The sequence below is a fragment of the Agrobacterium pusense genome (assembly GCF_900102105.1).
Lineage (GTDB): Bacteria > Pseudomonadota > Alphaproteobacteria > Rhizobiales > Rhizobiaceae > Agrobacterium > Agrobacterium pusense.
In genome coordinates this window covers 56,720-164,936 of sequence record NZ_FNBB01000001.1, presented here as the reverse complement: position 1 = coordinate 164,936, position 108,217 = coordinate 56,720, and the positions used below count along the sequence as shown (strand labels likewise).

126 protein-coding genes and 1 riboswitch (2 of these 127 cut by a window edge) are annotated in these 108,217 nt (G+C 60.8%); of the genes, 83 read left to right on the top strand and 43 right to left on the bottom strand.

Annotation, left to right across the window (positions count from 1 at the left end; genetic code table 11):
* Both BLU28_RS00910 and BLU28_RS00905 read left to right on the top strand, forming a co-directional pair.
* A protein-coding gene (locus BLU28_RS00910; protein WP_035209470.1) for a L,D-transpeptidase crosses the window boundary here: on the top strand, positions 1-277 show its end. 638 nt of this gene lie to the left of the window's left edge; only the last 277 of its 915 coding nucleotides appear in the window; the start codon falls outside the window, past its left edge; its stop codon occupies positions 275-277.
* A 155-nt stretch (positions 278-432) separates the two neighbouring features.
* Positions 433-1,158, top strand: a complete 726-nt coding sequence (locus BLU28_RS00905) for a L,D-transpeptidase (protein WP_004440507.1) — start codon at positions 433-435, stop codon at positions 1,156-1,158.
* A gap of 54 nt (positions 1,159-1,212) precedes the next feature.
* Here BLU28_RS00905 and BLU28_RS00900 read toward each other — a convergent pair whose 3' ends face one another.
* Positions 1,213-1,671, bottom strand: a complete 459-nt coding sequence (locus BLU28_RS00900) for a MarR family winged helix-turn-helix transcriptional regulator (RefSeq protein ID WP_004440509.1) — start codon at positions 1,669-1,671, stop codon at positions 1,213-1,215.
* A 191-nt stretch (positions 1,672-1,862) separates the two neighbouring features.
* Here BLU28_RS00900 and BLU28_RS00895 point away from each other — a divergent pair, with 191 nt between their 5' ends.
* The 3 genes from BLU28_RS00895 to BLU28_RS00885 all read left to right on the top strand — a co-directional run bounded on the left by BLU28_RS00895 (position 1,863) and on the right by BLU28_RS00885 (position 3,692).
* The gene (locus BLU28_RS00895; protein ID WP_003509379.1) at positions 1,863-2,285 is read left to right on the top strand and encodes an organic hydroperoxide resistance protein; all 423 of its coding nucleotides are present in this window, start codon (positions 1,863-1,865) and stop codon (positions 2,283-2,285) included.
* 302 nt (positions 2,286-2,587) lie between these two features.
* Complete coding sequence (locus tag BLU28_RS00890) at positions 2,588-2,971, top strand: MbcA/ParS/Xre antitoxin family protein (RefSeq protein WP_077986733.1); 384 nt, start codon at positions 2,588-2,590, stop codon at positions 2,969-2,971.
* Complete coding sequence (locus tag BLU28_RS00885; protein WP_004440518.1) at positions 2,931-3,692, top strand: RES family NAD+ phosphorylase; 762 nt, start codon at positions 2,931-2,933, stop codon at positions 3,690-3,692. Before BLU28_RS00890 ends, BLU28_RS00885 begins: the two co-directional genes overlap by 41 nt.
* A 40-nt stretch (positions 3,693-3,732) precedes the next feature.
* On the opposite strand, the gene BLU28_RS00880 is transcribed toward BLU28_RS00885, so the two are convergent.
* From BLU28_RS00880 to BLU28_RS00870, 3 genes are all read right to left on the bottom strand, one after another.
* Positions 3,733-5,247, bottom strand: coding sequence for an ABC-F family ATP-binding cassette domain-containing protein (locus BLU28_RS00880; RefSeq protein ID WP_077986734.1), 1,515 nt, complete (start codon positions 5,245-5,247; stop codon positions 3,733-3,735).
* Between the two features lie 404 nt (positions 5,248-5,651).
* Positions 5,652-6,074, bottom strand: coding sequence for a YciI family protein (locus BLU28_RS00875; RefSeq protein WP_004440523.1), 423 nt, complete (start codon positions 6,072-6,074; stop codon positions 5,652-5,654).
* Between the two features lie 87 nt (positions 6,075-6,161).
* Positions 6,162-6,608: a MarR family winged helix-turn-helix transcriptional regulator gene (locus BLU28_RS00870; RefSeq protein WP_006700023.1), complete on the bottom strand. Its 447-nt coding sequence runs from the start codon at positions 6,606-6,608 to the stop codon at positions 6,162-6,164.
* Between the two features lie 149 nt (positions 6,609-6,757).
* Here BLU28_RS00870 and BLU28_RS00865 point away from each other — a divergent pair, with 149 nt between their 5' ends.
* The 3 genes from BLU28_RS00865 to BLU28_RS00855 all read left to right on the top strand — a co-directional run bounded on the left by BLU28_RS00865 (position 6,758) and on the right by BLU28_RS00855 (position 8,877).
* Positions 6,758-7,486: a DUF899 domain-containing protein gene (locus BLU28_RS00865; protein WP_077986735.1), complete on the top strand. Its 729-nt coding sequence runs from the start codon at positions 6,758-6,760 to the stop codon at positions 7,484-7,486.
* A 29-nt stretch (positions 7,487-7,515) separates the two neighbouring features.
* Positions 7,516-8,004, top strand: coding sequence for a DUF1579 domain-containing protein (locus BLU28_RS00860; protein ID WP_006700024.1), 489 nt, complete (start codon positions 7,516-7,518; stop codon positions 8,002-8,004).
* Positions 8,005-8,097: 93 nt separating this feature from the next.
* Positions 8,098-8,877, top strand: a complete 780-nt coding sequence (locus BLU28_RS00855) for a VOC family protein (protein ID WP_077986736.1) — start codon at positions 8,098-8,100, stop codon at positions 8,875-8,877.
* Positions 8,878-8,916: 39 nt separating this feature from the next.
* Here the strand turns inward: BLU28_RS00855 and BLU28_RS00850 are convergent, their stop codons facing one another.
* On the bottom strand, positions 8,917-9,813 hold the full coding sequence (locus tag BLU28_RS00850) for a LysR family transcriptional regulator (protein ID WP_022555795.1): 897 nt from the start codon (positions 9,811-9,813) through the stop codon (positions 8,917-8,919).
* 121 nt (positions 9,814-9,934) lie between these two features.
* On the opposite strand from BLU28_RS00850, the gene BLU28_RS00845 reads away from it, so the two are divergent.
* The 3 genes from BLU28_RS00845 to BLU28_RS00835 are packed head-to-tail and all read left to right on the top strand — an operon-like array spanning position 9,935 to position 11,491.
* Positions 9,935-10,657: an SDR family oxidoreductase gene (locus BLU28_RS00845; RefSeq protein ID WP_077986737.1), complete on the top strand. Its 723-nt coding sequence runs from the start codon at positions 9,935-9,937 to the stop codon at positions 10,655-10,657.
* A 10-nt stretch (positions 10,658-10,667) separates the two neighbouring features.
* Positions 10,668-11,144: a carboxymuconolactone decarboxylase family protein gene (locus tag BLU28_RS00840; protein WP_168247083.1), complete on the top strand. Its 477-nt coding sequence runs from the start codon at positions 10,668-10,670 to the stop codon at positions 11,142-11,144.
* Entirely contained in the window at positions 11,141-11,491 is a 351-nt protein-coding gene (locus BLU28_RS00835) for an Atu4866 domain-containing protein (RefSeq protein WP_035209481.1), read from the top strand. Before BLU28_RS00840 ends, BLU28_RS00835 begins: the two co-directional genes overlap by 4 nt.
* A 56-nt stretch (positions 11,492-11,547) precedes the next feature.
* Here the strand turns inward: BLU28_RS00835 and BLU28_RS00830 are convergent, their stop codons facing one another.
* Positions 11,548-13,119 (bottom strand): helicase HerA-like C-terminal domain-containing protein, encoded by a 1,572-nt coding sequence (locus tag BLU28_RS00830; protein WP_006700030.1) that lies wholly within the window; start codon positions 13,117-13,119, stop codon positions 11,548-11,550.
* A gap of 312 nt (positions 13,120-13,431) precedes the next feature.
* Here BLU28_RS00830 and BLU28_RS00820 point away from each other — a divergent pair, with 312 nt between their 5' ends.
* A complete protein-coding gene (locus BLU28_RS00820) occupies positions 13,432-13,824 on the top strand; it encodes a hypothetical protein (protein ID WP_045532513.1) in 393 nt (130 codons plus the stop codon).
* A 6-nt stretch (positions 13,825-13,830) separates the two neighbouring features.
* Here the strand turns inward: BLU28_RS00820 and BLU28_RS00815 are convergent, their stop codons facing one another.
* Entirely contained in the window at positions 13,831-14,262 is a 432-nt protein-coding gene (locus BLU28_RS00815) for a winged helix-turn-helix transcriptional regulator (RefSeq protein WP_006700031.1), read from the bottom strand.
* Positions 14,263-14,365: 103 nt separating this feature from the next.
* On the opposite strand from BLU28_RS00815, the gene BLU28_RS00810 reads away from it, so the two are divergent.
* From BLU28_RS00810 to BLU28_RS00800, 3 genes are all read left to right on the top strand, one after another.
* Positions 14,366-15,124 carry an SDR family oxidoreductase gene (locus tag BLU28_RS00810; RefSeq protein ID WP_077986740.1) on the top strand — a complete coding sequence of 253 codons (759 nt, stop codon included), beginning with the start codon at positions 14,366-14,368 and terminating at the stop codon, positions 15,122-15,124.
* Between the two features lie 70 nt (positions 15,125-15,194).
* Complete coding sequence (locus BLU28_RS00805) at positions 15,195-16,034, top strand: helix-turn-helix transcriptional regulator (protein WP_077986741.1); 840 nt, start codon at positions 15,195-15,197, stop codon at positions 16,032-16,034.
* A gap of 187 nt (positions 16,035-16,221) precedes the next feature.
* Complete coding sequence (locus BLU28_RS00800) at positions 16,222-16,833, top strand: LysE family translocator (protein ID WP_077986742.1); 612 nt, start codon at positions 16,222-16,224, stop codon at positions 16,831-16,833.
* A 25-nt stretch (positions 16,834-16,858) separates the two neighbouring features.
* Here the strand turns inward: BLU28_RS00800 and BLU28_RS00795 are convergent, their stop codons facing one another.
* A complete protein-coding gene (locus tag BLU28_RS00795) occupies positions 16,859-17,686 on the bottom strand; it encodes an aldo/keto reductase (RefSeq protein ID WP_077986743.1) in 828 nt (275 codons plus the stop codon).
* Positions 17,687-17,798: 112 nt separating this feature from the next.
* Entirely contained in the window at positions 17,799-18,722 is a 924-nt protein-coding gene (locus BLU28_RS00790) for a bestrophin family protein (RefSeq protein ID WP_077986744.1), read from the bottom strand.
* 187 nt (positions 18,723-18,909) lie between these two features.
* Here BLU28_RS00790 and BLU28_RS00785 point away from each other — a divergent pair, with 187 nt between their 5' ends.
* Positions 18,910-19,617, top strand: a complete 708-nt coding sequence (locus BLU28_RS00785; protein WP_077986745.1) for a helix-turn-helix transcriptional regulator — start codon at positions 18,910-18,912, stop codon at positions 19,615-19,617.
* Positions 19,618-19,665: 48 nt separating this feature from the next.
* A complete protein-coding gene (locus tag BLU28_RS00780; RefSeq protein WP_077986746.1) occupies positions 19,666-20,034 on the top strand; it encodes a VOC family protein in 369 nt (122 codons plus the stop codon).
* Positions 20,035-20,284: 250 nt separating this feature from the next.
* Here the strand turns inward: BLU28_RS00780 and tam are convergent, their stop codons facing one another.
* The gene (gene tam, locus BLU28_RS00775) at positions 20,285-21,055 is read right to left on the bottom strand and encodes a trans-aconitate 2-methyltransferase (protein ID WP_004440553.1); all 771 of its coding nucleotides are present in this window, start codon (positions 21,053-21,055) and stop codon (positions 20,285-20,287) included.
* A 338-nt stretch (positions 21,056-21,393) separates the two neighbouring features.
* On the opposite strand from tam, the gene BLU28_RS00770 reads away from it, so the two are divergent.
* Positions 21,394-22,275, top strand: coding sequence for a branched-chain amino acid aminotransferase (locus BLU28_RS00770; protein WP_004440555.1), 882 nt, complete (start codon positions 21,394-21,396; stop codon positions 22,273-22,275).
* A gap of 165 nt (positions 22,276-22,440) precedes the next feature.
* Positions 22,441-24,789, top strand: a complete 2,349-nt coding sequence (locus tag BLU28_RS00765; protein ID WP_034495901.1) for a methyl-accepting chemotaxis protein — start codon at positions 22,441-22,443, stop codon at positions 24,787-24,789.
* Between the two features lie 227 nt (positions 24,790-25,016).
* Here BLU28_RS00765 and BLU28_RS00760 read toward each other — a convergent pair whose 3' ends face one another.
* Positions 25,017-25,904: a LysR family transcriptional regulator gene (locus BLU28_RS00760; RefSeq protein WP_077986747.1), complete on the bottom strand. Its 888-nt coding sequence runs from the start codon at positions 25,902-25,904 to the stop codon at positions 25,017-25,019.
* 96 nt (positions 25,905-26,000) lie between these two features.
* On the opposite strand from BLU28_RS00760, the gene BLU28_RS00755 reads away from it, so the two are divergent.
* Positions 26,001-26,543, top strand: coding sequence for a GNAT family N-acetyltransferase (locus BLU28_RS00755; RefSeq protein WP_045532766.1), 543 nt, complete (start codon positions 26,001-26,003; stop codon positions 26,541-26,543).
* 6 nt (positions 26,544-26,549) lie between these two features.
* On the opposite strand, the gene BLU28_RS00750 is transcribed toward BLU28_RS00755, so the two are convergent.
* Positions 26,550-26,894 (bottom strand): hypothetical protein, encoded by a 345-nt coding sequence (locus tag BLU28_RS00750; protein ID WP_004440563.1) that lies wholly within the window; start codon positions 26,892-26,894, stop codon positions 26,550-26,552.
* Positions 26,895-27,115: 221 nt separating this feature from the next.
* On the opposite strand from BLU28_RS00750, the gene BLU28_RS00745 reads away from it, so the two are divergent.
* Positions 27,116-27,718 (top strand): superoxide dismutase, encoded by a 603-nt coding sequence (locus tag BLU28_RS00745; RefSeq protein WP_006700042.1) that lies wholly within the window; start codon positions 27,116-27,118, stop codon positions 27,716-27,718.
* Between the two features lie 255 nt (positions 27,719-27,973).
* Positions 27,974-28,819 (top strand): metallophosphoesterase, encoded by an 846-nt coding sequence (locus BLU28_RS00740; RefSeq protein WP_077986865.1) that lies wholly within the window; start codon positions 27,974-27,976, stop codon positions 28,817-28,819.
* On the opposite strand, the gene BLU28_RS00735 is transcribed toward BLU28_RS00740, so the two are convergent.
* On the bottom strand, positions 28,808-29,518 hold the full coding sequence (locus BLU28_RS00735) for a helix-turn-helix transcriptional regulator (protein WP_077986748.1): 711 nt from the start codon (positions 29,516-29,518) through the stop codon (positions 28,808-28,810). The genes BLU28_RS00740 and BLU28_RS00735 overlap by 12 nt on opposite strands.
* A gap of 133 nt (positions 29,519-29,651) precedes the next feature.
* Here BLU28_RS00735 and BLU28_RS00730 point away from each other — a divergent pair, with 133 nt between their 5' ends.
* From BLU28_RS00730 to BLU28_RS00705, 6 genes are all read left to right on the top strand, one after another.
* Positions 29,652-30,281, top strand: coding sequence for a LysE family translocator (locus BLU28_RS00730; protein ID WP_077986866.1), 630 nt, complete (start codon positions 29,652-29,654; stop codon positions 30,279-30,281).
* 117 nt (positions 30,282-30,398) lie between these two features.
* Complete coding sequence (locus tag BLU28_RS00725) at positions 30,399-30,833, top strand: c-type cytochrome (protein ID WP_004440570.1); 435 nt, start codon at positions 30,399-30,401, stop codon at positions 30,831-30,833.
* An 89-nt stretch (positions 30,834-30,922) separates the two neighbouring features.
* Positions 30,923-31,843 (top strand): c-type cytochrome, encoded by a 921-nt coding sequence (locus BLU28_RS00720; protein WP_004440571.1) that lies wholly within the window; start codon positions 30,923-30,925, stop codon positions 31,841-31,843.
* A gap of 46 nt (positions 31,844-31,889) precedes the next feature.
* Positions 31,890-32,127, top strand: a riboswitch (cobalamin riboswitch).
* Positions 32,128-32,286: 159 nt separating this feature from the next.
* Positions 32,287-32,469 (top strand): CbtB domain-containing protein, encoded by a 183-nt coding sequence (locus BLU28_RS00715; RefSeq protein ID WP_004440573.1) that lies wholly within the window; start codon positions 32,287-32,289, stop codon positions 32,467-32,469.
* A 10-nt stretch (positions 32,470-32,479) separates the two neighbouring features.
* Positions 32,480-33,193, top strand: coding sequence for a CbtA family protein (locus BLU28_RS00710; RefSeq protein ID WP_022555815.1), 714 nt, complete (start codon positions 32,480-32,482; stop codon positions 33,191-33,193).
* 3 nt (positions 33,194-33,196) lie between these two features.
* The gene (locus tag BLU28_RS00705; RefSeq protein ID WP_022555816.1) at positions 33,197-33,511 is read left to right on the top strand and encodes a hypothetical protein; all 315 of its coding nucleotides are present in this window, start codon (positions 33,197-33,199) and stop codon (positions 33,509-33,511) included.
* 170 nt (positions 33,512-33,681) lie between these two features.
* Here the strand turns inward: BLU28_RS00705 and BLU28_RS00700 are convergent, their stop codons facing one another.
* From BLU28_RS00700 to BLU28_RS26235, 5 genes are all read right to left on the bottom strand, one after another.
* Positions 33,682-34,248 carry a type 1 glutamine amidotransferase family protein gene (locus tag BLU28_RS00700; RefSeq protein ID WP_022555817.1) on the bottom strand — a complete coding sequence of 189 codons (567 nt, stop codon included), beginning with the start codon at positions 34,246-34,248 and terminating at the stop codon, positions 33,682-33,684.
* 21 nt (positions 34,249-34,269) lie between these two features.
* Positions 34,270-34,758 (bottom strand): GNAT family N-acetyltransferase, encoded by a 489-nt coding sequence (locus BLU28_RS00695; RefSeq protein ID WP_003509304.1) that lies wholly within the window; start codon positions 34,756-34,758, stop codon positions 34,270-34,272.
* Between the two features lie 194 nt (positions 34,759-34,952).
* Positions 34,953-35,900 (bottom strand): prolyl aminopeptidase, encoded by a 948-nt coding sequence (gene pip, locus BLU28_RS00690; protein ID WP_077986749.1) that lies wholly within the window; start codon positions 35,898-35,900, stop codon positions 34,953-34,955.
* A 76-nt stretch (positions 35,901-35,976) separates the two neighbouring features.
* Positions 35,977-36,390, bottom strand: coding sequence for a MerR family transcriptional regulator (locus BLU28_RS00685; RefSeq protein ID WP_004440587.1), 414 nt, complete (start codon positions 36,388-36,390; stop codon positions 35,977-35,979).
* Positions 36,391-36,450: 60 nt separating this feature from the next.
* Positions 36,451-36,798: a hypothetical protein gene (locus BLU28_RS26235; protein WP_004440589.1), complete on the bottom strand. Its 348-nt coding sequence runs from the start codon at positions 36,796-36,798 to the stop codon at positions 36,451-36,453.
* Positions 36,799-36,927: 129 nt separating this feature from the next.
* Here BLU28_RS26235 and dmeR point away from each other — a divergent pair, with 129 nt between their 5' ends.
* A complete protein-coding gene (gene dmeR, locus BLU28_RS00675; RefSeq protein ID WP_003509296.1) occupies positions 36,928-37,200 on the top strand; it encodes a Ni(II)/Co(II)-sensing transcriptional repressor DmeR in 273 nt (90 codons plus the stop codon).
* A 20-nt stretch (positions 37,201-37,220) separates the two neighbouring features.
* Complete coding sequence (gene dmeF / locus BLU28_RS00670; RefSeq protein ID WP_037091642.1) at positions 37,221-38,240, top strand: CDF family Co(II)/Ni(II) efflux transporter DmeF; 1,020 nt, start codon at positions 37,221-37,223, stop codon at positions 38,238-38,240.
* A gap of 10 nt (positions 38,241-38,250) precedes the next feature.
* Here dmeF and BLU28_RS00665 read toward each other — a convergent pair whose 3' ends face one another.
* The 5 genes from BLU28_RS00665 to BLU28_RS00640 form a co-directional block, all read right to left on the bottom strand.
* Complete coding sequence (locus BLU28_RS00665) at positions 38,251-38,538, bottom strand: hypothetical protein (RefSeq protein WP_004440595.1); 288 nt, start codon at positions 38,536-38,538, stop codon at positions 38,251-38,253.
* A gap of 340 nt (positions 38,539-38,878) precedes the next feature.
* A complete protein-coding gene (locus tag BLU28_RS00660) occupies positions 38,879-39,988 on the bottom strand; it encodes a quaternary amine ABC transporter ATP-binding protein (RefSeq protein WP_072494155.1) in 1,110 nt (369 codons plus the stop codon).
* Positions 39,981-40,889, bottom strand: coding sequence for an ABC transporter permease (locus BLU28_RS00655; RefSeq protein ID WP_004440601.1), 909 nt, complete (start codon positions 40,887-40,889; stop codon positions 39,981-39,983). Before BLU28_RS00655 ends, BLU28_RS00660 begins: the two co-directional genes overlap by 8 nt.
* Positions 40,890-41,118: 229 nt before the next feature.
* On the bottom strand, positions 41,119-42,129 hold the full coding sequence (locus tag BLU28_RS00645) for an ABC transporter substrate-binding protein (RefSeq protein WP_077986751.1): 1,011 nt from the start codon (positions 42,127-42,129) through the stop codon (positions 41,119-41,121).
* A 482-nt stretch (positions 42,130-42,611) separates the two neighbouring features.
* Entirely contained in the window at positions 42,612-44,711 is a 2,100-nt protein-coding gene (locus tag BLU28_RS00640; RefSeq protein ID WP_045532483.1) for a S9 family peptidase, read from the bottom strand.
* 223 nt (positions 44,712-44,934) lie between these two features.
* Between BLU28_RS00640 and BLU28_RS00635 the strand changes: the two genes are divergently transcribed.
* From BLU28_RS00635 to BLU28_RS00620, 4 genes are all read left to right on the top strand, one after another.
* Positions 44,935-45,336: a DUF930 domain-containing protein gene (locus tag BLU28_RS00635; RefSeq protein ID WP_004440606.1), complete on the top strand. Its 402-nt coding sequence runs from the start codon at positions 44,935-44,937 to the stop codon at positions 45,334-45,336.
* Positions 45,337-45,440: 104 nt separating this feature from the next.
* The gene (locus BLU28_RS00630; RefSeq protein WP_077986752.1) at positions 45,441-46,349 is read left to right on the top strand and encodes a dihydrodipicolinate synthase family protein; all 909 of its coding nucleotides are present in this window, start codon (positions 45,441-45,443) and stop codon (positions 46,347-46,349) included.
* A 61-nt stretch (positions 46,350-46,410) separates the two neighbouring features.
* A complete protein-coding gene (locus BLU28_RS00625) occupies positions 46,411-47,136 on the top strand; it encodes a polysaccharide deacetylase family protein (protein ID WP_077986753.1) in 726 nt (241 codons plus the stop codon).
* A 159-nt stretch (positions 47,137-47,295) separates the two neighbouring features.
* Positions 47,296-48,381: a bifunctional transcriptional activator/DNA repair enzyme AdaA gene (locus BLU28_RS00620; RefSeq protein ID WP_035210809.1), complete on the top strand. Its 1,086-nt coding sequence runs from the start codon at positions 47,296-47,298 to the stop codon at positions 48,379-48,381.
* Positions 48,382-48,457: 76 nt separating this feature from the next.
* Here the strand turns inward: BLU28_RS00620 and BLU28_RS00615 are convergent, their stop codons facing one another.
* Both BLU28_RS00615 and BLU28_RS00610 read right to left on the bottom strand, forming a co-directional pair.
* The gene (locus BLU28_RS00615; RefSeq protein ID WP_004440617.1) at positions 48,458-49,618 is read right to left on the bottom strand and encodes an AI-2E family transporter; all 1,161 of its coding nucleotides are present in this window, start codon (positions 49,616-49,618) and stop codon (positions 48,458-48,460) included.
* Positions 49,619-49,703: 85 nt separating this feature from the next.
* Entirely contained in the window at positions 49,704-50,564 is an 861-nt protein-coding gene (locus BLU28_RS00610; RefSeq protein WP_035210865.1) for a VOC family protein, read from the bottom strand.
* On the opposite strand from BLU28_RS00610, the gene BLU28_RS00605 reads away from it, so the two are divergent.
* The 5 genes from BLU28_RS00605 to BLU28_RS00585 all read left to right on the top strand — a co-directional run bounded on the left by BLU28_RS00605 (position 50,547) and on the right by BLU28_RS00585 (position 53,279).
* Entirely contained in the window at positions 50,547-50,882 is a 336-nt protein-coding gene (locus BLU28_RS00605; RefSeq protein WP_223215377.1) for a hypothetical protein, read from the top strand. The two genes, BLU28_RS00610 and BLU28_RS00605, sit on opposite strands and share 18 nt — an antisense overlap.
* Positions 50,839-51,249 (top strand): universal stress protein, encoded by a 411-nt coding sequence (locus BLU28_RS00600; protein ID WP_077986754.1) that lies wholly within the window; start codon positions 50,839-50,841, stop codon positions 51,247-51,249. Before BLU28_RS00605 ends, BLU28_RS00600 begins: the two co-directional genes overlap by 44 nt.
* Before the next feature lie 122 nt (positions 51,250-51,371).
* The gene (locus tag BLU28_RS00595; protein WP_006700060.1) at positions 51,372-51,692 is read left to right on the top strand and encodes a TraR/DksA family transcriptional regulator; all 321 of its coding nucleotides are present in this window, start codon (positions 51,372-51,374) and stop codon (positions 51,690-51,692) included.
* A 317-nt stretch (positions 51,693-52,009) separates the two neighbouring features.
* A complete protein-coding gene (gene trhA, locus BLU28_RS00590) occupies positions 52,010-52,678 on the top strand; it encodes a PAQR family membrane homeostasis protein TrhA (RefSeq protein ID WP_077986755.1) in 669 nt (222 codons plus the stop codon).
* A gap of 103 nt (positions 52,679-52,781) precedes the next feature.
* Entirely contained in the window at positions 52,782-53,279 is a 498-nt protein-coding gene (locus BLU28_RS00585) for a GNAT family N-acetyltransferase (protein WP_077986756.1), read from the top strand.
* Positions 53,280-53,444: 165 nt separating this feature from the next.
* Here BLU28_RS00585 and msrB read toward each other — a convergent pair whose 3' ends face one another.
* Positions 53,445-53,852, bottom strand: a complete 408-nt coding sequence (msrB, locus tag BLU28_RS00580; protein WP_004440632.1) for a peptide-methionine (R)-S-oxide reductase MsrB — start codon at positions 53,850-53,852, stop codon at positions 53,445-53,447.
* Between the two features lie 207 nt (positions 53,853-54,059).
* Between msrB and BLU28_RS00575 the strand changes: the two genes are divergently transcribed.
* The 10 genes from BLU28_RS00575 (at position 54,060) to BLU28_RS00530 (ending at position 62,575) form a co-directional block, all read left to right on the top strand.
* Positions 54,060-56,426 carry a putative monovalent cation/H+ antiporter subunit A gene (locus BLU28_RS00575; protein WP_077986757.1) on the top strand — a complete coding sequence of 789 codons (2,367 nt, stop codon included), beginning with the start codon at positions 54,060-54,062 and terminating at the stop codon, positions 56,424-56,426.
* A complete protein-coding gene (locus BLU28_RS00570) occupies positions 56,423-56,842 on the top strand; it encodes a Na+/H+ antiporter subunit B (protein WP_077986758.1) in 420 nt (139 codons plus the stop codon). The genes BLU28_RS00575 and BLU28_RS00570 overlap by 4 nt, the downstream gene beginning before the upstream one ends.
* Positions 56,842-57,219 (top strand): Na+/H+ antiporter subunit C, encoded by a 378-nt coding sequence (locus tag BLU28_RS00565; RefSeq protein ID WP_006700064.1) that lies wholly within the window; start codon positions 56,842-56,844, stop codon positions 57,217-57,219. The genes BLU28_RS00570 and BLU28_RS00565 overlap by 1 nt, the downstream gene beginning before the upstream one ends.
* Positions 57,220-57,238: 19 nt before the next feature.
* Complete coding sequence (locus BLU28_RS00560; protein ID WP_037091612.1) at positions 57,239-58,804, top strand: Na+/H+ antiporter subunit D; 1,566 nt, start codon at positions 57,239-57,241, stop codon at positions 58,802-58,804.
* Positions 58,801-59,280 carry a Na+/H+ antiporter subunit E gene (locus tag BLU28_RS00555; protein ID WP_035210819.1) on the top strand — a complete coding sequence of 160 codons (480 nt, stop codon included), beginning with the start codon at positions 58,801-58,803 and terminating at the stop codon, positions 59,278-59,280. Before BLU28_RS00560 ends, BLU28_RS00555 begins: the two co-directional genes overlap by 4 nt.
* Complete coding sequence (locus tag BLU28_RS00550; protein ID WP_045532466.1) at positions 59,277-59,663, top strand: cation:proton antiporter; 387 nt, start codon at positions 59,277-59,279, stop codon at positions 59,661-59,663. Before BLU28_RS00555 ends, BLU28_RS00550 begins: the two co-directional genes overlap by 4 nt.
* Positions 59,663-59,992, top strand: coding sequence for a monovalent cation/H(+) antiporter subunit G (gene mnhG / locus BLU28_RS00545; RefSeq protein WP_004440653.1), 330 nt, complete (start codon positions 59,663-59,665; stop codon positions 59,990-59,992). Before BLU28_RS00550 ends, mnhG begins: the two co-directional genes overlap by 1 nt.
* Positions 59,993-60,424: 432 nt before the next feature.
* Positions 60,425-60,853: a MucR family transcriptional regulator Ros gene (gene ros / locus BLU28_RS00540; protein WP_004440665.1), complete on the top strand. Its 429-nt coding sequence runs from the start codon at positions 60,425-60,427 to the stop codon at positions 60,851-60,853.
* A gap of 479 nt (positions 60,854-61,332) precedes the next feature.
* Entirely contained in the window at positions 61,333-61,755 is a 423-nt protein-coding gene (locus BLU28_RS00535; RefSeq protein ID WP_077986759.1) for a helix-turn-helix domain-containing protein, read from the top strand.
* Positions 61,748-62,575, top strand: a complete 828-nt coding sequence (locus tag BLU28_RS00530) for a DUF6456 domain-containing protein (protein WP_077986760.1) — start codon at positions 61,748-61,750, stop codon at positions 62,573-62,575. Before BLU28_RS00535 ends, BLU28_RS00530 begins: the two co-directional genes overlap by 8 nt.
* A gap of 3 nt (positions 62,576-62,578) precedes the next feature.
* Here the strand turns inward: BLU28_RS00530 and BLU28_RS00525 are convergent, their stop codons facing one another.
* Both BLU28_RS00525 and BLU28_RS00520 read right to left on the bottom strand, forming a co-directional pair.
* Positions 62,579-62,995, bottom strand: coding sequence for a SufE family protein (locus tag BLU28_RS00525; protein ID WP_037091598.1), 417 nt, complete (start codon positions 62,993-62,995; stop codon positions 62,579-62,581).
* Between the two features lie 179 nt (positions 62,996-63,174).
* The gene (locus BLU28_RS00520; RefSeq protein WP_077986761.1) at positions 63,175-63,600 is read right to left on the bottom strand and encodes a DUF5330 domain-containing protein; all 426 of its coding nucleotides are present in this window, start codon (positions 63,598-63,600) and stop codon (positions 63,175-63,177) included.
* Positions 63,601-64,087: 487 nt separating this feature from the next.
* On the opposite strand from BLU28_RS00520, the gene BLU28_RS00515 reads away from it, so the two are divergent.
* The 3 genes from BLU28_RS00515 (at position 64,088) to BLU28_RS00500 (ending at position 67,124) form a co-directional block, all read left to right on the top strand.
* Positions 64,088-65,620: a sensor histidine kinase gene (locus BLU28_RS00515; protein ID WP_077986762.1), complete on the top strand. Its 1,533-nt coding sequence runs from the start codon at positions 64,088-64,090 to the stop codon at positions 65,618-65,620.
* The gene (locus tag BLU28_RS00510; protein WP_022555835.1) at positions 65,592-66,494 is read left to right on the top strand and encodes a peptidoglycan-binding domain-containing protein; all 903 of its coding nucleotides are present in this window, start codon (positions 65,592-65,594) and stop codon (positions 66,492-66,494) included. The genes BLU28_RS00515 and BLU28_RS00510 overlap by 29 nt, the downstream gene beginning before the upstream one ends.
* A gap of 273 nt (positions 66,495-66,767) precedes the next feature.
* On the top strand, positions 66,768-67,124 hold the full coding sequence (locus tag BLU28_RS00500) for a DUF1491 family protein (protein ID WP_077986763.1): 357 nt from the start codon (positions 66,768-66,770) through the stop codon (positions 67,122-67,124).
* Between the two features lie 71 nt (positions 67,125-67,195).
* On the opposite strand, the gene BLU28_RS00495 is transcribed toward BLU28_RS00500, so the two are convergent.
* Complete coding sequence (locus BLU28_RS00495; protein WP_222856671.1) at positions 67,196-68,131, bottom strand: DUF2336 domain-containing protein; 936 nt, start codon at positions 68,129-68,131, stop codon at positions 67,196-67,198.
* A gap of 553 nt (positions 68,132-68,684) precedes the next feature.
* On the opposite strand from BLU28_RS00495, the gene BLU28_RS00490 reads away from it, so the two are divergent.
* The gene (locus BLU28_RS00490; RefSeq protein ID WP_004440680.1) at positions 68,685-68,873 is read left to right on the top strand and encodes a hypothetical protein; all 189 of its coding nucleotides are present in this window, start codon (positions 68,685-68,687) and stop codon (positions 68,871-68,873) included.
* A 20-nt stretch (positions 68,874-68,893) separates the two neighbouring features.
* Here BLU28_RS00490 and BLU28_RS00485 read toward each other — a convergent pair whose 3' ends face one another.
* From BLU28_RS00485 to BLU28_RS00475, 3 genes are all read right to left on the bottom strand, one after another.
* The gene (locus tag BLU28_RS00485; protein WP_072494166.1) at positions 68,894-69,442 is read right to left on the bottom strand and encodes a DUF1254 domain-containing protein; all 549 of its coding nucleotides are present in this window, start codon (positions 69,440-69,442) and stop codon (positions 68,894-68,896) included.
* The gene (locus BLU28_RS00480; RefSeq protein ID WP_004440683.1) at positions 69,435-70,022 is read right to left on the bottom strand and encodes a DUF1214 domain-containing protein; all 588 of its coding nucleotides are present in this window, start codon (positions 70,020-70,022) and stop codon (positions 69,435-69,437) included. The genes BLU28_RS00485 and BLU28_RS00480 overlap by 8 nt, the downstream gene beginning before the upstream one ends.
* A gap of 110 nt (positions 70,023-70,132) precedes the next feature.
* Positions 70,133-70,741 carry a LysE/ArgO family amino acid transporter gene (locus BLU28_RS00475; RefSeq protein WP_004440685.1) on the bottom strand — a complete coding sequence of 203 codons (609 nt, stop codon included), beginning with the start codon at positions 70,739-70,741 and terminating at the stop codon, positions 70,133-70,135.
* Between the two features lie 100 nt (positions 70,742-70,841).
* Here BLU28_RS00475 and BLU28_RS00470 point away from each other — a divergent pair, with 100 nt between their 5' ends.
* Entirely contained in the window at positions 70,842-71,741 is a 900-nt protein-coding gene (locus BLU28_RS00470) for a LysR family transcriptional regulator ArgP (RefSeq protein WP_077986765.1), read from the top strand.
* Positions 71,742-71,985: 244 nt separating this feature from the next.
* Here the strand turns inward: BLU28_RS00470 and BLU28_RS00465 are convergent, their stop codons facing one another.
* The 3 genes from BLU28_RS00465 to BLU28_RS00455 all read right to left on the bottom strand — a co-directional run bounded on the left by BLU28_RS00465 (position 71,986) and on the right by BLU28_RS00455 (position 77,272).
* Positions 71,986-73,281, bottom strand: coding sequence for a serine hydrolase domain-containing protein (locus tag BLU28_RS00465; RefSeq protein ID WP_168247097.1), 1,296 nt, complete (start codon positions 73,279-73,281; stop codon positions 71,986-71,988).
* A gap of 25 nt (positions 73,282-73,306) precedes the next feature.
* A complete protein-coding gene (locus tag BLU28_RS00460; protein WP_077986767.1) occupies positions 73,307-74,749 on the bottom strand; it encodes an alginate export family protein in 1,443 nt (480 codons plus the stop codon).
* A gap of 330 nt (positions 74,750-75,079) precedes the next feature.
* Positions 75,080-77,272 (bottom strand): transglycosylase domain-containing protein, encoded by a 2,193-nt coding sequence (locus BLU28_RS00455; RefSeq protein ID WP_168247084.1) that lies wholly within the window; start codon positions 77,270-77,272, stop codon positions 75,080-75,082.
* Between the two features lie 253 nt (positions 77,273-77,525).
* Here BLU28_RS00455 and BLU28_RS00450 point away from each other — a divergent pair, with 253 nt between their 5' ends.
* The 7 genes from BLU28_RS00450 to BLU28_RS00420 all read left to right on the top strand — a co-directional run bounded on the left by BLU28_RS00450 (position 77,526) and on the right by BLU28_RS00420 (position 83,392).
* Positions 77,526-78,005, top strand: coding sequence for a YcgN family cysteine cluster protein (locus BLU28_RS00450; RefSeq protein ID WP_003497144.1), 480 nt, complete (start codon positions 77,526-77,528; stop codon positions 78,003-78,005).
* Positions 78,006-78,175: 170 nt separating this feature from the next.
* Complete coding sequence (gene blaOXA / locus BLU28_RS00445; RefSeq protein ID WP_037091572.1) at positions 78,176-79,000, top strand: class D beta-lactamase; 825 nt, start codon at positions 78,176-78,178, stop codon at positions 78,998-79,000.
* Positions 79,001-79,034: 34 nt separating this feature from the next.
* Positions 79,035-79,643: a class I SAM-dependent DNA methyltransferase gene (locus tag BLU28_RS00440; RefSeq protein ID WP_077986768.1), complete on the top strand. Its 609-nt coding sequence runs from the start codon at positions 79,035-79,037 to the stop codon at positions 79,641-79,643.
* A gap of 67 nt (positions 79,644-79,710) precedes the next feature.
* Complete coding sequence (locus tag BLU28_RS00435) at positions 79,711-80,091, top strand: YkvA family protein (RefSeq protein WP_077986769.1); 381 nt, start codon at positions 79,711-79,713, stop codon at positions 80,089-80,091.
* A 49-nt stretch (positions 80,092-80,140) separates the two neighbouring features.
* Complete coding sequence (locus BLU28_RS00430) at positions 80,141-82,726, top strand: heavy metal translocating P-type ATPase (protein ID WP_168247085.1); 2,586 nt, start codon at positions 80,141-80,143, stop codon at positions 82,724-82,726.
* On the top strand, positions 82,723-83,145 hold the full coding sequence (gene cueR / locus BLU28_RS00425; RefSeq protein WP_077986770.1) for a Cu(I)-responsive transcriptional regulator: 423 nt from the start codon (positions 82,723-82,725) through the stop codon (positions 83,143-83,145). The genes BLU28_RS00430 and cueR overlap by 4 nt, the downstream gene beginning before the upstream one ends.
* 46 nt (positions 83,146-83,191) lie before the next feature.
* On the top strand, positions 83,192-83,392 hold the full coding sequence (locus tag BLU28_RS00420; RefSeq protein WP_006700082.1) for a heavy-metal-associated domain-containing protein: 201 nt from the start codon (positions 83,192-83,194) through the stop codon (positions 83,390-83,392).
* Between the two features lie 48 nt (positions 83,393-83,440).
* On the opposite strand, the gene BLU28_RS26230 is transcribed toward BLU28_RS00420, so the two are convergent.
* The gene (locus BLU28_RS26230; RefSeq protein WP_168247086.1) at positions 83,441-83,743 is read right to left on the bottom strand and encodes a hypothetical protein; all 303 of its coding nucleotides are present in this window, start codon (positions 83,741-83,743) and stop codon (positions 83,441-83,443) included.
* Positions 83,744-83,778: 35 nt separating this feature from the next.
* The gene (locus BLU28_RS00410; RefSeq protein ID WP_004440706.1) at positions 83,779-84,027 is read right to left on the bottom strand and encodes a hypothetical protein; all 249 of its coding nucleotides are present in this window, start codon (positions 84,025-84,027) and stop codon (positions 83,779-83,781) included.
* Between the two features lie 176 nt (positions 84,028-84,203).
* Here BLU28_RS00410 and BLU28_RS00405 point away from each other — a divergent pair, with 176 nt between their 5' ends.
* The gene (locus BLU28_RS00405) at positions 84,204-85,592 is read left to right on the top strand and encodes an MFS transporter (RefSeq protein WP_175477661.1); all 1,389 of its coding nucleotides are present in this window, start codon (positions 84,204-84,206) and stop codon (positions 85,590-85,592) included.
* 19 nt (positions 85,593-85,611) lie between these two features.
* Here the strand turns inward: BLU28_RS00405 and BLU28_RS00400 are convergent, their stop codons facing one another.
* The gene (locus tag BLU28_RS00400; protein ID WP_004440709.1) at positions 85,612-85,785 is read right to left on the bottom strand and encodes a hypothetical protein; all 174 of its coding nucleotides are present in this window, start codon (positions 85,783-85,785) and stop codon (positions 85,612-85,614) included.
* 72 nt (positions 85,786-85,857) lie between these two features.
* Positions 85,858-87,576 (bottom strand): glycoside hydrolase family 32 protein, encoded by a 1,719-nt coding sequence (locus BLU28_RS00395; protein ID WP_004440712.1) that lies wholly within the window; start codon positions 87,574-87,576, stop codon positions 85,858-85,860.
* A 171-nt stretch (positions 87,577-87,747) separates the two neighbouring features.
* On the opposite strand from BLU28_RS00395, the gene BLU28_RS00390 reads away from it, so the two are divergent.
* Complete coding sequence (locus tag BLU28_RS00390) at positions 87,748-89,208, top strand: protein adenylyltransferase SelO (RefSeq protein ID WP_077986772.1); 1,461 nt, start codon at positions 87,748-87,750, stop codon at positions 89,206-89,208.
* 143 nt (positions 89,209-89,351) lie between these two features.
* Here BLU28_RS00390 and BLU28_RS00385 read toward each other — a convergent pair whose 3' ends face one another.
* On the bottom strand, positions 89,352-90,452 hold the full coding sequence (locus tag BLU28_RS00385; protein ID WP_004440717.1) for a saccharopine dehydrogenase family protein: 1,101 nt from the start codon (positions 90,450-90,452) through the stop codon (positions 89,352-89,354).
* 123 nt (positions 90,453-90,575) lie between these two features.
* Here BLU28_RS00385 and BLU28_RS00380 point away from each other — a divergent pair, with 123 nt between their 5' ends.
* Positions 90,576-91,007, top strand: a complete 432-nt coding sequence (locus BLU28_RS00380; RefSeq protein ID WP_004440719.1) for an Lrp/AsnC family transcriptional regulator — start codon at positions 90,576-90,578, stop codon at positions 91,005-91,007.
* Positions 91,008-91,237: 230 nt separating this feature from the next.
* Here BLU28_RS00380 and BLU28_RS00375 read toward each other — a convergent pair whose 3' ends face one another.
* Positions 91,238-91,606: a winged helix-turn-helix transcriptional regulator gene (locus BLU28_RS00375; protein ID WP_004440721.1), complete on the bottom strand. Its 369-nt coding sequence runs from the start codon at positions 91,604-91,606 to the stop codon at positions 91,238-91,240.
* A gap of 143 nt (positions 91,607-91,749) precedes the next feature.
* On the opposite strand from BLU28_RS00375, the gene BLU28_RS00370 reads away from it, so the two are divergent.
* Positions 91,750-92,589: an SDR family oxidoreductase gene (locus tag BLU28_RS00370; protein ID WP_077986773.1), complete on the top strand. Its 840-nt coding sequence runs from the start codon at positions 91,750-91,752 to the stop codon at positions 92,587-92,589.
* Positions 92,590-92,612: 23 nt separating this feature from the next.
* On the opposite strand, the gene BLU28_RS00365 is transcribed toward BLU28_RS00370, so the two are convergent.
* On the bottom strand, positions 92,613-94,253 hold the full coding sequence (locus tag BLU28_RS00365; RefSeq protein WP_175477660.1) for an alpha/beta hydrolase: 1,641 nt from the start codon (positions 94,251-94,253) through the stop codon (positions 92,613-92,615).
* A gap of 341 nt (positions 94,254-94,594) precedes the next feature.
* Here BLU28_RS00365 and BLU28_RS00360 point away from each other — a divergent pair, with 341 nt between their 5' ends.
* The 11 genes from BLU28_RS00360 to BLU28_RS00310 all read left to right on the top strand — a co-directional run bounded on the left by BLU28_RS00360 (position 94,595) and on the right by BLU28_RS00310 (position 103,251).
* Positions 94,595-95,122, top strand: a complete 528-nt coding sequence (locus BLU28_RS00360; protein WP_077986873.1) for a hypothetical protein — start codon at positions 94,595-94,597, stop codon at positions 95,120-95,122.
* Positions 95,119-96,378 carry a DNA-packaging protein gene (locus BLU28_RS00355; RefSeq protein ID WP_168247087.1) on the top strand — a complete coding sequence of 420 codons (1,260 nt, stop codon included), beginning with the start codon at positions 95,119-95,121 and terminating at the stop codon, positions 96,376-96,378. Before BLU28_RS00360 ends, BLU28_RS00355 begins: the two co-directional genes overlap by 4 nt.
* A 557-nt stretch (positions 96,379-96,935) precedes the next feature.
* Positions 96,936-97,574, top strand: a complete 639-nt coding sequence (locus BLU28_RS00350; protein WP_077986775.1) for a lysozyme family protein — start codon at positions 96,936-96,938, stop codon at positions 97,572-97,574.
* 58 nt (positions 97,575-97,632) lie between these two features.
* Positions 97,633-97,941: a Dabb family protein gene (locus BLU28_RS00345; RefSeq protein WP_006700091.1), complete on the top strand. Its 309-nt coding sequence runs from the start codon at positions 97,633-97,635 to the stop codon at positions 97,939-97,941.
* A 239-nt stretch (positions 97,942-98,180) separates the two neighbouring features.
* Positions 98,181-99,347: a phage portal protein gene (locus tag BLU28_RS00340; RefSeq protein WP_004440739.1), complete on the top strand. Its 1,167-nt coding sequence runs from the start codon at positions 98,181-98,183 to the stop codon at positions 99,345-99,347.
* A 187-nt stretch (positions 99,348-99,534) separates the two neighbouring features.
* Positions 99,535-99,855, top strand: a complete 321-nt coding sequence (locus BLU28_RS00335) for a DUF6107 family protein (protein ID WP_077986776.1) — start codon at positions 99,535-99,537, stop codon at positions 99,853-99,855.
* A gap of 28 nt (positions 99,856-99,883) precedes the next feature.
* Positions 99,884-100,474 carry an HK97 family phage prohead protease gene (locus tag BLU28_RS00330; protein ID WP_004440741.1) on the top strand — a complete coding sequence of 197 codons (591 nt, stop codon included), beginning with the start codon at positions 99,884-99,886 and terminating at the stop codon, positions 100,472-100,474.
* Positions 100,475-100,505: 31 nt separating this feature from the next.
* The gene (locus BLU28_RS00325; RefSeq protein WP_077986777.1) at positions 100,506-101,774 is read left to right on the top strand and encodes a phage major capsid protein; all 1,269 of its coding nucleotides are present in this window, start codon (positions 100,506-100,508) and stop codon (positions 101,772-101,774) included.
* Positions 101,775-101,944: 170 nt separating this feature from the next.
* A complete protein-coding gene (locus BLU28_RS00320; RefSeq protein WP_035210200.1) occupies positions 101,945-102,514 on the top strand; it encodes a head-tail connector protein in 570 nt (189 codons plus the stop codon).
* A gap of 3 nt (positions 102,515-102,517) precedes the next feature.
* On the top strand, positions 102,518-102,859 hold the full coding sequence (locus BLU28_RS00315) for a phage head closure protein (RefSeq protein WP_077986778.1): 342 nt from the start codon (positions 102,518-102,520) through the stop codon (positions 102,857-102,859).
* Positions 102,856-103,251 carry a DUF3168 domain-containing protein gene (locus tag BLU28_RS00310; RefSeq protein WP_004440751.1) on the top strand — a complete coding sequence of 132 codons (396 nt, stop codon included), beginning with the start codon at positions 102,856-102,858 and terminating at the stop codon, positions 103,249-103,251. Before BLU28_RS00315 ends, BLU28_RS00310 begins: the two co-directional genes overlap by 4 nt.
* A gap of 6 nt (positions 103,252-103,257) precedes the next feature.
* Here BLU28_RS00310 and BLU28_RS00305 read toward each other — a convergent pair whose 3' ends face one another.
* The gene (locus BLU28_RS00305; RefSeq protein WP_168247098.1) at positions 103,258-104,457 is read right to left on the bottom strand and encodes an MFS transporter; all 1,200 of its coding nucleotides are present in this window, start codon (positions 104,455-104,457) and stop codon (positions 103,258-103,260) included.
* An 89-nt stretch (positions 104,458-104,546) separates the two neighbouring features.
* Between BLU28_RS00305 and BLU28_RS00300 the strand changes: the two genes are divergently transcribed.
* From BLU28_RS00300 to BLU28_RS00270, 7 genes are all read left to right on the top strand, one after another.
* Positions 104,547-104,954, top strand: a complete 408-nt coding sequence (locus tag BLU28_RS00300) for a phage major tail protein, TP901-1 family (protein WP_004440755.1) — start codon at positions 104,547-104,549, stop codon at positions 104,952-104,954.
* A complete protein-coding gene (locus tag BLU28_RS00295; RefSeq protein ID WP_077986779.1) occupies positions 104,954-105,313 on the top strand; it encodes a gene transfer agent family protein in 360 nt (119 codons plus the stop codon). Before BLU28_RS00300 ends, BLU28_RS00295 begins: the two co-directional genes overlap by 1 nt.
* Positions 105,310-105,555, top strand: coding sequence for a rcc01693 family protein (locus tag BLU28_RS00290; protein ID WP_077986780.1), 246 nt, complete (start codon positions 105,310-105,312; stop codon positions 105,553-105,555). Before BLU28_RS00295 ends, BLU28_RS00290 begins: the two co-directional genes overlap by 4 nt.
* Before the next feature lie 44 nt (positions 105,556-105,599).
* Entirely contained in the window at positions 105,600-106,181 is a 582-nt protein-coding gene (locus tag BLU28_RS00285) for a phage tail tape measure protein (protein ID WP_077986781.1), read from the top strand.
* Between the two features lie 113 nt (positions 106,182-106,294).
* Positions 106,295-106,933: a TIGR02217 family protein gene (locus BLU28_RS00280; protein ID WP_077986782.1), complete on the top strand. Its 639-nt coding sequence runs from the start codon at positions 106,295-106,297 to the stop codon at positions 106,931-106,933.
* Complete coding sequence (locus BLU28_RS00275) at positions 106,930-107,814, top strand: DUF2163 domain-containing protein (protein ID WP_077986783.1); 885 nt, start codon at positions 106,930-106,932, stop codon at positions 107,812-107,814. The genes BLU28_RS00280 and BLU28_RS00275 overlap by 4 nt, the downstream gene beginning before the upstream one ends.
* Positions 107,811-108,217, top strand: the 5' portion of a protein-coding gene (locus tag BLU28_RS00270) for an NlpC/P60 family protein (protein WP_077986784.1). Its footprint extends 28 nt past the window's final position; 407 of the gene's 435 nt are visible here — the first part of the coding sequence; it begins with the start codon at positions 107,811-107,813; its stop codon lies off the right edge, out of view. Before BLU28_RS00275 ends, BLU28_RS00270 begins: the two co-directional genes overlap by 4 nt.

Here is a 108,217-nt window from a genome sequence, read left to right as displayed (position 1 = left end):
CTGGACGCCGCCCGATGAAATGGTCAAGCGCCAGCCGGAACTCGCCTCCATCTCCGCCGCCAATGGCGGCATGACGCCGGGTCTGAACAATCCGCTCGGCGCACGCGCGCTTTATATCTTCAAGGATGGCAAGGACACGCTGTACCGCGTGCATGGCACGCCGGACTGGCAGTCTGTCGGTAAAGCGACGTCCTCCGGCTGCGTGCGCATGCTCAATCAGGATGTGATCGATCTCTATGAGCGCGTGCCGCAGGGTGCGCAGATTGTGGTTATCTGAACACGTTCTAAAAGAAAGAGATAGGGGACCCATTCCGCCAGCAGCTTGTGACTGGCTTTTAGCGGTCGGTTAACTATTTTCGCAATACGCATGATACGGAACAAATGACGTACAACGGCGATCTAGCCGTTCGAAATGTGGGACAAACCGGCCTTATGACAAGCACCGACACAGATCTTTCCAGACGCACCTTTCTTTCCCTTCTTGGCCTTTCTTCCGCTTCGCTTCTCGCAGGCTGCGCCTCATCGGGCACGGGAGACGCCATCCGCCAGCAGGCAAGTGCCATTGGCAGCGATTTCCGCCAGATGTTCTCGTCCGGCGTCAGCGACGCGGAACTGGCCGTCATGTACGGCTCGGTCGAGGATGGCGGTTACGTCATTCCTGCCGTGCCGTATCAGAAAATCGACCGGCGTTATTACCGCCAGCGGGTCGTTGATCCGACGGGCGAACGTCCAGGCACCGTGGTCGTCGATACGCGTTCGCGCTTCCTTTACGTGGTGGAGCCGGGCGGCAGCGCCATGCGTTACGGCGTCGGCATTGGCCGCGAAGGTTTCGCCTGGTCGGGCGAGGGCGTCATCCAGTGGCGTCAGAAATGGCCGAAGTGGACACCGCCGGACGAAATGGTCGCCCGCCAGCCGGAACTCACCAAATATTCCTCCAAGAACGGCGGCATGCCGCCGGGCCTGAAGAACCCGCTCGGCGCCCGCGCGCTCTATATCTTCCAGAATGGCAAGGACACACTTTATCGCCTGCACGGTTCGCCGGAATGGAACTCCATCGGCAAGGCCGTCTCCTCCGGCTGCGTGCGCCTGATGAACCAGGACGTCATCGATCTCTACGACCGCGTGCCGCAGAAGGCGCGTGTCGTGGTCTGGCAGTGAGCCGCGACTTCTCCATATGAAAAAAGGCGGCTCCGTGCCGCCTTTTTTGTTACGTCAGGGTCGGGTGAGGCTGTCCTTCAGCGCATTCACCCGGTCGCGGATCTGCACCAGCTCTTCCAGACCGCAACCAGTGGCATTGCCGATCGCCGCCATGATCTTCACGCCCTCTTTTTTAAGGTTCGCACCCTTTGGCGTCAGGGCCACCAGCACCTGTCGTTCGTCCACCGTCCCGCGCTTGCGGGTGATCAACCCCGCATGCTCCAGCCTTTTCAGCAGCGGGGAAAGGGTGCCGGAATCGAGCCCCAGCATTTCGCCGAGCGCCTTGACGGTGGAGGTCTCTTTCTCCCATAGCGCCATCATGACCAGATATTGCGGATAAGTCAGCCCGATTGGGTCGAGCAGCGGTTTGTAGGCCCTTGTGAAGGCATGCGCCGCGCCGTAAAGCGCAAAACATATCTGCTGGTCCAGCCTCAGCAGGCTTTCCATCTTCTTGTCGTCGCCCTCTGCACCCATTTTCCTGCTCCAAAATCAACCGGGGAGGGAACAATCGGCCCCCGCTTTCGGTTCCTGCCGCATGGATGCGCGGCGAAATTTCGTGAAAATTATCGCAAAAAACGAATTCGCATTCAATGTGCAAAATTATATTGCGCACAATTCAATTGTTCGCTATAAGAGCCTCAACGCCAACCCGAAGGAGTAATGTCATGCCAATTCTCTACACGACCAAAGCATCTGCCACCGGTGGCCGCGCCGGTAACGCCAAGTCGGAAGACGGCGTTCTCGACGTCACACTCACTGTTCCCAAGGAGCTGGGCGGTGATGGCGCCCGCGGCACCAATCCGGAACAGCTTTTTGCAGCCGGTTATTCCGCCTGCTTCCTCGGCGCCCTGAAATTCGTCGCAGGCAAGGAAAAGGTAAAGATTCCTGAAGACACCACTGTGACGGCAACCGTCGGTATCGGCCCGCGCGAAGACGGCGGCGGCTTCGGCATCGAAGTCTCGCTGAAGGCCAATATTCCTGGTGTCGAGCGCGAAGTTGCTGAAAAACTGGTTGCTGCTGCGCACATCGTCTGCCCCTACAGCCACGCCATGCGCACCTCCACGGAAGTGCCGGTCTCGGTAGCCTGATTTTTCAGGTCTGAAATGTGTGGCGGGTTCATCCCGGCCTGAAGTGGACCGCGACGTCTCCTCCGCATGCCGGACTAGATCCGGCATCCATGCCCCGGCGCGTCTGCGCCTTGAAAGGAGTCTATCGCGATCAAGGACTTGATCGCGCTGGACCCCGGATCTAGTCCGGGGTGACGGGGCGGGGCGCCCTGCACACGATAAATATCAGGCTTGGGCAGTGGATCGTCATTCCTGCGTTCATTCCGCCCTTCTTGTTTGCAGAAAGAAATGTGCTATATTCTTTCCAAGGAAAGGGTAGACCCATGAATATTCACACCAAGGCCGCCGCGGACCCCGCATCGCAAGGCAGGGTCGTCACCAAGGCTGTCATCGCCGCCGCGGAGCGGCTCGGCCTGAATGCCGCCCGCACGGCGGATATTCTTGGCGTTTCCGCGCCCACGGTGTCGCGTATGAAGCGGCTTGATTTCCTGCTGGAGCCGGGTGCCAAATCTTTTGAACTGGCTGTGTTGCTGATCCGGGTTTTCCGTTCGCTGGATGCGATTGCCGGCGGCGACGAGGCCGTGGCGAAAAGCTGGCTGCGCAATCATAACACGGCGCTCGGCGCCGTACCTGCCGACAAGCTGACTACCATTACCGGATTGATCGATGTCCTCTCCTATCTGGACGCCCGACGCGCTCCTGTCTGAAAAACGCGCTGCGGCGGGAAAATACTGGCGGTTGGTGGAGGCGCAGCACCAGGTATCCACCATGAAGCTGGTGGATACGGTGGAAGAGCAATCGCTGCTGGAAGATATTCTGGAGGCGAGCAAGCGGCCGTTTCCACCCGAATGCGCCGGTTTTGATTATCTTCTCGCGACGCCCTTCCGTTATGGCGCAGCCTATCCGCATGGCTCGCGGTTCCGCCGCGCGGGCTATACCGAAGGCGTTTATTACGCCGCCGCGAAGGTGGAAACGGCGCTTGCTGAAATGGCCTTTTACCGGCTGCTGTTCTACGCCGAATCGCCTGGCACGCCGCTGCCTGCCAATCCAGCCGATTATTCCGCCTTTGCCGCCCGCGTCGCCACCGATGCCGCGCTGGATCTGACCGAACCGGCACTCAACCGTGACGAGGCCCTGTGGACTGATCCCACGAATTACGAAGCTTGTCAGACACTGGCGGATCAGGCGCGTCTCGCCCGGATCGAGGCCATACTCTACCGCTCGGTGCGCGATCCGGCAGGCGGCCTCAACATTGCCATCCTGTCGCCGAAGGCCTTCGCCGAAAAATCGCCGGTGGAGCGGATGAGCTGGCGCATCCATCTTTCGAAAACCGGGGTGCAGGCGCTGTGCGAATTCCCGATGCGGCGAACCGGTTTTTCGGCCGCGGATTTTGCCGGTGATCCACGCCTCGCCAGCCTGCTGGGCTGACGGGCGTTCTCTGTTTCATCCTCTTGGCGGGCCGATGATGTCAGGCGGAAGCGAAAAACGCTTCCGGGTCGTCAACTTCCACCAGCCTGCGCTTGTCGATCAGCCAGAAGCGGTTTCCTACCGTTCGCACAAAACTCCTGTCATGCGAAACGAAGACGCAGCTGGCTTCACGGCTGATGATTTCCGCCTCCAGCGCTTCCTGTCCCTCGATATCCAGATGGTTCGTCGGCTCGTCCAGCAGGTAGAAATTCGGCTCCGCCAGCCTGAGCGCCAGCATGGCAAGTCGCGCCTTCTGCCCGCCTGAAAGCGTGGCGATCCGGCGTTTCTGCATTTCCATGTCGATGCCGGCGCCGGCGAGCAGGCCGTGGATGCGCTGGTCGCCAATGTCGAAGCGATGCGAGAGAAGCGTCGCCGGCGTGCTGTCGTCATCGATGTCGGCAAGCGACTGGTCGACATATCCGGCCACCAGCGAGGGCGTGGCCTTGATGCCCTCCTGAATATGGCCATCACCCGTCACCGCCGCCTGCAGCAGTGACATCAGCCGCGTCTTGCCGACACCGTTGCGACCGAGAATGACGATGCGGTCGCCCTGGCGGATGAATTGTCGGCCGGTGCGAAACAGCACTGTTCCGTCCGGCGTCGAGACGGGAACATCCTCCAGAGTGACCAGAACCTTGGCATGGGTGCCGCGATTGGCGAGCTGGATTTTGCCGGCGGATCGTTCGATATGGGCAGGGCGCGCTTTCTCCTCGATCCTTTCCGCACGCTCGCGCAATTGCTTGGTTTTAACGGTCAGGAGATCGCTGCCGGAATTGATGCCGATATTGTTGAGCTTGGCCGCCTGCCGGCGCAACTGCTGTGCGGTTTTCATGTCGCGCTGGAAACGCCGCTCATCGGCGGCGTCCTCCTCCTCCAGCGCCGCGCGCGCACGGCCATAGGGCAGGCGAAACAGCGCCGAGTTCTCAGGCCGCAGGAAAAGCGTCGTCCGCGTGACATTGTCGAGAAAGGCGCGGTCGTGGCTGACGATGATGACGGCCGTGTCGCGCGGCAGGGCGCCCAGCCAGCTTTCCAGCACGTTGATCTTTTCAAGGTCGAGATGGTTGGTCGGCTCGTCGAGCAGCAGCACGTCAGGCTCTGTGATCCAGGCCTTGGCCAGCATGGCAAGCCTCTGCCAGCCGCCGCTCAGTTCTTTCAGGCGACGCTCGCGAAACGGCTCCGGCACCAGCATGTCATCGAAGATGATGTCTGCGCGCCAGCTTTCGCTATCGATCGTATCCGCCGGCAGGGCGGAGAGCACAGCATCCCGCATGGTCAATTCCATCAGGGCGGCAGGCGGATTTTGGCGCACGATGGACTGGGTGAGCCCGCGCAGCCGGGTGATGTCGCCGCTACTGGGCTCCATGTCGCCCACCAGGCAATTGAGCAGGGTGGACTTGCCGCAACCATTGGCGGCGACGATGCCGATGCGGTCGCCCGCATTCACGGTGAGGCTGAGATTGGAAAAAAGCGGTTTGCCAAGGATGATACCGAGGTTGCGCAGCGTAATGATGGTCATGATGTCGTCTCTGGCGAAGACGGACCCGCACCGTTGCCTGCGCGTGCAGGACGGGGTTTCGGTTATCGGTGATCCGTCGTGAAACTATGCGCAATGGCAGACGAACTGCGTCCTGCGCGGCCTTTTAGGCAAACCAGAGGGTGGTGTTCCGGTCAGCCCTGCAAACGTGTCCGCAGGGCAAAAAGGTGGCAGAGCTGACGATTGCGCCAGAAGCAGGAAATATCCATGCGAAGCCTCCTTTCTTGAAACGGGTTGAACCGCCCGACCATTAACAGCGGCGGCGATCCGTTGCAACCCGCTTTGAGAAGGGGTGGGTAGGGGCGATGCGGCAAGGCCTGCCCGGCGGGAGAGGTAGTCGATGCCGCACCTGATCCTTTCAGCCGGGCTCGTTTGGCCCGCTGGCGTCATTGGTTGCCGACACGCGCCCGCAGTTCTTCGACATGAGCGGCGATTTCAGGTGTCACCGCGTCGCCGAAGTCTTCCATTTCAAACATGGGGCGGATTTCGATTTCGCTGCGCTCCAACATCGGGTTCGGGCAGCGTTTCACCCATTCCACCGCCTCGTCCATGTCCTTCACGTTCCAGATCCAGAAACCGGCGACCAGCTCGTTGGTGTGCGGGAAGGGACCGTCGATCACGGTGCGGCTGTCGCCGTCGAAGATCACGCGCTTACCCTTGGAGGAGGGGTGCAGGCCGTCGCCGGACTGCATGATGCCGGCATTGACCAGTTCTTCGTTGAATTTCCCCATTGCCTCCATCAGTTCCGTCGTCGGCATCACGCCGTCTTCGCTGCTTTTTGTGGCTTTTACAAAAACGATTGCACGCATGATCATTCCTCCTGGATTGCGTTTCGTTCAGTTTCGCTCTCCGGCGCGACAACCGGATGACAGTCTTGCCGGGGCGCTCCGCCCCTGTCAGCCAAGATCGATGAGGTCGCGGCGCAGTCTTTCAGGGTCACCGCTTCCAATCTTTGCTTCGATTTCCGCATGGGTCTGCTCCCATATCGGGAATGCGGCGGCGAGTACGGCCATCCCCTCAGCCGTCAGCCGCAGCCGTTTGCCGCGCTTGTCCTTCGGGTCCTGTTCGATGCTGACCAGCCCGCGCCGCTCCAGCGGCTTCAGCGCCGCCGTCAACGTCGTGCGGTCCATCGCCAGAAGATTGGCGACCGGCCCCATCGGCGGTGGCTCCGGGCGGTTCAGCGACATCAGCAGCGAAAATTGACCATTGTTGATGCCCACCGGCTTCAACGCATTGTCGAACAGCCGTGCCAGCGCCCGTGCCGCACGCTGTGCATGCAGGCACAGGCAGGAATCACGCACGAGAATGGTTGTCGCAAAAGGAATCACGCTGACGTTTGACATGCGCTAAATATGTTGATATCAACCTAATTAGTCAAGCGGAACTTGGTGCTCTGCAGACTGTTTGTTGCCTTTCAGCACAGAAATAGGCGGTGCCGGCCGTTGGGACGGAGCGGCGCCGAGGTGAAGGACGGATCCAAGGAGGAAAGATCATGTCTCATCCCGTCGTTTCAAAAGAGGAGTGGCTTGCGGCCCGCCGCGATCTGCTGGTGAAGGAAAAGGAATTGACCCGTGCCCGTGACAGGCTGAACGAAGCCCGTCGCGCATTGCCGTGGGAGGAGGTGACGAAGGATTATATCTTCGACGCGCCTTCCGGCCCCAAATCGCTGCAGGAGTTGTTCGGTGATTGCAGTCAGCTGATCGTCTACCACTTCATGCTGGCGCCGGACTGGGAGGAGGGCTGCATTGGCTGCTCCTTCTTCGCCGATCACGTCGATGGCGCGCTGATCCATCTCAAGTATGGCGATGCTGGCTTCGTCGCGGTGTCGCGGGCACCGCTTGAAAAGATCGAAAGCTACAAAAACCGCATGGGTTGGAAATTCCCCTGGGTTTCAGCCGCAGGCACGGATTTCAATTACGATTATCAGGCCTCGTTTCGCGACGAGGACATGGCAAGCGGCGAAATCACCTACAATTACCGTGACATGGCGCCCTATGGCGACCTGAAGGACCTGCACGGCATCAGCGTTTTCGCCAAGGGCGAGGAAGGCAAGATCTATCACACCTATTCCACTTATGCCCGCGGCGCGGAGCAGACGCTCGGCACATTGATGCTGCTCGATCTGGTGCCAAAAGGCCGTAATGAAGAGGGTGTAATGGATTGGGTGCGCCGCCACGACCAATATGAGGACGCGCCGAAAGCCGCATCCTGCTGCCACTGAAAACGGCAAGACGAGAGGAGGAGACGACAATGGAAATGGAAAGCGTCAAGCCGCAGAAGGAACACGAATTCCTGTCTAGGCTCGTCGGCGACTGGGTAATGGTTGCCGGCCATGAAGGATACGATCCTGATGATCCGGACCAGCGTTTTACGGAGACCGTCCGCTCCATCGGCGGGTTGTGGGTCATCGGCGAAGGCTCCGGCAGGATGCCTGACGGCGACCGGATGACGGCCGTCATAACGGTCGGCTTCGATCCGGCCAAGGGCAATTTTGTCGGCACCTGGGTAGGGTCGATGATGACGCATCTCTGGGTCTACAAGGGCTGGCTGGAAGAGGACGGCAAGACCCTGACGCTGGAAGCGGAAGGCCCCGCTTTCGACGGTTCCGGTGGCACCGCGACCTATCACGACGTGCTGGTGCTGCATGATGACAATCACCGCAGTTTCTCCGGCAGCGTCAGGCAGCCGGACGGCACATTCAAGACCTTCATGACATCGGAGTTCCGGCGCAAGTCGTAAAGCTCGCCCGGACTTGATCTGAACGAACGTGCCGCCGCGCCCTGCGGCGGGCGCTTGCCGAAACACCCGCCAAACCCTCCATAGGAGACGACAATGTCCGATACGCATGGAAAATTCATCTGGGTCGAGCTGATGACACCCGACATGGAAGCGGCCGCCCGCTTTTATGGTCATGTCGTTGGCTGGCAGACCAAGGATTTCGGCTCGCCGGAAATGCCCTATCTCGTGCTGGAAGCCGACGGCAAGGGCATGGGCGGCGTCATGGAACTGACCGACGAGCACAAGGGCCAGGGCATTCCGCCGAACTGGACGGCCTATGTCGATGTCGACGATGTGGACGCGACGGCAAAACGTTTTGCCGAAAAAGGTGGCGCGATCCGACGTCCGCCGCAGGACATCCCGGAAATCGGCCGCTTTGCCGTGGTGGCCGATCCCTATGGCGCCGTGCTCTGCATCATGACGCCGCAGCCGATGGAAACCGGCGGTTTCCCTGAGGATACACAAGCGAAACAGGGCCATGTCGGCTGGTACGAACTCTTCACCGACAATGTCGATGAAGCGATGGCCTTCTACGGCGATGTCTTCGGCTGGACCAAGGACCATGATTTCGACATGGGCGAAATGGGCCCGTACCGCATCTTCGCCCACAAGGGTAAAGCCGTTGGCGGCATCATGAAACGCATGCCGCAGGTTCCCGTCTGCCATTGGGGTTATTACTTCAATGTGGATGGCATCGATGACGCCATCACTCGCGTCAGCACCGGCGGCGGACAGGTCGTCAACGGCCCGATGGAGGTGCCCGGCGACAGCTGGATCGTTAACTGCGTCGATCCGCAGGGTGCCTATTTCTCGCTGGTCTCGCAGAAGAAATAAGTCTGTTGCTGATGATCTGCCGGGGCAACGTCCGGCAGATCATCTCTCTCTCGACAGGCGAACGTGATCGATAAAGGCCCGCAGCTTCGGCGCAAGGTTGCGACGGCTGGGATAATAAAGATAAAACCCTGCGAAGCTGGGCGAATAGTCTTCCAGCATGGAAACAAGCTCTCCGCGCTCCAGATAGGGCCGGAATGTCTCTTCCATGCCAAAGGTAATGCCTGCACCGGCACAGGCGAGCTTGATCATCAGCTGCATGTCGTTGGTGGTGAAAGCAGGCTCCACCGCCACCGCAAACTCCCGGCCGCTTTCGGCAAATTCCCATCTGTATGGCGCAATACCCGGACGAGGCCGCCAGCCAATACACCTGTGCTCGATCAACTCGCTCGGCTGCGTCGGTAGGGCGAAACTGTTACGGTATCCAGGAGAACAGACGGCAAGCTGCCGCTGGGGAACTGATACCGGAACGGCAATCATATCCTGTTCGATAAGCTCTCCCAGACGCACGCCGGCATCATAATGCTCGGCGACAATATCGAATTCTTCATCCGTCACGACGATGTCGAGCTGCACTTCGGGATGTGCCTCGGCAAAGCTTGCGAGCAGAGGTCCCGACAAGAAACGTTCTGCAATGGACGACACCGCCAGCCGAAGCTGACCGCGCACCGTGCCGCCAAGCGATGAGGCTGCCTGCGCCGCCTGCGAGATCGCGCCTATGGAAGACGAGACATCAGCGTAAAGCTGCTGCCCCGCTTCCGTCAGGCTCACGCTGCGGGTGGTTCGTTGGACCAGCGCAATTCCCATTGTCTCCTCAAGCTTGCGGATGGTCTGGCTGACGGCGGAGCGGGTGACGCCCAGCCTGTCCGCGACGGCGCGAAAATTCCGTTCCTCGGCAACAAGGCAGAACGTCGAAACAGCATTGAGATCAATGTTCATTGGTTAGAAATTCTATCCATTGAGGTAAATATTAAGGCGGTTATCGCGACAATGCCTGAGCGCTATCTTCCCTGCAACGGTCGATTTCGAAAAAGCCGACCGTAACAGCAAGGAGATAGCCATGACATTGAACAAAGTTGTTCTCATCACGGGTGCATCGAGCGGGATCGGTGAAGGCATTGCGCGAGAGCTGGCCGCCGCCGGCGCAAAACTGGTGCTCGGCGCGCGCCGGCTGGATCGCCTTGAGGCGCTGGCCGAAGAACTGCGCCAGGCAGGGGCCGACGTCGTCGTCCATCCGCTTGACGTCACCGATAGGCAGAGCGTCGAAGCCTTTGCCGAGGCAGGCCGCAAGGCGTTCGGCGAGATCGACGTCATCGTCAACAATGCCGGCATCATGCCGCTGTCGCTGATGTTGTCGCTCAAGGTCGATGAATGGGACCGCATGATCGACGTCAACATTAAGGGCGTGCTTTATGGCGTCGCGGCCGTTCTCCCCGAGATGACCGCGCGCGCCTCGGGCCATATCATCAACATCGCTTCCATTGGCGCGCTCGCGGTCTCGCCAACGGCGGCCGTTTATTGCGCCACGAAATTTGCCGTGCGGGCGATTTCGGACGGGCTGCGTCAGGAAAACCGCGATCTGCGTGTCACCTGCATTCACCCCGGCGTGGTGGAAAGCGAACTCGCCCATACCATCAGCGACCCCGCCGCTGCCGAACTGATGCAGAGCTACAGGGCCATCGCCCTGAAGCCGGACGCGATCGGCCGCGCGGTGCGCTACGCCATCGAACAGCCTGACGATGTGGACGTCAACGAAATCGTCGTCCGCCCAACCGCTGCCTGAGGAGATTGAGATGAAAGCCATTTTTTCAAGTGCACTTGCGATTGCATTGCTCGCGGGAAATGCCGTCGCGCTCGCAAATACGCAGTATCCGGATGACCGGTTGAAACGTGGCGATGATGTCGTCCGCAGCCTCAACAATGGCCAGCCGCAAGCCAATCTGGAACGCATGCGGCAGGAGTTTCCGTTCCTGGCGCAGGCAACGGAGGGATATGCCCTGGGTGAGGTCTGGTCGCGGCCGGGGCTGGACAACCGCACCCGCCAGCTGGCCGCCGTCGCTGTCATGGCGGCCCTTGGCGAGCGCGATCTGATGAAAGTCCATGCCGGCTATGCGCTGAATGTGGGCGCAACCGACGAGGAACTGAAGGAGATGATCTATCTCATCACCGTCCCGGCCGGTTTCCCAAAAGCCATCGCCGCATCACGCACGCTTGCGGAACTGTTCGAGGAACGCCGCGCCAATGCCGCAACGGGAGTGGAGAGACAATGAACATCGTATCGACATCGGTTGCGCTTCTGCTTGCGGCGGCTTCCGCCGAAGGGGAGAACCGCAAATCTGGCAACGCCACGGAAGTGAACATGACCGAAAACGCGGAGATCCAGAACCATCCGTATGTCGGCATGTGGGTCACCGGCGATGGCCACGTTCGTCAGGAACTTCTGCCCAATGGCCGCTATGACGAGGCGCGGGGTAACCGCAAGAGCGCCTATCAGGGACGGTATGAGGTGAAGGGCAACCACATCGACTATTGGGACGATACCGGCTTTACGGCCGATGGCGAGTTCGTCGACGACATTCTCTACCACGGCGGCATGATCTTCTACCGCGAGAAGTGATAACCACGCCAATCAAGCGCCGCCCGCTCCATCGCGAGCGGGCGGCGCGCTTGTTGCTATCGCTTCAAACTACCCAAAATCCCGCGTACGATGGCGCGGCCTACCGAAGTCGCGACCGAACGGGCAGCACTTTTCATCGCGGCCTCGATCACCGTTTCGCGCTGGTAGCCGGAACGGCGCGTGCCGCCGTTGCGTGAGCCGCTGGAATTTTGCGCAGGTTCGTCATCACCGAAGCCGGGCAGGCGCCAGCGGCCGGAGGCGTTGTCGGACTGGTTTTGGGCATTTTCTTCTTCAGCACGCTTCGCAGCCTCGGCCTCCGCCGCCTTCTGGGCACGGGCGGCAAGAATCTCGAAAGCCGATTCCCGGTCTATATCCTTGTCGTATTGGCCGGAGACGGGGCTGAGATCGATCAGCGATTTGCGTTCCGCATCCGTCAGCGGTCCGACGCGGCCGGATGGTGGCCTGACGAGCGTGCGCTCGACGATGGAGGGCGCACCCTTGTCGTGCAGGGTGGAAATCAGCGCTTCACCCGTGCCGAGCGTGGTGATGGTATCCGCCGTGTTGAAGGCCGGGTTCTGTCGAAAAGTATCGGCTGCCGTGCGCACGGCTTTCTGTTCGCGCGGCGTATAGGCGCGCAGCGCATGCTGCACGCGGTTGCCGAGCTGGGCAAGCACGGTCTCCGGCACGTCGAGCGGGTTCTGCGTCACGAAATAAACGCCAACGCCCTTGGAGCGGATGAGGCGCACGACCTGCTCCACACGCTCCACCAACACGCGCGGCGCATCGTTGAACAGCAGATGCGCTTCATCGAAGAAGAACACCAGACGCGGCTTTTCCGGATCGCCGACCTCGGGAAGCTCTTCGAAGAGTTCGGAGAGCATCCAGAGCAGGAAGGTGGCGTAAAGGCGCGGGTTCATCATCAGCTTGTCGGCGGCGAGAACCGAAACCGTGCCGCGCCCATCCGTGCCCACACGCATGATGTCGGCGATCTTCAACGCCGGCTCGCCGAAGAAATTGGCAGCGCCCTGCTGTTCGAGAACCAGCAGCCCGCGCTGCAGCGAACCGACCGAAGCCTTGGAAATCAGGCCGAACTGGTTGGAGAGTTCCGTTGCGTTTTCGCCCATATAGTTGAGGAGCGATTGCAGGTCTTTCAGATCGAGCAGCGGCAGCCCGCCCTGATCGGCGATCTTGAAGGCGATGTTGAGAACGCCTTCCTGCGCCTCGGAAGCATCCATCAGCCGGGCGAGCAGCAGCGGCCCCATTTCGGCGATGGTGGCACGCACGCGATGGCCTTTTTCGCCATAGAGATCCCAGAAGATGACAGGCGACTTGCCGTAGGAAAAATCGGTGAAGCCGATCTGTTCGGCGCGCTTCTGGACCCAGTCCTTCGCTTCGCCTTCCGCCGCGATTCCGGAAAGGTCACCCTTGATATCGGCGCAGAAGACCGGCACGCCGGCCTTCGAAAAACCTTCTGCCAGAACCTGCAACGTCACGGTCTTGCCCGTGCCTGTCGCGCCGGTGATGAGGCCGTGGCGGTTGCCGAATTTCAGTTCCAGATATTCGCCCTTGTTCAGGCTGTCATCCGGATTGCGGCTGGTGCCGATATAGAGCTGTCCGTCCTGCAACATCGACCAATTTCTCCTGCGGCTGAAACACGACCCCTAAAATCGCGGCGGATTTTGCAAAAGTCATGTCCGAATTAAAAGTGTTCCGGCATGATAGGGACACTCCGGCAGGGAGCAGCCCTTTCATAGTTTGGTTGCGATGATCTTATAAGGACAGTTTCAAGGCGCAACAACTGCTTGATGGCGATGAAGAAAAAGCGCTTGATGAAAGTTGCCGCACCGCTCATGGCCGCTTGAATGCCGCATGAGATTGTTTTACGTTGACGTTAACGTCAGTTCGCAGAAGTTGACGTCGTTTTTCAACAGGAGGCAAGAATGAACGAAGTCGTGGATCAGATCGCCGCAAAGGCGGGGATCGACCCTGAACTGGCTGAAAAGGCCATTGGCATGATTCTCGGTTTTCTCCAGCGCGAGGCTGCAGACGGCCCGATCGCGCGGATGATTGAAGCCATTCCCGGCGCGAGCGAGCTGGTGGCGCAGTATAATGGCGAAGGTGCCGGCGGCGGCGGTCTGCTTGGTGGCCTGATGAGCGCCATCGGCGGCGGCGGCATCATGGGGCTTGGCCAGCAGCTGATGAGCCAGGGCCTTGGCATGAGCGAGATTTCCACCCTCGCCAAGGAAACCATCGCCGCTGCCCGCCAGCATGCCGGCGATGAAACCGTCGATCAGGTGATCGCCTCGGTCCCGGGCCTCAGCCAGTTCGCCTGAGCCGGACTATTCCATCGCGGGGCGTGGCGGCTGTTCGTTGAACAGGCGCCGCGCCTCTTCTATTTCGGCATGGTGCGTTTCCGCCCATATCCACACCCCGCAAAAAGCGCTGCCCAGCGTGCGGCCAAGGTTCGTCAGGCCATAATCCACATGTGGGGGAATGACGGGATGCACCGTGCGGCGCACCAGCCCGTCGCTTTCCATCTGCCGCAGCGTCTTCGTCAGCATCTTCTGGCTGATATTGCCCACATGTTTGCCAATCTGCGTAAAGCGCAGCGTGCCGTGCTCTTCCAGCACTTCGAGAATGAGCATCGTCCATTTGTCGGCCACCTTGGCAATGATGTCCTGAACCAGCGCCTCTATTGCCGGATCTGTATCCGTCGGTGGCGGAACCTTGCGCCGGTTCTCGATGGCCGGGTCGGCTGCATGCCGCTTCATCTTACACTCTCCATTTGGTAAGTATAAATCTTTTGGGTGCCTACTTTCGATTGGAGAGTATCATAGCTAACTTCCTTTCAGCCAACAAGCAAAGGATGTTCCCATGAAAATCTCTGGCAATACCATTCTCATCACCGGCGGCGGTTCCGGCATCGGTCGTGCTCTGGCGGAGGCCTTTCACAAGGCCGGCAACAGGGTCATCATTTCCGGCCGGCGCAAGGCCGTGCTCGACGAGGTGACGGCCGCCAATCCCGGCATGGCCTCGATGGTGATGGATGCGACGGACGCGGCAGGCATCCGCGCTTTCGCAGAGGCTGTCGTAGAGGCCCATCCCACTCTCAACGCCGTTATCAACAATGCCGGCATCATGCGGCCGGAAGACATCGCCGCAGCCCCGGATTATCTGGACACGGCCGAAGAAACCATCGCCACCAATCTTCTTGCACCCATCCGCCTGACGGCGGCGCTTTTGCCGCATTTCCTCAAGCAACCCGCTGCGACGGTGCTGACGGTCTCCTCCGGCCTCGCCTTCGTGCCGATGGTGCTGACCCCCACCTACAGCGCCACCAAATCCGCCATTCATGCCTATTCGGTCGCTCTGCGCGAGCAGCTTGAAGAGACGCCGGTGGAAGTCATCGAAATCGTGCCGCCTTACGTGCAGACGACGCTGATGGGTGAGGGGCAGGCGAAGGATGAAAGAGCCATGCCGCTTGATGCCTTCATTGCCGAGGTCATGGATATCCTCGAAAATCGTCCGGACGAGAAGGAAGTGGTGGTGGAACGCTGCAAGCCGCTGCGGTTTGCCGCGCAGAACGGAAATTTCGATCAGGTCTTCGCCATGATCAACCATATGCATCCTTGAGCGGCAACGTCTGTCGCATGGGGACATCCTGTGATAGCGTCGCGCTCCTATCTGAGGAGTGCGCGCTTTCATGGCCCAAGGCCGGTTCCTGATGCCGAAAACCAGCATGCCCGGTGTCGTCGCCGTAGTGGCGGATAGCGATCGTTCTTTTCCACGCCATATGCATGATCAATTCGGTATCGGCGTCATCGAACGCGGCGCACAGAAATCGCTTTCCGGCCGTGGCATGGTGGAAGCGGCCTCCGGTCAGGTCATCACCGTCAATCCCGGCGAGATACATGACGGTATCCCGCTCGGGGAGGGCGGCCGCGCCTGGCGGATGCTCTATCTCGACATCGATATCGTGCGCGATGTCATTGCCGATGTCTGTGAGAAGGATCGCGGCTTTTTCGAATTCGCCTATCCTGTTGATGCAAGGCCTCTGGCGGAGCGGTTCAACGCTGTCTTTTCCGCCGTCACTGCGAAGGAACGACCGGGCGAAACCCTGCACAGCGACGAGACCTTGCTGATGCTTCTGGCGGCTGCGATGGAGACGGCGGCTAAACCGCCCGTGGTGACCTCGCCCGACACCATCAGGCGCGCGAAAAGCAGCATCGATGACGACCCTGCCCACCCGTTCCGCCTTGCCGATCTGGCCGCGGAAGCCGGCATGAGCCAATTCCGTTTCCTGCGCGCCTTCGCAAAAGCAACCGGCCTGACGCCGCACAGCTATCTTCTCCAGCGGCGCGTCCATCTGGCCCGGCACGCGCTGGCCGGAGGTAAGCCGCCGGCCGAGGTTGCCTTCCTTGCCGGTTTTGCCGACCAGAGCCATCTGAACCGGGTTTTCGTGCGCCAGTTCGGGGTGACGCCGGCGGTTTACCGGGCGGCGACGGGCGGCGGATCGTCGCTCTCTTCCGTCATGCCGGACTAGATCCGGCATCCAGCCATGGCGCGTCTGCGCCGTGAAAGAAGTCTTTCGTGGTCAAGGACTTGACCACGCTGGACCCCGGCTCGGGGGCCGGGGTGACGGTGTGCGGATTTGGCCCTGCAATTTCATCCAAGACAACGATCCCACGCACCCTCATGCTCCTGTCCTCCACCCACAGGACAGACCCACCATGACACCTGAATTCCTCATCACATCCTTCATCGTCGCCGCCTCTCCGGGCACCGGCGTGGTCTACACGCTGGCGGCCGGCCTTTCGCAGGGGGCGCGGGCGAGCGTCATTGCGGCTTTCGGCTGCACGCTCGGCATCGTGCCGCATCTGCTCGCCGCCATCACCGGTCTTGCCGCCATCCTGCACACCAGCGCGCTCGCCTTCGGCGTCGTCAAATATCTCGGTGTCGCCTATCTGCTCTACATGGCGTGGAACACGCTGCGGGAGAATGGCGCGCTGAAGATCGATGAGACGAGGCAGCCGCAAAAAGCCGCCCGCGTCATCGGTGAGGCGATCCTCATCAATCTGCTGAACCCGAAACTGTCGATCTTCTTTTTTGCCTTCCTGCCGCAGTTCATCGCGCCGGATGAGGCTTTGCCGACATGGCGCATGGTCGATCTCGGGCTGATCTTCATGGCCATGACGTTTCTGGTCTTTGCGCTTTACGGCTGTTTTGCCGCCTCGGTCCGGCGGCAGGTGGTGTCACGCCCGGCGGTCCTCGCCTGGCTGAGACGCAGCTTCGCCGCCGCATTCGTGGCGCTGGGGGCAAAGCTGGCCTTGACCGAGCGATAAGACGGGACCGCAAGGCCCCGTCGCCTCAGTTGTCCCAGTCGGGCGCGAGGTGGCCGGGGCTGACAATGCGGCCATTTGGCTTTGCCAGCGCATGGATTGCCAGCATTTCTTCTTCCGAGAGCGCAAAATCGAAAATATCGAAATTTTCCTTGAGGCGGCTTTCCGTCGCCGTCTTGGAAAGCGCCACGATATCCGGCTGTTGTACCGCCCAGCGAAGGGTTACCTGCGCGGCGGTTTTGCCATGCCTCGCGCCGATATCCTTCAGAACAGGGTCGTTCGGCACCTTGCCGTCGGCCATCAGGTAATAGGCTGTCACCGACATGCCGTGCTTGCGCGCAGCCGCAATCACCTTCGTCTGGTCGAGATAGGGGTGATATTCGATCTGGTTGGTGGCAAGCGGCGTGTCGGACAGTTTCACCGCCTCTTCGGTCAGCGCCACGTTAAAGTTGGAAATGCCGATATTGCGCGCCTTTCCGGCCTTGCGCACCGCGTTCAGCGCGCCCATGCGCTCGGCAAGCGGCACATCGCTCTTTGGCCAGTGCAGCAGCAAAAGGTCAACATAGTCGGTCTTCAGCTTTGCAAGACTCTCATCAACGGAAGCGAGAAAATCGTCGTGGCGATAGCGGTCTACCCAGACCTTGGTGGTCAGGAATATATCGTGCCGGGAAATGCCCGACTTGGCGATGACTTCGCCCACGGCCCCTTCGTTTTTGTAGATCTGCGCGGTATCGACATGGCGGAAACCGAGCTTCAGCGCCTCCGGCAGAATGCGCCTGACATCGTCTTCCGGAATGCGGAAGGTGCCGAAACCGAGGGCGGGAATGTTCGCGCCATTTGCGCTGACGTCATACATGGGATGTCTCTCCTGTTTGCTGAAACATGGCCGGCGCGGGACGCCGGGGGGCAGGGAAGCTGTCTTTCATTAACTGGTATCCGCACGATCGGTTTCAACCCGGCGACGCCAGTCACATCAGCACGTAATCCACCGGACGCGGATCGGCCGGCAGGTCGGTATCGCCGATCGCCTCGCGCAGATTGATCTCGATTGTGGTGGCAAGGGCATTGATCGGCAGCGCGTTGAGGCCGGTGCCGAAGGGGTCCTCCAGCTCGTCGGACAGCGCATCGAGGCCGAAAAACGTATAGGCGATCAACGTACTCGTGAAAGGCGTCGCCCAGCCGAGCAGATCGGTGAAACCGAACGGCAGGAGAAGGCAGAAAAGATGCGCGGTCCGGTGCAGCAGCAGCGAATAACCGAAAGGAACCGGCGTGTGGCGAATGCGCTCGCACGAAGCCTGTGCGGCGCCCATCTGCTGCACGGTCGCATCCAGCATCTGCAACTGTATATCGCTGATCTGGCCTTTGCCATGAGCGGAGACGATGGCGCCGGAGATTTCCCGCAGCAGCATGTCCGGCCTGTTGCGGCTGCGGGCATAGGTCAGCGAAAGGTCCTCCGGAATGAGGTCGGTGGTGACCGTCGCATTCGCCGGACGCAGATGTGAGACCAGCGCGTGACAGAAGGCGATGACAAGATCGGTGATCCGTCTGCGGGTGACGGGATCGGCCACATCCTGCCGGCCTTCCAGCATCACGGTCTGACGCGAGAGCGTGCGGGCCACGGTAATCAGCGCGCCCCACTGCTTGCGGGCTTCCCACCAGCGGTCGTAACAGGCATTGGCACGAAAACCGAGGAATACGGAAAGCGCGATGCCGAGCAGCGAGAACGGCGCTCCATTTAGCGCCGGCACCAGATCCGGGCGATCCTTGTGCGCCCAGACCACCAGCGTCGACAGCAGGAAAACCGCAAGCACCTGCGGAAAGATGCGGACGATGATGGAGCCGCGCACGATGAGGAAAAGCTGCAGCAGGCTCGGTTTTGGACGAACGATCATGGTGGAAACTCGAAATGCCTGTGGCGGGTGGGGGCGCGTGAAAATGCCCGACCCTATCTACATGCTGGCTACGCGGCCTTGTCCACCCTTTTTTGCGTGGTTGCGCACGGCGGCTGGCAGCGCTACGCGTCTATCGCGGGCATCGTCAATAGATGATCCGACCGTGCGGGGTGGAAGGAAATGTCGCGTGTCACGTTCACAACGGCTTCTTGATCTGTTGCAGATTCTTCGTTCCCACCGCATGCCAGTGAGTGGTGCAGCCCTTGCCGCGAAGACCGGCGTCAGCCTGCGCACGCTCTACCGTGATATAGCAACGCTTCAGGCGCAGGGCGCCGATATCGAGGGCGAAGCGGGCGTGGGTTATGTGCTGCGTCCCGGTTTCCTGCTGCCGCCGTTGATGTTTTCCCAGCACGAAATCGAGGCGCTGGTGCTCGGCTCGCGCTGGGTGGCGGGCCGCGCCGATGCCGGACTGGCGGAGGCTGCGCGCGCCGCACTCGTCAAGATCGGCGCCGTTCTGCCCGAAGCCCTGCGGGAGGAACTCGATCATTCCACCCTGCTTGTCGGTCCGGGGCAGGGGCTTGCGGCCATCCATGTCGATCTGGCGGCCATTCGCGATACGATTCGCAGGGAAAGCAGGGTCGTCATCACCTATCGCGACGAAAAGGGAGACGTGACGGAGCGGGTTATCTGGCCTTTCGCACTCGCTTTTTTCGATCTGGTGCGGGTGGTGCTGGGCTGGTGCGAGACACGGCAGGACTACCGCAGTTTCCGGGCTGACCGCATCGAAAGCTCTCGTCCCCTCGACGGCCGTTATCCGCGCCGCCGCCAGGTGCTGCTGAAAGAATGGCGCGAACGGGAAAAACAGCGGCGGCGGCAACATGCTGACAAAAACTGACAGCATCGGGGTCTAGAAACCGTTCATCCGCAACACAGGAGAACAACCATGACCCACCCCGATTTCACCATTCTTTACGTCGATAATCCGCCGGCCAGCACCGAGTTCTACAAGGCCCTGCTGGGCGTTGATCCCGTCGAAGCCTCCCCGACATTTTCCCTCTTCGTCCTTGCCAACGGCATGAAGCTCGGCCTCTGGTCGCGGCACACGGTGGAACCGAAGGCATCCGTTACGGGCGGCGGCGTCGAACTCGCCTTCCGCGTCGAAAACGACCTTCAGGTGGAAGAAACTTTCGCGAGCTGGAAGGAAAGAGGCGTCGCCATGCTGCAGCAGCCAGCGAAAATGGAGTTCGGTTATACCTTCACGGCCGCCGACCCGGACAGCCATCGCCTCCGGGTCTATGCCTTCGCGAGCTGATGACAAGCGGCTTGGCCGGGTTGGTCAAACAAAGCCATCCTCGTCCACGCACGCGGTATTCCGCACGCTCCTGCTCCGCACTCTCCTCATCCCTGTGCTTGTCACAGGGATCCAGTCGACGCGCGTCTGCGCGGCGGGGAGAGCCCTGCCAGCCCAAGGACTTGGGCTGGCTGGATTCCTGGGACAGGCACAGGAATGAGGGCGGTGGGGAGGCGTCCGCGTGTGACAATCGCACGTCGCATCTGATGCCCTACGTCTTGACCGCCACGACAAAAAGGCGGGGAAACCGCAGAAGCAACCGGCCATCCGCCATCGGCGGATAGGCCTCCCTGATACGCCGCGTATAGTCGGCGAGAAAGGCTTCGCGGTTCTCCTCGCCGGCGGCGGCGAGATAGGGGCGCAGCCCCGTGCCTTTCACCCATTCGACAATGCTATCCGCATCTTTCATCGGGTGATTATAGATCGTGTGCCACACATCCACCCGCACGGATTTCGGTGAAAGCGCGTTGAAATAATCCGAAGGTGCGGGCAGGGGTTTGCGCCGCAACCGGCCATCGGAGAAAGTCTGCTTCCATGGGCCTTCGTCACCTGTCTCATGCATCGCGATATGCGTCGGCTCCTGCAGATTGTCAGGCATCTGCACGGCCAGAACGCCGCCGCTTTCCAGCTGGTCCATCAGTTGCGAAAGAATGGCGAGATGATCCGGCACCCACTGGAAAACGGCATTGGCGTAAAGCAGGTCCGCCTTCTGCGCCGGTTTCCAATGCGCGAGGTCGGCCTTGCCGAAGCGGGTGGTCGGCAGCCGGTCTGCTGCCTTCGCCAGCATATCATCATCGCTATCAATACCGGTGATGACATTGACGCCGTAACGGTCGGTCAGAAGCTCGGTGGAATTGCCGGGACCGCAACCGAGGTCATAGCCGTTCAGCACCCGCTCCAGCGGCACCTGGGCCAGGAGATCCCGCGCCGGGCGCGTCCGCTCGTCTTCGAATTTCAGATATTGCTGTGCGGACCATGCCATGATTTTTCTCCTGCGGACTGCCGTCAGATCGTCAGCATCGCATGGGCGAAATCGCCCCGCCATCATTCAATCGATGAATTATTGTGATGAATCTATTCACCAACCTTTTGTTTCGCCTCATAAAACATCCTGCCGGGGCCGCTGCTTTGTTATTTTCCATCAAAATCAGAAATCGCGGCAATTAAAACTTGACCTCATTGAGGGAGAGGCATTCACTCCGGCCGATTTCCCGCACATGCCAGGTTGCGCGCGCACAGCGTTCCTCATCCGGCAATGCATCAGAACAAAAAGACGGAGCGTTTTTTACCGAACGGAAACGCTCGAGACAGGAGACCATCATGAGCGTCGATACCGCACCCCGATCAACCACCTGGACCTATGTTGACGGTCAATGGCTGCCTGGCAATCCGCCGCTCATCGGGCCAACCTCGCATGCCATGTGGCTGGCCTCTACGGTATTCGATGGTGCACGCTGGTTCGATGGCGTCGCGCCTGATCTTGATCTGCACTGCCAGCGCGTCAATCGCTCTGCCGTCAACATGGGCATGAAGCCGACCATGACCGCCGAGGAAATCGAGGCCCTGGCGCTCGAGGGCGTCAAGAAATTTGATGGCAAGATGGCGATCTATATCAAGCCGATGTACTGGGCCGAACACGGCATGCCCGGCAGCGTCGTTGCACCGGATGCCAGTTCCACCCGGTTTGCGCTCTGCCTTTTCGAGGCGCCGATGGACGCCGGCAAGCCGCTGACGCTCACCGTCTCGCCGCTGCGCCGCCCCTCGCCGGAAACGGCGATGACGGACGCGAAGGCAGGCAGCCTTTATCCGAATAGCGGCCGCGCGATTCTGGAAGCGCGCTCACGCGGTTTCGACAACGCCCTGATGCGGGACATGAACGGCAATGTCGCAGAATCCGCCTCGGCCAACATCTTCATGGTCAAGGACGGCGTCGTTCTCACGCCGGTCCCGAACCGTACCTTCCTTGCCGGCATCACCCGTTCACGCGTGATCGGTCTTCTGCGCCAGGCCGGTTTTGACGTGCGGGAAGCGACGCTTTCGGTTGAGGATTTCCGTGAGGCCGACGAAATCTTCTGCTCCGGCAACTATTCCAAGGTTTCGCCTGTCGTGAAGCTCGACGACCGTGAGCTGCAGGCCGGCCCGGTCGCCCGCAAGGCGCTTGATCTTTACATGGAATGGGCACGTCTCGGCGCAGACGTCTGAATTCTGCATCTATTCGCGTGAAACGGCCATGACAAACATTCGTTCGGTCATGGCCATTTTTTGCGATGCAAAAAAACCCTGAAAACAGGGGGTAATTTAATCCAATTTTAGAAAACAGAATTGTAGCTTGCGACATCTTCACTTCCGGGCAGCGGGGGCCGCCAGATGTCTTTCAGCATTCGAAATGTACTTGTTGGTTTTTTTCTCACCATCAGCCTTGCACTTGCCGGTTTGGTCGGCAACGAAGCCTGGCGCTCGGTCAATCGTGCCAGCGCCTTTTCTGAGGTTGCGCAGCTTGTCGCGCTCGACAAGCTTCTCTTCAACGCGCTTCTGAATTTCCGCAGTGAGCGCGGCGACAGCGCCACCGCGCTCACTGTCGATCCTTCGAAATCCGCGGGCAGCGTCGCCAGCGTGCAGGCGGCGCGTCAGAAGGTGGATGCCGCCATGACGGCCTTTATCGCGCAGTCTCCGTCGATTGCAGATGCGAAGCTCCAGGGGCCGCTCAAGCGCGTGAGCGATGTCTACGCACAGTTCGTCGACCTGCGAAAGAAGGTGGACGCCAATATTTCCCAGCCGCTTGATCGGCGCGAAAACGGCCTCGACAAGACCGTGATGACGCTGGGCGCCGATTTCCTTGCGTCTCTCGAAGCCGGCTCGACTGCGTTGGAAGGCGCCGTCCGTTCGCTGGATCAGGGCCAGACAGGCCTCATCCAGCTGCGATCCTACGGCTGGTCCGCCCGCGCGCTTGGTGGCAGCGCCACCGTTGTCCTCAACGCTGCTGTGGCGCAGAACCGTCCTCTTACCGCCCAGGAAATGCAGCAGCTCGGCGCCTTCGATGCCGGCGCGGCTTTCGCGTGGAAAGCAACGGGCGATCTCGTGGCGCATGAATCGGCGCCGCAATCGCTCAAGGACATCTACGCCACTGCGGACAAGACTTATTTCAAGGGCGATTTCAACGCCCAGCGAACCAAGCTCATCGAAGACCTGAACAATGGCCGCACGCCGTCCTTTACCATGGATAGCTGGCGCACCACCGTCACGGAAAATCTCGGCACGATTGCCAAGATCGCTTCTGCCGCCATGGACGTGCTGGATGCCAACGCCGAGAAGGCGAAACAGGAAGCCTTCACCGATGCGGTGATCTTTCTCGCGGTCTTCGTGGTCACGCTTGCCCTCTGCATTGTCTCGCTCGCCGTCATCGTCGGCCGCGTCACCCGGCCGATCAGCCGGCTGACCAATGCCATGATGGCACTGTCGGGCGGCAATCTAGCAATCGATATCGCTGGCGCAAAACGCGGTGACGAGATCGGCGAGATGGCCCGGGCCGTGGAAGTTTTCCGTGAGGCCGCCATCCGCAATCGGCAGCTGGAGGCGGATGCCGTCGCAAACCGGGAACAGGCCGAACGCGACCGCATCGAGCTGCAGCAGCGTGCCGAGGCCGAAGCCGAAGCACGGCTCAACCAGGCGACGGGTTCGCTGGCAGGCGGCCTGCGCCGCCTCGCCTCGGGCGATATGCTCTGCGAGATCGCCACGCCATTCGCGCCGCAATTCGAGGCGCTACGGCACGATTTCAACAGCTCCGTGCACCAGCTTCGCGAAGCGCTGACCAGCGTCGGCCAGTCCGTGCAGACGGTGAATGGCGGCGCACACGAGGTGTCGTCGGCATCCGACGATCTTTCCCGCCGCACCGAACAGCAGGCCGCCTCCCTGGAAGAGACAGCCGCCGCGCTGGAAGAGATCACCGCCAACGTGTCCGCCACGTCCAAACGCGCCGGCGAAGCGCGCGACACGGTACGGGAAGCGCGGACGAAGGCCGATCTTTCCGGCAAGGTGGTGCGCGATGCCGTTGCCGCCATGGAACGCATCGAACATTCCTCGCGTCAGATCGGTCAGATCATCGGCGTGATCGATGAGATCGCCTTCCAGACCAACCTTCTGGCGCTGAATGCCGGCGTTGAAGCGGCGAGGGCGGGCGATGCCGGCAAGGGCTTTGCCGTCGTTGCACAGGAGGTGCGCGAACTGGCGCAGCGCTCGGCCAATGCGGCCAAGGAAATCAAGCAGCTCATCAATACGTCAGCCGTTGCGGTGGGCGAAGGCGTGAAGCTGGTGGCCGATACCGGCGTCGGGCTTTCCGAGATCGAGCAGCTGGTGCTCTCCGTCAACAGCCACATGGACGCCATCGCCACGGCGGCGCAGGAACAGTCGGCCGGCCTTTCCGAGGTCAACACCGCCGTCAACCACATGGATCAGGCCACGCAGCAGAATGCCGCTATGGTCGAGGAAATGAATGCGGCCGGTGCGGGGCTCGCACAGGAATGCGCCAACCTCCAGGCGTTGCTGGCGCAGTTCCAGCTCGGCCACCAGACCTCGGCCCTGCGGGAGACGGCGCGGCAGATGCAGCGCGCTGCAAGCCCGGCCCCTGCGCCGGTCACCTCCGCCCCGAAAGCCCGCCCGATCGCTGCACGCGGCAATGCGGCACTGGCCGTGAAGGGTGACGACTGGACGGAGTTTTGAGAACGAAACTCGTGGACTGAATGTGTGGGTGGAGGCTTGGTTATGGGCTCCGTCACCCCGGACTGGATCCGGGGTCCAGCGCGATCAAGTCCTTGATCGCGAAAAACTCTCTTCACGGCGCAGACGCGCCGTGGCTGGATGCCGGATCCAGTCCGGCATGACGGATGAGAGAGTACGGTTCCATGTCGTCAACAGGTCGAAGCCGGCCCTCGCAACCGGCGCGGACTTCACCTTTTCCGCACATCCGGCAGTGCTGCGGCAAGCGCCCGCAGCGGCGCAGTCATGTGTTTGTCGCGCCGCATCGCGAGAGCGATCCGGCGTTCGAGCGGCGGATTGAGTGAGCGCCATTGCAGCCCCGATGGAGTGGCGTCCTGTTCCACTGCCATGCGTGGAACGATGGCAAGGCCAAGCCCGGCGCCTGCAAGTTTCTTGATGGCTTCCACGCTGCCGAGTTCCATCGTCGGCTGCACGGCACGACCGCTTGCAGCGAACCATTGATCCACCAGCCTGCGCGTATTGCCGCCCTCGTAGAGCAACAGCGGCTTGGTCGAGAGCTCATCTGCGGTGAGCAGCCCTGTGTCCGCGATCATATCTTTCGGGAAGACGGCGACCAGCTCATCGAAATGGATATCGCTGATATCGAGGCTGCGGCCGCTGGCGGGCAGGGCCACCACGGCGGCGTCGATCGTGTTGGCCTCCAGAAGCCGCAGGATATCGTGGGTATTGCCCGTCTGCACCACGATCTCGATGCCAGGCATGGCTGCGCGAATACGCCCCAGAACCGGCGGCAGGAGATAGATGCAGGCGGTGGCGCCCGTGCCGATGCGCAGGCGTCCCGTCACCCCGCTGCGATGCGGCGCGACCGTATCGATGGCGTGCGCCACCTCTTCTGCAATCCGCCTTGCATGAATGAGGAAGTCGCGGCCCGCCGCCGTCGGCTGGGCGCGCCTGCCCACCCTCTCGATCAGCCGCACACCCAGCTGTTTTTCAAGCAGCCTTATGTGCAGGCTGATGGCCGGCTGCGTCACTCCGGCCTTGTCGGCGGCGGCGGAAAAGCTGCCGAGATCGGCCACATCCATGAAACTTCGCACTTGCCGAAGGTCGAGATCCATCATCAAAGAAAACCTTATCGTTTGTATAAGTCAGATAATCTTTATTTTGGCTGCGCCGCAATGCACAATGACGATGTGAATGATCCGCAGGACAAGAGAATGACCCTTTCCACCGTTTCCAGCCTTCTGATCCGCCCCTGTGAAGAGGCGGATATCCCAGCCATTACCGAAATTTACCGGGACGCCGTTTTGCATGGCCGCGCCAGCTTCGAGATCGATCCGCCAACGGCGGAAACGATGGCTGAGCGCCGTCGCCTTCTGGTGGAGGGCAATTTCCCCTATCTCGTCGCTGAGCGTGACGGCAAGGTGACGGGATATGCCTATGCCGGCGCTTATCGCGCCCGCCCGGCCTATGGCGCGACGGTTGAGGATTCCGTTTACATCGACCCTTCGATGAAAGGCATGGGTATTGGCCGCAAGCTGCTCGACGCGCTCATCAAGGAGGCGACCGTGCGCGGCTTCCGGCAGATGATCGCCGTCATCGGCGACAGCGCAAATGCGGCTTCGGTCGGCGTGCATCGCGCCGCCGGTTTCGAGCACGTCGGAACCTTCAAATCCATCGGCTGGAAACACGGTCAATGGCTGGACACGGTGCTGATGCAGCGCGCACTGGGCGAAGGCGATACCACGCCCCGTTTCTGACCCGCGTCAGGGCTTGGTGGAGCCGGGAATTTCCACCTTCAGCGTATCGCCGGCAAGTTCGCTGCCGAGTTCCACGGCCTTTGTCTTCTTGTCATAGACGCAGATATGGCTGACCGTCACATCCGCGCCCTTTGCCCTGCCGGTCAGGATGGCAAGACCGTAATTCTCGCTGCCAACGGGATCGACGACCGCCTTGGCGTCGTCGATCATGTCTCCGGCTGCGGCAAGACAGGCAGTCTGCACATCCGCCACGAATTCCTTCCACGCATCGTCCGAAGATGCGGACGCAGGCAGGACAGCCGACGAGACGGCAACAAGGAGGGCGGCTGTGTGGATCATCGGGCGTATCATGGAATTTCCTTCCTGCAATCTCGATCAAAAGCGAACCGATAGGGTGGAAAACGGTACGCCAGCGGTGTGAAACAAATATGGTGGCGGCCGGCGCGAGAGGAATTTTCTCTTTTGGCGGAACATTTTGATAATTCACAGGTTGCCCAAACAGAGCTTCGCTCCTATGGTCCGCTCACACGGTTTCTAGGAGCGGTAACGCGCTGCAAAAAGGAGTAAAAACCATGGCCTTCGAACTTCCCGAACTCCCCTACGACTACGACGCGCTTGCACCTTACATGTCGCGCGAGACGCTCGAGTTCCATCACGACAAGCACCACAAGGCGTATGTCGACAACGGCAACAAGCTTGCAGCTGAAGCCGGTCTTTCCGACCTGTCGCTCGAAGAAGTCGTGAAGAAGTCCTTTGGCACCAATGCCGGTCTCTTCAACAATGCGGCCCAGCACTACAACCACGTTCATTTCTGGAAGTGGATGAAGAAGGGCGGCGGCGGCAACAAGCTGCCGGGCAAGCTCGAGCAGGCTATTGCCTCCGATCTCGGCGGTTACGACAAGTTCAAGGCCGATTTCATCGCAGCCGGCACCACGCAGTTCGGCTCCGGCTGGGCGTGGCTGTCCGTCAAGAACGGCAAGCTCGAAATCTCCAAGACCCCGAACGGCGAAAACCCGCTGGTTCACGGTGCAGAACCGATCCTCGGCGTCGACGTATGGGAACACTCCTACTACATCGACTACCGCAACCTGCGTCCGAAGTACCTCGAAGCCTTCGTCGATAACCTCATCAACTGGGACTACGTCCTGGAGCGTTACGAAGCTGCTGCCAAGTAAGGCTTGCGACAAGCGTGGTTGCTGATCGAGGCAGCCACCTCTTGCGCGACGTCATCCTCGGCCTTGTGCCGAGGATCCGCGGATGTTCCCTGAAACGGGATGTCAGCAGATGCGCCGGGACAGGCCCGAGCATGGCGACGGAAAGCTTGCGGTACCACCTATTGAACACCCGGCTCTCAGGCCGGGTGTTTTGCTTTGGAGCATATTCTGCTCCTGTCACAAGCCTGTCATCCGCCGGGTTTATCGCGGCGCATCATGACTGAAAAAACAACTCCTCTCTTCTCCTTCGGCATAGTCGCCGATCCCCAATATGCCGATATCGATCCGCGTCCCGAGATGGGCCGTCATTATCGCGAAAGTCCCAAAAAGCTCGCGGAGGCGGTGGATGCCTTCAATCGCGAAGATCTGGCCTTCGTCGTGACGCTGGGCGACATCATCGATCGCGGTTTTGAAAATTTCGATGCGATTCTTGCCGTTTACGACCGGCTTCGCCACCGCTCGCTCCTGCTGCCGGGCAATCACGATTTCGCCGTTGCCGCCGAGCATTTGCCTGGCGTCCACGCCCGCCTCGGCATGGCCGCCGCCTGGCATGATTTTACCGTCGGCGGCATCCGCTTCGCCGTGCTTGATGGCAATGACGTCAGCCTTTTCGCCCCACCGGTTGGGGATCCGCGTCGCACCCTTGCTGCCGAGCGGCTGAAGCGCCTCTCGGATGTAGGCGCAATCAACGCGCAGGACTGGAACGCCTCGCTTGGCGACGAGCAGTTCGACTGGCTGCGGGCGGTTCTGCAAAAGGCGGATGCGGCGGGCGAAAGAGTCATCGTGCTGTGCCACTACCCTGTCTATCCGGAAAACGCCCATAACATGTGGGACGCGCCGCGCATCCTTGATCTTCTCAACGCCCATCCTTGCGCCATCGCATGGTTCAACGGCCATAACCATGAGGGCAATTACGGCGTATCGGGCAATACACATTTCGTGAATTTCAAGGGCATGGTCGACACGCCCGACCAGAACACCTTCGCCATCGCCGATGTCTTTGCCGACCGAATCGCCATTCGCGGTTTCGGGCGGGAGGAGGATCGCCTCTTACGGTTGTGAGTAAGGGATGGCCGGCTGGTTGCTCTGCCAGCCGGCCATCCACAATTGCCGCAGCTTCTCGCCTTCGAGCTTGAAGAAGCTGCCGGTCGCCTGGCAGCTCTGCACCCGGTCCGAGCGGAAATTACGGATGGCCTGCCGCAGCTCGCACCAGGCGACAATATTTACGGTTTCGGAGTAATAGATCACCGCGATTGGCCGAACCCGCCGCCGCGTTTCCGCGCCGGCTTCATCGCGATAGATAATTTCCAGCGTCTCCTCGTCGCGCACCGCACGTCTGACCGTCGAGAGATCAAGTCCTGCCGGTGCTGGCGCGATGCTGCCCCAGGCGTGGAGGGCATTGGCGGAAAGGGTCTTTGACAGCGGTTCGGGCAGAGACGCGGCAATCTTGTCGCTCGCCTTCTTCGCGGCCCGGCGCAATTCCATATCGCCGGTGCGGTCGACCATGGCGAGCGCCAGCACGATTGCCTCGGTTTCCTCGATGGAAAACATCAGTGGCGGCAGGTTGAAACCGGGCCGGAGAATATACCCCACGCCGCGTTCCCCTGCGATGGGCACACGCATGGTCTGAAGCGCTGCCATATCGCGATAGACCGAGCGCACTGTTATCTCCAGCATGTCGGCAATCGTCTGCGCGGTCACCGGGCGGCGCGCCAGCCGCAAAATCTGGATGATCTCGAACAGTCTTGAGACCTTGCGCATTGCCGTCTTCCCGATGGATTTTCCCACGCAACTGACACAACGCTGTCAGTTGGCGTTCCCTATAAACGGAAAAATACATTGAGAAACATGGGGTTTCTCGAATGCACCTCTATCCGGTATGAAAGATACTGACATGACTTATGTCGAAAATCTCTGGCTTTTCTTTGTTGTCCTGTTCGGCATCATCATCCTGCCGGGCATGGACATGCTCTTCGTGCTGGCAAGCGCGCTGACAGGTGGCAGGAGAACCGGCCTTTCCGCCGCCGTCGGCATGAGCGCCGGCGGCATCTTGCATTCGCTGTATGGCGCGCTGGGTGTCGGCATGCTTGCCGCATGGATGCCGTCGCTGTTCCTGCCGCTGCTTGTCGTCGGCGCGGCTTACATGGTCTGGATCGGAATCGGCCTGGTGCGCAGTGCGATTGTCGTGAACGGCGATGAGGCTGAGGCAAGCGCTTCGGTGAAAAAGGCATTCTGGGGGGCGGTGTTGACCTGCCTGTCAAACCCGAAGGCCTACCTGTTCATGATGGCCGTCTACCCACAGTTTCTCGAACCCGCCTATGGGCCGATCTGGATGCAGGGGCTGGTGATGGGTGCGATGGTGGCGGTAACGCAGTTCACCGTTTATGGCGCGCTGGCGCTGACGGCTGATAGAAGCCGGGCATGGCTCGTTTCCTCTCCCGCCGCCACGATCGTCATCGGCCGCATCGCCGGTTTCATGCTGATCGCCGCAGCACTTCTCACATTGTGGGAAGCCTTGTCTTAGGCTTCTGTTTTCACGATGGAATTCACCGCAATGTGACTTCTTTTCGCCATGTGGAAAGGGCATCCTCGCGCCGTTCCATCAAGCGTCCGGCGCCCGCCGGAATCAAGGAGAGAGTGTATGAAACTGAAAACCATCGCAGCGGCCACGCTGTTCGGCTGTCTTTGCGCCGGAGCGGTCTATGCTGCCGGCGAAGTCGAAAAACGTGAAGGCATGATGAAGCAGATCGGTGGCTCCATGGGAGCGCTCGCCGCCATCTCCAAGGGCCAGAAGCCTTTCGACGCCGAAGCCGTCAAGGCCGCCGTGACGACCATCAGCACCAATGCCAAGGCTTTCCCCGACCAGTTCCCCGCCGGCACCGAGACCGGCAGCGCGGCAGCGCCCGCGATCTGGGAAAACTTCGATGACTTCAAGGCCAAGTCCGCCAAGCTCGGCGCAGATGCGGATAAGATTCTCGCCAATCTCCCCACCGATCAGGCGGGTGTAACCACCGCCATGCAGACGTTGGGCGCCGATTGCGGCACCTGCCACCAGACCTATCGCCTGAAGAAATAATCGAACGAGTTTGAAACGCCGCTCCCGGGCGGCGTTTTTTCCGTCACGAAAGACACCTGACCTTGTCAGGGGAGAATGGGGAGAGGGGCATGTCTTCCATTTGGACGAAGCTTGTGGGCGGGATCGTGGTCGCGGCCGTTGCGGGCTACGGGATTTTCGCATGGGTGACCGCGCCGCAGCGCCAGGCACCCAGCCATTGGGTGAGCCTCGGTGAGCCGGATCTCGCCAATGGCGAGACGCTGTTCTGGGCGGGCGGCTGCGCAAGCTGTCATGCCGCGCCGGATGCTAAGGGTGAAGCGCTGTTGACGCTTTCAGGCGGGCAGGCACTGAAAAGCCCCTTCGGCACCTTTCATGTTCCAAATATTTCGTCTGATCCGCAGCACGGCATCGGCGGCTGGACGCTGGCGGAATTTGGCGATGCCATGACGCGTGGTGTGGGAAAGAACGGCGAACATCTCTATCCCTCCTTCCCCTATGCCTCTTATGCCCGGATGACGCAGAAGGACATCAATGACCTCTTCGGTTATCTGAAGGCCCTGCCGGCGAGCCAGAACGATGCGCCCGACCACGATCTGCCGTTCCCCTTCAACATGCGCATGGCGCTCGGCGGCTGGAAGTTCCTGTATTTCGACCCTTCGGCACCGCCGCGCGTCGAGCTGGCCAATGCCAATGCCGAACTTCTGCGTGGCCAATATCTGGTGGAAGGTCCGGGCCATTGCGGCGAATGCCACACGCCGCGCAATGCGCTCGGTGGCTTCCTGAAGGGCAAGTGGCTGGCCGGCGGCCCCAATCCGGAAGGCGAAGGCCGCATTCCGGACATTACCCCCGGCTCGCAAAGCATCGGAAGCTGGGCCGAGGCCGATATTTCGAGCTATCTCGAAACCGGCTTCACCCCGGAATTCGACAGTGTCGGCGGTTCCATGGTGAAGGTGCAGCAGAACATGGCGCATCTGACAGCCGAGGACCGCGACGCGATCGCCGCCTATCTGAAGGCGATCCCGGCGCGCTGAGGGTCCCGTTGGCATGCGTGCCCATTGACTCCCGTCCCCACGCGGCGGATAACAACCCTGTGATGGTTCCTTCCGGGCGTTCCGGAAGGTGAAAAGGGAACACGATAGGGAGAAATCCTCATTCGTGGCTGCCCCCGCAACTGTGAGCGGAGAGCCTGAAACGAAATGCCACTGGCAGACCCTTCGACCGAACCGGCGTTTCCGGTTGAGGCGAGGTGATGCCGGGAAGGTGTTTCAGGTTTTGACCCGTAAGCCAGGAGACCTGCCATCACGGAAATGTCCATGCCGGCGGGGTGTCCGGAAGAGCGGAATGTCAGGGTGGCAAGATCGATGCCCCCTGTGTCAGTCTCGTATCCCCGTGGTGAAGTGTATCGCAGGCGGTCGCATGGCTTTGCCGTTCGACCGCATCCAGAGGCGCGGGGTCGCGCCGGAGAGGGGTCACCATGTCCATCCACCAGAATACGGCCAATTCAGCCGTTTCAGCAAAAACGGGCAGCTTCGCGCAATCGCTGACGGCGATCGTGCTTGGCCTGTTCGTTGTCGGTTTTGTCGGTTTCTCGCATGTGGAAGCCGTTCACAATGCCGCCCATGACACGCGTCATGCCAATGCCTTCCCCTGCCATTGAGGGGAATGTCATGTCGTCTTTTCGCAATATCGTCTTTACCGCCGTTCTCGTCGGCATCCTCGGCGGCTTAGCCGTTTCAGCCATGCAGGCCTTCGGCACCACGCCGCTCATCCTTCAGGCAGAGACCTATGAGGGCGCGGGCGGTGAAGCTGCCCACAGCCACGAGGCCACGGCGCCCGGTGCTGTGGTTCCCGCCCACGAGCACAATGAAGAGGCCTGGGCTCCGGCCGATGGTTTCGAACGCACTGCCTATACGGTTGCCGCCAATGTCCTGACCGCGATCGGTTATGCGCTGGTGCTGACCGGACTGATTTCGCTGCGCGGCACCAATGGCGGCTGGCGTGAGGGGCTTTTGTGGGGCATTGCCGGATTTGCCGCCGTCATGCTCGCCCCGATGATCGGCCTGCCGCCGGAACTGCCGGGCAGCCCCGCCGCAGCACTTGAGGCACGGCAGATCTGGTGGCTCGCAACCGTTGCCGCAACAGCCGGCGGCATCGCGCTGATCGCCTTCCGTCGCGAACCCTGGGCCATCGTCCTGGCGCTGGTGCTGATCGTCGCGCCGCATGTGCTGGGTGCGCCCCTGCCGCCGGAAGGCGAACATGCACTGGCGCCGCTGCCGCTGGAGCGTCAGTTCATCGTCGCCGCTACGGTTACAAGCTTCGTCTTCTGGGCTTTGCTCGGAACATTGAGCACGTTTTTCCTCAAGCGCTTCCAGTCGGCCTAAGTCATGGAGGACGCAGCGGATTGGAGTGAGGAACTCGATGCGCTGCGTTTTGCAGTTCCCGGTCACGGCGCTTACTGCGCCGTGCATCGTCTCGCTTTCAAGGCGGTACTGGGCCCGAGCCCGGCGGATGAGGCGGCTCTCGCCTTTTTCCAACACCATCAGGCCGCCTTTGTGGCGGCGGCACTCGCCAAGATCAAACGTGCAAATTTACCCGCCGGCCGCAGCCTGCATCTGAACAGCCGCGATATTCGCCGGGCGATTGCCGGGGAGGGCGGCGATCACGCAGCACGTGTGTGCCGGGTGCTGGATCAGCGATAATCATCGCTGTTCTCACCTCCGTCATCCCGGCCCTGAGCCGAAATCCATCCAGCCCAAGTCCTTGGGCTGAAAGAAGTCATCTCGCCGCGCAGATGCGCGTCGGCTGGATTCCGGCTCAAGGCCGGAATGACGGGGAGTAGGGGAGCGCGAACAACCGAGGCGGCTATGCCTCAGCGATGCTCCGCCGCAAAAACCTGAAGTTCGGCCTCGGCTTCCGGACCAAAGAGGCCGAGGCTTTTCAGAATTTCCACCGCGAAACTGACCGGCGCGCTGCCGGCCGCGGTAATGATGCCGCCATCGTTGACCGCTTTCGGCTGGTCGCGGTAAAGCGTCTCGCCGCTATACGCCGAATAGGCCCTGTGCGAAGCCAGCGAATTGCCGGTATGGGCAACGGCGTTCAGAACGCCCGTGCCTGCCAGCGCACTTGCCGCCGCGCAGATGCCGGCCACCAGTCGGTTCTTCTCGCGAAACCGGCGCACCAGTTCGCCGAGATCGGCAGCTGTTCCCTTTTCCCAGCTCAGGCCTCCGGGAATGACCAGCGCATCGATGTCAACGGCATCGAGCGCGTCATAGGATGTATCCGGCGTCACCTTCAGCCCGCCCATGGAGGTTACCGGCCGTCCGTCCGGCGTGGCATAGACGATTTCGACACCGAGATAGCTGCGCGCCGCGGCGGCAAGCAGTGCCGGCTCCCAGTCCGCAAAATCCTGGGCGAGCGCAATGGCGATCCGTGTCATGGTCGTCTCCGTGTTTTTTAATCAGGCGATGGACTGCATATAGCGCATGCCGGTCACCGGGCGGGGCGCGAAATCCATGTTTTCGTAGAAACGATGCGCCGCCACATTGCCGGTCGTGGCACTGACGGAAAGATAGTCGCAGCCGAGACGCTTGGCGATATCGCGGGCCCGGGAAACCAGATGCTGGCCGGTGCCATGGCCACGATGGCCGTCGCGCACGAAGAGATGATGCAGTTCGAGCCCGCGGCGGCCCTCCTGCGCCCTGTAGAGCGGCAGAAGCAGGGCGTAACCGATCAACGCGCCATCGGCCTCGGCCACGAGACCGTGCACCCAGGGCAGCGGGCCGAACAGGTCGCGCTCCAGTTTCGCCGGCGTGATCGCCGCCGCATCGCCGTGGTAGGAGGCCAGCAGCGTGATCATCTCGTTGAGTTCGGGCAGATCCGTCTTGCGCGCGCCACGGATGATGACGACGGGCGGTCTTTCCAGTGTCAGGGAGCTATCTTCGGTCATTTTTTCGGTCCTTTGGTCTTATCGGTGCCGTCAGGACGTTTGAAAACAACAAAGCCGCCTGACGGCGGCTTGTTGACAATATGATCTGTCGAGCCGCCCTTAGAGGAAGGCCCAAAAATACGAGCAGGAGTTGGGTGCGCGTTCGTTTATCATGGAAAATGAAATGCGCCCGAATCCGCCGTCTGTCAAGCGGGTCAATTCGCAAATCGCGCGATTGCCGACAGGATTGCGTCTTCCATGCCCGCATCGCCCGTCGAATGGCCAGCGCCATCGATGGTAACAAGCTCGCTTCCCGGCCACGCCTCGGCAAGTTCGAAAGCGGTGACGGGCGGCCCCTGCAAGTCGCGCATGCCCTGAATGAGTATCCCGGAAATACCGGCGAGGTCTCCGGCATTGCGCAGGAGCGCGCCATCATCCAGCCAGGCCGCATGGTGGAAATAATGGGCGCAGAGGCGGGCGCGGGCGAGAATATACGCGCTGTCGCGCCATTTCTCCGGAAAGGCCGAAATGCCCTCCGCGCTGATCGAGCCCGCCTCCCACAGGTGCCACTCTAGGGCGGCCTTTGCGCGCACGGCGGGATCGGGATCATTCAGAAGCTGGCGATAGGCGCCGACCGGATCTTGCCTGGACACGTCATCGGGGATCGCGGCGATGAAACGCTGCCACTGCTGCGGCAGAAACATTGCCAGCCCCCTGTACAGCCAGTCGATTTCCCTCTGCCGGGTGGTGGTGACGCCGGCCAGAACCATGCCGCGAACATGGTCTGCATGGCGCTGTGCGTAAGCGAGGGCCAGCGTGGAGCCCCATGAACTGCCGTAGATCAGCCAGTCTTCCACCGCGAGGGCACAGCGAATGGCCTCAATGTCATCGATCAGATGATGCGTGGTGTTATGCTCAAGACTATTAGCGGCGTTTGGCGTGCTTTGACCGCAGCCGCGCTGGTCGAACTGGACGATGCGGAAAATGGCAGGATCGAAATAGCGTCGCGCTGTCGATGACAATCCTGAACCAGGCCCTCCATGCAGCAGGATTGCAGGTCGCCCCGCCGGATTGCCGGCAATCGTCACGTGCAGCCGATGGCCCTCGGAAACATCAAGGAAAATCGTGTCTGATGGCGTGATTTCAGGGAGGAGCTCGGCCATCTGACGTCCTTTTTTCAGGCGGGCAAGAGGCGATTATCGGGTACAGGTGACATTCGAATGTCAGCCTCTTTTCGGCTCAATGCTCCCCCTCGCACATGCCATGATCGGAAAGCGCGCGGATGACATAACAATCCTCGATGGAATGGCCGTGGCAATGGGAGACGATCCGCTCCAGCTCGTGTTCCAGCTTCTTCAGGCTGGCGATTTTTTCCCGCACATCGGCAAGATGTTCGGCGGCGATGCGGTCTGCACCCTCGCACGGCATTTCCCGGTGCTGGCTGAGCGCGATCAACTCGCGAATGGCGTCTATGTTCAGGCCGAGATCGCGCGCGTGGCGGATGAAGGCCAGCCGTTCGAGATCGGATTTTTCGTAGCGGCGTTGATTGCCCTCCGATCGATCCGCCTCGCGGATGAGGCCCATCTGCTCGTAATAGCGGATCGTGGGCACCTTGACGCCGGTGCGTTTGGACAGTTCACCGATGGACAGCATGGCTTTCTCCATATCTCCAGTCTCTAGAGATATGGCCTTTCGGCCCGTTGTTCAATGGGGTCAGGCAGCGTCCTCCACGCCGAGTGCCTGGGCAAGCGCCTTCAGAACCTGCGATTCGAGGCTTGCCATATCGGGCTGTGTGGAGGCGGCCACATCAGCGTTGACGCCGGTTGCGGCGGAGGCACCGCTATCCATGTTCCAGAGGGCCGCAGCCAGGCTCGCGGAAGCGCTGGCGAGCGGTGCCACGGACGTGGCGACATTGCCGGCCACCGAAATGGCGCGATGGGCCGCCCGCGTCAGCTCCTGCAAAGCCTCGGTGGTGGACTGTGTCTCCCTGCTCCGCGCCGGCTCGATGCTCCGGGCAGGAGAGGTGAAATTGATGCTGCTGGTTGCTGCAATAGTCGTCATGACTGAGTCCCCTAAGTTCTGATGGGTGTTTTTTAATGCCCGAAACATTCGCGAGGATTGCGTCTCACACGACTTGCGCAAAAAACATGGGAAATATACTATACCCCCCTATAGTATATGAGGTCGGCCATGTCCCATACCATCCGCAACAAGGAAAAGCTTCTCGCCCGCATCCGCCGCCTGAAAGGGCAGATGGAAGCGGTCGAACGTGCGCTCGATGATGCCAAGCCCTGCGGCGAGGTGCTGCAGCTGCTCGCTTCGGTACGCGGCGCGCTTTCGGGCCTGACGGGGGAGGTAATGCAGGAGCATCTGCACGAGCACGTGGTGCATGCCGAAAATGAAGACGAACGGGCGCGGGCGGCGGAAGAGCTGGCCCAGGTGCTGAAGACCTACATCCGGTAAAACCGACAGGATTAAGCGACATGACGACGACATCCGAATACCGCGCAGCAGCCGGTCACGACCATGTTTTCCTTGGCCAGAACCACGAGCGTAATGAAAGGCGCGTCTGGATGGTCATCGCACTGACCGCGGCGATGATGGTGGCGGAAATCGTCGCCGGTCACTGGTACGGCTCCATGGCGCTAACGGCGGATGGCTGGCACATGTCCACCCATGCGGGCGCGATGCTGATTTCGGCACTCGCTTATCTCTATGCCCGCCGCGAGGCCCGCAACCCACGCTTCACCTTCGGCACCGGCAAGTTCGGCGATCTCGCGGGTTTTGCCAGCGCCATCGTGCTGGCGGTGGTGGCATTGCTGATTGCCGTGGAAAGCGGGATGCGCCTCGTCAGTCCCGTCGAGATCGATTTCAACCAGGCCATCCTCGTCGCCATCATCGGCCTTGCCGTCAATCTTCTCAGCGCCGTGCTTTTGAAGGATGACCATCACCACGATCATGGCCACGGCCACGGTCATGCCCACGGCTCACATGCCCACCATGGGCACGGCAGCCACGCCCACCATGATCACGGGTCCCATGCCGGGCACCATGCCGGGCACGGCGCAAAGGGCGGCCGGGACAATAATCTGCGCGCTGCCTATCTGCATGTGCTGGCGGATGCGCTGACCTCGGTTCTGGCAATCGTCGCGCTGCTGCTCGGCAAGTGGAACGGCTGGTCGTTCCTTGATCCGTTGATGGGTATCGTTGGCGGTCTGGTGATTGCCCGCTGGTCATGGGGCCTGATCCGCTCCACGGCGACAACCCTGCTTGACGCGCTGCCGCCGGCTGAGGATCTGCCGCAGGAAATCCGTGAAAGCGTGGAAACGGAAGAGGATCGCATTACCGATCTGCATGTCTGGCAGGTGGGGCCGGGGCATCACGCCGCCATCGTGGCGATCCTTTCGCAGGCGCCCAAAGCACCGGCATTTTATAAGCAGAAACTTGCCGCCATACATGAACTCTCGCATGTGACGGTGGAAGTCAGCCCGGCAAGAGGCTGATTGGAATCGCCTATTCGGTATATTCCGAATAGGCGCTGCGTACCCATTCAGCCTGCGCTTCCGCCTTGTCCTCGGGGGAGGCGGTGGCCGCATCCTGATAGGCCGGCGCGCTGCCGTTGCCTACGGCCCATAGAACATTGGCCAGCGACTGGGAAAGAATGGTGCTGGAAACGGTGGGGTTGCCGGGGCCGCGTTTTACCGCCTGCTCCTCCGGCGCGCTTTGGGCGCTGCCAGCTTTTTCGATGTCACGGATGCGACCCTGATAGTTATATCCGCCAATATTGCTTTCGATCTGCATGTCGGTGATTCCGCGTTCAAAAGTTAACGAATGGTTAACGGCGGCGACTTGTCCGAAACTTGCGCTTGCTGCGCTGCAGCGACTGTCGAGGGTTGACAGCCGGCGAAGTAGTGCTTCGTTTTGGCATCGAGAGTGGACGAGCAAGGGGATTGCACCCGTTTTACGCGCAAGAAGAAGCGGGACGGCATCAATGCCGGTAGGTCTCCTCACATTCCGCGTCATCCTCGCCCTTGAGGCGAGGATCCATTTTCCACGCGCCGACCTTGGGTCATGGATCCTCGCCTCAAGGGCGAGGATGACGACGGATAGTTTTCGGGCTAGAGAGGCGCGGCCAACAGGCTCACGCCGTCTCCTTCGCCGCAGGTGCCGCCGCTTGCCGCACGGCCTCCAGCTCCTTTTCCTCAACGTCGACCGTCACCGCCGCTTCCTGCGGCGCGGGCGTCACCATCGCAGCCACCAGCGTATCGAGCCCGATGCTGCCGACCGGCTTGCCGTCCTCGTCCACCACATGGGCGGTCGTTTCGTTGGCTTCCGACATGTCGCGGGCGATGGTTTCGAGCGTTGCGGTCTCGGGGACCGGCATGCCCTCGGGCTTGCTCTCCAGCGGCTCCATGACAGTGTTTGCCTGCAGCACGCGGCCACGATTGACGTCGCGCACGAAGTCGGTGACGTAACCATCGGCTGGCGAGAGGATGATGCTCTGGCCGTCGCCCTGTTGCACCACTTCGCCGTCTTTGAGGATGGCGATATGGTCGCCAAGCCGCAAAGCCTCGTCGAGATCATGGGTGATGAACACAACGGTCTTCTTCAGCTCCTGTTGCAGATCGAGCAGCATGGTCTGCATATCCACACGGATGAGCGGATCGAGCGCCGAATAGGCCTCATCCATCAGGAGAATATCGGCGTCATTGGCAAGCGCCCGGGCAAGGCCGACGCGCTGCTGCATGCCGCCGGAAAGCTGGTTCGGATAATAATCCTCGTAACCGGCAAGGCCGACACGCTCCAGCCAGTAACGGCCCTTTTCCTCGCTTTGCTTGCGCGGTACGCCCTGGATATCGAGGCCGTAGACGCTGTTTTCGAGTACCGTGCGATGCGGCAGAAGGCCGAATTTCTGGAACACCATCGCCGTCTTGTGGCGGCGGAATTGCCTGAGCGCCGAGGCGCTCATGCCGCAGATATCCTCGCCGTCATAAAGAACTTCGCCGGCGGTCGGGTCGATCAGCCGGTTGATGTGGCGGATCAGTGTCGATTTGCCGGAGCCTGACAGCCCCATGACGACGGTGATCTTGCCGCCCGGCATGGTGATGTTGATGTTGTTGAGGCCGAGAACGTGGTTGTGCCTGTCGTTCAGCTCGACCTTGTCCATGCCTTTACGCACCGCTTCGAGGTACTTCTCGGGATGCTTGCCGAAGATCTTGTAAAGATTCCTGATTTCGATGCTTTTAGCCATGGGAGACCTCGCGGTATTTCTGCAGGCGCTTGCCGAAAGCCTGGCTCGCCCGGTCGAACATGATGGCGATGGCGACCAGAGCGAAACCGTTCAGGAAGCCCACCGTGAAGAACTGGTTGTTGATGGCCTGCAGCACATTCTTGCCAAGCCCGCCGACACCGACCATGGAGGCAACGACGACCATGGCGAGCGCCATCATGATGGTCTGGTTGATGCCGGTCATGATGGTCGGCAGCGCCAGCGGCAGCTGCACGTTGAACAGCTTCTGACCGTTGGAGGAGCCGAAGGCGTCTGCCGCTTCCAGCACTTCGCGATCAACGAGGCGGATGCCGAGGCTGGTCAGGCGTATGACGGGTGGAATGGCATAGATCACCACTGCTATCAGGCCCGGAACCTTGCCGATGCCGAAAATCACCACCACGGGGATGAGATAAACGAAACTTGGCAGGGTCTGCATCACGTCGAGCACGGGATTGATGAGGCGTTGCAGGCGTTCGGAACGACCCATCAGAATGCCGAGCGGCAGGCCGATGACGATGGCGATCAGGGTAGCGATGGCGACGATGGAGAGCGTCGTCATGGCATCGCGCCAGAGGCCGACCGCGCCGATCATCAGCAGGGAAATGGCGGTGCCGCCTGTGATCTTGAAGCTGCGTCCGGCCAGATGCACGATGGCGAGAATGACCAGCATGGTGATGATCCACGGCGTCTGGATGAACAGACGCTCCGAGGAATTGAGGAAAAGCTGCAGCGGGTGAACGACGACGTCGATCGCATCGCCGTAATTGCGCACGATATCGCGAAACCCGTCATCGATGGTTTTGCGAGCCACGCGCATGGTGGAGTTGTCGATTGCCGGGAACTTGCAGAGCAGGTCCGGCAGGTAGGTGCAGAGGGCCATTATTGTTGTTTTCCCTTTGGGTTGTTGGGGTGGGCGGAGGCTGGGTCACCCCCCCTCTGTCCTGCCGGACATCTCCCCCTCAAGAGGGGAGATCGGCAGGGCGCACCCTTTCCAAAATCTCAACGTAAGCGATGGGCGAGACCCCCGCCGCAGGTCGATCTCCCCCCTTGAGGGGGAGATGCCCGGCAGGGCAGAGGGGGTAAGCGGCTTGCGCCAACCCCGCCTCCCGTCACATCGAAGCCTTGATCTTCTCAGCCACCTCGGGCGAAACCCACTTCGTCCAGAGTTCCTCATGGTTCTCGAGAAAATACTCGGCCCCATCTTCATTGGTGCCCTGATTTTCATCCATCCACGCCAGAACCTTGGCGACGGTGTCGTTGTCCCACTGCCGCTTGCGGATGTAGTCGATGGAAGGGCCCGCCTTTTCGGCGAAATCCTTGGTCACGACGGTGAAGACCTCCGCCACCGGATAGGCATTTGGCTTGGGATCGGCGCAATCGGGCTTGGCGATGCAATTGTCGTAAGCCGCCCGGTCAAGCGGAACGCCATCGTCCAGCTTCACCATATCGTATTTGCCGAGAATGGCCGTCGGAGCCCAATAATAGCCGAGCCAGCCCTGCTTCTTTTCGTAGGCATTGGAAATAGAGCCATCCAGACCGGCCGCGGAGCCGGTATCGATCAACGCAAAGCCCTTTTCATCAGCCTTGCGGGCCTTGAACAGGTTGGCGGTGGTTGGCTGGCAGCCCCAGCCGGGCGGGCAGCCGAACACGGCGCCCTTGCTGGCGTCTTCAGGCGCGGGAAACAGTTCGGGATGCTTCAGCGCATCCTCGACGGTCTTGATGTCTGGATGTTCGTCGGCGAGATATTTCGGAATCCACCAGCCTTCAACGCCGCCTTCGCTCAGGATTTTGACTTCCTGAATGAGATTGCCGCTCTTGACGGCTTCCTCGTAGGGGGTGCCAAGTGTGTTCACCCACATTTCGGGCGCCATGTCGGGCTGGCCCTTCTCGTTCATGGAGGTGAAAGTGGGGGTGGTGTCGCCGCTGACGACATTGACCGTGCAGTCATAGCCGTTTTCCATGATGAACTTGTCGACGTAGGCCGCGACACCGGCGGATGCCCAGTTCATTTCGGCGATGGTGAGGCTGCCACAGCTGTCTGCGGCATTGGCGGAAGATGCTGCACCGGCAGCGATGGTAAAGCCCGTTACGAGAATGGTCGAGGCCAGGAGTTTCTTCATGAGGAGACCTCCAAGTCTGATGCAGTGTTTTCATTTGGCAAAGCGGGAGCACTGCAAAGCCCGGATTGCCAAGGGCGAACTGACATGGCGCGTGGAGATGCCGAAAATCCGGCGAGAGAATATCCGCAGAACAAGCCGCGAGATTGCCGCGAAAACTGCGGCGAAAAGGCGCATGAATATGTCAACGCCGTGCATAATACGGCCAAAAGGTGATAATGCAACGCGGCAATGCGCAGGGCAGCCATGCGGGTGATTTATGGAGCGATTTTCCTATTCGGGTAATACATGGCGTATATTTTATTATTCAGTAAAAAATATCAATTATACAGTATATAGAAATAAAAATTCTCAATAATTTCAAGTGTTGTTTAAATAAGAAATTTTCGCCGCAATTTGTGGAAAAAATAATCTGAAATCTTTTTTCGCGAGGTATTTTTGTGCGAAACGATGCGGGCGGCAGCCTAGGCCGCCCGCATCGGGCATCAGACGGCGTCCTTGCCGGCTACCTTCAGCGCGAAGGCGTATTCGAAGGCTATTTCCTCCAGCCGCTGGAAGCGGCCCGACTTGCCACCATGGCCTGCCGCCATGTTGGTCTTGAGCAGGATCGGCGCTTCACCCGTGGTCTTTTCGCGCAGCTTGGCCACCCATTTGGTCGGCTCCCAATAGGTCACACGCGGATCGGTGAGGCCGGAAAGCGCCAGAATCGGCGGGTAAGGCTTCGCACCGACATTGTCATAGGGGCTGTAGGCGGCGATCCAGCCATATTCCTCTGCCGATTCCAGCGGATTGCCCCATTCCGGCCATTCCGGCGGCGTCAGCGGCAGCGTGTCGTCCAGCATCGTTGTCAGCACGTCCACGAAGGGAACGGCGGCGATGATGCCGGCAAACTTCTCCGGCGCCATATTGGCGACGGCGCCCATCAACATGCCGCCGGCAGAACCACCCTCGGCGATGATGCGCTCGTAAGACGTGAAGCCTTCCTGAACGAGATGATCGGCAGCGGCAATGAAGTCTTTGAACGTGTTCTGCTTGTGCTCCATCTTGCCGGTTTCGTACCACTCGAAACCCTTGTCCTTGCCGCCGCGAATATGGGCGATGGCATAGATGAAACCACGGTCCGCCAGAGACAGCGTCGTGGTGGAGAAGGAAGCGGGAATGGTGATGCCGTAAGCGCCATAGCCATAAAGCAGGCAGGGGGCGGAACCGTCGAGCGCCACGTCCTTGCGGTAAAGCAGGGAGACCGGCACCAGCTCACCATCATGCGCAGGGGCCATGATGCGGCGGGTGATGTAATCATCAGGATTGTGGCCCGATGGCACTTCCTGCGTCTTCAGAAGCGTGCGTTCGCGCGTCACCATGTCGTAATCGAACAGCTGGCTCGGCGTCGTCATCGAGGAATAGGAGAAACGGATGACGTCGGTGTCATATTCCGCCGCGCCATGCAGGCCCAGCGAATAGGCCTCCTCGGCAAAGGCGATGGAATGTTCCTCGCCGGTGCGGCGGTCGCGGATGACGATGCGCGGCAGGCCGTCACGGCGTTCCAGCCAGATCAGATGGCGGGCATAGGCGTCGACGGAGAGGATCAGCCGGCCCGGCTCATGCGGCACCACCTCTTTCCAGTTTTCCTTGCCGGGCGCCGTGACCGGGGCTTCCACAATGCGGAAATCCTTGGCATCGCCGTCATTGGTGAGGATGAAGAAGACATCGCCGCCTTCGCACATCGAATATTCGATGCCCTCTTCGCGTTCCGCCACGATAGCCGGTTCGGCGGTCAGGTCTTTCGTGGAGAGAATGCGATATTCGCTGGTCTCATGATCGTGAATGTCGATGAAGATGAAATCGTCGAGAACGGACGCACCGACACCCATGAAGAAACCGGGATCCTTCTCCTCATAGACCAGCCGGTCGGCCGATTGCGGCTCGCCGATAATATGGTGGAAGACCTTGGAAGGGCGGTGGTTCTCGTCCTGCAGCGTATAGAAGAAACTCTTGCCGTCAGGCGCCCATGCGCCGCCGCCACCGGTGTTTTCGACGATATCGGCAAGGTCCTCGCCGGTTTCGAGGTTACGGATGCGCAGGGTGAAATATTCCGAGCCCTTGTCGTCATAACCCCAGATGCCGTGTGTGTGATCGGAAGACTGGTCGAGACCGGCAAGACGGAAATAATCCTTGCCCTCGGCTTCCTTGTCGCCGTTCAAAAGCACCTGTTTCTCACCGCCGCCGCGCGGGGTGCGGAAATAATGCGGCTGCTCGCCGCCGGTCACGAAAAGCGTGCCATAGGCATAAGGCCCGTCATTGACCGGCACGGAAGAATCGTCCTGCTTGATGCGGCCCTTCATCTCCTCGAAAAGCTTCTCCTGAAGCGCCTTGGTGTCGCCCATGGCCGCTTCCATATAGGCGTTTTCCGCCTCCAGATGGGCGCGGATCGCCGGGTCGAGAATGGAGGTGTCCTTGAACATGGCCTGCCAGTTATCGGCCCGGAACCATGCGTAATCGTCGGTGCGGGTAATGCCGTGATGCGTATCCTGAACGGGCCGTTTTTCGGCGGTCGGGGCGGCGGGCAGGTTCTTGAAAATCGGCAATGGAAACTCGCTTTCCTGTAAAAATTTTTGAGCGGCACCAAGATGTAGAGCGGGGCTTGCGGCCGATCAAGTTTCAAATCTCCACAGGCGGAATGGCGTTCGGGCACAATTTCGTCAGCTTTCGATCACATTTTGGCAATATCCGGCAAATCAGCGATGATGCGTGCCGCCCGCTGGCAGGCCATCCATCGTCAAGAACAAACGAAAAAACTGACAGGACCCCATGCGAAAGCTTCTTCCCGCTGCCCTTTCTGCCTTTTTCCTTGGCTTGCAGACCCTTACCCCCGCTTTTGCGATTGATGCCAGCGTCATGCGGCAGTTGAACGCGCTTGCTCCCGAGGAGCGTCTGGAGCAGCGTTGCGACATTGAGGCGATGGAGCGGATAGCAACCGAGCAGAAGGGCATGAAGCCGGACAAGGTGATCGCCTATACGTTCGGTGATCCGGAAGTGGGAAAAAACTCCATCAAGGCGCCGGGCGCGGTCTTCAGAAGTTCGGGCGAATGGTACAAGCTCAGATACAAGTGTCAGCTGAAGAGCGATAGTCTCAGCATCCAGTCCTTCGACTACCGTGTGGGCGACAAAATTCCCGAGGAGCAGTGGAAGAAGTTGTATCTTTATGACTGATCACGGAATTTTTCGGTTTCGAACCGGCGTTTAGCCGCCGCTTTGTTGCCCCGTCGCAACCGGCTCTGTAACCCTGACATCTGATCGAAGTGAGGGGCACAGACATGGCGAGACGATTCAGGGGACTTTCTGCTTTTCCGATAACGCCGGCAGATGAGGCAGGGCGGGTCGATGTTGAAGCCTTCTCCGCCCTGATCGAGCGGCTGGATGTCGCGGCAGTTGATTCGGTCGGCATTCTCGGCAGCACCGGCATCTATATGTATCTCACCCGCGAGGAGAGACGCCGCGCCATCGAAGCGGCCGCCGCGATCCTCAAGGGCAGGCGCATATTGATGGCGGGCGTCGGCGCCTTGCGCACCGATGAAGCCGTGGCGCTGGCAAGGGATGCGGAAGCGGCCGGTGCCGATGCGCTGCTGCTCGCGCCGGTTTCCTATACGCCGCTGACGCAGGAAGAGGCCTATCACCATTTCGCCGCCGTGGCGGGTGCGACGGCCCTGCCGCTCGCCATCTATAATAACCCGACGACCACCCGCTTCACCTTCAGCGACGAACTTCTGGTGCGGCTCGCCTATATTCCCAATATCCGCGCCATCAAGATGCCGCTGCCCGCTGATTCCGATTATGCGGGCGAGCTTGCGCGGCTCAGGCCCAAACTGTCGGAGGATTTCGCCATCGGCTATAGCGGTGACTGGGGCTGCGCCGAGGCCACGCTTGCCGGCGGCGATACATGGTACAGCGTCATCGCCGGCCTGCTGCCGGTTCCGGCGCTGCAATTGATGCGGGCGGCACAGACCGGCAATGCGGAGGAGGCAAAAAGGCTCGATGCGGTCTTCCAGCCGCTCTGGGCGCTGTTCAGGGAATTCGGCAGCATCCGCGTGGTCTATGCAGCCGCCAATACCCTGTCGCTGACGGTCAGCGAACCGCCCCGACCGATCCTGCCGCTTACGAGTGCGGAACGCCAGCGGGTGGAAGAGGCGCTGGAGGCGCTCTCCGCGCTGGAAACAGCGCCATAATTCGGGCGCTTTGCGGGCGGATTGCCACACACCATGACTGCATGAAATTGCGGAACCAGAAATGATACGTCGTCTCCTCCTCGCTGCCCTGTTTGCCTCTGCCGCCGCGACCGCCTTTGCGGCGAACGGCCTTGTCGAGCCGTCCTTGAAGATGTCGCCGCAGCATGATGGCAAGGTGCGGGTGGCGATGACGCTCGACGCCTGCATGGGCAAGACCGACCACCGCATTCTCGACATGCTGGTGCGGGAGCGCATCCCCGCAACAATCTTCGTGACCGCCCGATGGCTGAAGCATAACAGCGAGGCACTCGCGGTGCTGATGGCAAATCCCGACCTGTTCGAGATCGAAAATCACGGCGAAAACCATGTGCCGGCGGTGGACAAGCCCGTTTCGATTTACGGTATCGCTGCTGCGGGATCGGAAGCTGCGGTCGTGCAGGAAGTGGAAGGCGGTCGTCAGGCCATCGTCGCTGCCACAGGCATCCAGCCGCAATGGTTTCGGGGTGCGACGGCCAAATATACAAGCTCGTCCATGGCCACCATCAACCGGCTCGGCATGCGCGTGGCGGGCTACTCCGTCAATGGCGATGGCGGCTCGCTGCTGGGCGCTGCCGCGACGGCCAAACATATCGCCGCGGCGAAGAATGGCGATGTCATCATCTCCCACATCAACCAGCCCACCCACGAGGCGGGCGAAGGCGTGGTGAAGGGCCTGTTGGCGCTCAAGGCACGCGGCGTGATTTTCACGCGGCTGGACGACCCATCCTTCGCGCCGCCGGGGAATTGATCTCCAAGGTTGCCGCCCGTTTCTTCTCCCCGCCGGGGAGAAGAAATATGCCGCAGACTTTTCCTTCAAACGGCGCGGAAGAAAAGAGCTGACAAATCCCCCACATCTACGCCCGTTTTTCGGCGGCGTGCCGTTCGAAATTGCGCTAGCATCTTCGTCATGATGCTGTTCAAACGCCCCGACACCGAAACCCTGTATTCCGCCCTTGTGAACAAGGACCCCGCCTATGAAGGCGTGGCCTATGTGTGCGTGACCTCGACCAAAATCTTCTGCCGCTTCACCTGCACGGCGCGCAAACCGAAGATCGAAAACTGCCGGTTCCGCGAGACCATCGCCGAATGCCTGGAGGCGGGGTTCCGCCCCTGCAAGCGCTGCAAACCGATGCTCTCCTATGGCACGGCCGATGAAACGGTAACGCAACTGCTGACGGCGCTGGAAAACGAACCGGCGCGGCGCTGGCGTGAGGAGGATGTGGTGGCGCTTGGCCATGATCCCTCCACCGTGCGCCGCACCTTCAAGCGCCGTTTCGGCATGAGCTTTCTGGAAATCGCCAGATTGCGCCGCTTGGGCGATGCGGTGGAAAGCATCGCTTCCGGCGAAGCGGTGATCGGCGCGCAGATCGACGCCGGTTACGACTCCGGCAGCGGCTTCCGCGCCGCGATCAACCAGTTCTTCGGCTCCTCTCCCGCCGCCATGAAGGGCAGGGGGTTCCTGAAGGGTGACTGGATCGATACGCCGATTGGTCCGATGCTCGCCATTGCCGACGATCATGCCCTGCATCTGCTAGAATTCGCGGACCGGCCGGCGCTTCCGGCCGAACTGAAGCGGCTGAAGAGCCGCACCGGCGCGGACATGGTGCTCGGCCGAACGGCGGTAACAGGTCAGATCGAAGCCGAGCTCAAGGCCTATTTCGCCGGGCAGTCAGCCTCCTTCGAAACCCGCCTTGCCGGCCACGGCACGCCCTTCGAGCGCGATGTCTGGCGCAGCCTGCGGCAGATCCCGGTGGGTGAAATCGTCAGCTATTCGGCACTCGCAACCGCCATGGAAAGGCCATCCGCCGTGCGCGCGGTGGCGCGCGCCAACGGTGCCAACCAGATCGCCATCGTCGTGCCGTGCCACCGGGTGCTCGGTGCGGATGGCAGTCTGACCGGTTATGGCGGCGGCCTGTGGCGCAAGAAATGGCTGATCGAGCATGAGCGTCGCATGGCGCAAGGGCAGGTGCGCGAGATGCCGCTCGCTTCCTGAGCGGCCTCGTTGTGGGGTTTCAGGAGATTTTCCGTTGGCGGAGGCGCGTCGCGCCCTCCGCCTCTGTATCCGCCGTTCAATCCGGCAGGTTCGGCACGACCCGGCGGGAAGGGAAGAGTTCGCGCGTCACCGTCATGACGATCAGCGACAACGGCAGGGCCAGCATGGCGCCGGCCGCGCCCCACATCCACGTCCAGAAGATGATCATCACAAAGACGAGGAAGGGGTTGATCTCCATGTTGCGGCCCACCACCGCCGGAAAGGCGAGGTTTTCCATCAAGAGGTGGATGGTGAAGAACACTCCCGCCGGCAGCAGCGCGAGGATCATGTTGTCATGCGTGATGATACCGGCGACGGTCAGCGATATTGTCATCAACGTGATGCCGAGAAACGGAATGAAGCTCGAAAGAAAGGCAAAAAGCCCCCAAAGAAGCGGCATGGCAAGGCCACCGAGATAGGCGATCACGATCATCGTCACACCCAGCGCGGCGTAGATGAGGCTTGCCGTGGCAAAATAGGTGCCCAGCACCTTCTCCACCGAGCCGATGATGCGAATGGTTCTGAGCCTCTGATGGCGCGCCGGAAAGGCCATGATGAGAGCCTTGCGCAGTCGCAGCCGGCTGTAGAGAAACATTAGAAGAGCCGCCAGGAAGATCAGTCCCTGAACGATGGCCGGCGTCACATTCGCGCCAAGCAGGGAAATGATTTCGCCGCTACGCGACAGCAGCGATTCCATCGACATGGAGCCCATGCTGAACGTGGCCGCGGAAATATTCAGCCACCGCAGATTTTCGAGGTAAGGAAGGAAGCGGTCGATGCTGCGCTCGATCAGGGCAGGGCCTTCCGATGCCAGCTGTGAGACCGGGTCGATCAGGGAATTGACCACGAAAAAAATGACCGCCGCGACGAGTGTGGACAGGATGATGGCGACACCGGCACCCGGAATGCCGTAGGAGGCCAGTTTTTCGGCGGAGATGCCCAGGATCATGCCAACGACGACAGCCATGACGACGGGCATCAGAATCATCGATAATTCGTGAATCACCGCCATGGACATGATCAGGAAAATGCCGATGACCGACCAGGCAACGAAAACGTCAAGCGCCTCCCGCCCCAGCGGTTGCTGACTGCGCGCGTCATCCCGCTGTGAAACAGAGGCGGGTGTCGCAAGCGGATCGGCCTTGTCTACTGGCAAGGCCGCAGTGCCGGAAAGATCCGGCTTGGCATTCTCATTCATCGGACTATCCCCCAATAACGAGGTTAACGTCCGACAAATCCGGCGGTTCCGGGGCGGCTGAAATTTCTGCCGCCCCGTTCAGTGTTTATGCGGAAAGCTTTAGCCCTATGCCCCACGGATCCTTCAAAAAGACGCCGTCACTTTGCCTTTCGGTGGAGATTTCCAGCCGGTCGAGTGCGGCAAGAGCCGTCTCAAGCGCGGCCGGCTCGTTGAATTTCAGCGAGTAACCGGAAAGCCCGGTCATGTTCTCCCTGCGGGCCACGGCGCCACGGCTGTTCCAGATATTGGCGGCCACGTGGTGGTGATACGCGCCCGATCCGAAGAAGCTTGCTCCGGGATACCGCGCCATGATCTTAAGCCCCAGCACATCCTGATAAAACTCATCCGCCTGCGGAATATTGCCGACCTGCAGGTGAATGTGGCCGATGGCGGTTCCCTCCGCTGCACCGGTGAAGGCCGCCTTCGGAGCGCTGTCGTAAAGCGCCTGAAGATTGAGGCCGATTGTCGCCATCTCCACCGTGCCATCCGGCTGGTAGGTCCATTCTTCCGGCGACCGGTCGCGATAGACCTCTATGCCGTTGCCTTCCGGATCTGCGAGATAGATGGCCTCGCTGACCAGATGGTCAGACGCACCCTGAAGCTGAACATTGTTCTGAGCGGCATGTGCCAGCCAGTGCGCGAGGTCATCGCGGCTCGGCATCAGGAATGCGGTGTGGAACAGGCCTGCGGCATTGCGCGGCGCGCGTTCCGCCGTGCTGGAGGTGGAAAGTGTGAGCAGCGGCTGGCCTCCGACGCCAAGCACCTCGCCGCTCGGGTTCTTTTCAAGAACGGAAAGACCGATGATCTTTTGATAGAAATCCGAAACGCGCGGCAGATCGTGAACGACGAGATGGGCTTGGCCGACATAGGCCGGCCGCGTCAGGGCGAATTGTTTGATTTCACTCATCATCATCTCCATATTGATTCCGACGCGCCAAGGGGTGGGCCGGTTGCCGACGTGGTCGGCTTCGCCGCTTTGCGGCGTTTGTCGAAGACGAATATGGGCTGGTTTCGTCGTTCAGCAAAGATCACCAGCTGGCGATTGACTGTCCACTATTCGTTGACAATGCCCTGTTCCGGCATGGCTTCGGCTTTGACTTCGATCAAGGTGAAGGCCGCGCCGGCCGGCAAATATGAGCTTGAGCCCGACACAACGGCGGATCACGTCAAAGGAGACAGCCATGTACAAGAAGATCATCGTACCGGTAGACCTCAGCGCCACTGACAAGGGAGAAAAGATTCTCGAAAAGGCCAAGGCACTGCTGGACCCCGACGGCGAGATCGTTCTCATCAACGTTGTCGAGGAACTGCCGGGCTATATGGCGATCGACCTTCCTGTCGACCTCATCGAAAACGCCATCAAGGACGCCAAGGCGAAACTCTCGGACCTCAAGGCCAGGGTCGGTTTCAACGGCAGCCATGAAATCAGAAGCGGCGCGCCGGCGCGGGAAATCATCGCTGCGGCACAGGAACACAAGGCTGATCTCATCATCATCGCGTCGCACACGCCTGACTTCAGCAACTATTTCATCGGCGCCACCGCCGACCGCGTGGTGCGCCACGCCAAATGCTCGGTGCTGGTGGATCGCTAAGGTTTGACGTTTTAGGGTTGCGGGCGGGTTTCCCGCCCCTCCAAGCATTTCCAGGAAAAGTGGAATCCGGTTTTCCATCCGGAAATGCGACAAAACAAGAAGATCGGCTGGAGGAAAAGTCCATGAATACCGAAAGTTACGAGAAAATCCTGCGTGACCGGCAGCGCGAGCTTTATCGCCGCCTGCATAAGATCGAGGCCGACTTCGAAGAGCCGCGCAATCCTGATGACGATGACAGGGCCGCCGAACGCAGCAATGACGAGGTGCTGGACGAGCTGGGGCAGGTGGGACAGGATGAGTTGCGCGCTATCGACGCCGCCCTCGAGCGTATCGCCAAGGGCACTTTCGGCACCTGCGTCAAATGCGGAAGCGAGATTTCGGAGGATCGGTTGAAGGCTGTTCCCTATACGCCGTTCTGTCAGGAATGTGCTGCGGCGTTGTGATGGCAGGGAGAGCGTGGCTGGGTTTCTTCCCCCCGCTGGGAAGAAGGTGGCCCGAAGGGCCGGATGAGGGGGCAAGCTCTCCGAACGCATCTATCCTGCCGCCTCATCCCGCTGCCGCGGACTTCTCCCCGGCGGGGAGAAGAAACAAGTGTATACCGCTCGCTCCACAGGCAATTGGTCTGGCCGCAGGGCAACCCAGGACCTCTCCTTTCGCAACAGCACCGAACGCAATTTGATCGCCATTAACCGGCTGCTGTCTTGTTCCTGTCTAATATTGTCTTCATGCTTCGGTGAAAGCACGCAGACAGGATTGGACTATGAGCGATTTGTGGCGGTTCGGACGCCAGTATGATTTTCACGAGATTGTCGCCGATGGCATCGTCCACGGGGTCGGCATCGTGCTGGCGCTTATCGGCGCCACGGCGCTGATTTTCTACGCGATGGTATGGGGTACGCTCAGCGCCATTGCAGCGGCGTGGATTTACGGCCTCGGTCTCGTCGTCTGCCTATCCGTCTCCTTCACCTATAATATCTGGCCGCACTCGAACGTGAAATGGTTCCTGCGCCGGCTGGATCACTCGGCGATCTTCATTCTCATCGCAGCCACCTATACGCCGTTTCTGATGCGGGGTATCCACGATCCCATGATCGCGGTCATGCTGGGGCTGATCTGGCTCGCTGCGATCTGCGGCATCCTTCTCAAATGCCTGTTTCCCGGCCGTTACGACCGGGTCGCCATCGGCCTTTATCTCGCCATGGGCTGGAGCGGCGTCATGGTGGTCGAGCCGCTGTCGTCGCACCTCGCGCCGGTCACACTCTGGCTGATCGTCGCCGGCGGTGTCATATATTCGCTCGGCGTCATCTTCCATGTCTGGGAAAAGCTGCGCTTCCAGAATGCGATCTGGCACGGTTTTGTGGTCGCAGCCGCTGCGGTTCACTATTTTGCCGTGGTCACCGCCTTCAGCTTCGTTCCCCTGGCTTCGTAAAGATCGTGAGAGCGCGGCGCTGGACATGTCTCCGTCTCATCGCTTAAGGCTCGGCGCAGGCGCGGGAAAGCCGCGTATTCGCAAACCAGGCGGAGCTAAGAAAATGACCGTGGAACTGCGCGACGCGACCGTTGATGACCTCTCCGGCATCATGGAGATATACAATGACGCTGTCGTGAACACGACGGCGATCTGGAACGAGGTGGTGGTCGATCTCGACAATCGCAAGGACTGGTTCGCCGCCCGCAAGTCGCGCGGCTTTCCTGTCATCGTCGCGGTTCTGGACGGCAAGGTCGCGGGCTACGCTTCCTATGGTGACTGGCGTGCTTTTGACGGTTATCGCCACACCCGCGAACATTCCGTCTATGTGCATAACGACGCCCGCGGCCACGGCATCGGCAAAAAACTGATGCAGGCGCTCATCGATCATGCCGCCGGCAACGACGTGCACGTACTGATCGCCGCCATCGAGTCGGAAAACACCGCTTCCATCCGCTTGCATGAAAGCCTCGGTTTCACGGTCGCGGGCCGGTTCTCTGAAGTCGGCACCAAGTTTGGGCGCTGGCTGGATCTGACGTGTATGGAACTGAAATTAGGTTAAGCCAAGAAGCTTAAGCCATCTTTTGATCGGTGGAGTGTCACGAGGGGGAGAAGTCCGCGGCAGCGGGATGAGGGGCAAGCTCTCCGAATATTGCTAACGTAGCCCCCTCATCCGACCCTTCGGGCCACCTTCTCCCCGCCGGGGAGAAGAAATACGCGGCATGGCTCAGACCGGCTCGAACACCATCGAATGGCCGTTGATGCAATAACGCAGACCGGTGGGCGGCGGGCCATCGGGGAAGACGTGGCCGAGATGACCGCCGCAATTGGCGCAGCGGATTTCAGTGCGCACCATGCCATGGCTGGCGTCGCGATGTTCCGTCACTGCGCCGGGCTTCACCGGTTCGAAATAGCTTGGCCAGCCGCAGCCGGCGTCGAATTTCGTGTCGGAGAGGAACAGCGGCTCGTCGCACGCCGCACAGCGGTAGAGGCCTTTTTGGAATGTGTCCCAATACGGCCCGGTAAAGGCGCGCTCGGTGCCGTGCTCGCGCAGGATGCGATATTGCTCCGGCGTCAGCTGCTCACGCCATTCGGCGTCGGTCTTCTTCACTTTTGGGGATGTCAGATCGCTCATGGAATGATCCTTTCTGTTCATGCCTCAGATAATCATCGCCATGACGGATTGAAAGAGGACATATCCCATAACGACTCCGTTATGATGCGGGACCGGGAGTCGATTTGGGTTGAGAAGGCATTGCCTATGCCTTAACTGAAAAATCCGATTTGAAACAAGAACGCCAGCCATGGCGCGCAGGGGTGGGGGACACCCCGGGAGATATGAATGACGTCCGATGTCACGCCGATGACATTTCTATCGCTATTTCTGCCGTTTCTCGCGGCGCTCGCCGCACCGGCGCTGGTGAAGAGATTCGGGCACAATGCCGCCTGGATACTGGCGATTGCGCCGGCGCTTTCCTTTTTCCATTTCGCACTGATGTTGCCGCAGGTGGCGGCTGGCGGCGTGGTGACGGGCGGTTATGCCTGGGTCCCAAGTTTCAATCTCAGCTTTTCCTGGTTCATCGACGGCCTGTCGCTGACATTTACGCTGCTGATCACCGGCATCGGCCTGCTGATCGTGCTTTATGCCGGCGGCTACATGAAGGGGCATCCGCAGCAGGGCCGATTCCTGTCTTTCCTGCTGCTGTTCATGGGCGCGATGCTGGGCGTCGTCGTCTCGGACAGTCTGCTGATGCTGTTCGTCTACTGGGAGCTGACCTCCATCACCTCCTTCCTGCTGATCGGTTTCGACCATGAACGTGCCGCCTCGCGCCGCGCCGCATTGCAGGCACTGGTGGTGACCGGCGGCGGCGGACTGCTGCTGCTTGCCGGGCTGATCTTCATCTGGGACATGAGCGGGATGACGCAGCTGTCGATGCTGGTGCGCAGCGGCGACATCCTGCGTGACAGCCCTTTTTATCTGGCCGCGCTGCTGCTGGTGCTCGGCGGTGCCTTCACCAAATCGGCGCAGTTTCCCTTTCATTTCTGGCTGCCCAACGCCATGGAGGCGCCTACCCCCGTTTCGGCCTATCTGCACTCCGCGACCATGGTGAAGGCCGGCGTCTATCTGCTGATGCGGCTCAATCCGGTTCTGGGCGATACCGCCGCCTGGCAGATACTGCTGCCCTTCTTCGGCGGGCTGACCATGCTCACCGGCGCGCTGCTTGCCATACGCCAGACCGATCTCAAGCTGATGCTCGCCTATACCACGGTGTCGTCGCTCGGCCTGCTGGTCATGCTGACGGGTTTCGGCTCGGACCATGCCATCGAGGCGGCGGTGCTCTATCTGGTGGCGCATTCCCTGTTCAAGGGCGCACTGTTCATGGTCGCCGGTATCATCGACCATGAGACCGGCACACGCGACGTGACGAAGCTTGGCGGCCTGCGAAGAGCCATGCCCGTCACCTTTGCGGCGGCGCTGGCGGCCGCGATTTCCATGGCCGGCCTGCCGCCCTTCTTTGGTTTTCTTGCCAAGGAAGAGATTTATTATGCGCTCGCGCATGGCAATCCGCGTGCCGTGCTGTTCACCGGCATTGCCATTCTCGGCAACGGGCTGATGTTTGCCGTCGCCTTTGCAGTGGCGCTGAAACCCTTTCTCGGCAAGCCGGTAAAGCCCCCGAAACATGCTCATGAAGGCCCGCTGCTGCTCTGGCTCGGCCCGGCGCTTCTGGCGCTGAAGGGGCTCACCATCGCTCTGTTCTCCGGCATCGCGCATTTCTACATCTCGACACCCATGGCAAGCGCCATTGCCGGTGAGGCGCGACCGGTGGAAATCTTGCTCATTCCGCATATCGGCGTGCCGCTCGGCCTGTCGCTGCTCACCATCGCACTCGGCATCGTCCTTTATACGCAGCTTTCCGCTGTCCGTGGCCTCATCGATCGCACCTTCAGGGCGCTGGGGGAAGGGCCGGACCGAGGCTTTGACGTCTTCATCGAAATGCTGGTGAAAATGTCGTTCCACATCACCCGGCTGATCCAGCCGGGCCGTCTCGAATTTTACGTTACCGCCACTTTCGCTGTCATCGCCGCCGTGCTGCTCGTGCCGCTGTTCCTCTATGGCGAATTGCCGTCCATGCCGTCATGGCCGCGGGATGCGCCGATCCATGAACTGACCTTCATCGCCATTGCCGTGGCGGGGCTCATCGCTGTGCTGACGGCCTCAAGCCGCCTGACGGCGATCATCGCGCTCGGCATCCAGGGCTTCGCGGTGGCAGTCATCTTCCTGCTGTTCGGCGCCCCGGACCTGTCCTTCACGCAGTTCATGGTGGAAACGCTGTCCGTCGTCATATTGACGCTGGTGATGACGCGGTTGCGCCTGTCGCCATCCGACCATCGCGGCCTTGGCCAGAAGCTCTTGGACAGCAGCATTGCAATTGCCTGCGGGACTGGCTTTGCGCTTTACCTGATGCGCGCGACGCAGGTGAGCTTCGACAATCGCCTGACCGATTTCTACAACAGCTATTCCAAGCTCATCGCCCATGGAGCGAACGTCGTCAACGTCATCATCGTCGATTTCCGCGGCACGGATACGCTGGGAGAAATCGCTGTCGTGATGATAACGGGCCTTGCCATCCTGGCGCTGATCCGTATCCGCCCTGCCGCGGTCAAGGAGCCGGCGAAAAGGCTCAAAAAGAAGGGAGCGCGGGCATGAACACGCTCATTCTGCGCACCGTGGCGCCCGTCGTCACCAGCCTGATGGTGCTGTTTTCCATCTTCGTCCTGCTGCGCGGCCATAACGAGCCGGGCGGCGGCTTCATCGGCGGCCTGATCGCGGTCTCGGCGCTGGCGATCTACGGCATCGCCTATGGCGTGGCGGCGGTGCGGCGCGCAATCTTCTTTCACCCGCTGGCGATTGCCGGGGCAGGGCTCCTGCTTTCGATGCTCTCCGGCCTCGTTTCCATTGTCGCCGGCGTGCCCTTCATGACCGGGCTTTGGGTCTACCCGAACCTCTTCGGCGTCGAACTGGCGCTCTCCACCGTCATGTCCTTCGATATCGGTGTCTATCTGGTCGTGGTCGGTACCATCACATCCATTGCGCTGGCGCTGGAAGAAAGGGAAAGCGACTGATGGAAGCGATCTTCTCCATTCTCGTCGGCATCTTCTTCTCGGTCGCGATCTACCTCATGCTGTCACGTCACAGCATCCGCGTGCTGCTGGGCATCGCCATTCTCGGCAATGCGGTCAACCTGCTGCTCTTCACGGCGGGGCGGCTCACCCGGGAGGTGCCGCCGATCATTCCGGCGGGCATGGACACGCTGCCCGCAGGGGCTGCCAATCCGCTGCCGCAGGCGCTCATCCTGACGGCGATCGTGATTTCCTTTTCATTCTTCTGTTTCCTGCTGGTCCTGACATGGCGCGCGTTTCAGGAGTTGCAGACCGACGATACCGATGAAATGCGCACCGCAGAACCGGCAGGCGAGCCCCTGCCGCCGCTCGGTTATTGAGCGGCGAGGCTGAAACGACATGGCTTCATCCCCCACTTCCGCTGTTACCGATCTTTCCGCCGCGCTCGTCATGGCGCCCGTGCCGCTGCCGGACTGGCTGATCATTCTTCCGATCGCGCTGTGCATCGGCGCGGGCGCGGTGCTGATGATGATGCGCCACGCCATTCGCTACCATGCGCCGGTCGCCATCGCCGCACTGGCCCTCCTCGTGGTTCTCGATGCCGCCTTCTTATGGAAGGTTGCCACGCAAGGGCCGTTCACCATGGTCATGGGCCGCTGGCTGCCGCCCTTCGGCATCGCCTTCACGGCCGATCTCACCGGCGGGTTGCTGTCACTCGCGGCCGCCATCGTCGCGCTGGCCGGCGCCATTCACGCTGGCAGCGATATTGACGCCAGCGGCAGACGTTACGGCTTCTATCCCTTCCTGATGCTGCTGATGGCCGGCGTTACCGGCGCGTTCCTGACCGGAGACATCTTCAACCTCTATGTCTGGTTCGAAGTGCTGCTGATCTCGTCCTTCGGCCTCATCGTGCTCGGCTCGACGCGGGAGCAGATCGACGGCGCGTTGAAATATGCCGTCCTGAACCTCATCGGCACGACGCTTTTCCTGATCACGGTGGGTTATCTCTACGCCATCTTCGGCACGCTCAACATGGCCGATATCGCGTTGAAGGCAAACGGACTGCGCGAAACCGCGCCGCTGATGACGCTTGCCAGCCTCTTCACGCTTGCCTTCGCCATGAAGGCGGCGGCTTTTCCGGTGAATTTCTGGCTTCCCGCTTCCTATCACACGCCGCGCATCGTCGTCTCCGCCCTGTTCGGTGGACTGCTAACCAAGGTCGGCATCTATTCGCTGCTGCGCGTCATGGTCATGCTGTTCCCGGTCGAGCGGGAGGAACTCAGCATCGTCATCGCCGCTTCCGCCGCGCTGACAATGGTGCTCGGCGCCATGGGTGCGCTCGCCCAGAACGATATTCGCCGGATGCTCGGCTATATCGTCATATCCGGCATCGGCTACATGATGGCGGGCATCGCCATCGGCACGCCGTCAGGCGTCTCGGGCGCGATCTTCTACGCGCTGCATTCCATGGTGCTGATGACGGCGCTCTACCTTGCCGCAGGCCACGCTGCCCGTCTCGGCGGCGGTTTCAGCCTCACCGTGCTTGGCGGCCTTTACCGGCAGGCTCCGTGGTTTTCGGCGCTTGCGCTCGCGCTGTTTTTCGCCGGTTCCGGCCTGCCGCCCTTTTCCGGCTTCTGGCCGAAGGCGGTCCTGGTCAAATCGGCGATCGATATCGGCGCATGGTGGCTGGCCGCCGCCATTCTCCTCTCCGGTTTCATCGCCACCATCGCCTTCGGACGCGTCTTCCTTCTGTGTTTCTGGCGTCCGGCGGCAAAGCCATTGCCACAACCCGCCTTGCCCGCCGCGGCGCCCTCCGTCGCTCCGCTGGTCGCGCTGACGCTGCTGGTCGTGTTCTTCGGCCTGTTTCCCGAAAGCCTGCTTGATCTCAGCCAGGATGCCGCAGCCGGGCTCGGGAACCCGCAAGCCTATATCCATTCGGTCTTTCCAGAAGGAGGCAAGCCATGAGCCTCTATGTCGTGCAATTGCTGTTCGTGGCCGTATGGCTTGCGGTGACGGGCAGCCTGACGCTGGCAAACATCATCTTCGCCCTCATCGTCTCTACGCTGGCGCTCTGGCTTATCCGCCACCAGCTTCCCGGCGGGCGCAATCACTGGCTGCGTCTTGGCCGCGTGTTGTCGCTGGTACTGTTGTTCTTCAAGGAGCTTGCGCTTTCCGCCTGGAAGGTTGCCGTGATGGTGACACGCCCGAAACTGGACGTTCAACCCGGCATTTTTGCCTATCCGCTGACCGTAACCACGGATTTCGAAATCACGCTGCTCGCCAATCTCATCACGCTCACGCCCGGCACGCTTTCCGTCGATGTTTCCCCTGACAGAAAGATGCTCTACGTGCACGCAATCGATTGCAGCGATATCGAAACCGCAAAAAACGACATTAAGAACGGCTTCGAAAAGAAGATCATGGAGGCGTTTCAGCAATGACGCCGGAACAGATAGTCTCATTTGCAAATATACTTGCGCTGGTTGTTCTCTCGGTGGCCTTTTTGCTGACAGTCTACCGCGTTGTCGTTGGTCCCACCTTGCCGGACCGTATCGTCGCGCTGGACATGCTGGTCGGCATCGCCATCGGCTTCATTGCGGTCATTGCCATCCGCACCGGCTTCAATCTCTATGTCGACATTGCCATTGCCCTCGGGCTCGTCGGTTTTCTGGCCACGGTGGCGTTCGCGCGCTTCGTGCTGTCGCGCGGACCGGATGGCGGGCGCGGCCCGAAAGGGGTTCTGGATGGCGCACGCCGGTCTGAACTCGCCGAGAACCCCTCGAAAATTCGGGTGAATAGCGGAAAAGAAAAGGGAAGGCGGTAATGGGTTGGATCGTTGCTATCCTGGTTGCGGCGCTGATGATCTCGGGTGCCGCCTTTTCACTGATCGCCGCAATCGGGCTCAATCGCCTGCCTGATGTTTACACCCGCATGCATGCCGCATCCAAGGCGGGGACGGTCGGCTCCGGCCTGCTGCTTCTGGCGGTGGGCATCCACTCTATGGATATATCGACGCTGGCTCGGGCGCTCGCCGGTTTCTTCTTTTTCGTTCTGACGGCGCCGGTTTCCGCGCATCTTCTTGCAATGGCTGCGCACAAGGCAGGTTATCCGCTTTCCGTTAAATCGGTAGTTGATGACCTCAAGAAAATTTGAAGTTGAATTACCCCCTAATAATAGGGGGTGCGCGTTTTCAATTACTACTAGGCATAGTATTTTATTACCCGTAATTTTTTGTATTCCGATTAGACTGTTTTGAACTAAAAAATTCACAGCAGGAATTTGACTTTTGCTGTTTTGCTGTTATCCAAATTAAGTGTAAAGTTGCTAATCGCGATTTGCATCTAGCCTCTTCATAGTCGGCATAGGCATTTTATTAATGTCTAATCTACGGGTCTCAGGACCATTGCTGCCCATGTCGCGGGTCATAAGTTGAATCTCGGACCAATACGTTTCCGGTTTTCGCTTGAAATCTAGGGGTAGATTTCACGTTGGTTTCAACAGGGCGAAGGTGGGGGCACCGGTAACTTCACATCGCTCGATGCGGCGTTCGCCCGCGTCAGGGGATCACTAACAGGAGATACTTAAATGACGGAAACTGCATACGGTAACGCCCAGGATCTGCTGGTCGAACTGACGGCGGATATTGTGGCTGCCTATGTTAGCAACCACGTCGTCCCGGTAACGGAGCTTCCCGGCCTTATTTCGGATGTTCACACGGCGCTCAGCGGAACGTCCGCGCCGGCATCGGTAGCGGTCAATGTTGAAAAGCAGAAGCCGGCCGTCTCTGTCCGCAAGTCGGTTCAGGACGATCATATCGTCTGTTTGGAATGCGGCGGCTCCTTCAAGTCGCTCAAGCGCCATCTCACGACGCATCACAGCATGACGCCGGAAGAATACCGCGAAAAATGGGACCTGCAGGTCGATTATCCGATGGTCGCGCCCGCCTATGCCGAAGCCCGCTCGCGGCTCGCCAAGGAAATGGGTCTCGGTCAGCGCCGCAAGGCCAACCGCTGATTTTCGAAGACAGTCCGGCTTGCAGTGAAAGCCGGAAGTCGCAAGTTAATACGGCCGGTCCTTAGACCGGCCGATTTTGTTTTCGGGATTGAAGACCACGCCTTGGCGTGCCGTTCCCCGGAGCGAAGCCGAGCATCATAAGGCCGCCATCAACGTCGTATCCGCGCCGTGAGAAACAACCCTTTCGCGATAGGGAACCTTATTGCGCTGCACGCCGGATGCTACGCGGCGAAAGCCTGCGGGCGCCGCTGCTTGCCATCATCCACTCTCCACGGAAAATCATCACCCCTCAGCCAGCGTGGAGATCGGCTTTTTATCGTCTCGCGCAATATCGGATGAGGAAAAAAATCCTCAATTACGTCCATCACTTTCGAGAAAATCAAGCTATGTCAATGGCCTGAACTCCATCGCAAAATTTGCGCTTCCCCAGGCCTCTCCTCAGGTGTATGAATTAATTCCTATTCGTAGAGGAGTTGCATATGCCGTCGGATACCGTGTTTCTGCCTGCTGCCGCGCGGCCTTGCCTGCGGGTGCGTGATCGTCCCTTTCGTTCGTGGCCGTCTTCGGGCGGGCGGGATGATATTTCCCGTCTTTGCCGTCTGGTGCGGCAACTCACCGGGGAGATGGTGCGATTGACGGGTGAGCGAACGCCGGTGCGCCGCGACATCAGGCGCGTGGAGTGCCACGTCCGCCAGATCGCCATGTATGTGTGCCATGTGCAGCTCGGCATTCCCATGTCGGATATCGGACCCTGCTTCGGCCGGGACAGGACGACGGTCGGCCATGCCTGCCAGGTGGTCGAGGACCGACGGGACGAACCGGCATTTGACGAGTTTGTCGCCACGCTCGAGCGGCTTACCGGCAGTATCGTCAACGTGATGACAGGGGGCCGGGATGACTGAGACGAAACCCATGCCGGCTGCCTCCTCCGATCCTCATCTATTGCGGCTGCTGCGGTGCATCGCCGCCGGCGCAGCCGAGATGTCCCCGGAGGGGGGCGATATTGTGCTGCGCCGGGGGCGGGCAGGGCATCCCGCGCTACGGCTTCCGGCCGCGACGGTGCGGCTTGCCGTTTCGTCCGGGCTGGTCGAGCTGCGGGAAAACACCCTTCATGCGGCGCCGCCGCTCGCCTCCTACCTGAAACGCGCAATGGCAAAAGACCGCGACGAGATTTTTCAGGAGCAGCATCGGGATATGCAGACGGTTGTCGTGGATATCGGCGATGCGAAGCAGTCGGCCAGGCGTAACCTCAACACCTCGCAGCTGATCAGCCTTTCAAGGCTGAAGGAGCGTGACGGCGCGGCATTCTTTCCACCGGATGCGCTGGAGGCGGGGGAGCGGCTGGCCGCCGATTTTCATCGCGGCCACCTCAATCCCAGGGTGACGGCGACATGGGAACCCAGAACGGCGAGCCGCACAAAGGGTGAGGCGGGAGGCGCGCTCGAACTCACCGAGGCAGCAATGGCCGCAAGAACACGGTTTTCCCGCGCAGCCGAGGCGATGGGGCCTGAATTATCTGGCGTCGCTATCGATATCTGCTGTTTCGAAAAGGGATTGGAGACGGTGGAACGCGAGAGGCAATGGCCGGCGCGTTCGGCAAAATTGCTGCTGCGTGCCGCATTGCTGGCGCTGGCCCGCCACTACGCGCCGCCTGCAACCCGTGCAGGCAGGAAAGAACACCATTGGGGCGATGCTGATTATCGCCCATCGATGACGCGATAAATCTCAGGCGGCAAGCAGCCGGGCTTCCTCGCGGATACGCTTGATCATCGAGCGCAGGCCGTTGGCGCGCTGCGACGACAGATGTTCCACGAGCCCTATTTTGTCGAATACCTCGATCGCGTCGAGACCGGCGATTTCAGAGGCCCTTTTGCCGGAATAGACCGCAAGCACGATGGCGACGAGGCCGCGCACGATATGCGCATCCGAATCGCCCTCGAAGGTCAGGAGAGGGTCTTCGGCGCCGTCGCTATGGCTGACGAGCCAGACCTGGCTGGCGCACCCCTGAACCTTGTTTTCAGCCGTGCGCTTGTCTTCCGGCAGATCGGGCAGCGCCTTGCCGAGTTCGATGACATAACGATAGCGATCCTCCCAGTCATCGAGGAAAGCGAAGTCGTCAAGGATCGTTTCGAGAGAGGCCATTTGTGCGCCGTATCATCCGTTATTGCAGGTCTTCGTCACGATATAGGTGAAGTGCCGTCGGTTTTGAACCATAGCCCACGAAAAAGCCCACGGAAAACCGGTTCCGTGGGCAAGTTTGGCAGGCGGTGGCGGAAGGAAATATCCATCCGCAATAAAGGCGGGCGCGGTGGCCGGCAGGATCAGGGAGCAGGGCGCTTCTGCGGCAGGGGAATGACGGTGCCGGTCTTCAGCATGTCGGCATCTGCGGGAAACTCGACGCTGACAACGGGTGCCGCTGCAAGCTTTTCGGCTTCCGCCGCAACGTCGGCAACATCGGCGGGCTTGTCCCCGGCGGCAAGCTGCTTGTCCAGCAGTTCATAGGCAACCTTTGCCCCTTCCTTTGCCCTTTCGCCCAGCGCATGGAAGGTTTCGGCGCCCTTGATGCAGACATCGGGCTTTTCGATGCAGATGGCGCTGACATAACGATAGGCCTCGCCGGCAGCCGAAACCGCGCTGGGAATATCGAAGGCCGAAGGTTCCTTGGCCGGATCGTTGCTGCTGCCGAAATAGGACAGCGCCACCAGTACCAGCGAAAACCAGAATGTTCCTTTGATCAGAAACCACATTGTCAGACACCCTGCCAGATGATCTTTGTTTTCGAAAGCCCCGCCCGGTTTCGGGTCATCGGCCTTTTTCCCGTTTTTCGGGCTTGTGAACAACCTACAGACGACCGGCGAACAGCCGATTGCAAAAAGCGGCGCAATTTAATTCAAATTGTATCTATTCCCCTCGGATCGGGACGGCGGCCATCAATTCACTCGCATTTTAACGGTCCATGTTAAGCATAATTGCGACAGAGGCCGCGCGTTCCGGGCGAAAGCGGCAAAAAGCTCTGCCGCAAAAGTTAACGCGATGGCAAAAATGAAGCGAAATCCGTCGCTTACCCGTCATTAACCATGATTGGCAAAGCTTCCTGGAAATGCCCCGTAATGGGACTGTCACGCATTTGACGGGCTTTTCAGCCCATTCTTTTTATCCATTCCTTAAGCCGCCGCCTTCTATTGTCGGAGCCGTTGGAACCGCCTTCAGGATTCGGGTTTGGTATTGCGTAATATGAGAGAAAAAGCGGTCGCACTGGTCGACCATGCAGCGGGCAGATGGCTTGCGCGCATGGAAGAGGACGCCGAAAGGCGCGCCGGGACCGTTGCGCGCCTGCGCTGGCTGATTGCCTTCAGCGCCGTCGGCCTTGTGGTTGTACCAGCCATTTTCAGCCTCGTCGTCAGCCCCGCCATCGCGCTGCCCATCGGTGCGGCCCTGGTGCTGGCGCTGTTTCTGGCCGCCGCCGCCCTGCTGATCGCCTTCTCCCATTCTGCGCACGGCGCATCCGCTCATTCGGTTTCCTCGGTGAACGACGATCTGATCGCGGCATCGCAGGTGCCGGGCCTGGTGCTGGTGATCGGTGAAACCGGCTTCGTCGAACACGTGTCCGGTCGCGATTGCGCGGCATTCCCGGCCGACCTTCAAGCCAGCAAAGGACATATCCTCGTTGAATATGTCTATGTCTCCGATCGTATCGAACTGATGCAGGCTTTCGACGTCCTGCGGCAGGGTGAGGACAGGGCAACCGCCGAACTCCGCTTCGAGACCGGTGCGAAATCGCGCCAGGCGCAATTCATGCACGCCCGTATCGAGATGACCGCCATTCGCGGCGCGACGGGTCGCCTGCGCCGCATCGTCGCCCAGCTCACCGATATTACCGAGATGGAGCGTCTGCGCCGCGATGTCGCCCGCAAGGCAGCCGAGGCGGAATCCGCCAATGATGCCAAGTCGCGCTTCCTCGCTGCCGTCAGCCATGAACTGCGCACGCCGCTCAATGCCGTCCTCGGTTTCTCCGATATTCTCGCCGGCGAGTATTTCGGACGGCTGGAGAACGACCGTCAGCGGGAATATGTCGGCCTCATCCGCCAGTCTGGCGCCCATCTTCTGGCCGTCGTCAACACCATGCTCGACATGAGCAAGCTGGAGGCCGGCCGTTACGAGCTGATGATGGAAAGCTTCCCGATTGCGGAAACCATCTCGTCGTGCGAAGCGATGCTCGGCCTTCAGGCGAAAGAAAAGGGCCTGACCCTGACCAGCCGCATCCAGCGCGGCATCGGTGAAATCTCGGCCGATCAGCGCGCCATCCGTCAGGTTCTCATTAACCTCGCCGGCAATGCCATAAAATTCACCGATGCCGGTGGCGTGGTATCGATCGACGCTGCGCGCGAAGGCGCAATGCTGAAATTGACGGTAAGCGACACCGGCATCGGCATCGCGTCTGACAAGATTGAACTGCTGGGCCAGCCCTTCATGCAGGTTCAGAATGAATATACCCGTCGCTATGAAGGCACGGGTCTGGGATTGTCCCTAGTCAAGGGGCTCGTGGCTCTGCATGGCGGCACATTCGCCATCGCCAGCAAGCCCGGCGAGGGGACGGTCGTAACGATCACTTTGCCTGCCGATGGTTCCGGCATGGCGGGTGGCGGCGAAAGCGCTGACGCCGAAAGCATGGTGGAGTTCCCACCGCGCATACGGCAGCTTGGCGACATGGCGGCGAAAATGAGAAAGGACGGTGACGATGGCCCCGCGAAAGCGAAAATCGCCTAAGAAAACAACGGCCCAGATTGGCGCCGGGATTGTTTCCTTGGTGGTTTCGGCCATCGGGCGCGAAATCCTGCGCCATCCGAAACTGGTGGGCGGCTGCGGTGCCTTCGCGGTCGTCTTCGGTTTTGTCGCCGCCAATGCGCTCTGGTACCAGCCTGGTGTGCACCCGTCGCCCTTCCTGCGCACGCGCGATGCGGAAAACCCGAACGGCATCGCCGGTTATCGCCCGGCCGAACCACTCGGCACCCATGGCAACGTCACCACATTCCGCATAGAGCGCCCGGCAGAAACGGAAACGGCACAGCAGCAGCCTGCGGCCGAAACGCCGGCGCAACCCGTCGCCGAAAGCCAGAAACCGCAGCAGATCGTCGCCGACATTCAGGGCGAACTGAAGAAGCGCGGGCTTTATGAGGGCGAGGCGGACGGTCGCATGGGACCGAAGACGGCCGCCGCCATTATGTTCTTTGAAGAAACGCTCGGCATGGAACAGACCGGCGAGCCGACAAGCCGGGTGCTGGCGGCGCTCAGGATCGATGGCGCAACGGTTGCCGCGATCCCGAAGGACCGGCCTGCCGATAGCAGCGGCGGTGTCGAAATCGACCCCGTTGCCGCCGCCATTCGCAAGGCGGAAGCGCCGCATCCCAAGGCCGAACCGGTCTCCCTCAACAGCGCCGCGAAACCCGCAAGCCGCGATCTCATCGCCAAGATCCAGCAGGGGCTGATCAATATCGCCTATGCCGATGTGAAGGTGGACGGCGTGGCCGGCCAGCAGACCCGCAATGCCATCAGGGCGTTCGAAAAACACTACCGTCTGCCGGAAACCGGCGAGCCGAGTGAGGCCGTGCTGAAGAAGCTGAAGTCTATCGGGGCGCTTTGAGGCTTTGACAGCAGCGTGGGGCGTGTGTGGCTCTACCCCCCTCTGCCCTGCCGGGCATCTCCCCCTCAAGGGGGGAGATCGGCAGGAGGCGCTACCACCACTTCATTCGCAAGTGTTGAGATGGGCGAGACTTATCCGCTTGCCGATCTCCCCCCTTGAGGGGGAGATGCCCGGCAGGGCAGAGGGGGGTAAAGCCACGCACACCTTCGTCAGCTTAAAAATCAACATCGAAACCCCACCCACCTAGGCAGCGCAAAAATCGAAAGCAAACCCATGCGCCTCAAATCCGAAATGTTCGTCTCAGCCCTCATCCGCCGCGTCTTCGCTGCCGGTGGATTTGCCGCTGTCGAAAAGAAGGGTGCGGAGGAGGCGGGCGCTATCTTCGTTCGCCAGCGGCTGCGTGACGGCCGCGAGAACCTCTATGGACCCGCCCCGCAAAGTTTCGCTGAGGACGAGGACATCATCCGCGCCGAGCGCCGTTTCGAAACGCGTCTGGCCGGTGTCGAGGGCGAGGAAAGTGCTGCCCTGCTGGAAAGGGAGCGGCGGTTCGACAGCGACCTGTGGGTCGTGGAGATCGAAACCGATGACATCGGAACGTTGCTGACGCTGGTGGATCAGCCCAAAACCTAGAACCAGGGAAGTGGAATCCGGTTCTCCATCCGCGAATGACCTCGCACTACTGAAGATGCAGGCCAGCCCGCTTAACCCTGCGTCCCGGTTCTCTGCGCAGCCGGTGCGCTACGGCTCGGCCGTTCGCGGCCATGGGTATAGCTGTCGGCCCGCCGCCAGCTTTCCAGCCGCTCTTCGCATTCCACGGTGTTGAGACGGTCAAGCAGGGCTTCCGCCCGGCTCATATCGCCTTCCGCGGCGGAAAGGTGCGGATAGAAGCACTGCAAGACGAAGGCCGCCTCGGAAAATTCCATGCCGAGGCCGGTCAGCGTGGTGGCAAGCTGCGCGCCCGATATATCGAGCATGATGCGCTCCGACAGCCAGTAGCTGGAGGAGAGGGAATCCGCCAGCGCCACCGCGAACTGCCGCGCATTGCGTTCGCGGGCGAAACGCACCAGCAGCGCGTCCTGCACTTCGCTGAGGCGGCGAAGGCCGAGGACATCGCTTTCCGGGCGGTTGAGATGGCGCGCCATCTGCTTGATCCGCTGGCGCATTTCCTCTTCGAGCGCGGAAGCCGCGGCGATGTTGTCCGTCTTCACTTCCGCCTTCGGCGCTTCGATGCTCACCGCTGCCGGCGGTTCAGTGGCAGGCGTTTCCTCTTGCGGTCGCTTGAGGTCTTCGATGTGCCGCAGGCCCACGAGCGCGTCGATGACGGTGGGGGAGAGGTTCTCCCGCCGGACGATGGCGCGTGCGTGGGCGGCCCCTTGCGTGCGGGCAATGGTGATGAGCGTGTCGTCGTCGAGGCACTTCGAGGCAATGAGGAAAGGGGCCGCAAGCGAAATCGGCTGGCAGGCAATGAAGAAGGCAACCGCGGAAGGCACGTTCGGGTGCTGCGAAAGGGCGGCAATTGCCTCCCGCTTGGCTTCATCGGTGGAGGCATTAAAAAGCGGCATGAAAAGTTCGGCGAATTGCCGGAGATCCGTTTTTGACGGAAGAGGAACATTCTCGAAGTTCGTCACGGTGGCCATCAGCACCACATCTTTCTTCCTCACGGCTCTTGGCCTCTCAAGTTCTCGAAACCGGTCGGTCAACGCACTACCCAACAAACGCAAACACAATATCGGTTCAATTTAGAGCAAATCCGTTGACGTCCTGTTAACTATGGGTGCCGCCAAGAGAGAAACCGCCAATATCAACAGGCAAATTTTAAAATCGTGTGGTGGGGAAAATGCCGCGGAACTTTGCGGCCTCGCCTTTGTTTTCAACGGGTGTGGCTCGGCAAAGGAGAAAACGCCACCCGGTCATTAGGGTTAACGGATCATTAACCTCTGTCTGTTTGTAATTTCATGGGCAGTATTAGGATTCCATGTTATTCTGAAATCCGGAATAAGAGCCGAACCGGCGTCTGATGCCTGAATGTCCGCATAGCCCAGCGTTAAAACCCGCGATGGTTTTCAGGGATATGCGAAAACCAGCCTGTGGGCTGGATTATGCGCAATGTGATGGTGATGAAATTCCCGACGCAAGACGAGGCTTGCGCGGTTCCCATGGGCAACATTGACTCCCGAAGAGGAGAAGAGCATGGCAGACATTATTCCACTTGTTGACGCCCGACGAAGCCTGCGTCCCGCAGGCGTGGTCAGCACGATGATCGGCCCCGCGAAAGTGGTTCTGTTCACCGGCGTTCGTTATGAGAAACGCGACAGCGAGCCGGCAGGCAAGGTTGCGCGCAAGGGCAAATCCGCACCGGAAACCGCCTTGAAATCCTGATTAATAAAAATAAGCCGCCGTTATTTCCACGGCGTCGGCTGGCACTTTGCCTCATTCAGGAACCGTTCCGCCTCTTCGCCGAAACTCGGCTGCGGTACGAGGGTCCTCAAAACCACATATCCTTCCGTCTGATCCGATTCCGCCAGAATTGCCTGTGAAAGCGCGGGCGGTTGCGCCTTGCGAATGGCGGCGATCTGCACCGCATCTGCCACCAGAATATCCATGACGCCGGCGGCGGATGTGCGGTCATTCATGCTGAACACCTCGTTCGAGGCCTTGTCGTAAACCGCCACGGACCAGAAGGGCACGGCCCCGACGGCGGTCAGCCGGATCGGCTGTTCCTCAATATTGAAGGTGCATACGGCCACCCGCATGAAGGGATCGCCGCTGCCCAGCGTCTTTTTTTCCGTCGTTTCTTCAAGCAGATGGAACAGGTGCGGTTTTCCTTCCGCCACTGCCCGCGTATAGGCGTCGCGATTGCTGAAGTGCGGTATCGCCAGGAGAATGATGACATGCAGCACGGCCGCGCCGACGAGACCGGTGACGATGGCGAGCAGGACCCTAAGCATTGCCACACCCCAGCTTGCGGATCTGCGGCATGGAAATGTCGATCAGGCCGGAACTGCCGGCCACAGGCGTGTCGAGCAGGGTCAGGACGAGCTTGAAGGTCTGTCCCTGAGGCACCGCGAGCCAGTTATAGGTCTGGGCATCCGGAGCAATGGTGATGTCTATGCCGCCATCGGCGCTGCGCAGAAGCGTGCGGGAATTGAGCGCGAATGGCCGTCCGGCATCCTCAGCCAGCACATTGCCCTGTTGATCGGCGGTGTAAAGCGTCCAGAAACGTGCTGGTGGCACAGCCCCGGCCAGCCGGTAGCGGCATTCGCCGCTCAGGCGCTGGCCCTCGCTGTCGACGGACGCGGTGAAGGCCAGCCCCTCCGCCGTTCCGTAAAGCAGCTTGCCGGCGTCAGCGCGGTGCGACTTGGCATAAGGATCGGCCTCGATCGTCTGCGCTTCCGGAAACGCGTCCCAGGAACCGATGCGGATCGAACCGAAACCGGAGGTCGCTTCAAGCGCCGCGAGCGTTGCGGCAATACCGCCGCCAAAGGCGATCAGAAGGGCGATGCCGACAAGGAATGGAACTCGGAACACGCTGTTTTCCCGTTTATGAACAGGTCGAGGACTATCACTGATTCCCTGTTTGGAAAATGGCGCGGCTTGTTTAGTCCTCGTGAAAGTGACTGGAGCGCGAAATTCCTGGCCTATGCGCCCATGACGAGCTTGAAGGCGATGGCCCACATGGTGATGGCGATGACGCCTTCGAGGATGCGCCAGGCGGAAGGTTTTTCGAAGATCGGTCGCAGCCAGCGCGCTCCGTAGCCCAGCGAAAAGAAGAACAGCAGCGAGCCGGTGGCCGCCCCTGCGGCAAAGGTCTTTTCAAAGCCGGGAAACTGCGTGGAAATCGTGCCGAGCAGCACGACCGTGTCGAGATAGACGTGCGGATTGAGGAAGGTGAGGGCCAGGCAGATGGCCAGCGTCTGCCACAGGCTCGCTTCCCGTCGCTCGGCCACTGACAGCGCTTCCGACGAACGCAAAGCCGAGTGCAGGCTTTTGGCACCATACCAGATGAGGAAGGCGGCGCCGGCATAACGCATGATGGGATCAAGCGCCGGCATGATGGCGCTGATCCGCTGGAAACCGAACACGCCGACGGTGATCAGCAGCGCGTCCGATATCGCACAGGTGGCGCAGACGGCAAACACATGCGAGCGCGCCAGCCCCTGTTTCAGCACAAAGGCATTCTGCGCGCCGATGGCGACGATGAGACTGAGGCCCATGGTGAGGCCGGTAAAGAAGATCTGGATGTCCACGCCTACCGCTCTTTGTCGAAATGATATGAAGCAGGGCTTGGATATTTCCCCATGACAGATTAATCAAATTAAACAATCTCAGTCAGGATAAGAGCTACTAATGTTGGACTATCCCGCAATGCGCGCTGCGGCGCTGGTTGTTCAGACCGGCAGCTTTGAAAAGGCGGCGCAGGCACTGCATGTCACGCCATCGGCCGTTTCCCAGCGTATCAAGCAACTGGAGGAGCGGCTGGGCGTGGTGTTGATCGTGCGCGGTAACCCCTGCGTTGCAACGGAAAAGGGTGAGTGGCTCTGCCGTCACATGGATCACGTCGGCATGCTGGAAAGCGAATTGTTCCGCCAGCTACCGGCCTTGGCGGAAGCGGGAGCGGCGCAGGAGCGGGTGACGCTCAACATCGCCACCAATGCCGACAGCCTGGGCACATGGTTTCTGGATGCGGTGTCGAAATTCACCGGTAGCAGCGATTATCTCGTTAATATCGCCGTCGACGATCAGGATCACACGGTGGAATGGCTGCGCGCGGGCAGGGTGCTCGCCGCCGTGACCGCCCATAACAAGCCGGTGCAGGGCTGCCGGGTAACGCCGCTGGGCGTGCTGCGTTACCACGCCACCGCCAGCCCGGATTTCATGACCCGCCATTTTGCCGAAGGAGTAACATCAGCGACGCTCGCCTGCGCGCCGGGCTTGACCTTCAACCAGAAGGACCGGCTGCAGGCGAGCTGGGTAAGGGAGGTGCTGGGTGAAGACATTGTCTACCCGACGCACTGGTTGCCTTCGACCGATGGATTTGTGAAGGCGAGCCTTGCCGGCATGGGCTGGGGGCTCAATCCGGTTCAATTGGTGGGGGAGCATTTGCAGGCAGGGCGGCTGATGGAGGTCGTTCCCGGCACGCCGCTCGATATCCCGCTCTATTGGCAGGTTAACCGGCTTGCGGCGGAAAGGCTGGCGGGGTTGACAGATATGGTGGTGGGGACGGCTAGGGCGACGTTGTTGGTGTGAGGCATCGCGGAGCGTGGAGCTTGCGGCTTACCCCCCTCTGTCCTGCCGGACATCTCCCCCTCAAGGGGGGAGATCGACCCGAGGCCAGGTCTCGCCCATCTCAACGTTTGAGATTGAAGTGGCGGTAGAGCGTCTTGCCGATCTCCCTCCTTGTGGGGGAGATGTCCGGCAGGACAGAGGGGGGTGAGCCACACACTCCGACGGAAAACTTCAGTCGATTCGCCCCGACTTCACCGCTCTGCCCTCACTGCTTCCCCGCCCGTTCCATCAAATAACGGGCCACAGCCTCATAAGCTGGCAAGGATGTCGCATCGTTGGCGGCGTTGCTGGCAACAGGATGCGACGAGAACCGTGCGATGACCATGTCGGCCGCGGGATCGACATAGATCGCCTGGCCGTGCACCCCACGCGCCATGAAAGCGCCGTTGGCATTGTGGGTGACCCACCACATGGCGCGATAGCTCCAACCCTGCAGCGCCGGATATCCGCCTTTTGCGAAAACCGCCTTGTCGCCGCCTTGACGGATGGTGTCGATCGCCTTTTGGGGAATGAGCCGCTCGCCGCCCATCATACCGCCGTCCAGTAGCAGCTGGCCGATGCGCGCCATGTCGCGCAGGCCGGCATTCAGCCCGCCGCCAGCAAAAGGCGTGCCGGTGGAATCGACGGTGTAATAGGCGTCCTGTTCGGCGCCCATCCGGCTCCAGATGCGCTCGGAAAGCAGCTTTGCCACCGATTTTCCCGAGGCGCGGGCAATGATCCAGCCAAGCGCATCGCTGTTGATCGTCTTGTACCCGAAGGCGGAACCGTGTTCTCCCTGCTTCACCACCGTCCTCAGATAGTCGAAATAGCTGCGAGGGCCTTCGTAACCCTCGGGCTTGGGAAGCGGATTGCCAGCGGCGGAATATGTCCATACGTCGGCATTAGGATCGGCGTAGTCCTCGCTGTAACGCAGGCCGGTCGTCATATCCAGCACCTGCCGGATCGTCGCATCGCCGAACGCGCTTTTTTCAAGTTCGGGAACGACGGTCGCGACTTTGGCATTCTCGTCCAGCGTCCCTTCGGCAACCAGCATCTCGCCCAGAAGCCCGGTCAGCGATTTCGTTACCGACATCGCCCCGTGCTGCCCCGTATCGTTGAGGCAGCCGGAGTAGCGCTCATAGACAAGCACTCCCTTGTGCAGCACGACGATGCCATCGGTATAGTTGGCCGATAGCGATTGCAGCCAGGTCATGTCCTGCTCACCGCCGGTCGGGCGGAAGGTCACGGCGTCGATGGCGGGGTCGGGCTTGCGCTCAAGGGCCGCTGGCGCGCCGAGCCCACGGCTGACATTGACCGTCGGCATCAGCTGGCGGAAGTGACACACTGTCCAGCGCAATTTCGGAAAATTGAAATAGTCGCTGTCCGAAAAGCGGATGATCTTGTCTTCCGGCGGCGGAAAGCCCTGCATCCAGCCGAGCTTCAGCGGGTCCGACTGCTCGGCTGAAAGCGGCGCGGCTTGCTGACTGGCAGCGGCATAGGGGTAGGCCAGAACAGGCACCATGGCTGCAAGAAGGACGGGCAGGGTTCTAGAAATTGACGATGACATTGACGAAACCTCCAAGCCAGTTCGGCGAATGCTCTGCTGTCAGGGAATCCATGCCCCTGCCAGGGAATGAAATGCTGACGCCGGCGGTGAGATAGGTATTGGCATTGATGATGCGCGAATATTCCAGATAGAGATCATCGGCGAGATGGCGGTTACCGACGCCCGCAACCGGGGTGGGCGTGCCGTCGATGTCGTCGAGCCGCGTGCCCTGTCCAAACTGGATAGGGCTATCCAACTCGTTGGCGCGGATATGCGCGTAACGCAGCGTCCATGTATCGGCCTGCGTTGGCTTCACCTGCAGGCTGATCTGATGGGCATTGACGTTGGAATTGAGAAACATCATCGAGGACTTCGTGCCCGTCGACCATGCGCTCGGATTGCCCTCGTAATACAGCGGATCGAAGCGTTCGAGACGCGAGGTTGAAGGATCGTCGCCGGAGAAGGTCTGAAAGCTGTAGGCGATCGTCGGCATCCATGAAACATCTTCGAAAGCATAGCCGATCTGGGCGCGGCCGCCCCAGGCTGCAAGGTCGATGTCGGGATTCCATTGATAGGCGATATCGCCGCCGATGAAAAATCCCGGCAATGACGCGTCGAACGGATTGGTACGGGTATAGGCGTTGATGAAGCTCAAGCCCTCGCGCGCACCCGGCATGATGACCGGCGCGCCGATGCCGCCAGCCGCTGCCCGAGGGTAAGGCGAGCCGGATTCCGGCACATGGCCGAAGGTAACGCCGAAATATCGACCCTCTTGCGGTTCATAACGCAGATCCGCTCCCACGATCTTCGTCCCGCTGTCCTTGTCGGATAATTCATTCGCGTCGATGAAAAAGGCCGTGGCCGTCAGGTCATCCTTGCCGAGCCGGAGGATCGCCGCCTGCTCCCAAGCCTTTCTCGGCCCTAGTTTCAACGCACCACGCTCAAAACCGCTTGATCCGCCATTGGCAATCAGCATGCCCGTTCCCGTCTTGAACGGACGCGGCCCCAGGGAGATATCGAAGAACGGGCCGCTCTCCGCCTTCGAGCGCAGGCCGAGATAGCCGTCTTCGAGTGTCACGGCGCCCGTGCCACCGGCATCGAAGGCGTCGGTGCCGAGCGTGCCGGAGGCAACGGCCGAGATTTTTCCATAGACCTGAAGCCGGTCGCCGGCGTCGGCGGTAAAACCGATGCCGGGCATCAAATAGCCCTCAAGCCAGCGCGTGTCGCTGTCGAAGCCGGCGTCCGGCGCAAATCGATCGGCAAAGTTCCAGAACAGGTTCTGTTCGGCAACGGCATTGATGCCGGCTTGAAAATACAGGCGCAATTCAAAACCCGGCTCGTCGATCAGCAGCATGGGGTCCTGCGCATGTGCCGCATCCGCTGCAAACCACAGTCCGGCGAGGAGAGCAACCGCCGCCGCGCGCGTTTCCGCCGCATCATTCATGCCGTCCTCCGGGGCGCGCTGTTATCGCACAAGAGATAACCGCACCCACTTAGACATGAATTGACTGGCTAGGTCCATTCAATCTTGGAGTGTAGAAACAATATTGAGGAATATTACGTCTTTAAAGGCTCGGATAAAGGCAGCTTGCGTAAAATACTATTATATTATTCGCAGGCAGGAGAAGCCTGGATTGGTTTCGCACCTCATTTTCGTCGATGGCAGATCGACCATCCCGGTCATGGAGGCAACCAGAGATTGTTTAAACGTGCAGGATTCCGCCTGTTATTCCTTCTAAAGTCTCACGATACCTTATAAGTATCCCGAAACGCCCTAACGCCGCGCGGCTTCGTCTTTGCTATCTCGGATGGCGGCATCCGCCACCTTCTGCGTCGTCACATTCAGCGCCGTGGCTTCCTTCATCTTCCGCCCGATGGAGCGGATTACACGTGTCGCCTCGGCCGAGAGCGAACGGGGACGGGTGAGGGCCGGCAGGGCGGGTGTGCTGCTGGCTGCGGCTGCCACTTCCGCAGAAGGCTGCGGTCGGGCGCCGGTCGGCAGCGGGTTCTGGATGCCGGGGATGGGGCGCAGCTCCATGCCCTGATGGGCATAGTCCATCAGCCGCTTGAAGGTCATGGCGGGCAGCGCACCGCCGGTCATGTTGTTCATCGGCGTGAAATCGTCGTTACCGAACCAGACGGCGGTGGTGTAGTTGCCGGTAAAGCCCACATACCAGGCATCGCGATAGGCCTGTGAAGTGCCGGTCTTGCCGCCGGAAACGATGCCATTGTCAAGCGCACCGCGCCGCGCCGTACCCATCACGGGAATGGTCACCAGCATCTGGTTCATCTTCGAATTGGCGTCTACGGACAGCACGCGTTTGGCGGGCGGCTCGTCATGGCTGAAATCGTAGAGAACATTGCCCTCGTAATCCAGCACCTGCTCGATGCCGTGGCGGCGCGACTGCATGCCGTCAGCCGGGAAAACGGCATAGGCGGTGGCCTGATCCAGTACCGTCACTTCCGATGTGCCGAGCGGGATGGTCTTGTCGCTGCGCAGCGGCGTGGCGACACCCATCGCCTTGGCGGTATCGACGATGACCTGCGTGCCGAGCACGTCCTTGGCGAGCCGGACCGGCACGGTATTGTAGGACTTGGCGAGCGCCATCTGCAGCGTCACCTTACCCGCATAGGAGCGGCCGTAATTCTGCGGCGACCAGCCGCGCCATGTTACCGGCGCGTCGGAAATCAGCGTTTCCGGCTTCATGCCTTTTTCCATGGCGGCCGAATAGGTATAGACCTTGAAGGAGGAACCCGGCTGGCGTAGTGCCGCCGTGGCGCGGTTGAACTGGCTTTCGCCATAGTCGCGGCCGCCCACCATGGCACGCACGCCACCGCCATTTTCGATCATCACCATCGCGCCCTGCTTGACGCGATACCCTTCGCCCAGTTCGCGCAGGCCCATTTCCATCGCCTGTTCGGCCGCCTGCTGCAGGCCGGTGTCGATGGTGGTGCGGACGACGACGGTGTGATCCTTGAACTTGCCCGCGGCGGCCAGCCGCTGCACTTCGTCAAAAGCCCAGTCGAGGAAATAATCCGGCGCCTTCACGTCTTCGCGGTCGATGACGGTGGCGGGGTTGCGGCGCGCGCCGACCACCTGCCCCTCGGTCATCAGCCCGCTCTGCACGAGGTTGGAAAGCACGGTGTTGGCGCGGGCACGCGCCGCCGGAAGGTTGACATGCGGTGCATATTTCGCGGGCGCTTTGAAAAGCCCGGCCAGAATGGCGGATTCCGAAAGCGTCACGTCGGTGAGGGTCTTGCCGAAATAAAACTGCGCGGCCGCAGCAGCACCAAAGGTGCCGCCGCCCATATAGGCGCGGTCGAGATAAAGGCTCAAAATTTCCTTCTTCGACATGTTGGTCTCGAGCCACAGCGCGAGGAAGGCTTCCTTGATCTTGCGCTCCAGCGAGCGTTCATTGGTGAGGAAGAGGTTCTTGGCGAGCTGCTGCGTCAGCGTCGAGCCGCCCTGCACCACGCCGCCGGCGCGGGCGTTTTCGCTCATGGCGCGGGCAAGGCCGATGAAATCGATACCGAAATGGTCGAAAAAGCGCCGGTCCTCGGTCGCCAGCACCGCCTTGATGAAATGATCAGGCATCTGGTCGATCGGCACGCTGTCTTCATGGATGATGCCGCGATGACCGATGGTGTTGCCGTATCGGTCGAGGAAGGTGACTGCGAAGTCACCGCGATAACGCCAGTCCTTTTTGGTTTCCTCGAAAGCGGGCATGGCAAGCGCCAGAAGCACGACCGATCCCGCCGTTCCAAAGGTTAGCGCGTCGCAGGTGAGATTGACGAGGAGCTTCTTCCAGCCGCGGACATGCAGCTTGCGGGAGGCGATGGTGATATCTTCCCAGAAATCCACCAGCCTTGCCGCAGCCGTCCACAGGCCGGAGTCGATGAAGCTATCGATCCGGAGCAGGATATGCCGTTTTTTACGGCCTTTTTTATCGTCTTTTTCTTCCTGCACCTGGCGATATTTCCTGTTTAAGGCAATGCGACCGTCGATATTCTGCGCTTCAACCCATTCCCGACGCAAAACCGTGGCATGGTTATGTCGGAAGTGCTTGACGTGGCGGCCTTTCGCGGGCCAATGACCCCTTCGCCGCCTGCCAATATGCTAAAATATCGTACAAACCAGCCCTTGGCGATACGATATAAAGGATTAGGGACCGGTTAAACACTCCCGTCCAAGAGATCAAAATGAAACGGAAATGTTAACGATGAATGACGCGCCGTTCTGGAAAACCAAATCGCTGACCGAGATGACCGGCGAGGAATGGGAAAGCCTGTGCGACGGCTGCGGATTGTGCTGTCTCAACAAGCTGGAGGACTGGGACACCGGCGAAGTGGTGTTCACCTCCGTCCGCTGCGTGCTGCTCGACGGCGAGAGCTGTCGATGCTCGGATTACGAGAACCGCCGTGCCACCGTGCCTGATTGTATCCAGCTTGACCTGAAGAAGGTTCACGAGATCGGCTGGCTGCCGCCCACCTGCGCCTATGCGCTGGTGCGCGATGGCAAGGATCTCTACTGGTGGCATTATCTCGTCTCCGGCGATACCGAAACAGTGCATCAGGCCGGCATTTCCGCGCGCGGCCGCACCGTCAGCGAGGCCGATGTGGATGTTGACGACTTCGAGGATTATGTGGTCGACTGGCCGCTGACGGTCGGCGAAAGGGCGGGAGAAAAGGAGCGGACGTGATGAAAAACGGCAATTTTCGGTTTGGTCCTATTCCTGCCCCATCAGCCTCCTAAAGGCATGTCATCCGAAAACGTGTCACGGTTTCGGGCTATGACTTGTCTGAAATCAAAGACAGCTTCCGGCCATTCCGGCAATTGATCCGCAAAAGCGGACGAGGGACATCAAAACGCATGCGCTACCGGCTGCCCGCCATCTTTCTTTCATGCCTTGCCCTTCCGGGGCTCCTGCCGTTTTCCGCTGACGCCCAGCAACAGCCCCAGGCCTTCGAATGCACGCTGGTCACATCAATCGAGACCGGCGCCATCATCAACCAGCAGGGCGCCTGCGACCAGCGGGTGGCGCCAGCCTCCACCTTCAAGGTGCCGCTGGCGCTGATCGGTTACGATGCCGGTATTCTCCAGGATGAAAAATCGCCCGCCTGGGACTGGAAACCTGGCACGGAGGCGCGCGCCGCCGACCGCAAGACGGTCGACCCGACCATCTGGGAGCAGGATTCGGTGCTGTGGTATTCGCGCGAGATCACCCGCCGCCTCGGCCCGGAAAAATTCGCCGCCTATGTGAAGCGTCTCGGTTACGGCAATGCCGATGTATCGGGCGAGCCTGGCAAGAACAATGGACTCACCCATTCCTGGCTGGGGGCGTCGCTCACCATCTCGCCGGTGGAGCAGGTCGGTTTCCTTCGCCGGTTGCTTGCCGGCAATCTTCCTTTCTCCCGCGATGCGCAGGCCAAGACGCGCGCCATCGTACCGGTCTTCGATGCGCCGGAAAGCTGGGCCGTGCACGGCAAGACCGGAACCGGCTACATGCGTGACGAAAAGGGCAATCCCGACCGCAACCGCCCCTTCGGCTGGTTCGTCGGCTGGGCGGAGCGTGAAGGCCAGCACATCGTCTTCGCAAGGCTGCGTGTTTCCGACAAGCCGTCAAACGAGCCGCTCGGCCCAGCCGTGCGCGATGCCTTCCTGCGCGATATCCCGCGGCTGGCGGTGCATCGGTAGGCGACGGCCCTCACACGGGAAAGGACATCAGCATATGTCGGATGCCTCTCGCGATGTCATCAAGCTCTATACCAAGCACGGTGCTGATTTTGACAATCAGCGCGGCCGCTCCCTTGTTGAAAAACCCTGGCTGGACAGGTTCACCTCGCTATTGCCCGATGGCGGCTCCATTCTCGATATCGGCTGCGGTTCGGGTGAGCCGATCGCTGGCTATTTGATTGCCAACGGTTATGACCTCACGGGCATCGATGCGTCGCTGCCGCTGATCGAACTTTGCCGCAGCCGCTTTCCGGAAAAACTCTGGGTGGTTGCCGATATGCGCGAACTGGCCCTCGGCCGCCGTTTCGATGGGCTGATTGCCTGGCACAGCTTTTTTCACCTGTGTCCCGAGGATCAGCGCCGGATGTTCGGTATCTTCCGCCAGCATGCCAATGAAGGTGCGGCCCTGATGTTCACTGCCGGGCCAGTGCAAGGCGAAGCAATCGGTACCCTTCAGGGCAAGCCACTTTATCACGCCAGCCTCGCGCGTGAAGATTACGAAAGCCTTTTGGCCACGCATGGATTCCGGCTTCTGGATCACGTCGTCAACGATCCGCAATGCGGCGGGGCAACGATTTATTTCGCCAGGCGGATCGTATCATAGAGACCATTGCATAGTCCCCGGGGATCACGCATAGGATCGACAGACCGGATGTTTCAGGGACTTTCCCATGCTCGAAAAGCTCAAGCGATGGGCGAAATCCATCAAGCGTGACGTTCACGCCCTTTATCTTGCCGCACGCGATCCACGCACGCCGCTTTTGGCCAAAGTGGTGGCGATGCTGGTCGCCGCCTATGCGCTTTCACCAATCGATCTCATCCCGGATTTCATTCCTGTCATCGGTTATCTCGACGATCTGGTCATCGTCCCGCTCGGCATCCTCCTTGCGGTGCGTCTTGTGCCGCCGCCACTGCTGGCGGAGCATCGATTGACGGCCGCGGCCGCGCAATCCCGTCCCGTCAGCCGCGTGGCTGCTGCCATATTCATCGGCCTGTGGCTGGCGGCGTCGTTCACGATTTTGTTTGCGGCAAAAAATTTCTTCTTCCCTTGACCTTCCCATCATGGGAAGCCCTACATAGGGTCTCGAAAGGGGATTTCCCATGAACGAGACAGTCAGACAGGCCCATCCAAATCAACCGGTTTCCATTCCCGTGGAAGGCATGACCTGCGCTTCCTGCGTGCGGCGGGTGGAAACGGCCGCGGCCAAGGTGCCCGGCGTCATGTCGAGTTCCGTGAACTTCGCCACGAAGAAGCTTACGGTCGAGCCGGCTGAAGGTTTCTCAGCCAAAACGCTTGGCGCTGCCATCAAGAAGGTGGGTTACGATATTGCACCGGATCGGCATGAATTTACCGTCGAAGGTCTGCACAGCGATGCGGATGCGGCGCGGTTGAAGGCCGTTCTGGAAGCCGTCGCAACCACCATTAACGCGACTGTCGATACCGCAGCCGGCAAGGCCGCCGTGGAGACGATCGGCGGACGGCGTGAACGGGACGCGCTGGTGGAAACGGCAAAACTTGCCGGCTTTGCATTGGCGACGCCAAAGCCGCACGACCATTCCGCCCATCAATCCCACAACAGGCACGAGGGGCATCACTACGGCCAGAGCCAGATGGCGACGGCCGGTGAAAGCGGCGGCCATGACCATATGCACCATGCGGGCGAAGAGGGTGCGCTGAAACGCGACCTGACGATCGCCGCCATCCTGACGGCACCGCTTTTCGTGCTGGAAATGGGCGGCCATCTCTATGAGCCGATGCACCACTGGCTGATGGGCATCATCGACACGCAGAACCTCTATTACATCTATTTCGTGCTGGCGACGGCAGTGATTTTCGGACCGGGTCTGCGCTTCCTCAAGACCGGTTTTCCGGCCCTGCTGCGCGGCGCGCCGGAAATGAACTCGCTGGTGGCGCTGGGCGTTACTGCCGCCTATCTCTATTCCGTCGTGGCGACCTTCGCGCCCGACCTGCTGCCGGCAGAGGCGCAGTTCGTCTATTATGAAGCGGCAACGGTCATCGTGACGCTGATCCTGACCGGACGGCTTCTCGAAGCCCGCGCCAGCGGCCGCACCGGAGACGCCATCCGCAAGCTGATGAGCCTGCAGGCGAAGACCGCCCGTGTAGAGCGCGATGGCGCCACCATCGATATTTCTCCTGACGATCTGGTGATGGGCGATATCGTCGTCATCCGTCCCGGCGAGAGGCTGGCGGTGGATGGCGAAGTTGTTGAAGGCTCGTCCTATGTCGATGAATCCATGATTTCAGGCGAACCGGTGCCGGTGGAAAAGACGGTTGGCGCGGCGGTTGTTGGCGGCACCATCAACAAGACCGGGGCCTTCAAGTTCAAGGCGACCAAGGTGGGCGCCGATACCATGCTGTCGCAGATCATCCGCATGGTGGAGGAGGCGCAGGGCTCCAAGCTGCCGATCCAGCTGCTGGTCGACCGGGTTACCGCGCTGTTCGTGCCCGTCGTCATTGCGATTGCGGTGCTGACCTTTATCGTCTGGGCGATTTTTGGTCCCGAACCTGCCTATACATTCGCGCTGGTCAATGCGGTGGCCGTACTCATCATTGCCTGCCCATGTGCCATGGGTCTTGCCACGCCGACTTCCATCATGGTCGGCACCGGCCGGGCAGCGGAACTGGGCGTGCTGTTCCGCAAGGGACAGGCCCTGCAGGAACTGCGCTCGGCTGAGATCGTCGTGGTCGACAAGACCGGCACCGTCACCAAGGGCCGCCCGGAACTGACCGATCTCGTGGTTGCGGAAGGATTTGTCGATAACGACGTGCTGGCGCTGGTTGCCGCCGTCGAGGATCGCTCGGAACATCCGATTGCCGAAGCCATCGTCAGGGCTGCGGAAGATCGGGGGGTGGTAGCGGGAGAGGGACTTGAACCCCCAACCGTCGAGAACTTCGAAAGCGTGACGGGTTACGGCATCGCGGCCACCGTCAATGGCCGCAAGGTCGAGGTCGGTGCGGATCGTTACATGGCCAAACTGGGTCATTCGGTTGATGTCTTCGCCGAAGCTGCCGCAAGGCTGGGCGACGAAGGCAAGACGCCGCTTTATGCCGCCATCGACGGCAGGCTGGCGGCTGCGATCGCCGTCGCCGATCCGCTGAAACCGTCAAGTGTCACCGCCATTAAGGCGTTGCAGGCGATGGGCATCGAAGTGGCGATGGTGACGGGCGACAATGAGCGTACGGCAAATGCCATAGCCCGGCAGGTCGGCATTTCCCGCGTGGTGGCGGAAGTACTGCCCGAGGGCAAGGTGAAGGCAATCCATGAGATGCGGGCAGGCGGGAAGGTGCTGGCCTTCGTCGGCGATGGTATCAATGACGCGCCGGCACTGGCAGAGGCCGATATCGGCATTGCCGTCGGCACCGGCACGGATGTCGCCATCGAAAGCGCTGACGTGGTCCTGGTTGGCGGCGATCTTCTGGGCGCGGTCAACGCCATCGAGATGAGCCGGGCGACCATGCGCAACATCAAGGAAAACCTGTTCTGGGCCTTTGGTTACAACGTGGCGCTGATACCGGTTGCGGCGGGCGTGCTTTATCCGTCTTTCGGCATCACGCTGTCGCCGATGATCGGTGCGGGGGCGATGGCGCTGTCCAGCGTCTTTGTTCTCGCCAATGCACTGCGGTTGAAACGGGCGAAGGTCGCTCATCGGGAGGTGAAATCGTGAATATCGGCCAGGCGTCGGAAGCATCGGGCGTTTCCGCCAAGATGATCCGTTATTATGAGCAGATCGGCCTTATCACCCCCGCCGCGCGCACCGGTAATAATTACCGCGTCTATGGAGAGCAGGATGTCCACAACCTGCGCTTCATCAAACGGGCGCGCACGCTCGGTTTTTCATTGGAAGAAACCGAGACGCTGCTGAAACTCTGGCAGGACAAGAGCCGTGAGAGTTCGGCGGTAAAGGAAATCGCGCTCGTCCACATCGCCGATCTCGAACAGAAGATCGCCGAGATGAAGAGCATGGTGAAAACGCTCTCCCATCTCGCCCATTGCTGCGGCGGCGACCACCGGCCCGATTGCCCCATCCTCGACGATCTCGCGGGTGCCGACAAGACAGACAGCAAGCCCGCCAGAGCCCACTGAAAGAAAGCCGGTGCGAAAATATCGGCGCCGACCAATAGGAGAAATCATGACCCCAACCACCTTCCTCATCCCGGACATGACCTGCGGCCATTGCGAAAAGACCCTGCGCGGCGCACTTTCGGACGTCCTCCCCGACGCCGCCGTCAATATCGATCTTTCCACGCATAGGCTCACGGTAACGGGTGACGCCGCAACCGCGGAGGAAGCAATCCGCGAGGCCGGTTACTCGCCTGAACGGGCGGGCTGACGCACGTCGTTCCTGGAATGAAAAGGAAAGATATGCTGCTGAGCAGCATCATTTTTCCTTTGAAGGCAGAACTCCAATGTCCGTCGCGACCATCTCATTCAATCCTATCGCGGCCTTGGCGACACGCTGCCGGAGGCATTCGAGCGGGCGGTCCTGCGCATCGGCGCTATTGAGGCGGATATGCAAATCCTCGGCAAGGCACCGTTTCGCGGGACATTCATGCCTGGACTGTTGCCCGGCCTTCGTCGGGTCACAAAAAATCAGGCGATCTTTCATTTCGATGTTGATGACGGCGAGAAGACGTTGCGTGTTCTCGCCATCTTCTTCGGTGGGCAGGATCATCAGCGCCACATGTTGAAACGCCTCGTATCCGGCCTGACAAGCGGTTAAACCTCGTCGAACGCCCCGCCCTCGCGCGAGGGATTGCGGTTGATCACCCGTTCCTCCGCATCGTCGGGCAGGGCCTCGTCGCTTTCTTGATAGGGGTCGTCCTCGCTCTCGGCCTCTTCTTCCTCGATTTCCTGCTCGATGAATTGAGGAATTTCTCCCTTGGCGGGGAGGGCGTCGATGTCGAGGTCGAGCAGGTCTTCATCCATGGCGTCTTCGTTCGAGGGCAGGATTTTTTTGCGGTCCATGACGGTATCCTTTCTATCGGTTATTCGGCAAACGAGCGGAAACGCGCAGGGTTCCTGTCGCCTGCGAATTCCTTCGGATCGAGTGGCGCGAAAAAGCTGTCTTGACCTCAATGGCGCTTGAGGTTCTAGTTTGCCCGCCGTATCGCGAAAATCGAAAGGATGCGGCTTTGACGAGTATGGAAATGACGGAGAAAAACGGCTGGGGTGAATTGTTGAGCGGGACCAATCTCTCGCTTTTAACCGTCATCTCCTCCGGTATCGGCCTGCACGCTTTCAACCAGTTCGCGGTCGTCACGGCTTTGCCGGTGGCCGTGAATGAAATCGGCGGAGCGGCCTTTTATAGCTGGGCCTACAGTCTTTATTTCGTCGGTTCCGTCGCTGGCGGCGTCACCGCCGTGCTGTTTCGCGAACGTTTCGGCGCGCGCATGGTCCTGCTGCTGTGCTGCCTGATCTTTTCTCTGGGTTCCATCCTTTCGGCAATCGCCGACGACTTCTTGTGGGTCGTCGTCGGTCGCGCCTTGCAGGGTCTGGCGGACGGGTTGATCGTTGCCGTGTGCTACAGCCTCATTCCCGCCGGTTTCCGCTCCGGCCTGTTGCCGAAGGTCTTCGCCATCGAAGCGGCGATCTGGGCGGTCGCCTCGTTCATCGGCCCGCTCACAGGCGGTTTCGCAACCGAACATATCTCCTGGCGCGCCACCTTCCTGTTGTCGGCACCCCTGATTCTGTTGCTCGTGGCCTATACCGCCATTGCCGTCTCCGCCGAGCGACCGGTGGTGACGACGCGCAGACCGCTGGTGCCGCTGGCGCTCTGCCTCGTCGGCGCATTGGCGTTTTCCGCTCCCTCTGCCTTCGAGGATGCGAGCCTGCGCGCCCTGTCCCTGCTGGCGGGTGCAGCATTCCTGTGGGCCTCGCTCCGCGCCGGTACACGGCCTTCCGTTGGATTGTTTCCGAAGGATTCGTTTCGGTTGAAGACGGTGCTCGGCAGCGGCTTCTGGGTGCTGTTCCTGATGTCCTACGCCCACGCTCTCGGCAGCGTCTATCTGGCCTATGTCGCCATCAATCTCTGGCGTCATGAACCCACCTTCGCCGGTTTTATCGTGGTAACGATGCCGCTCGCCTGGAGCCTGGTGGCAATGCTGATCGGAAGCCTGCGCTCCGATCGCCTGCGCGAGGTTTGCCTGCATTACGGCCCTTATCAGATGGTGCCGGGCTGCATTTTGCTCGGGCTCGGGCTTTCGACCGGCAGTTCGGTCGAAATGCTGCTGGGGCAAATCCTGATAGGATCGGCTTTCGGCATGTCATGGGCAGGTATCAGCCAGGCGGCCATGGAAGCCGCACCGGAGGAGGAACGCAAGATGACGGGCGCGCTGCTCCCCACGGTCGCGACACTGGGAGCCGCCGCCGGTGCGGGTGCAAGCGGCACTGTTGCCGCTGCGACCGATCTCGTGACGCAAATCGATCGGGCAGACGTGACGATGCCGATGACATATCTTTACGGGCTTGGTGTCGTGGTGTCGCTGCTGGCGATCTTCACGGCAAGGGCGCTGCGCGGCGGGGAGCGCTAGCGCCCGCGCCGCGGCCTGGTCAGGACTGGGTAGTGGCGATGGTGATCGCGGTCAGATAGACCACAAAGGCCATGACGGCGATCGCGCCGATGACGATGACGATACCCTTTCCGGCGCGCTTCTTCTCGGTCTTGTTCTCGTTGGCTTCCGTCGGAAACAGGATGGGATCGCTGGTGTCGCGGATTTTGGTCATGCCGTTTCTCCTTTCGGCGGAATTTTTCGGGCGTTTCTGGTCTATCAACCACCCAATCCGCCAAAAGGTTCCTTAGGGACGCAGCGCCCAGGTCGTGGCGTGGACCACCGCCCCGGGCTCGGCCTTCAAAAGAGCGGCGCGCACGGGCTCGAAGCCCTCGATGCGTTTCGTGCCGACATACCGTCCGCGATTGGCAAAAACCTCCATGGAGCCGTAATCCAGAAAGATACGAACGCGCGAGGCCCTTGCGCCTTTGGCAATGTAATGTGGGGAGGGGCCCTCCCGCCCATCCTCGTGGCGGATCCAGAGGCCCGTTTCGTCGCTGACGAGACCGAGCGTGACCGTCGGATGATCAAGCGCGAGTTCGAAGGGCACCCCCGGCGACGCAAGCTCGATCAATATCTCCACTGCGCCGTTGATGAAGGTGACGCGCTCGCCGGCCGCAAGCCGGGTGCGGTCGAGAATGTGGCTGCGCAGGCTTTCGGCCGCGCCGATGGGTGGGGTCAGAAGCTCGCCATTCACATAAGTGATCCGGCGCGGTAACGTCATGGAGGTGGGGAAATCGATCTCGGGATTGGCGTCGGCCCAATTGGCCAGCCAGCCGATGCCGATGATGCTATCCCCGTCCAGAAAGGCCTGAAAGGCATAATTATCGGTGCCGAAATCGAGCTCCTGACCGGATTCCTTGGTGAAGACCTTGCCGTCGAACCAGCCCACATCGGCCATCGTCAGGTTCTTGCGGCCTGTCTCGGGGTCTTCCGAGTGCATCAGTCCGTAGATCAGCACCCAGCGCGTGGAACGGGCATTGGCGGGGCCATCGAGCGGCAGCAGGCAGGGGCATTCGATGGCTGTGGTTTTATAACGCGTTTCCACCCAAAGCTTGCCCACATAGGTCCAGCCGGAAGCAGCCGTGGGGTCGAGCGTTTCGTAAAGCAGGATGACACCGCCCCCCTCGCTCTGGCTGCCGAGCACCATTTTCCATAAGCCATCGGGACCGCGAAAGACGTAAGGATCGCGGAAATCCGGCGTCAGCCCCTGTCCGTCCGGACGATGGCCCAGAATGACGTCTGCCTGCCCTGCCATGATGAGATCGGAAGAGGTGGCGGTGAGCTGTATCTGCTGTTCGGGAATGCGGTCCTGCACCTGCTCGGTGAAGAACACGCGGATGCCGGTGCCTTCCACCAGCGGAATGGTGGAGCCGGAATAGGCGCCGCCGCGCTTGTCCGGACGGGTGGTCAGGTCTTCTGACGGAAAAAGGAAGATCGGCAGATGCCGCCAGCGAAGATAATCTGAGGAGACAGCATGTCCCCAATGCATGGTGTTCCACCGCAGCCCGTGCGAATAATGCTGATAAAACAGATGCGGACGGCCCTCGAAGCGGCCAAAGCCGTTCGGGTCATTCATCCAGCCGAAGGGCGGGCGGAAGTGGTAGCTGCCGGGAAGTTCCGGCGCGGCATTGTCAGGCTTGGTATGGACAACCGTGATGCCGGTTTCGAGTACATCCGATGCCGTGAACCAATAAATCACCGAAACGGCGGTGGTGACCGTGTCGTAACTCAGCTCCACATGGCCGCCGCCAAAAACCTGATAGATCCGAAACCCGTACTCTTCGGTGTTGACGCTTGAAACTTCGGCGAATTTTCCGTTTTGATTGGAGAAGGAAACCGCACCCGGCTCGCCGGCTTTTTTTGCCTTCAGCCAGACATGAAAGGTGGCGTTGACGGGCAGATCGGTGTGAATGGTACGGATGGCGCTTTCCGGTTCGGCGGTTACGGCTTCAACGACGGTCATTGCTTTTCCTTTCCTTTCGGCATTCTGCGGATCAAGCATAGGAACGATGATGGCGATGGAAAGTTCATTGCGCAAAATTGAATGAGGCGAAGGAGCGGAGCTTCGGCATTTATCGCTCGCATCCGCCACCCTCCGGCCCCATATAGAGGCAAAGCAGGGAGTTTATCCGTGATGAAATTTGACAATTCCTATGCCCGCCTGCCGGAGCGTTTCAGCGCCGCGGTGCTGCCGACGCCGGTAAAGGCACCGCGCCTCATCGCCTTCAACCGTGGGCTTGCCGACGAGCTTCGTCTCGACGTCACCGGCCTTGACGATGAAAGACTGGCGGCGATCTTTTCGGGCAATGTTGTGCCTCAGGGAGCCGAACCGCTGGCCATGGCCTATGCCGGCCACCAGTTCGGCGGTTTCGTGCCGCAGCTGGGCGATGGCCGCGCGATTCTTCTGGGCGAGGTGATCGACAGGAACGGCAAACGGCGTGATATCCAGCTCAAGGGCTCCGGCCCGACGCCGTTCTCGCGCAGGGGTGACGGGCGCGCCGCGCTTGGCCCTGTGCTGCGCGAATATATCGTATCGGAAGCGATGTTTGCGCTGGGCATTCCCGCAACCCGGGCGCTGGCGGCTGTCCTCTCCGGCGAAAGGGTGCAGCGTGAAGTCGGCCTGCCGGGCGGCGTCTTCACCCGTGTCGCGGCAAGCCACATCCGGGTCGGCACGTTCCAGTTCTTCGCCGCGCGCGAGGATGACGAGGCAATCAGGAACCTCGCGGACTATGTGATCGACCGTCATTATCCCGAGGCGAAAGAGGCAGGCAATCCTTATCTCGCCCTGCTGCAGGGCATAGCGCAACGGCAATGCGACCTCATCGCCCGCTGGATGATGGTGGGCTTCATCCATGGCGTGATGAATACCGACAATATGGCGGTCTCCGGGGAGACCATCGATTTCGGCCCCTGCGCCTTCCTTGATGAATATCACCCCAACAAGGTCTTTTCCTCCATCGATGCGCAGGGCCGTTACGCCTATAACAACCAGCCCGGCATCGCCCAGTGGAACATCGCAAGGCTGGCGGAATGCCTGCTGCCGCTGCTCGATCCGCAGGTGGAAAAGGCCGCTGAACTCGCCAATGGGGTTCTCGCCGATTTCGCTGACGCCTTTCCCAAACGCTGGCTTACCGGCATGCGCGCAAAACTTGGCCTGACGGCGGAGGAAGAGGGCGATATGGATCTGGTGCAGGGGCTGCTGGCGCTGATGCAGGCATCGGAGGCGGACTATACGCTGACCTTCCGTCGTCTTTCGCATGCCGTCAATGGCGACGCCGAGCCATTCCGCGGCATGTTCATCGATATTGCGGGCGCGGACGAATTTCTCGCCCGTTGGCGGGAAAGAGCCGGTCGGGAGGGGATTTCCGATTCCGAAAGATCGGCGGCGATGCTGTCAGTTAATCCCGCCATCATCCCACGCAACCACCGCATCGAGGAACTGATCGAGGCGGCAGTGGAGGAGGATGATTTCGAGCCCTTTCACGCCATGCTGAAGGCGATTGCGACGCCCTTCGAGGAGCGGCCGGACAATTTCGTCTATATGCAGCCGCCGATGAGCCATGAGCGGGTGTTCAGGACGTTTTGCGGGACGTGACGACCTCACCGTCATGCCGGACTTGATCCGGCATCCAGCCGACGCGCGTCTGCGCGGCGAATAGAGTATTTCCAGCCCAAGGACTTGGGCTGGCTGGATACCGGCTCAAGGCCGGTATGACGGAATAAACTGAGGCCGGTAACTCACCCCACCCGAGCCAGTGGCTCATGCGCGCCATAATACCGGCCGAACCGGTTATCGAGGAACTTGGGCAGGTCCACTTCCTCCTGGCGCACGAAGCCCTTCTGCGGCAGCGTGCCTTCGGCAAGCAGATCGAGAACCGTGCAGATGCCTGAGGCGGTTGTGATCTGGATGGCGCTCATCATCCGGCCGGAAACGGGACCGGCATAGACCTTGTTGGCGTAGGTTTCCTGCAGGAAGCGGCCGTTGCGGGTGCCGCAGACGGTGACGAAGACGATGACCACATCCTGCATGGTGCCGGGAAGGGCGTTCTCGAACAGGTCCTTCAGCACATCGCGGCGATTGCGCAGGTTGAGATCGTTCAGCAGCGCCTTCATGATCGCGACATGGCCGGGATAACGGATGGTGCGGTAATTCATCGTCCGCACCTTGCCTTCCAGCGTGGCGCAAAGCGTGCCGAGACCGCCTGACGTGTTGAAAGCCTCATAGGTGACGCCATCGAGCGAGAATTCTTCACGCTCCTCAAGCGCCGGAACGGCGGTGAGGCGGCCTTCGACGATCGCTTCGCAGGGCTCGATATATTCGTTGATCAGCCCGTCCGTGCTCCAGGTGAGGTTATAGTTGAGCGCATTGGACGGATATTGCGGCAGAGCGCCGACGCGCATACGCACGCTGTCCAGCTTGTCGAACTTGCCGGCAAGATCGGCGGCGACGATGGAAATGAAGCCGGGCGCGAGGCCGCATTGCGGGATGAGCGCCGTCTCCGCCGTTTCCGCCAATGCCTTGACCTTGCGGGTGGATTCCACGTCTTCGGTCAGATCGAGATAATGCGTGCCGACGGCAACGGCCGCTTCGGCAATGCCCGCCGTCAGGTGGAAGGGGGCGGCGGACAGCACGGCGAATTTGCCTTTTAGCAGTGCTTCCAGCGCCGGACGATCGGTGATGTCGACGATCTCGGTGTCGACGCGTTCGTGAGCAGGCACATTGGCCAGCTGGTCGGCCGAGCGATCGGCAACCGTGATGCGATAATCGCCTGTGGCAGCCAGCATCCAGGCGATGGCCGAGCCGATGTTGCCCGCACCTATGACGACGATGTTTTTCATGTTTTGTTCCCCGCAGAAAAATTCGTAGGGCACAATCATATTGCGGTTTCACTGCGATTCGGAGCTTCACTATGTGCAGATCGCTCGTTATTATTGAACGATAAGACGACAGGATTGATCACTATGACGATCACTGACAAGGACCGGGCGCTGCTGGCGCTGCTTTCCGAAAATGCCCGCATGCCGGTGGCGGAACTGGCGCGCAGGCTCGGCCTTTCGCGCACCACGGTGCAGGCCCGCATCGAGCGTCTGGAGGCAGACGGCGTGATCGCGGGTTACGGCCTCAGGCTTTCGGAAAGTTATCTTTCCGGGTTGGTGCGCGCGCATGTGCTCATCACCATCGGGCCGAAGGCTCTGCCAGCGGTGACTGCGGCGCTTGCCGCCATCAAGGAAGTGACGACGCTGCATTCGGTGAGCGGCACATTTGACCTGATCGCCATTCTGGCCGCCCCTTCGATCCTCGATCTCGACCGGCTGATCGACCGCATTGGCGCCTTGGACGGCGTGGAGCGCACGCTGTCATCGATCATTCTGTCGACGCGGATCTCGCGGTAAGAAGCGTTTGAAAGAGTGGAAGATAAGCGAAACCCACTTCCGTCATGCCGGACTTGATCCGGCATCCAGTCGCTGCGCTTCTGCGCGGGGAACAGAGTCTTTTCAGCCCATGGACTTGGGCTGGCTGGACACCGGATCAAGTCCGGTATGACGGAAGCGATGGTCTGCAAAACGAAACAACAAAGGATTGCCACTCCTATTTTTCTCTCGCTACGCGAAAGCGAAGCCGTCTAAACCACCGTCCGCTCATCATAGGCCTTCTGTGCCGCCATCACCGCGTCCATATTGCCCTCCGCCCAATGGGCAAGCGCCGCCACGGTGTCCGTCAGCGTGCGCCCCAGCGGCGTCAGTGAATATTCGACGGTGACAGGAACCGTTGGAAAGGCCTGCCGTGAAATCAGCCCGTCACGCTCCAGCTTCTTCAGCGTCTGCGACAGCACCTTCTGCGATATGCCCTTGATCTCGCGCCGTAACAGGTTGAAGCGAACGGCATCACGCCGCAGCTTGTCGAGGATCAGCAGCGCCCATTTGTCGGCGATCCTGTCCAGCACCATGCGTGTCGGGCAGCGGTCCTCATAAACGTCATAGATATTTGCCATCGATTTCACCCTGTTGTTTCAAGGCCATACCGGTTTCCGCGAGGAAACCAGCTAACCGAAAAGTGCTCTCTTTTAATGATTTCTATAACGCAGTATCTGTGTTTTCGAAACATGGTTTCCATTAGATACTAAGGAGATTTGAGATGGCAGGCAAGATACTCGTAATCGGTTCAACCGGCACCATCGGCACGCCGCTGGTCAGGGCACTGTTGGCCAAGGGCGAAAGCGTGAAGGCGGCGTCGCGCAGCGGCAGGGCGTCGGACGGCGCGGAAGGGGTGCGTTTTGATTATACCGACGCATCGACTTATGCGGATGCCTTCGACGGTGTTGACCGCCTGTTCCTGCTTCTTTCCGGCGGACGTCTGGATGCCATCGACGCGCTGACGCCCGTTGTCGAGGAGGCCGCGCGCCGGAAGGTGAAGATCGTGTTCCTCAGCGTTCTCGGTGTCGATGCCGACGATTCCATTCCCTATCGCCAGATCGAGCTGAAAATCATCGCGTCAGGCACGCCTTACGTCATCCTGCGTCCCAACTGGTTTGCCGATAATTTCCACAGCTACTGGAAAGCCGGCATCGACCACGGCCAGATCGCCGTTCCCGCGGGCGAGGGCAAGTCGAGCTTCATCGATGTGCGCGATATCGCCGATAGCGCCGCCGCCGCGCTGACATCCGCGGCCTTTGACGGCAAGGCCTTCAATCTGACCGGACCAAGGGCGGTTGGCTACGGCGAAGCGGCAGCACTGATTTCGCAGGCTATCGGCAAGCCAGTGTCTTATGCCGCCGTTTCGGACGAGGTCTTTATCGGCATCCTCACGGGTGCAGGTGTGCCGCAGGACTATGCGTCCTTCCTCGCCTCGATCTTCCATCCCGTTCGTGAGGGCTGGACGGCGGTGGTGACCGGCGACGTGGAAACGCTGACCGGCCATGCGCCGCGTTCGCTGGAGACCTATATCGCCGACAATCTGGACCGGCTTAAAGGCTGAGACTCAACAAGAGCCCGCCGCGCTTAAGCCGGATCGGTGGAGCCGCGGCGGGCCTTGAAGAACATTTTCAGCCGCTGGATATCCTCGGCATTCCAGCCCTGCGGCGCCGTCACCTCCGTCCAGGCATCGATGTAATGTTCCGGCGCATAGACATGGCCATATCCGATCGGCGCCGTGGTGGCGGCGGCAACATCGAGGCCGAGCTGCAGCAGGGTGACGACCGGGAACCAGCGGAAGGATGTGGAAACGTCTGGCCCGTGATGCACCATCCATTGCGGCCGCCGGTAAAGCGAGGCGGCTTCGAAGAAGGTGATGGGGTCGCTGGCATATTGCAGATAAACGATCCGCATCGGCCCCCAGGTCGCATCAGGCATATGCGCGGTGGTATATTGGTTGGCGAAGCGGATGACGGAGGAATCGCGGAAACGCGGCAGCCATTCCGGCGTGCCCTTCACCCGGCCATTGGTGGCCATGCGCCATGTCGGGCTGGAAAAAGGAGGGCCGCTCCACAGCGCGCCCTGAAAGGGGTCGGAGAGCACATCGTAAAGATCGGAGGACTTCTGCGAGTTGAGCGAACCGAGGCTCAAGCCGTGCAGGTAAAGCCTCGGCCGCTTTTCCTTCGGCAAGGTGGTCCAGTAGCCATAAACGGCTTCAAACAAAGCGCGCGCCGTCTCGACGCCGTAATCCGGCTCCGTCAGCAAGGCTATCCAGCTTGAGAGATAGGAATATTGCACGGCAACGCTGGCGATATCGCCGTCATGCAGATACTCGACGGTATCGAGCGCTTCCGGATCGATCCAGCCGGTGCCGGTGGGGATGACCACCAGGAGCACCTTGCGTTCGAAGCCGCCGACACGTTTCAGTTCCTCAAGCGCCAGAGATGCCCTTTCATCCGGGGTCGAGGCGGAGTTCAGGCCTGCATAGACCCGGAGCGGCTCCTTGGCCGGGCGGTGGGTGAAGGCGGAGATGTCTGCGCTACGAGGGCCTTCAGCGACAAATTCGCGGCCGCGACGGCCGAGCGATTCCCATGTCATCAGCGAGGCGCTGCTGCCGGTCTTGAGCGAATCGGACGGGCGCGGCACATCGGGTTCGATCAGCGCATCCACCTGTTTCAGCGAGGAATCGGCAAATCTGAGGCCGATGTCGAAGATCAGCCCGTTGAGCAGCATCCAGGACAGAATGATGGCCGCGGCGATGCCGAGCACATTAGCCAGCCGGCGCGGCAGGAAATGCCGGCTGCGCGTCGCAAAGAAACGGCGGATCAGCTGGAACAGCCGGCCGGCGCCGATGAGAATGGCAGCCACCAGTATGGCGATGGCGCCTGTCTTGGTGGGGTGCGCGCTGGGGAGCGGATCGAGCTCCATCAGCACGCGAATGGAGTTCTGCCAGTCTTTCGCCTGCCACAGAAACGCAATCGCCGTAATCGCGGCGGCAAGCGCAATGAGAAACCGAACGCCGCGGACATTATGACGCGAGGGTTCAGGCAGCTCCAGATAAGCCCAGATCGCATGAAGGGCGACGCCGATCATGTAACCGATCGCGAAAGAAAACCCGCACAGCACACCTTGCATCAGCCATGTTCGCGGCAGGAGCGATGGTGTGAGAGAAGCGCAGAAGAGAACCGAGCCAAAGACGATGCCGGTTGCCGAAAGACCCGCAAACAACCGCTCAACCCATTGTTTTACCAACTTGACTTGTCCCTTCTACTCACCGCCTGATGCTAAGTGTAATATGTGACGGACGAGGGTGCAAATCCCGTGATCAGGATAAAAATCACAGAAATAGGAAAATAATCCTTTACACCGTGACGGTGGTTTGATAGTGTTTGGCTATAGTCGGAGATTTGCGGCTGAACGGCAATGGTTGTCTTTGGGACTGCCCGTAGCGCTTTCTTCACCACCGCGTTCCTGTGCTTGTCACAGGAATGAGGGTGAATGAGGTGCAAGCAAACTTGCCTTGTTCGCGGGCTCCTCTTTATTTGTTCTTTCTCTCGCAGGCCAATCCCATGACAACGTCCAGCAATTGCGATCCGGCGCTCTACAGCGTCTGGCCGGAAACGCCCGCCTATGCGGCTGACAACATGCCGGAAGCCGCGCCCGAGACGAAGTCGCGGGCCGACAGGCTGGCCGCCGAAGATGCGGCGCGCAACGGCAGCCTGCGGCAATTGCTGAATGAGCTGACGGAGGAGATGCGCGAGCAGTTCTGCCTGTACCGCAATCTCCGCCAAGTGAGCGAAGCGGCCTTTCTGGCGACGGCGGAGGATGCTTCGGGCAAGCTCGCCCGCGCCGATGTGAAGGCTGCGACGGACCAGCTGTCGCTGATCGTTCGCACGCTGGAGCGGATCGACGCTTTGCAACGGGTGCTGGCGGAAGAAAGGGAAGCTCTTTTCAGCGAAGACGAAACCGAGGTCGGGGACTACGAGGCGGCGGTGGCGCATTTCCTCAATCGCATCGATGAACTGGCTGAACAGAAATGCCGCGCAAAGATGGCAACCGATCCCGCTTGCAGCCCCTTCGCAGAAACCGATACATGACGGATATGTCGACCGGACCCCATCTGCCGGCGCAGGTTTTCAATCTTCTGCGCGACTGGCGTTTCATCGGCAACCTGCCGCAGCAACCGCCGGAGGGCGACTGGCGGACATGGCTTCTGATCGGCGGACGCGGATCCGGCAAGACCCGCGCCGGGTCGGAGTGGGTTCACGCCGTCGCTTCCGCCGGCAGGCAATCGGATTTGCGCATCGCGCTGGTTGCCGAAACGCTGGGTGATGCCCGGGAGGTGATGATCGACGGCATTTCCGGCATTTGCCGTATTGCCCGCCGCCATCGTCCCGCCTTCGAGGTGTCGCGTCGGCGGCTGCTTTGGCCCAACGGGGCGATGGCGCAGGTGTTCTCATCGGAAGACCCGGAAAGCCTGCGCGGGCCGCAGTTCCACATGGCCTGGGCGGACGAGCTGGGCAAATGGAAATATCCACAGGAAACCTGGGACATGCTGCAGTTCGGCCTGCGTCTGGGTGAATTGCCACGACAGCTGGTGACGACCACGCCACGGCCCATTCCATTGCTGAAGGCGCTTCTGGCCGATCCTTCGAGCCGGGTGGCCCGGATGCCGACGGCCATGAACGCGCGGAACCTTTCTCCCGGTTTTCTGAAAGCCATGCAGGACCGCTACGGGGGCACGCGGCTCGGCCGTCAGGAAATTGGCGGCGAACTGATCGATGAGCGCGAGGGCGCGTTATGGAAACGCGCCGATCTGGAAGCGATCGTTGAGGTTGCGGCTGCGCCGCTTTCGCGGATCGTGGTGTCGGTCGATCCGCCGGCCGGCAGTGGTGAAAATTCCTGCTGCGGCATCGTCGTGGCGGGACTGGGCATGGCCGGGCGTCTCACGGTGCTAGCGGATTGTTCGGTGGAAGGCGAGACGCCGGCCGGCTGGGCTCGCGCCGTCGTCGCCGCCTTCCGCCGCCACGAGGCTGACCGCGTCGTGGCAGAGGTCAATCAAGGCGGCGAGATGGTGCGCGCCATGCTGCAGAGCGTAGAGGCCAACCTGCCGCTGACGCTGGTGCGGGCAAGCCGCGGAAAGTTCGCCCGCGCCGAACCGGTCGCCGCGCTCTATGAGCAGGGAAGGGTGCGCCACGCCGCGCGATTTGAAAAGCTTGAGGACCAGATGACGGATTTCGGACCGGAAGGCCTGTCGTCCGGGCGCTCGCCGGACAGGCTGGACGCACTCGTCTGGGCGATCACTGCGCTGACGACGATGGTGACCAGCGAACCGAAGGTGCGGGGGATGTGAGACGGTGATTTAGTGGCTCCAGGGACCTAGAGCCAATAACGCCTCAAGCGTGTCGCCTGTTTCTTCTCCCGTTGGGCAGAAGGACCGCAGCGCGGGATGAAGAGGCAACGGTCAAGATGTGCCGCGAGAGCATGGATGTCAGGACCTTGCCCCGTCATCTGACCCTTGGGGCCATCTTCTCCCCGGCGGGGAGAAGAAAAAGTGAAGGACCCGCCCGATTTCGGGCGTCGGGCAAATATTATTTCTTCGGAGATTGCGCCGGCTTCGGCTGGGAGCCGGTTTCACGCATCTGGCGCCACTCGTTTTCGAGACGGTCATAAACGGTCTGGGGGATTGTCGCTGTCATGGTGGCATTCCTCCTTGAATGGTTAACGCTGCAGGATTGCGCGGTAAATGGAGTTAGCGCGCTAAGGTTCCGGAATTCAAGGAATTTTTTACTCCAAAACCCCGGTCCGAGGATTAAAATCGATTAAGGTTTTTTCAAATCGATTTAGTCCTGACGGACGTCACGGGTCATGAACCCCAAGTCATATCAAGTGTCATATCAGGAGCAGGCCATGGTCTTTGACGAGGCGCGATTCGTCGCGTCGGTGCGGAAATCCCTGTTCGGCGGGCGGCTGCGCACGGCGCAACTTGCAGGGATGAAGACGATCCTGTCGGGCTTTGCGACGGCGCTGCCCGGCGGCGATCCCCGGTGGCTGGCTTATATGCTGGCGACTGCTTTCCACGAGACCGCGGCAACCATGCAGCCGGTGCGCGAGACTTTGGCGACAACCGATGCCGAAGCGATCGCACGGCTCGACCGCGCCTTTGCCGCCGGCGGTCTGCCGATGGTCCGCAGACCCTACTGGCGGCGTGATGCGGAAGGGAAAAGCTGGCTGGGACGTGGCTTCGTTCAGCTGACCCATCGCCGCAATTATGAGACCATGTCGGTGCTGACGGGGGTGGATCTAACCGGCCGCCCCGCGCGCGCCATGGAAGCGGACGTGGCGACGGCTATCCTGATCCAGGGCATGGTGGCCGGCAGCTTCACCGGCAGACGTCTTGCGGATTTCTTCGATGCAGAGCGCGAAGACTGGGATGCGGCGCGCGCCATCATCAATGGCAGCGACCGGGCCAGCCTGGTGGGCAATTATGGGCGCGCATTTCATCGGGCCCTTCTTGCGGCGCGGATTGAACCGGCGCGGCCCAGGTGATAACCCGTTACGCAGCGCCGAGAAGGCCGCCTTCGAATTTCGCATGACAGGTGACACCGTGATCCGCCATATCGTCTTTTTCACCGTTCCCGAGGAAAACCGCGACGCCGTCCGCAAGGGCCTTTCCGGCCTTACCGCGATTCCGCATGCGCTGAAGCTGGAAATCGGCGAGAATGTGAAGAAGGACCAATGGGGCAATTCCGTCGATTTCATCGTTTATGGCGAGTTCGAAAACGAAGCGGCGCTGGCGGCCTACAAGGCCGATCCCGCCTATGATCTTTCCACCCGCACGGTGAAGCCGCTGCGGGAAACCCGCGTCGCCGCCGATTTCGACAGCGATACGGCAGTAAAAGCACCGATCCGGTAACGGTTCGGTTCAGCTGCGCAAGTGACGGGCATCTGCCCGTCGTCTGCCGAGAGCCGGCGAAAAAAATCTTTTTCCGTTTGGGCTTTGAGTCCCGGTATCCCTTATTTCTGTGCCTGTCGCAGGAAACCAGCCGACGCGTGTCTGCGCGACGACAAGACTCTCTTCGGCCCAAAGAGCTGGGCTGGCTGGTTCCCTGTGACAAGCCAGGGATGAGGAACATCACAAACAAGGACACCGTCATGCGATTTCCCTTTTCCCTGCCGCGCAAGCGCCCGGCGGATGGCAACGCCATGCCCGAAAACCGGAAAATGGCTGGCGGCTTCATGGCCGTGGCCATGCAGGGCGGGCAGGCCTTCTGGTCCGGCCGGTCCTATGCCGCGCTTGCCCGTGAGGGTTTCATGAAGAATCCCGTAGCCCACCGGGCTGCCCGCATGGTGGCGGAAGCGGCCGCGTCGGTGAACTGGCTGCTTTACGACGGCGATGACGAGATAGGCGATCATCCGCTGCTGGCGCTTCTGGCGAGGCCGGGCGCGCACATGGGCGGGCCGGATTTCTTCGAGGCGCTTTATGGCCACCTCATGCTGGCCGGAAACGCCTATGTCGAGCCGCTTGTGATCGGCGGGCGGCTGCGTGAACTGCATCTTCTCCGGCCTGACCGGCTCAGCATTGTCGAAGGGCCGGATGGCTGGCCGGCGGCTTATGATTACCGCGCCGAAGGCCGGGCCACGCGGCGCATCGCCGCCGAGCGGGACGGGCTGGGGCTGCTGCATCTCAAACTGTTCCATCCGCTGGATGACCGGGTGGGGTTCGCTCCGCTCGCCTCCGCCGGCGCGGCGCTTGATCTTCACAACGCGGCCAGCCAGTGGAACAAGCGCCTGCTCGATAATTCCGCCCGGCCTTCCGGCGCGCTGGTCTATCAGCCGCGGGAAGGCGGCAATCTTTCCGCCGAACAATATGAACGGCTGAAGCGCGAGCTGGAGGAGGGCTATCAGGGCGCCATGAATGCCGGCCGGCCGCTGCTTCTGGAGGGCGGGCTGGACTGGAAGGCGATGGGACTATCGCCGCGCGACATGGACTTTCTGGAAGCCCGCAACGGCGCGGCCCGCGATATCGCGCTCTCACTCGGAGTACCGCCAATGCTGATCGGCATTCCCGGCGACAATACCTATGCGAATTACCAGGAAGCAAACCGCGCCTTCTATCGCCTCACCGTGCTGCCGCTCGTCAACCGCACGGCGGCGAGGCTTTGCGGCTGGCTTGCGCCGATCTTCGGCGTGGGCCTGCGACTGGAAGCCGATCTTGATCGGATTGCCGGGCTCGCGGGCGAGCGGGACGCGCTCTGGACACGCATCGGCGCAGCCTCGTTCCTGAGCGACGAGGAAAAACGCGAGGCCGTCGGTTATTGAACGGACGGCGTTTCTTTCGCTTTGACGGTTCAAGCATTGTCTGAAGAAGCGGATTCTCTTTGTGAGCTCATCCGTCCAAGCGATTCCGAAGATTCGTAAAATCACCCGGTGCAGGCGCGCAGGAAGCGGCTGCGTGCGACGCGGCGCGTCCGCCCGATGACAACATCCTAGAACGGAATGATTAACCATGTCTGAATTCGCCAATGAGGCCGGCATCTGGGCCGCCCGCATCACCGGCGCCGTGGCGGGCGCGGGTGTATCGCTCGTTTATCTCCTGCCGAAAAGCAAGCGCGAGGCCGCGAGCCGTTTTATCACCGGGGTCTCCTGCGGCATGATCTTCGGCGGGCCTATCGGCCTTGGGATCGTGCAGCAGCTTGATATTGCCGGCGCGCTTTCCGGTCGCGAAATCATGGTAGCGGGTTCCGCCGCCGCCAGCATGGGGGCCTGGTGGGGGTTGGGCGTGCTGGTGCGCATCGCCGACCGTTACAGCGCCCGCCCGCGCGCCTGATATTCCCCTCACATCGCAGGAGTTACCCATGCACGCCTATCGCGGGCCGCGTCCCGCCACGCGTAAATTCGCCAATCTGGAACTGCGCGGCATTGCCGGCGACGGCACTTTTTCCGGTTACGCCAGCGTCTTTGGCGAGATCGATCTCGGCCGCGATGTGATCGAGCGCGGCGCCTTCCGCCGCTCCATCGAGGAGCGCGGTGCGTCCGGTATCCGCATGCTCTACCAGCACGATCCGGCCCAGCCTATCGGCGTCTGGCGCACCATCCGCGAGGATGAGCGTGGCCTTTATGTCGAGGGTATCCTCACGCCCGGCGTCGCCCGGTCGAGGGAAGTCCATTCGCTGATGAAGACCGGCGCTCTGGACGGGCTGTCCATCGGTTTCCGCACGGTTCGTTCGAGTAGGGAAGGGCGTTCCGGCAAGGCGGCCCGCGCCGGCGTCCGGCGCATTCTGGAGGCCGATCTCTGGGAGATCTCCGTCGTGACTTTTCCGATGCTTCCCTCGGCTCGCGTCTCCGATGTCAAGCATGCCCGCTTCTTCCGCGACCGCGACACCGAACTGGTGCGCAGCATGCGCCGCGCCGCCCGTTCGCTTTTCGATACCGCCTTCAAACGCTGATTTCCGGACAAACCGCAACAAGGAAAACCACATGACAGAGCAGACAACGACACCGGCCCCGATGACGGTTGCGCCGCAGCTGAAGGCCTTCCCCGATACGATGACGGCCGCCTTCGACGAGTTCATGGAGGCCTTCGAAGCCTTCCGTGAGACCAACGATCAGCGGCTTGCCGATATCGAACGCAAGATGGGGGCTGATGTCGTGACCCGCGACAAGCTCGACCGCATCGACAGGGCGCTCGACGACAACCGCAGGCTCATGGACGATCTGGCTTTGAAGAAGGCGCGGCCTGCGCTCGGCCGGAAGGACACGCTGTCGCAGGATGCCGAAGAGCACAAGACCGCTTTCGAGGCCTATATCCGCCGGGGCGAGGAAGCCGCGCTGCGCGATCTCGAGGCAAAGGCCTTTGCCGGCTCGGCCGGGGCGGACGGCGGCTTTCTTCTTCCGACCGAGACGGATGGCGAGATCGGCCGGCGCATGACGGCGATTTCGCCTGTCCGGGCGCTCGCCACGGTGCGACAGGTGTCCGCAGCCGTGCTGAAAAAACCCTTCGCCGCCGGCGGGCTCGCCACCGGCTGGGTTTCGGAAACGGCGGCGCGCCCGGAAACGGCGACACCGAAACTGTCGGAGCTTTCTTTCCCGACCATGGAGCTTTATGCCATGCCTGCCGCCACCCAGGGCCTGCTGGACGATGCGGCGGTCGATATCGAGGCGTGGATCGCATCCGAGGTGGACATCGCATTCGCCGAACAGGAGGCGGCGGCTTTCGTTGGCGGCGACGGCATCAACAAGCCCAGGGGGTTCCTCGCCTATACGACCGTTGCCAATAACGACTGGAGCTGGGGCAATATCGGTTATGTCGCGACCGGCGTATCGGCGGGCTTTTCCTCCGCCGGTCCCATGGACGTGCTGCTCGACGCCATCTATGCGTTGAAAGCCGGCCATCGCCAGAACGGCACCTTCCTGATGAACCGCAAGACGCAGGGTGCGCTTCGACGCTTCAAGGACACGACCGGCGCCTATCTTTGGCATCCGCCGGCTGCCGTCGGTCAGCCCGCCTCGCTGATGGGCTTTCCGGTGACGGAAGCCGAGGACATGCCCAATGTGGCGGCCAACAGCTTCGCCATCGCCTTCGGGGATTTCCGCGCCGGTTACCTCGTTGTTGACCGAACCGGCGTCCGCATCCTGCGCGATCCCTATTCGGCCAAACCCTATGTGCTTTTCTACACCACCAAACGCGTGGGCGGCGGCGTGCAGAATTTCGAGGCGATCAAGCTGGTGAAGTTCGGGGTGAATTGAACCTCGACGGTGCCGCGTGTTTCTTCTCCCCGCCGATGCCCGACAGGGCAGATGAGGGGGCAAGCTCTCGGTTTACCCCGACCCTTGCCCCCACGACCCGCTGCCGCGATCTTCTCCCGGCGGGAAGAAGGCGAAAGACGCAGCCGCTCGCCCTAATCTCCGGAGACCCCATGACCTATGCCCTCATCCATCCGCCGCAGGCGGAGCCGTTGACCCTTGCCGACGTCAAGGCGCATCTGCGTCTCGACAGCGGTGACGAGGACACCTTGCTTGCCACGTTGATACGCGCGGCCCGCGAGCATCTGGAACGCACCACCGGGCTGTGCCTCCTGCGCCAGACCTGGCGGCTTTATCTCGATCGGTGGCCCGAAACGGGCGTGATTCTGATTGGCAAGACGCCGGTGCAAGCCATCGAAACGATTCTGGTTTTCGACGGGCAGGGGCGCGTGGCAGACATCACCGCCACCGAAAAGCTGCTCGACGGCGCGGCGCGGCCGGCACGGCTGTGGCTGCGCGAACCGCCGGCCCCGGAACGGGAGCTGAATGGCATCGAGATCGATTTCACCGCCGGTCATGGCGAGGCCGCGACGGATGTGCCCGATACGCTGAAACGCGCCATGCTGATGCATGTGGCGCAGATGTTCGCCTTTCGCGGCGCCGTCGCGCCGGAAAACCAGCCGGCCGCCGTTCCGGCTGGTTATGAGCGGCTGGTGTCTCCTTTCTGCCGTCTGGGGCTTTAGGCCATGAACCTCGTCTTTCTTGATCCTGGCAGGCTGACGGCGCGACTGGAACTGGAAGTGCGGTCGGAAATGCCTGATGGACAGGGCGGCGCCGCCGAAAGCTGGAAGGCCGTGCACGCGTTGTGGGGCGCCATCGAACCGGTTTCCGAAGCCTCGCACGAGCGGGCTTCGGCCGAGGGGGCAACGATTACCCATCGTGTCTGGCTCGCCTGGCGCAACGACATCGACATCGGCACCGGGATGCGCTTTCGCAAGGGGTCGCGCATCCTCAACATCCGAACGGCGATAGATCCCGACGAAACCCGCCGCTTCATCGTCTGCCGTTGCGAAGAGGAAGACCAATGAGCGCCGCGAACCCGCTTCTTCAGGCGATCGTCGCAAAGCTCGCTGGCGATGCCGAATTGGCAGACCTCAACCCCGGCGGCATCGTCGACCGGCTTCTGACGCGTGGCCTTTTGCCATGTATTGTCTTCGACGAGGTCGAGACCCGCGATTATTCGACGGCGACGGAAAGCGCGGAGGAGCATTTTCTGACGCTGCAAATCTGGGGTGATGCCAATCGCCGCAGATCCACGGGTGAGATCGCCGCAAGGGTAAAAGCGCTGCTTGATGATGCCGCGCTGCCGCTCGTCGGCTTTTCGCTCGTCAACATGCACATGCTGTCCAGCCGCTCCCGCCGTGAGGCGAAGTCACGGAACTTCGTCCTTGAAATGCGGTTCAGGGCGGTAACGGAATGAAGGGCCTTACGCTTTCTGGCCGGCCACGGTTTTCCACAGCAGGATCAGCAGCAGCAGCGAAAGGGTGATCAGGATGGAAGCGATGCCAAGCATCGCCGCCACGCCGCCGCGATCGAGCGCCATGCTGAAAATGACAGGTGCAAAGGCGATGGCGAGATTTTGCGGAAGCGAAATCCGTGCGGCCTGAAGGCCGTATTGCTGCGGAGAAAACACTGCAAGCGGCAGAACGGCGCGGCTGACCGTCAGCACGCCCGCGCCAAAGCCGAACAGGGCGATGAAGCCGGCAAAGGCTGGTATGGCCGGAGAAAACACGAGCAGCACCAGAAAGGATGTCAGCAGAAGACAGAGGCCGATCAGGCAGGTGATGAAGGGATTGCCGTGTTTTCCCAGCAGGAAATCTAGCCCGCGCGCGGTAATCGCCAGCACGCTGCGCACCGATGCCAGCTGGATTGCGAGCGCTTGCGATGCGCCTGAATGCACGAGAAGCAAAGGCAGAAGCGGCGAGAAGCCAAAGGCGGTGAAGGCGCTGAGCGTGGTCATTGCCGCCAGAAGCAGGAAGGCGCGCCGCGTATCCACCGGCGAGGCCGGGATTTCGCCAGGATGCGGGCGCTGGCCTGGATTGCCGCCCTTACTCTTCGGAAGAACGAAGAGGTAAAGCGGCAGAAGCAGGAACAGCTGCAGACAGCCGTAGAGGATGAGGGTGCCGCGCCAGCCGAGATGCTGCTCCGCAAAGGCTGTAACGGGCAGGAACACGGCCGCCGAAAGGCCGGTAAAGACCATCAGCAGCGTCAGGGATCGACCGCTTTCCGCCCCGACGCGCTCCACCACGGCGGTGTGTGCCGCCGTTGTCAGCCCGCAGGCGCCGGCAAAGCCCATCACCGCCCAGCCCAGCAGATAGCTTGTCACGCCGCCTGCAAAAGCAAGCAGCGCAAAGCCGCAGGCAAAAAGCAGGGTGCCGCTGACCAGCACCGGCGCTGCGCCGTGGCGCACAAGCATCCGCCCGAGCAGCGGCCCGCAAAGCGCACTGATGGTCATCATCACGGTCAGGCCTGCAAAAACGACTTCGTTGGCGATGGCGAGTTCGCTGCCCATTCGTGGACCGAGAATGGCCAGCATGTCGAAACCGGAACCCCAGCTGACGACCTGCCCAAGCGCCAGCACGCCGATAAGGCGTGTACGGAACGTCGGGGAAGCAGCATCGGACATGGCAAGATCGCACAATGCGAGGGCAAGGAACATTTTTGGTCGCAGGCCCGCAACACCCTGCAACCGCAATCGAAACGGAAGGAAACAGGATGGTGGCGCAGAAGGGCAAGGATTTTCTGCTGAAATTCAACAATGCCGGAACATATGTCACTGTTGCCGGGCTCAGAACGCGGCGGCTGGCCTTTAACGCCCAGGCGGTGGACGTTACCGATGGGGAAAGCGTCGGGCGCTGGCGCGAGTTGCTGGCGGGTGCCGGCGTGCAAAGGGCCGCGCTGACGGCGTCAGGCATATTCAAGGATGCGGCGAGCGATGCGCTCGTGCGCGGCGCGTTTTTCGCGGGCACCATTCCCGGCTGGCAGATCGTCATACCCGATTTCGGCACGATTATCGGGCCGTTCCAGATCGTGGCGCTGGAGTATTCCGGCCGTCACGATGGCGAAGTGCAATTTGAGATCGCGCTGGAATCGGCCGGTCTTTTGACCTTTGGAGCGCTGTGATGCCGCAAGGGTTGCGTTACGGGCGGGCGAACCGCCATCGCGGCGAGATCGAAGCGCTGTTCGACGGCGAGAGGCGCATATTGTGCCTGACGCTCGGCGCGCTTGCCGAGCTCGAAACCGCCTTCGAAGTCGACGACCTGACAGCGCTCGCCGAACGTTTTGCGAGCGGACGCATGAAGGCCACCGACATGATCCGGGTGATCGGCGCGGGGTTGCGCGGCGCCGGCAATGTTTTTTCGGATGAGGATGTTGCCAGCGCCACGGTGGAGGGTGGCATTGTCGGCCATGCCGCCATCGTCGCCGAACTTCTGACCGCCACCTTCGGCGGTTTGAAAGGGGAGACGCCGCGGGACCCCTGAATGCCGCAGCAGGCGATGCGACGCCGCGCCCTTTTCCCTGGGATGCGGTTCTCCATGCGGGTTTCTGCCTACTGCGGCTTTCTTCCGAAGTCTTCTGGCGGCTGACGCCCAGAGAGTTTTTCGCCATGACGGGCGGCGTGCGCTCCGGTTCACACGGCCCCGATCGACAGGAGATGGAGGCGATGATGCGGCGTTTTCCCGACAGGGAGGCATCCGATCATCGTTTCGCGAAGATGTTTTAATTCAAATACTTGAAGCTCCAGTTTGAATCGGAAAGGCAGGTACGATGGCGGGTGAAGGATCGATCGCGGAAAATCGGGAGGAGGCGGAAGCCCTGTCCGAAGTGATGGGCGATCTCGAACGCCGCTCCGAACGGTTCGGAGCGGCGCTGACGTCTGCACTGCAGGCGGCAACGACAGGCGGCAAAGGGCTGGACGATGTGCTGCGCGGCCTTGGGCAGCGGCTGTCGGGCATCGCGCTTTCCGCCGGGCTCAAACCCTTTGAGGCCATGATTGGCAATGCCGTCGGCGGGTTGTTGAACGGCGGCGGCTCGCTCTTCGCCTTCGCGGATGGCGGGATGCCGGGGCGCAGCGTCACGCCTTTCGCCGAGGGTGGTGTCGTCTCCAGCCCGGCGTTTTTTCCCATGGACGGCGGGCTTGGCCTGATGGGAGAAGCAGGGGCGGAAGCCATATTGCCTCTGAAGCGCGGCCCGGATGGTGCACTCGGTGTTGCGGCGCCTTCCGCCGGCGGCGGGTCCCAGATCATTTTCAACGTCACGGCGACGGATGCGGCAAGCTTCCGCAAAAGCGAAGGCCAGATTGCCGCAATGCTGGCGCGCAGCGTCGGGCGCGGCCAGCGTGGACTGTAATATGCAGACCTTGTCCCTGTCCCGACCGGCCTGCCGAGCATGGACAAACCGCGAAGGATGAGGGCCTGCGGCCGGCACACCCCGAACAGCGAAATGAATCCAGGAACAACGACATGGTGGCATTTCATGAAGTGCGGTTTCCGCTGCGGCTGGCGCTCGGTGTGAGCGGCGGGCCGGTGAGACGGACCGACATCGTCAATCTTTCCAATGGGCGGGAAAGCCGCAATCAGCGCTGGCGAAATGCCAGGCGTGCCTATGACGCCGGCTCGGGCATCCGCTCGCTCACCGATCTCTATGAGGTGCTGGCCTTTTTCGAAGCGCGGCGCGGCGAGCTTTACGGCTTTCGTTTTCGCGATCCCGTGGACTTCAAATCCTGCCCGCCGGGAGACACGCCGGCATCGACCGATCAGAGGATCGGCGTGGGTGATGGCGTCACGGTGCGGTTTCAACTGGTCAAGACCTATGCCGATGCGGGTGGCTTCTTCACCCGCCGGGTGGAAAAGCCTGCCGAGGGCTCCGTCCTCGTATCGGTCGAGGGTGTGCCCGTATCCGCTTCGGATATGTCCTGCGATTACGCGACCGGTATGGTGACATTCGGTTCCGGAAAGGTTCCGCCCGCCGGTGCGGTGGTCCGTGCCGGCTATGAATTCGATGTACCGGTACGGTTCGCGACCGACCGCATCGACATCAACCTCACCGCCTTCGAAGCCGGGCGAATTCCCGCCATTCCGCTGATGGAAATCCAGCCATGAAAACGATCGCTCCCGCCCTTGCCGGGCATCTTGAAAGCGATGCCACGACCACTTGCCATTGCTGGAAAGTGACGTTGAAGGATGGCGCCGAAATCGGATTCACCGATCATGACGAGGCGCTTTTCTTCGCCGGCACGGCCTTTCTGGCCGCCAGCGGTTTTTCGGCCAGCGATAATGACAGCGAAACCGGGCTCGGCGCCGGCGCAGGTGAAGTGGCAGGCGGTTTTTCCAGCGAGGCGATTTCGGAAGAGGATCTTGCCGCCGGCCGTTTCGACGGAGCGAGAGTGGAGCTTTACCTCGTCAACTGGCAGGCTCCGGAAGAGCATGTGCTTCTCTCCCTGCGCGAGATCGGCGACGTAACCCGGGCGGGCGGGTCCTTTCGCGCCGAGCTGCGCAGTTTCGCCCATCGCCTCAGCCAGCCGCAGGGGCGGGTTTATGGACGGCGCTGCGATGCCGCGCTGGGAGACGCACGCTGCGGCGTGGCTCTGGCGCGGTTCACCGGCAATGGCCGGGTGGCGGCGGTGGACGCGGCCGGCAATCTCGTCGCAACCGGGCTCGATGCTTTCCCGGATGGTTTTTTCAACGGGGGAAAGGTGCATTTTCTCACCGGTCCGCTTGCCGGGCGCGGGTTCGATCTCGATGGTCATGAGCAGCGCAATGGCGGCGCGCTTCTTTCTTTCTGGCTTCCACCGGATGAGGCACCGTTGCCGGGAGACAGCTTTTCCGTCACGGCCGGTTGCGACAAGAGCTTCGCCACATGCAGGCATACATTCGCCAATCAGCTGAATTTCAGGGGATTTCCCCATCTTCCAGGGGCTGATTTCGCCTATTCTTATGCCAGCGGTGGTCACACCCACGATGGCGGGGCCTTGTTCCCATGAGCGAGACGGGAGACAAGGTGCTGGCGCTGGCCGAGCCGTGGATCGGCACACCCTATCGGCATCAGGCGTCGCTAAGGGGCGTTGGCTGCGATTGTCTCGGCCTGATCCGAGGCGTCTGGCGCGAACTCTACGGCAGCGAACCGGAACTTCCGCCGCCCTATGCGCCTGACTGGGCCGAGCGCTGTGGTGAGGACCGGCTGATGGCGGCCGTGCAACGTCATTTTCCCGACGTTTCGGGCCTGGACGGGGCAAAGCCCGGAGACCTGCTGCTGTTCCGCTGGCGGGCCGATGCGGCGGCTAAACATCTCGGCATCCTCGCGGAATCCCGGCATTTCATCCACGCTTATGAGCAGGCGGCGGTGGTGCGTTCCGCCTTGGTGCCATGCTGGAAACGGCGCATCGC

Bases quoted from the DNA above. Each gene is read 5' to 3' on its own strand.
- BLU28_RS00500 (WP_077986763.1), top strand. From the start codon at position 66,768: ATGCGCCTCAAATCCGAAATGTTCGTCTCAGCCCTCATCCGCCGCGTC.
- BLU28_RS00380 (WP_004440719.1), top strand. From the start codon at position 90,576: ATGACGATCACTGACAAGGACCGGGCGCTGCTGGCGCTGCTTTCCGAA.
- BLU28_RS00410 (WP_004440706.1), bottom strand. From the start codon at position 84,027: ATGGACCGCAAAAAAATCCTGCCCTCGAACGAAGACGCCATGGATGAA.
- BLU28_RS00890 (WP_077986733.1), top strand. From the start codon at position 2,588: ATGAATATTCACACCAAGGCCGCCGCGGACCCCGCATCGCAAGGCAGG.
- BLU28_RS00835 (WP_035209481.1), top strand. From the start codon at position 11,141: ATGAACATCGTATCGACATCGGTTGCGCTTCTGCTTGCGGCGGCTTCC.
- BLU28_RS00860 (WP_006700024.1), top strand. From the start codon at position 7,516: ATGGAAATGGAAAGCGTCAAGCCGCAGAAGGAACACGAATTCCTGTCT.
- BLU28_RS00795 (WP_077986743.1), bottom strand. From the start codon at position 17,686: ATGTATGACGTCAGCGCAAATGGCGCGAACATTCCCGCCCTCGGTTTC.
- BLU28_RS00335 (WP_077986776.1), top strand. From the start codon at position 99,535: ATGTCTGAATTCGCCAATGAGGCCGGCATCTGGGCCGCCCGCATCACC.
- BLU28_RS00515 (WP_077986762.1), top strand. From the start codon at position 64,088: ATGAGAGAAAAAGCGGTCGCACTGGTCGACCATGCAGCGGGCAGATGG.
- BLU28_RS00350 (WP_077986775.1), top strand. From the start codon at position 96,936: ATGGTCTTTGACGAGGCGCGATTCGTCGCGTCGGTGCGGAAATCCCTG.
- BLU28_RS00310 (WP_004440751.1), top strand. From the start codon at position 102,856: ATGAGCGCCGCGAACCCGCTTCTTCAGGCGATCGTCGCAAAGCTCGCT.
- BLU28_RS00635 (WP_004440606.1), top strand. From the start codon at position 44,935: ATGCGAAAGCTTCTTCCCGCTGCCCTTTCTGCCTTTTTCCTTGGCTTG.
- BLU28_RS00570 (WP_077986758.1), top strand. From the start codon at position 56,423: ATGAACACGCTCATTCTGCGCACCGTGGCGCCCGTCGTCACCAGCCTG.
- BLU28_RS00610 (WP_035210865.1), bottom strand. From the start codon at position 50,564: ATGAGTGAAATCAAACAATTCGCCCTGACGCGGCCGGCCTATGTCGGC.
- BLU28_RS00715 (WP_004440573.1), top strand. From the start codon at position 32,287: ATGTCCATCCACCAGAATACGGCCAATTCAGCCGTTTCAGCAAAAACG.
- BLU28_RS00560 (WP_037091612.1), top strand. From the start codon at position 57,239: ATGGCTTCATCCCCCACTTCCGCTGTTACCGATCTTTCCGCCGCGCTC.
- BLU28_RS00820 (WP_045532513.1), top strand. From the start codon at position 13,432: ATGAACGAAGTCGTGGATCAGATCGCCGCAAAGGCGGGGATCGACCCT.
- BLU28_RS00800 (WP_077986742.1), top strand. From the start codon at position 16,222: ATGACACCTGAATTCCTCATCACATCCTTCATCGTCGCCGCCTCTCCG.
- BLU28_RS00490 (WP_004440680.1), top strand. From the start codon at position 68,685: ATGGCAGACATTATTCCACTTGTTGACGCCCGACGAAGCCTGCGTCCC.
- ros (WP_004440665.1), top strand. From the start codon at position 60,425: ATGACGGAAACTGCATACGGTAACGCCCAGGATCTGCTGGTCGAACTG.
- BLU28_RS00805 (WP_077986741.1), top strand. From the start codon at position 15,195: ATGGCCCAAGGCCGGTTCCTGATGCCGAAAACCAGCATGCCCGGTGTC.
- BLU28_RS00550 (WP_045532466.1), top strand. From the start codon at position 59,277: ATGACGCCGGAACAGATAGTCTCATTTGCAAATATACTTGCGCTGGTT.
- msrB (WP_004440632.1), bottom strand. From the start codon at position 53,852: ATGAGCGATCTGACATCCCCAAAAGTGAAGAAGACCGACGCCGAATGG.
- BLU28_RS00405 (WP_175477661.1), top strand. From the start codon at position 84,204: ATGGAAATGACGGAGAAAAACGGCTGGGGTGAATTGTTGAGCGGGACC.
- BLU28_RS00840 (WP_168247083.1), top strand. From the start codon at position 10,668: ATGAAAGCCATTTTTTCAAGTGCACTTGCGATTGCATTGCTCGCGGGA.
- BLU28_RS00315 (WP_077986778.1), top strand. From the start codon at position 102,518: ATGAACCTCGTCTTTCTTGATCCTGGCAGGCTGACGGCGCGACTGGAA.
- BLU28_RS00530 (WP_077986760.1), top strand. From the start codon at position 61,748: ATGACTGAGACGAAACCCATGCCGGCTGCCTCCTCCGATCCTCATCTA.
- BLU28_RS00300 (WP_004440755.1), top strand. From the start codon at position 104,547: ATGGTGGCGCAGAAGGGCAAGGATTTTCTGCTGAAATTCAACAATGCC.
- BLU28_RS00705 (WP_022555816.1), top strand. From the start codon at position 33,197: ATGGAGGACGCAGCGGATTGGAGTGAGGAACTCGATGCGCTGCGTTTT.
- BLU28_RS00555 (WP_035210819.1), top strand. From the start codon at position 58,801: ATGAGCCTCTATGTCGTGCAATTGCTGTTCGTGGCCGTATGGCTTGCG.
- dmeF (WP_037091642.1), top strand. From the start codon at position 37,221: ATGACGACGACATCCGAATACCGCGCAGCAGCCGGTCACGACCATGTT.
- BLU28_RS00615 (WP_004440617.1), bottom strand. From the start codon at position 49,618: ATGAATGAGAATGCCAAGCCGGATCTTTCCGGCACTGCGGCCTTGCCA.
- BLU28_RS00430 (WP_168247085.1), top strand. From the start codon at position 80,141: ATGAACGAGACAGTCAGACAGGCCCATCCAAATCAACCGGTTTCCATT.
- BLU28_RS00485 (WP_072494166.1), bottom strand. From the start codon at position 69,442: ATGCTTAGGGTCCTGCTCGCCATCGTCACCGGTCTCGTCGGCGCGGCC.
- BLU28_RS00275 (WP_077986783.1), top strand. From the start codon at position 106,930: ATGAAAACGATCGCTCCCGCCCTTGCCGGGCATCTTGAAAGCGATGCC.
- dmeR (WP_003509296.1), top strand. From the start codon at position 36,928: ATGTCCCATACCATCCGCAACAAGGAAAAGCTTCTCGCCCGCATCCGC.
- BLU28_RS00780 (WP_077986746.1), top strand. From the start codon at position 19,666: ATGACCCACCCCGATTTCACCATTCTTTACGTCGATAATCCGCCGGCC.
- BLU28_RS00765 (WP_034495901.1), top strand. From the start codon at position 22,441: ATGTCTTTCAGCATTCGAAATGTACTTGTTGGTTTTTTTCTCACCATC.
- BLU28_RS00280 (WP_077986782.1), top strand. From the start codon at position 106,295: ATGGTGGCATTTCATGAAGTGCGGTTTCCGCTGCGGCTGGCGCTCGGT.
- BLU28_RS26235 (WP_004440589.1), bottom strand. From the start codon at position 36,798: ATGACGACTATTGCAGCAACCAGCAGCATCAATTTCACCTCTCCTGCC.
- BLU28_RS00470 (WP_077986765.1), top strand. From the start codon at position 70,842: ATGTTGGACTATCCCGCAATGCGCGCTGCGGCGCTGGTTGTTCAGACC.
- BLU28_RS00645 (WP_077986751.1), bottom strand. From the start codon at position 42,129: ATGAAGAAACTCCTGGCCTCGACCATTCTCGTAACGGGCTTTACCATC.
- pip (WP_077986749.1), bottom strand. From the start codon at position 35,900: ATGGCCGAGCTCCTCCCTGAAATCACGCCATCAGACACGATTTTCCTT.
- BLU28_RS00330 (WP_004440741.1), top strand. From the start codon at position 99,884: ATGCACGCCTATCGCGGGCCGCGTCCCGCCACGCGTAAATTCGCCAAT.
- BLU28_RS00625 (WP_077986753.1), top strand. From the start codon at position 46,411: ATGATACGTCGTCTCCTCCTCGCTGCCCTGTTTGCCTCTGCCGCCGCG.
- BLU28_RS00745 (WP_006700042.1), top strand. From the start codon at position 27,116: ATGGCCTTCGAACTTCCCGAACTCCCCTACGACTACGACGCGCTTGCA.
- BLU28_RS00460 (WP_077986767.1), bottom strand. From the start codon at position 74,749: ATGAATGATGCGGCGGAAACGCGCGCGGCGGCGGTTGCTCTCCTCGCC.
- BLU28_RS00845 (WP_077986737.1), top strand. From the start codon at position 9,935: ATGACATTGAACAAAGTTGTTCTCATCACGGGTGCATCGAGCGGGATC.
- BLU28_RS00685 (WP_004440587.1), bottom strand. From the start codon at position 36,390: ATGCTGTCCATCGGTGAACTGTCCAAACGCACCGGCGTCAAGGTGCCC.
- BLU28_RS00585 (WP_077986756.1), top strand. From the start codon at position 52,782: ATGACCGTGGAACTGCGCGACGCGACCGTTGATGACCTCTCCGGCATC.
- BLU28_RS00660 (WP_072494155.1), bottom strand. From the start codon at position 39,988: ATGGCTAAAAGCATCGAAATCAGGAATCTTTACAAGATCTTCGGCAAG.
- BLU28_RS00750 (WP_004440563.1), bottom strand. From the start codon at position 26,894: ATGATACGCCCGATGATCCACACAGCCGCCCTCCTTGTTGCCGTCTCG.
- mnhG (WP_004440653.1), top strand. From the start codon at position 59,663: ATGGGTTGGATCGTTGCTATCCTGGTTGCGGCGCTGATGATCTCGGGT.
- BLU28_RS00370 (WP_077986773.1), top strand. From the start codon at position 91,750: ATGGCAGGCAAGATACTCGTAATCGGTTCAACCGGCACCATCGGCACG.
- BLU28_RS00900 (WP_004440509.1), bottom strand. From the start codon at position 1,671: ATGGGTGCAGAGGGCGACGACAAGAAGATGGAAAGCCTGCTGAGGCTG.
- BLU28_RS00525 (WP_037091598.1), bottom strand. From the start codon at position 62,995: ATGGCCTCTCTCGAAACGATCCTTGACGACTTCGCTTTCCTCGATGAC.
- BLU28_RS00375 (WP_004440721.1), bottom strand. From the start codon at position 91,606: ATGGCAAATATCTATGACGTTTATGAGGACCGCTGCCCGACACGCATG.
- BLU28_RS00755 (WP_045532766.1), top strand. From the start codon at position 26,001: ATGACCCTTTCCACCGTTTCCAGCCTTCTGATCCGCCCCTGTGAAGAG.
- BLU28_RS00710 (WP_022555815.1), top strand. From the start codon at position 32,480: ATGTCGTCTTTTCGCAATATCGTCTTTACCGCCGTTCTCGTCGGCATC.
- BLU28_RS00305 (WP_168247098.1), bottom strand. From the start codon at position 104,457: ATGTCCGATGCTGCTTCCCCGACGTTCCGTACACGCCTTATCGGCGTG.
- BLU28_RS00295 (WP_077986779.1), top strand. From the start codon at position 104,954: ATGCCGCAAGGGTTGCGTTACGGGCGGGCGAACCGCCATCGCGGCGAG.
- tam (WP_004440553.1), bottom strand. From the start codon at position 21,055: ATGGCATGGTCCGCACAGCAATATCTGAAATTCGAAGACGAGCGGACG.
- BLU28_RS00885 (WP_004440518.1), top strand. From the start codon at position 2,931: ATGTCCTCTCCTATCTGGACGCCCGACGCGCTCCTGTCTGAAAAACGC.
- BLU28_RS00880 (WP_077986734.1), bottom strand. From the start codon at position 5,247: ATGACCATCATTACGCTGCGCAACCTCGGTATCATCCTTGGCAAACCG.
- trhA (WP_077986755.1), top strand. From the start codon at position 52,010: ATGAGCGATTTGTGGCGGTTCGGACGCCAGTATGATTTTCACGAGATT.
- BLU28_RS00575 (WP_077986757.1), top strand. From the start codon at position 54,060: ATGACGTCCGATGTCACGCCGATGACATTTCTATCGCTATTTCTGCCG.
- BLU28_RS00510 (WP_022555835.1), top strand. From the start codon at position 65,592: ATGGCCCCGCGAAAGCGAAAATCGCCTAAGAAAACAACGGCCCAGATT.
- BLU28_RS00400 (WP_004440709.1), bottom strand. From the start codon at position 85,785: ATGACCAAAATCCGCGACACCAGCGATCCCATCCTGTTTCCGACGGAA.
- BLU28_RS00420 (WP_006700082.1), top strand. From the start codon at position 83,192: ATGACCCCAACCACCTTCCTCATCCCGGACATGACCTGCGGCCATTGC.
- BLU28_RS00695 (WP_003509304.1), bottom strand. From the start codon at position 34,758: ATGACCGAAGATAGCTCCCTGACACTGGAAAGACCGCCCGTCGTCATC.
- BLU28_RS00725 (WP_004440570.1), top strand. From the start codon at position 30,399: ATGAAACTGAAAACCATCGCAGCGGCCACGCTGTTCGGCTGTCTTTGC.
- BLU28_RS00770 (WP_004440555.1), top strand. From the start codon at position 21,394: ATGAGCGTCGATACCGCACCCCGATCAACCACCTGGACCTATGTTGAC.
- BLU28_RS00630 (WP_077986752.1), top strand. From the start codon at position 45,441: ATGGCGAGACGATTCAGGGGACTTTCTGCTTTTCCGATAACGCCGGCA.
- BLU28_RS00740 (WP_077986865.1), top strand. From the start codon at position 27,974: ATGACTGAAAAAACAACTCCTCTCTTCTCCTTCGGCATAGTCGCCGAT.
- BLU28_RS00435 (WP_077986769.1), top strand. From the start codon at position 79,711: ATGCTCGAAAAGCTCAAGCGATGGGCGAAATCCATCAAGCGTGACGTT.
- BLU28_RS00895 (WP_003509379.1), top strand. From the start codon at position 1,863: ATGCCAATTCTCTACACGACCAAAGCATCTGCCACCGGTGGCCGCGCC.
- BLU28_RS00655 (WP_004440601.1), bottom strand. From the start codon at position 40,889: ATGGCCCTCTGCACCTACCTGCCGGACCTGCTCTGCAAGTTCCCGGCA.
- BLU28_RS00810 (WP_077986740.1), top strand. From the start codon at position 14,366: ATGAAAATCTCTGGCAATACCATTCTCATCACCGGCGGCGGTTCCGGC.
- BLU28_RS00620 (WP_035210809.1), top strand. From the start codon at position 47,296: ATGATGCTGTTCAAACGCCCCGACACCGAAACCCTGTATTCCGCCCTT.
- BLU28_RS00340 (WP_004440739.1), top strand. From the start codon at position 98,181: ATGCGATTTCCCTTTTCCCTGCCGCGCAAGCGCCCGGCGGATGGCAAC.
- BLU28_RS00395 (WP_004440712.1), bottom strand. From the start codon at position 87,576: ATGACCGTCGTTGAAGCCGTAACCGCCGAACCGGAAAGCGCCATCCGT.
- BLU28_RS00320 (WP_035210200.1), top strand. From the start codon at position 101,945: ATGACCTATGCCCTCATCCATCCGCCGCAGGCGGAGCCGTTGACCCTT.
- BLU28_RS00595 (WP_006700060.1), top strand. From the start codon at position 51,372: ATGAATACCGAAAGTTACGAGAAAATCCTGCGTGACCGGCAGCGCGAG.
- BLU28_RS00830 (WP_006700030.1), bottom strand. From the start codon at position 13,119: ATGTTGCAGGACGGACAGCTCTATATCGGCACCAGCCGCAATCCGGAT.
- BLU28_RS00390 (WP_077986772.1), top strand. From the start codon at position 87,748: ATGAAATTTGACAATTCCTATGCCCGCCTGCCGGAGCGTTTCAGCGCC.
- BLU28_RS00385 (WP_004440717.1), bottom strand. From the start codon at position 90,452: ATGAAAAACATCGTCGTCATAGGTGCGGGCAACATCGGCTCGGCCATC.
- BLU28_RS00360 (WP_077986873.1), top strand. From the start codon at position 94,595: ATGACAACGTCCAGCAATTGCGATCCGGCGCTCTACAGCGTCTGGCCG.
- BLU28_RS00495 (WP_222856671.1), bottom strand. From the start codon at position 68,131: ATGGCCACCGTGACGAACTTCGAGAATGTTCCTCTTCCGTCAAAAACG.
- BLU28_RS00355 (WP_168247087.1), top strand. From the start codon at position 95,119: ATGACGGATATGTCGACCGGACCCCATCTGCCGGCGCAGGTTTTCAAT.
- BLU28_RS00870 (WP_006700023.1), bottom strand. From the start codon at position 6,608: ATGTCAAACGTCAGCGTGATTCCTTTTGCGACAACCATTCTCGTGCGT.
- BLU28_RS00600 (WP_077986754.1), top strand. From the start codon at position 50,839: ATGTACAAGAAGATCATCGTACCGGTAGACCTCAGCGCCACTGACAAG.
- BLU28_RS00735 (WP_077986748.1), bottom strand. From the start codon at position 29,518: ATGCGCAAGGTCTCAAGACTGTTCGAGATCATCCAGATTTTGCGGCTG.
- BLU28_RS00285 (WP_077986781.1), top strand. From the start codon at position 105,600: ATGGCGGGTGAAGGATCGATCGCGGAAAATCGGGAGGAGGCGGAAGCC.
- BLU28_RS00730 (WP_077986866.1), top strand. From the start codon at position 29,652: ATGACTTATGTCGAAAATCTCTGGCTTTTCTTTGTTGTCCTGTTCGGC.
- BLU28_RS00450 (WP_003497144.1), top strand. From the start codon at position 77,526: ATGAATGACGCGCCGTTCTGGAAAACCAAATCGCTGACCGAGATGACC.
- BLU28_RS00865 (WP_077986735.1), top strand. From the start codon at position 6,758: ATGTCTCATCCCGTCGTTTCAAAAGAGGAGTGGCTTGCGGCCCGCCGC.
- blaOXA (WP_037091572.1), top strand. From the start codon at position 78,176: ATGCGCTACCGGCTGCCCGCCATCTTTCTTTCATGCCTTGCCCTTCCG.
- BLU28_RS00665 (WP_004440595.1), bottom strand. From the start codon at position 38,538: ATGCAGATCGAAAGCAATATTGGCGGATATAACTATCAGGGTCGCATC.
- BLU28_RS00565 (WP_006700064.1), top strand. From the start codon at position 56,842: ATGGAAGCGATCTTCTCCATTCTCGTCGGCATCTTCTTCTCGGTCGCG.
- BLU28_RS00700 (WP_022555817.1), bottom strand. From the start codon at position 34,248: ATGACACGGATCGCCATTGCGCTCGCCCAGGATTTTGCGGACTGGGAG.
- BLU28_RS00875 (WP_004440523.1), bottom strand. From the start codon at position 6,074: ATGCGTGCAATCGTTTTTGTAAAAGCCACAAAAAGCAGCGAAGACGGC.
- BLU28_RS00855 (WP_077986736.1), top strand. From the start codon at position 8,098: ATGTCCGATACGCATGGAAAATTCATCTGGGTCGAGCTGATGACACCC.
- BLU28_RS00850 (WP_022555795.1), bottom strand. From the start codon at position 9,813: ATGAACATTGATCTCAATGCTGTTTCGACGTTCTGCCTTGTTGCCGAG.
- BLU28_RS00440 (WP_077986768.1), top strand. From the start codon at position 79,035: ATGTCGGATGCCTCTCGCGATGTCATCAAGCTCTATACCAAGCACGGT.
- BLU28_RS00465 (WP_168247097.1), bottom strand. From the start codon at position 73,281: ATGGTGCCTGTTCTGGCCTACCCCTATGCCGCTGCCAGTCAGCAAGCC.
- BLU28_RS00815 (WP_006700031.1), bottom strand. From the start codon at position 14,262: ATGAAGCGGCATGCAGCCGACCCGGCCATCGAGAACCGGCGCAAGGTT.
- BLU28_RS00905 (WP_004440507.1), top strand. From the start codon at position 433: ATGACAAGCACCGACACAGATCTTTCCAGACGCACCTTTCTTTCCCTT.
- BLU28_RS00325 (WP_077986777.1), top strand. From the start codon at position 100,506: ATGACAGAGCAGACAACGACACCGGCCCCGATGACGGTTGCGCCGCAG.
- BLU28_RS00535 (WP_077986759.1), top strand. From the start codon at position 61,333: ATGCCGTCGGATACCGTGTTTCTGCCTGCTGCCGCGCGGCCTTGCCTG.
- BLU28_RS00520 (WP_077986761.1), bottom strand. From the start codon at position 63,600: ATGTGGTTTCTGATCAAAGGAACATTCTGGTTTTCGCTGGTACTGGTG.
- BLU28_RS00760 (WP_077986747.1), bottom strand. From the start codon at position 25,904: ATGATGGATCTCGACCTTCGGCAAGTGCGAAGTTTCATGGATGTGGCC.
- BLU28_RS00790 (WP_077986744.1), bottom strand. From the start codon at position 18,722: ATGATCGTTCGTCCAAAACCGAGCCTGCTGCAGCTTTTCCTCATCGTG.
- BLU28_RS00720 (WP_004440571.1), top strand. From the start codon at position 30,923: ATGTCTTCCATTTGGACGAAGCTTGTGGGCGGGATCGTGGTCGCGGCC.